Annotated in this window: 107 protein-coding genes and 6 pseudogenes (2 of these 113 cut by a window edge); 66 read left to right on the top strand and 47 right to left on the bottom strand. The window is 62.1% G+C overall.

All coding sequences use genetic code 11. The features are described 5' to 3' along the window. The 19 genes from AB7531_RS12620 to AB7531_RS12530 form a co-directional block, all read left to right on the top strand. Positions 1 to 112 carry the 3' end of a phage tail protein gene (locus AB7531_RS12620; protein ID WP_063981960.1) on the top strand. Its footprint begins 413 nt before the window's first position, so the window shows 112 of its 525 coding nt (coding positions 414-525); the start codon falls outside the window, past its left edge; its stop codon occupies positions 110 to 112. An 8-nt stretch (positions 113 to 120) separates the two neighbouring features. Further along, entirely contained in the window at positions 121 to 825 is a 705-nt protein-coding gene (locus AB7531_RS12615) for a hypothetical protein (protein WP_199877126.1), read from the top strand. 113 nt (positions 826 to 938) lie between these two features. Then, the gene (locus tag AB7531_RS12610; RefSeq protein WP_187387983.1) at positions 939 to 1469 is read left to right on the top strand and encodes a hypothetical protein; all 531 of its coding nucleotides are present in this window, start codon (positions 939 to 941) and stop codon (positions 1467 to 1469) included. Next, the gene (locus AB7531_RS12605; RefSeq protein ID WP_441279963.1) at positions 1466 to 2815 is read left to right on the top strand and encodes a DUF4255 domain-containing protein; all 1350 of its coding nucleotides are present in this window, start codon (positions 1466 to 1468) and stop codon (positions 2813 to 2815) included. Before AB7531_RS12610 ends, AB7531_RS12605 begins: the two co-directional genes overlap by 4 nt. Next, positions 2812 to 4785 (top strand): ATP-binding protein, encoded by a 1974-nt coding sequence (locus AB7531_RS12600; protein WP_231142752.1) that lies wholly within the window; start codon positions 2812 to 2814, stop codon positions 4783 to 4785. The genes AB7531_RS12605 and AB7531_RS12600 overlap by 4 nt, the downstream gene beginning before the upstream one ends. After that, positions 4782 to 5015: a hypothetical protein gene (locus AB7531_RS12595; protein ID WP_063981957.1), complete on the top strand. Its 234-nt coding sequence runs from the start codon at positions 4782 to 4784 to the stop codon at positions 5013 to 5015. The genes AB7531_RS12600 and AB7531_RS12595 overlap by 4 nt, the downstream gene beginning before the upstream one ends. Further along, positions 5012 to 7357, top strand: coding sequence for an eCIS core domain-containing protein (locus tag AB7531_RS12590; protein ID WP_063981956.1), 2346 nt, complete (start codon positions 5012 to 5014; stop codon positions 7355 to 7357). The genes AB7531_RS12595 and AB7531_RS12590 overlap by 4 nt, the downstream gene beginning before the upstream one ends. Positions 7358 to 7360: 3 nt before the next feature. Beyond that, on the top strand, positions 7361 to 7909 hold the full coding sequence (locus AB7531_RS12585) for a hypothetical protein (RefSeq protein WP_063981955.1): 549 nt from the start codon (positions 7361 to 7363) through the stop codon (positions 7907 to 7909). Continuing rightward, positions 7906 to 8571, top strand: a complete 666-nt coding sequence (locus tag AB7531_RS12580; RefSeq protein ID WP_063981954.1) for a hypothetical protein — start codon at positions 7906 to 7908, stop codon at positions 8569 to 8571. The genes AB7531_RS12585 and AB7531_RS12580 overlap by 4 nt, the downstream gene beginning before the upstream one ends. An 8-nt stretch (positions 8572 to 8579) precedes the next feature. Further along, the gene (locus AB7531_RS12575) at positions 8580 to 8933 is read left to right on the top strand and encodes a Base plate wedge protein 53 (protein ID WP_441279962.1); all 354 of its coding nucleotides are present in this window, start codon (positions 8580 to 8582) and stop codon (positions 8931 to 8933) included. 14 nt (positions 8934 to 8947) lie between these two features. Continuing rightward, complete coding sequence (locus AB7531_RS12570; RefSeq protein ID WP_063981953.1) at positions 8948 to 10078, top strand: hypothetical protein; 1131 nt, start codon at positions 8948 to 8950, stop codon at positions 10076 to 10078. Further along, positions 10075 to 10587 carry a phage baseplate assembly protein V gene (locus AB7531_RS12565; protein ID WP_063981952.1) on the top strand — a complete coding sequence of 171 codons (513 nt, stop codon included), beginning with the start codon at positions 10075 to 10077 and terminating at the stop codon, positions 10585 to 10587. Before AB7531_RS12570 ends, AB7531_RS12565 begins: the two co-directional genes overlap by 4 nt. A 9-nt stretch (positions 10588 to 10596) precedes the next feature. Next, on the top strand, positions 10597 to 10911 hold the full coding sequence (locus AB7531_RS12560) for a hypothetical protein (RefSeq protein WP_063981951.1): 315 nt from the start codon (positions 10597 to 10599) through the stop codon (positions 10909 to 10911). A gap of 12 nt (positions 10912 to 10923) precedes the next feature. Beyond that, positions 10924 to 11295, top strand: a complete 372-nt coding sequence (locus AB7531_RS12555) for a GPW/gp25 family protein (protein ID WP_063981950.1) — start codon at positions 10924 to 10926, stop codon at positions 11293 to 11295. Next, a complete protein-coding gene (locus tag AB7531_RS12550) occupies positions 11292 to 13838 on the top strand; it encodes a putative baseplate assembly protein (RefSeq protein ID WP_441279961.1) in 2547 nt (848 codons plus the stop codon). Before AB7531_RS12555 ends, AB7531_RS12550 begins: the two co-directional genes overlap by 4 nt. Then, on the top strand, positions 13835 to 16474 hold the full coding sequence (locus AB7531_RS12545; protein ID WP_063981948.1) for a putative baseplate assembly protein: 2640 nt from the start codon (positions 13835 to 13837) through the stop codon (positions 16472 to 16474). Before AB7531_RS12550 ends, AB7531_RS12545 begins: the two co-directional genes overlap by 4 nt. Further along, positions 16471 to 18600, top strand: coding sequence for a hypothetical protein (locus AB7531_RS12540; protein ID WP_063981947.1), 2130 nt, complete (start codon positions 16471 to 16473; stop codon positions 18598 to 18600). Before AB7531_RS12545 ends, AB7531_RS12540 begins: the two co-directional genes overlap by 4 nt. A 21-nt stretch (positions 18601 to 18621) precedes the next feature. Next, positions 18622 to 21804: a DUF6519 domain-containing protein gene (locus AB7531_RS12535; protein WP_063981946.1), complete on the top strand. Its 3183-nt coding sequence runs from the start codon at positions 18622 to 18624 to the stop codon at positions 21802 to 21804. Positions 21805 to 21819: 15 nt separating this feature from the next. After that, a complete protein-coding gene (locus tag AB7531_RS12530; protein ID WP_028152189.1) occupies positions 21820 to 22341 on the top strand; it encodes a hypothetical protein in 522 nt (173 codons plus the stop codon). Between the two features lie 27 nt (positions 22342 to 22368). Here AB7531_RS12530 and AB7531_RS12525 read toward each other — a convergent pair whose 3' ends face one another. From AB7531_RS12525 to AB7531_RS12490, 8 genes are read right to left on the bottom strand one after another with little or no spacing between them, the layout of a single operon-like run. Then, positions 22369 to 23088, bottom strand: coding sequence for an ABC transporter ATP-binding protein (locus AB7531_RS12525; RefSeq protein ID WP_063981945.1), 720 nt, complete (start codon positions 23086 to 23088; stop codon positions 22369 to 22371). Continuing rightward, on the bottom strand, positions 23081 to 23836 hold the full coding sequence (locus AB7531_RS12520) for an ABC transporter ATP-binding protein (protein WP_063981944.1): 756 nt from the start codon (positions 23834 to 23836) through the stop codon (positions 23081 to 23083). The genes AB7531_RS12525 and AB7531_RS12520 overlap by 8 nt, the downstream gene beginning before the upstream one ends. Next, complete coding sequence (locus AB7531_RS12515) at positions 23833 to 24831, bottom strand: branched-chain amino acid ABC transporter permease (RefSeq protein ID WP_063981943.1); 999 nt, start codon at positions 24829 to 24831, stop codon at positions 23833 to 23835. Before AB7531_RS12515 ends, AB7531_RS12520 begins: the two co-directional genes overlap by 4 nt. Continuing rightward, complete coding sequence (locus AB7531_RS12510) at positions 24828 to 25703, bottom strand: branched-chain amino acid ABC transporter permease (protein WP_063981942.1); 876 nt, start codon at positions 25701 to 25703, stop codon at positions 24828 to 24830. Before AB7531_RS12510 ends, AB7531_RS12515 begins: the two co-directional genes overlap by 4 nt. Positions 25704 to 25713: 10 nt before the next feature. Further along, on the bottom strand, positions 25714 to 26955 hold the full coding sequence (locus tag AB7531_RS12505; RefSeq protein WP_063986203.1) for an ABC transporter substrate-binding protein: 1242 nt from the start codon (positions 26953 to 26955) through the stop codon (positions 25714 to 25716). A 22-nt stretch (positions 26956 to 26977) separates the two neighbouring features. Next, positions 26978 to 29353 (bottom strand): xanthine dehydrogenase family protein molybdopterin-binding subunit, encoded by a 2376-nt coding sequence (locus AB7531_RS12500; protein WP_441279960.1) that lies wholly within the window; start codon positions 29351 to 29353, stop codon positions 26978 to 26980. Continuing rightward, positions 29350 to 29874 (bottom strand): (2Fe-2S)-binding protein, encoded by a 525-nt coding sequence (locus AB7531_RS12495; RefSeq protein WP_063981940.1) that lies wholly within the window; start codon positions 29872 to 29874, stop codon positions 29350 to 29352. Before AB7531_RS12495 ends, AB7531_RS12500 begins: the two co-directional genes overlap by 4 nt. Continuing rightward, positions 29871 to 30731, bottom strand: a complete 861-nt coding sequence (locus AB7531_RS12490; protein WP_063981939.1) for an FAD binding domain-containing protein — start codon at positions 30729 to 30731, stop codon at positions 29871 to 29873. The genes AB7531_RS12495 and AB7531_RS12490 overlap by 4 nt, the downstream gene beginning before the upstream one ends. 257 nt (positions 30732 to 30988) lie before the next feature. Between AB7531_RS12490 and AB7531_RS12485 the strand changes: the two genes are divergently transcribed. Further along, complete coding sequence (locus AB7531_RS12485) at positions 30989 to 31609, top strand: TetR/AcrR family transcriptional regulator (RefSeq protein ID WP_063986202.1); 621 nt, start codon at positions 30989 to 30991, stop codon at positions 31607 to 31609. Here AB7531_RS12485 and hutU read toward each other — a convergent pair whose 3' ends face one another. The 3 genes from hutU to hutI are packed head-to-tail and all read right to left on the bottom strand — an operon-like array spanning position 31610 to position 36064. Continuing rightward, positions 31610 to 33280 carry a urocanate hydratase gene (gene hutU / locus AB7531_RS12480; RefSeq protein ID WP_063981938.1) on the bottom strand — a complete coding sequence of 557 codons (1671 nt, stop codon included), beginning with the start codon at positions 33278 to 33280 and terminating at the stop codon, positions 31610 to 31612. It lies immediately after the preceding gene. 13 nt (positions 33281 to 33293) lie between these two features. Beyond that, positions 33294 to 34853, bottom strand: coding sequence for a histidine ammonia-lyase (gene hutH, locus AB7531_RS12475; protein WP_063981937.1), 1560 nt, complete (start codon positions 34851 to 34853; stop codon positions 33294 to 33296). After that, positions 34850 to 36064, bottom strand: a complete 1215-nt coding sequence (gene hutI, locus AB7531_RS12470; protein WP_063981936.1) for an imidazolonepropionase — start codon at positions 36062 to 36064, stop codon at positions 34850 to 34852. The genes hutH and hutI overlap by 4 nt, the downstream gene beginning before the upstream one ends. An 82-nt stretch (positions 36065 to 36146) precedes the next feature. On the opposite strand from hutI, the gene AB7531_RS12465 reads away from it, so the two are divergent. From AB7531_RS12465 to AB7531_RS12420, 10 genes are all read left to right on the top strand, one after another. After that, positions 36147 to 37505 carry a formimidoylglutamate deiminase gene (locus AB7531_RS12465; protein WP_063981935.1) on the top strand — a complete coding sequence of 453 codons (1359 nt, stop codon included), beginning with the start codon at positions 36147 to 36149 and terminating at the stop codon, positions 37503 to 37505. After that, entirely contained in the window at positions 37502 to 38230 is a 729-nt protein-coding gene (gene hutC, locus AB7531_RS12460) for a histidine utilization repressor (RefSeq protein WP_014493578.1), read from the top strand. Before AB7531_RS12465 ends, hutC begins: the two co-directional genes overlap by 4 nt. Positions 38231 to 38334: 104 nt before the next feature. Next, positions 38335 to 39279: an ABC transporter substrate-binding protein gene (locus tag AB7531_RS12455; protein ID WP_063981934.1), complete on the top strand. Its 945-nt coding sequence runs from the start codon at positions 38335 to 38337 to the stop codon at positions 39277 to 39279. 71 nt (positions 39280 to 39350) lie between these two features. After that, positions 39351 to 40124: an ABC transporter permease gene (locus tag AB7531_RS12450; protein ID WP_063981933.1), complete on the top strand. Its 774-nt coding sequence runs from the start codon at positions 39351 to 39353 to the stop codon at positions 40122 to 40124. Further along, positions 40121 to 40906, top strand: a complete 786-nt coding sequence (locus AB7531_RS12445) for an ABC transporter ATP-binding protein (RefSeq protein ID WP_063981932.1) — start codon at positions 40121 to 40123, stop codon at positions 40904 to 40906. Before AB7531_RS12450 ends, AB7531_RS12445 begins: the two co-directional genes overlap by 4 nt. Beyond that, positions 40899 to 42131 carry a Zn-dependent hydrolase gene (locus AB7531_RS12440; protein WP_063981931.1) on the top strand — a complete coding sequence of 411 codons (1233 nt, stop codon included), beginning with the start codon at positions 40899 to 40901 and terminating at the stop codon, positions 42129 to 42131. Before AB7531_RS12445 ends, AB7531_RS12440 begins: the two co-directional genes overlap by 8 nt. A gap of 719 nt (positions 42132 to 42850) precedes the next feature. After that, entirely contained in the window at positions 42851 to 43615 is a 765-nt protein-coding gene (locus AB7531_RS12435) for an outer membrane protein (RefSeq protein ID WP_063981930.1), read from the top strand. A gap of 715 nt (positions 43616 to 44330) precedes the next feature. Continuing rightward, entirely contained in the window at positions 44331 to 44729 is a 399-nt protein-coding gene (locus AB7531_RS12430) for a hypothetical protein (RefSeq protein WP_244623476.1), read from the top strand. Between the two features lie 1682 nt (positions 44730 to 46411). Continuing rightward, a complete protein-coding gene (locus tag AB7531_RS12425; protein ID WP_063981927.1) occupies positions 46412 to 47095 on the top strand; it encodes a helix-turn-helix domain-containing protein in 684 nt (227 codons plus the stop codon). 79 nt (positions 47096 to 47174) lie between these two features. After that, on the top strand, positions 47175 to 47636 hold the full coding sequence (locus AB7531_RS12420) for a hypothetical protein (RefSeq protein ID WP_063981926.1): 462 nt from the start codon (positions 47175 to 47177) through the stop codon (positions 47634 to 47636). A 641-nt stretch (positions 47637 to 48277) separates the two neighbouring features. On the opposite strand, the gene AB7531_RS12415 is transcribed toward AB7531_RS12420, so the two are convergent. Next, complete coding sequence (locus tag AB7531_RS12415; protein ID WP_084795037.1) at positions 48278 to 48541, bottom strand: hypothetical protein; 264 nt, start codon at positions 48539 to 48541, stop codon at positions 48278 to 48280. A gap of 1032 nt (positions 48542 to 49573) precedes the next feature. Between AB7531_RS12415 and AB7531_RS12410 the strand changes: the two genes are divergently transcribed. The 5 genes from AB7531_RS12410 (at position 49574) to AB7531_RS12390 (ending at position 53663) form a co-directional block, all read left to right on the top strand. Next, positions 49574 to 50338 carry an outer membrane protein gene (locus AB7531_RS12410; RefSeq protein ID WP_063981924.1) on the top strand — a complete coding sequence of 255 codons (765 nt, stop codon included), beginning with the start codon at positions 49574 to 49576 and terminating at the stop codon, positions 50336 to 50338. 366 nt (positions 50339 to 50704) lie between these two features. Then, positions 50705 to 50956, top strand: a complete 252-nt coding sequence (locus tag AB7531_RS12405) for a hypothetical protein (RefSeq protein WP_063981923.1) — start codon at positions 50705 to 50707, stop codon at positions 50954 to 50956. 642 nt (positions 50957 to 51598) lie between these two features. After that, entirely contained in the window at positions 51599 to 52234 is a 636-nt protein-coding gene (locus AB7531_RS12400; RefSeq protein WP_063981922.1) for a response regulator transcription factor, read from the top strand. 866 nt (positions 52235 to 53100) lie between these two features. Beyond that, the gene (locus AB7531_RS12395; protein WP_063981921.1) at positions 53101 to 53334 is read left to right on the top strand and encodes a hypothetical protein; all 234 of its coding nucleotides are present in this window, start codon (positions 53101 to 53103) and stop codon (positions 53332 to 53334) included. 131 nt (positions 53335 to 53465) lie between these two features. Beyond that, complete coding sequence (locus tag AB7531_RS12390) at positions 53466 to 53663, top strand: hypothetical protein (protein WP_063986200.1); 198 nt, start codon at positions 53466 to 53468, stop codon at positions 53661 to 53663. Positions 53664 to 54208: 545 nt separating this feature from the next. On the opposite strand, the gene AB7531_RS12385 is transcribed toward AB7531_RS12390, so the two are convergent. Then, positions 54209 to 55363, bottom strand: a complete 1155-nt coding sequence (locus AB7531_RS12385; protein ID WP_245328591.1) for a transglycosylase SLT domain-containing protein — start codon at positions 55361 to 55363, stop codon at positions 54209 to 54211. 251 nt (positions 55364 to 55614) lie between these two features. On the opposite strand from AB7531_RS12385, the gene AB7531_RS12380 reads away from it, so the two are divergent. Continuing rightward, entirely contained in the window at positions 55615 to 56892 is a 1278-nt protein-coding gene (locus AB7531_RS12380) for a L,D-transpeptidase (protein WP_244623479.1), read from the top strand. Between the two features lie 273 nt (positions 56893 to 57165). Here the strand turns inward: AB7531_RS12380 and AB7531_RS12375 are convergent, their stop codons facing one another. The 6 genes from AB7531_RS12375 to AB7531_RS12350 form a co-directional block, all read right to left on the bottom strand. Continuing rightward, complete coding sequence (locus AB7531_RS12375) at positions 57166 to 57429, bottom strand: hypothetical protein (RefSeq protein ID WP_084795033.1); 264 nt, start codon at positions 57427 to 57429, stop codon at positions 57166 to 57168. A 188-nt stretch (positions 57430 to 57617) separates the two neighbouring features. Continuing rightward, the gene (locus AB7531_RS12370; RefSeq protein WP_135217039.1) at positions 57618 to 58328 is read right to left on the bottom strand and encodes a potassium channel family protein; all 711 of its coding nucleotides are present in this window, start codon (positions 58326 to 58328) and stop codon (positions 57618 to 57620) included. A gap of 238 nt (positions 58329 to 58566) precedes the next feature. Next, positions 58567 to 58824: a response regulator gene (locus AB7531_RS12365; protein WP_354102877.1), complete on the bottom strand. Its 258-nt coding sequence runs from the start codon at positions 58822 to 58824 to the stop codon at positions 58567 to 58569. A 156-nt stretch (positions 58825 to 58980) separates the two neighbouring features. Beyond that, positions 58981 to 59619 carry a response regulator transcription factor gene (locus AB7531_RS12360; RefSeq protein ID WP_063981920.1) on the bottom strand — a complete coding sequence of 213 codons (639 nt, stop codon included), beginning with the start codon at positions 59617 to 59619 and terminating at the stop codon, positions 58981 to 58983. Between the two features lie 334 nt (positions 59620 to 59953). Further along, positions 59954 to 60238, bottom strand: a complete 285-nt coding sequence (locus AB7531_RS12355; RefSeq protein WP_135217041.1) for a hypothetical protein — start codon at positions 60236 to 60238, stop codon at positions 59954 to 59956. 694 nt (positions 60239 to 60932) lie between these two features. Further along, positions 60933 to 61316, bottom strand: coding sequence for a response regulator transcription factor (locus AB7531_RS12350; RefSeq protein WP_063981918.1), 384 nt, complete (start codon positions 61314 to 61316; stop codon positions 60933 to 60935). A gap of 474 nt (positions 61317 to 61790) precedes the next feature. Here AB7531_RS12350 and AB7531_RS12345 point away from each other — a divergent pair, with 474 nt between their 5' ends. Beyond that, positions 61791 to 63662: a sensor histidine kinase gene (locus AB7531_RS12345; protein WP_135217043.1), complete on the top strand. Its 1872-nt coding sequence runs from the start codon at positions 61791 to 61793 to the stop codon at positions 63660 to 63662. A 577-nt stretch (positions 63663 to 64239) separates the two neighbouring features. Here the strand turns inward: AB7531_RS12345 and AB7531_RS12340 are convergent. Next, positions 64240 to 64860, bottom strand: coding sequence for a hypothetical protein (locus AB7531_RS12340; protein WP_135217044.1), 621 nt, complete (start codon positions 64858 to 64860; stop codon positions 64240 to 64242). A gap of 255 nt (positions 64861 to 65115) precedes the next feature. On the opposite strand from AB7531_RS12340, the gene AB7531_RS12335 reads away from it, so the two are divergent. The 3 genes from AB7531_RS12335 (at position 65116) to AB7531_RS12325 (ending at position 66048) form a co-directional block, all read left to right on the top strand. Continuing rightward, positions 65116 to 65271: a hypothetical protein gene (locus tag AB7531_RS12335; RefSeq protein ID WP_167768323.1), complete on the top strand. Its 156-nt coding sequence runs from the start codon at positions 65116 to 65118 to the stop codon at positions 65269 to 65271. A gap of 67 nt (positions 65272 to 65338) precedes the next feature. Beyond that, positions 65339 to 65512: a hypothetical protein gene (locus AB7531_RS12330; protein WP_167768324.1), complete on the top strand. Its 174-nt coding sequence runs from the start codon at positions 65339 to 65341 to the stop codon at positions 65510 to 65512. 272 nt (positions 65513 to 65784) lie between these two features. Then, positions 65785 to 66048: a hypothetical protein gene (locus AB7531_RS12325; RefSeq protein WP_080586857.1), complete on the top strand. Its 264-nt coding sequence runs from the start codon at positions 65785 to 65787 to the stop codon at positions 66046 to 66048. 240 nt (positions 66049 to 66288) lie between these two features. On the opposite strand, the gene AB7531_RS12320 is transcribed toward AB7531_RS12325, so the two are convergent. Beyond that, positions 66289 to 66504 (bottom strand): cold-shock protein, encoded by a 216-nt coding sequence (locus AB7531_RS12320; RefSeq protein ID WP_063981915.1) that lies wholly within the window; start codon positions 66502 to 66504, stop codon positions 66289 to 66291. Positions 66505 to 66696: 192 nt separating this feature from the next. Here AB7531_RS12320 and AB7531_RS12315 point away from each other — a divergent pair, with 192 nt between their 5' ends. Further along, the gene (locus AB7531_RS12315; protein ID WP_167768364.1) at positions 66697 to 66864 is read left to right on the top strand and encodes a hypothetical protein; all 168 of its coding nucleotides are present in this window, start codon (positions 66697 to 66699) and stop codon (positions 66862 to 66864) included. A gap of 992 nt (positions 66865 to 67856) precedes the next feature. Here the strand turns inward: AB7531_RS12315 and AB7531_RS12310 are convergent. After that, entirely contained in the window at positions 67857 to 68891 is a 1035-nt protein-coding gene (locus AB7531_RS12310) for an IS110 family transposase (protein WP_063981913.1), read from the bottom strand. A gap of 77 nt (positions 68892 to 68968) precedes the next feature. Between AB7531_RS12310 and AB7531_RS12305 the strand changes: the two are divergent. Continuing rightward, positions 68969 to 69266, top strand: a pseudogene (locus AB7531_RS12305) (SOS response-associated peptidase); the annotation flags it as partial. 631 nt (positions 69267 to 69897) lie between these two features. Here the strand turns inward: AB7531_RS12305 and AB7531_RS12300 are convergent. The 3 genes from AB7531_RS12300 to AB7531_RS12290 all read right to left on the bottom strand — a co-directional run bounded on the left by AB7531_RS12300 (position 69898) and on the right by AB7531_RS12290 (position 72016). Continuing rightward, entirely contained in the window at positions 69898 to 70167 is a 270-nt protein-coding gene (locus tag AB7531_RS12300) for a DUF3551 domain-containing protein (RefSeq protein ID WP_283018916.1), read from the bottom strand. A gap of 313 nt (positions 70168 to 70480) precedes the next feature. Further along, on the bottom strand, positions 70481 to 70960 hold the full coding sequence (locus tag AB7531_RS12295; RefSeq protein ID WP_354076562.1) for a PH domain-containing protein: 480 nt from the start codon (positions 70958 to 70960) through the stop codon (positions 70481 to 70483). Positions 70961 to 71569: 609 nt separating this feature from the next. Then, positions 71570 to 72016: a hypothetical protein gene (locus AB7531_RS12290; protein WP_187387982.1), complete on the bottom strand. Its 447-nt coding sequence runs from the start codon at positions 72014 to 72016 to the stop codon at positions 71570 to 71572. A gap of 398 nt (positions 72017 to 72414) precedes the next feature. Here AB7531_RS12290 and AB7531_RS12285 point away from each other — a divergent pair, with 398 nt between their 5' ends. Both AB7531_RS12285 and AB7531_RS12280 read left to right on the top strand, forming a co-directional pair. Continuing rightward, entirely contained in the window at positions 72415 to 72798 is a 384-nt protein-coding gene (locus tag AB7531_RS12285) for a response regulator transcription factor (protein ID WP_346283375.1), read from the top strand. Positions 72799 to 73591: 793 nt separating this feature from the next. Continuing rightward, entirely contained in the window at positions 73592 to 73840 is a 249-nt protein-coding gene (locus AB7531_RS12280) for a hypothetical protein (RefSeq protein WP_063981910.1), read from the top strand. Between the two features lie 179 nt (positions 73841 to 74019). Here AB7531_RS12280 and AB7531_RS12275 read toward each other — a convergent pair whose 3' ends face one another. Further along, positions 74020 to 74358, bottom strand: coding sequence for a hypothetical protein (locus tag AB7531_RS12275; RefSeq protein ID WP_135217019.1), 339 nt, complete (start codon positions 74356 to 74358; stop codon positions 74020 to 74022). 246 nt (positions 74359 to 74604) lie between these two features. Here AB7531_RS12275 and AB7531_RS12270 point away from each other — a divergent pair, with 246 nt between their 5' ends. Continuing rightward, on the top strand, positions 74605 to 75243 hold the full coding sequence (locus AB7531_RS12270; protein WP_063981908.1) for a response regulator transcription factor: 639 nt from the start codon (positions 74605 to 74607) through the stop codon (positions 75241 to 75243). A gap of 239 nt (positions 75244 to 75482) precedes the next feature. Here AB7531_RS12270 and AB7531_RS12265 read toward each other — a convergent pair whose 3' ends face one another. Together AB7531_RS12265 and AB7531_RS12260 are read right to left on the bottom strand one after the other, a co-directional pair. Continuing rightward, positions 75483 to 75683 (bottom strand): hypothetical protein, encoded by a 201-nt coding sequence (locus AB7531_RS12265; RefSeq protein ID WP_283017265.1) that lies wholly within the window; start codon positions 75681 to 75683, stop codon positions 75483 to 75485. 2053 nt (positions 75684 to 77736) lie between these two features. Continuing rightward, positions 77737 to 77994, bottom strand: coding sequence for a hypothetical protein (locus tag AB7531_RS12260; RefSeq protein ID WP_135217021.1), 258 nt, complete (start codon positions 77992 to 77994; stop codon positions 77737 to 77739). Positions 77995 to 78413: 419 nt separating this feature from the next. Between AB7531_RS12260 and AB7531_RS12255 the strand changes: the two genes are divergently transcribed. Next, on the top strand, positions 78414 to 78620 hold the full coding sequence (locus tag AB7531_RS12255; RefSeq protein WP_187387981.1) for a hypothetical protein: 207 nt from the start codon (positions 78414 to 78416) through the stop codon (positions 78618 to 78620). A 257-nt stretch (positions 78621 to 78877) separates the two neighbouring features. Next, positions 78878 to 79627, top strand: coding sequence for a recombinase family protein (locus tag AB7531_RS12250; protein ID WP_245328587.1), 750 nt, complete (start codon positions 78878 to 78880; stop codon positions 79625 to 79627). A gap of 247 nt (positions 79628 to 79874) precedes the next feature. Here AB7531_RS12250 and AB7531_RS12245 read toward each other — a convergent pair whose 3' ends face one another. After that, the gene (locus AB7531_RS12245; RefSeq protein WP_441280290.1) at positions 79875 to 80111 is read right to left on the bottom strand and encodes an integrase core domain-containing protein; all 237 of its coding nucleotides are present in this window, start codon (positions 80109 to 80111) and stop codon (positions 79875 to 79877) included. Between the two features lie 103 nt (positions 80112 to 80214). Here AB7531_RS12245 and AB7531_RS12240 point away from each other — a divergent pair, with 103 nt between their 5' ends. After that, on the top strand, positions 80215 to 81588 hold the full coding sequence (locus AB7531_RS12240) for an IS30 family transposase (protein WP_210168703.1): 1374 nt from the start codon (positions 80215 to 80217) through the stop codon (positions 81586 to 81588). Here the strand turns inward: AB7531_RS12240 and AB7531_RS12235 are convergent. The 9 genes from AB7531_RS12235 to AB7531_RS12195 form a co-directional block, all read right to left on the bottom strand. Further along, entirely contained in the window at positions 81518 to 82186 is a 669-nt protein-coding gene (locus AB7531_RS12235; protein WP_162479148.1) for an IS3 family transposase, read from the bottom strand. The two genes, AB7531_RS12240 and AB7531_RS12235, sit on opposite strands and share 71 nt — an antisense overlap. Further along, complete coding sequence (locus tag AB7531_RS12230; RefSeq protein ID WP_063981905.1) at positions 82135 to 82485, bottom strand: transposase; 351 nt, start codon at positions 82483 to 82485, stop codon at positions 82135 to 82137. Before AB7531_RS12230 ends, AB7531_RS12235 begins: the two co-directional genes overlap by 52 nt. Positions 82486 to 82580: 95 nt before the next feature. Continuing rightward, positions 82581 to 82991 carry a hypothetical protein gene (locus AB7531_RS12225; RefSeq protein ID WP_187387980.1) on the bottom strand — a complete coding sequence of 137 codons (411 nt, stop codon included), beginning with the start codon at positions 82989 to 82991 and terminating at the stop codon, positions 82581 to 82583. A gap of 45 nt (positions 82992 to 83036) precedes the next feature. Then, the gene (locus AB7531_RS12220) at positions 83037 to 83819 is read right to left on the bottom strand and encodes a hypothetical protein (protein ID WP_245328585.1); all 783 of its coding nucleotides are present in this window, start codon (positions 83817 to 83819) and stop codon (positions 83037 to 83039) included. Next, positions 83819 to 84307 carry a hypothetical protein gene (locus AB7531_RS12215; protein ID WP_063981902.1) on the bottom strand — a complete coding sequence of 163 codons (489 nt, stop codon included), beginning with the start codon at positions 84305 to 84307 and terminating at the stop codon, positions 83819 to 83821. The genes AB7531_RS12220 and AB7531_RS12215 overlap by 1 nt, the downstream gene beginning before the upstream one ends. Continuing rightward, the gene (locus AB7531_RS12210) at positions 84304 to 87111 is read right to left on the bottom strand and encodes a DNA-primase RepB domain-containing protein (protein ID WP_187387979.1); all 2808 of its coding nucleotides are present in this window, start codon (positions 87109 to 87111) and stop codon (positions 84304 to 84306) included. The genes AB7531_RS12215 and AB7531_RS12210 overlap by 4 nt, the downstream gene beginning before the upstream one ends. Further along, entirely contained in the window at positions 87102 to 87350 is a 249-nt protein-coding gene (locus AB7531_RS12205) for a hypothetical protein (RefSeq protein ID WP_245328584.1), read from the bottom strand. The genes AB7531_RS12210 and AB7531_RS12205 overlap by 10 nt, the downstream gene beginning before the upstream one ends. A gap of 122 nt (positions 87351 to 87472) precedes the next feature. Then, the gene (locus AB7531_RS12200; protein WP_063981899.1) at positions 87473 to 87733 is read right to left on the bottom strand and encodes a hypothetical protein; all 261 of its coding nucleotides are present in this window, start codon (positions 87731 to 87733) and stop codon (positions 87473 to 87475) included. A gap of 264 nt (positions 87734 to 87997) precedes the next feature. Further along, positions 87998 to 89377: a site-specific integrase gene (locus tag AB7531_RS12195; RefSeq protein ID WP_441256364.1), complete on the bottom strand. Its 1380-nt coding sequence runs from the start codon at positions 89375 to 89377 to the stop codon at positions 87998 to 88000. A 526-nt stretch (positions 89378 to 89903) separates the two neighbouring features. Here AB7531_RS12195 and AB7531_RS12190 point away from each other — a divergent pair. After that, positions 89904 to 91154, top strand: a complete 1251-nt coding sequence (locus tag AB7531_RS12190) for a tyrosine-type recombinase/integrase (protein ID WP_354132227.1) — start codon at positions 89904 to 89906, stop codon at positions 91152 to 91154. 131 nt (positions 91155 to 91285) lie between these two features. Beyond that, positions 91286 to 91660, top strand: coding sequence for a nuclear transport factor 2 family protein (locus AB7531_RS12185; RefSeq protein ID WP_063981897.1), 375 nt, complete (start codon positions 91286 to 91288; stop codon positions 91658 to 91660). An 84-nt stretch (positions 91661 to 91744) separates the two neighbouring features. Here AB7531_RS12185 and AB7531_RS12180 read toward each other — a convergent pair whose 3' ends face one another. After that, positions 91745 to 91966, bottom strand: a complete 222-nt coding sequence (locus AB7531_RS12180) for a hypothetical protein (protein ID WP_063981896.1) — start codon at positions 91964 to 91966, stop codon at positions 91745 to 91747. A 629-nt stretch (positions 91967 to 92595) separates the two neighbouring features. On the opposite strand from AB7531_RS12180, the gene AB7531_RS12175 reads away from it, so the two are divergent. The 3 genes and pseudogenes from AB7531_RS12175 (at position 92596) to AB7531_RS12165 (ending at position 94967) form a co-directional block, all read left to right on the top strand. Next, entirely contained in the window at positions 92596 to 94284 is a 1689-nt protein-coding gene (locus AB7531_RS12175; protein WP_063981895.1) for an aspartate:alanine exchanger family transporter, read from the top strand. Positions 94285 to 94399: 115 nt separating this feature from the next. Continuing rightward, positions 94400 to 94718 (top strand): annotated as a pseudogene (locus AB7531_RS12170) (dienelactone hydrolase); the annotation flags it as partial. A 30-nt stretch (positions 94719 to 94748) separates the two neighbouring features. Then, the gene (locus AB7531_RS12165; protein ID WP_187387978.1) at positions 94749 to 94967 is read left to right on the top strand and encodes a hypothetical protein; all 219 of its coding nucleotides are present in this window, start codon (positions 94749 to 94751) and stop codon (positions 94965 to 94967) included. A gap of 82 nt (positions 94968 to 95049) precedes the next feature. On the opposite strand, the gene AB7531_RS12160 is transcribed toward AB7531_RS12165, so the two are convergent. After that, a complete protein-coding gene (locus AB7531_RS12160; protein WP_084795347.1) occupies positions 95050 to 96201 on the bottom strand; it encodes an AI-2E family transporter in 1152 nt (383 codons plus the stop codon). A gap of 161 nt (positions 96202 to 96362) precedes the next feature. Between AB7531_RS12160 and AB7531_RS12155 the strand changes: the two genes are divergently transcribed. Continuing rightward, a complete protein-coding gene (locus tag AB7531_RS12155) occupies positions 96363 to 96959 on the top strand; it encodes a GNAT family N-acetyltransferase (protein WP_084795028.1) in 597 nt (198 codons plus the stop codon). A 400-nt stretch (positions 96960 to 97359) separates the two neighbouring features. On the opposite strand, the gene AB7531_RS12150 is transcribed toward AB7531_RS12155, so the two are convergent. Continuing rightward, entirely contained in the window at positions 97360 to 97980 is a 621-nt protein-coding gene (locus AB7531_RS12150) for a hypothetical protein (RefSeq protein WP_371498122.1), read from the bottom strand. Positions 97981 to 98146: 166 nt separating this feature from the next. After that, positions 98147 to 98338: a hypothetical protein gene (locus AB7531_RS12145; RefSeq protein WP_080586686.1), complete on the bottom strand. Its 192-nt coding sequence runs from the start codon at positions 98336 to 98338 to the stop codon at positions 98147 to 98149. Positions 98339 to 98473: 135 nt separating this feature from the next. Here AB7531_RS12145 and AB7531_RS12140 point away from each other — a divergent pair. Next, positions 98474 to 98801, top strand: a pseudogene (locus tag AB7531_RS12140) (outer membrane protein); the annotation flags it as partial. A 125-nt stretch (positions 98802 to 98926) separates the two neighbouring features. On the opposite strand, the gene AB7531_RS12135 reads toward AB7531_RS12140, so the two are convergent. Next, complete coding sequence (locus tag AB7531_RS12135) at positions 98927 to 100087, bottom strand: IS30 family transposase (protein ID WP_063986193.1); 1161 nt, start codon at positions 100085 to 100087, stop codon at positions 98927 to 98929. A gap of 1296 nt (positions 100088 to 101383) precedes the next feature. Here AB7531_RS12135 and AB7531_RS12130 point away from each other — a divergent pair. From AB7531_RS12130 to AB7531_RS12120, 3 genes are all read left to right on the top strand, one after another. Continuing rightward, entirely contained in the window at positions 101384 to 101863 is a 480-nt protein-coding gene (locus tag AB7531_RS12130; RefSeq protein ID WP_231142771.1) for a PH domain-containing protein, read from the top strand. 308 nt (positions 101864 to 102171) lie between these two features. Next, a complete protein-coding gene (locus AB7531_RS12125; RefSeq protein WP_346283407.1) occupies positions 102172 to 102501 on the top strand; it encodes a DUF3551 domain-containing protein in 330 nt (109 codons plus the stop codon). 289 nt (positions 102502 to 102790) lie between these two features. Continuing rightward, positions 102791 to 103012 (top strand): hypothetical protein, encoded by a 222-nt coding sequence (locus AB7531_RS12120; protein ID WP_038946060.1) that lies wholly within the window; start codon positions 102791 to 102793, stop codon positions 103010 to 103012. Between the two features lie 116 nt (positions 103013 to 103128). Here AB7531_RS12120 and AB7531_RS12115 read toward each other — a convergent pair. Then, positions 103129 to 103341 (bottom strand): annotated as a pseudogene (locus AB7531_RS12115) (SOS response-associated peptidase); the annotation flags it as partial. 263 nt (positions 103342 to 103604) lie between these two features. Between AB7531_RS12115 and AB7531_RS12110 the strand changes: the two are divergent. Next, positions 103605 to 103791, top strand: a pseudogene (locus AB7531_RS12110) (hypothetical protein); the annotation flags it as partial. 740 nt (positions 103792 to 104531) lie between these two features. Here the strand turns inward: AB7531_RS12110 and AB7531_RS12105 are convergent. Next, positions 104532 to 104795 carry a hypothetical protein gene (locus AB7531_RS12105; protein ID WP_085398219.1) on the bottom strand — a complete coding sequence of 88 codons (264 nt, stop codon included), beginning with the start codon at positions 104793 to 104795 and terminating at the stop codon, positions 104532 to 104534. A 674-nt stretch (positions 104796 to 105469) separates the two neighbouring features. On the opposite strand from AB7531_RS12105, the pseudogene AB7531_RS12100 reads away from it, so the two are divergent. Continuing rightward, a pseudogene (locus AB7531_RS12100) lies at positions 105470 to 106224 on the top strand (outer membrane protein). An 89-nt stretch (positions 106225 to 106313) separates the two neighbouring features. Here AB7531_RS12100 and AB7531_RS12095 read toward each other — a convergent pair. Together AB7531_RS12095 and AB7531_RS12090 are read right to left on the bottom strand one after the other, a co-directional pair. Next, entirely contained in the window at positions 106314 to 106997 is a 684-nt protein-coding gene (locus tag AB7531_RS12095) for a helix-turn-helix domain-containing protein (protein ID WP_038945731.1), read from the bottom strand. A 469-nt stretch (positions 106998 to 107466) separates the two neighbouring features. Beyond that, positions 107467 to 107922, bottom strand: a complete 456-nt coding sequence (locus AB7531_RS12090; protein WP_231142776.1) for a hypothetical protein — start codon at positions 107920 to 107922, stop codon at positions 107467 to 107469. A 479-nt stretch (positions 107923 to 108401) separates the two neighbouring features. Between AB7531_RS12090 and AB7531_RS12085 the strand changes: the two genes are divergently transcribed. The 6 genes from AB7531_RS12085 to AB7531_RS12060 all read left to right on the top strand — a co-directional run. Further along, entirely contained in the window at positions 108402 to 108923 is a 522-nt protein-coding gene (locus AB7531_RS12085) for a Spy/CpxP family protein refolding chaperone (protein WP_038945733.1), read from the top strand. 800 nt (positions 108924 to 109723) lie between these two features. Next, positions 109724 to 110776, top strand: coding sequence for a SphA family protein (locus AB7531_RS12080; protein WP_063981889.1), 1053 nt, complete (start codon positions 109724 to 109726; stop codon positions 110774 to 110776). 1009 nt (positions 110777 to 111785) lie between these two features. Next, positions 111786 to 112550, top strand: a complete 765-nt coding sequence (locus AB7531_RS12075; protein WP_038953383.1) for an outer membrane protein — start codon at positions 111786 to 111788, stop codon at positions 112548 to 112550. 321 nt (positions 112551 to 112871) lie between these two features. After that, on the top strand, positions 112872 to 113072 hold the full coding sequence (locus AB7531_RS12070) for an STAS/SEC14 domain-containing protein (protein WP_084795026.1): 201 nt from the start codon (positions 112872 to 112874) through the stop codon (positions 113070 to 113072). A gap of 229 nt (positions 113073 to 113301) precedes the next feature. Continuing rightward, a complete protein-coding gene (locus AB7531_RS12065; RefSeq protein ID WP_038945657.1) occupies positions 113302 to 113565 on the top strand; it encodes a hypothetical protein in 264 nt (87 codons plus the stop codon). A 386-nt stretch (positions 113566 to 113951) separates the two neighbouring features. Continuing rightward, positions 113952 to 114065, top strand: the 5' portion of a protein-coding gene (locus AB7531_RS12060) for a hypothetical protein (RefSeq protein WP_084795345.1). 345 nt of this gene lie beyond the right edge of the window; only the first 114 of its 459 coding nucleotides appear in the window; its start codon is at positions 113952 to 113954; the stop codon falls past the right edge of the window.

The following is a 114065-nucleotide window of genomic DNA, read 5'->3' as shown; positions in this document are numbered from 1 at the left end:
CGCCAACGCCAATGCGGTGGCGATCCAGCACATCAAGCTGGAGAACGAGGGATGGGAGCGCGATCAAGCCGTCGCCGAGCCGTCCGAGCCCACTTTCACCGATCCGGCCTGAGACCGCTCATGCTCTCCGCCACCGCACAACGCGAGCAGGACATCCTGGCGATGTGGGACCGGGCCGCCGGCCGCGCGCAGCGCCAGCGCGACGATGCCTTGTTCGCGGCGGCGGGCGCAGCGCCGACGGACTCGATCGGCACAGGCAATGCCGCTCTGCTGGCCTTGCGCACGCGATTGTTCGGCGCGCCGTGGCGGCTGCGCGCCGCCTGCCCCACCTGTCACACCGACTGCGAGTTCACGGCGGACAGCGCAGTGCTCGCGGACGGACTTGCACCACCGGCTGACGCCGTGCCGCCGCGTATCACGAACGGGGGCCGCGAGCTGGCGCTGCGGCTGCCGACGCTTTCCGATCTTGCAAGCCTCGCCGCGACCTGCGATTCCGCCGCCGCGGCAAAACTGTTGCTCGCGCGCTGCCTCGGTGACGCGCCGCCGGCCGCGCAGGACATCCTGCATAGGGTCGAAGCCGAGCTCGAACGTTGCGATCCCGGAGCGGTGCTCAGTTTTGCGCTCGACTGCCCCGATTGCGGCCACGCCTGGCAGGCCGTGATCGACATCGCGCCGGCGCTCTGGGCCGAGGTGCAGGCGGCGGCCGAGCGTACCCTGCTCGAAGTCGACGCGCTCGCGCGCGAATATGGCTGGAGCGAAGCCGAGGTGCTGGCATTGCCGCACACCCGCCGCGCCGCCTACCTGCAACTTGCGGGCGCGTCATGACGGGCCTCCTGCAAAATCTTGCACGCATCGGCCGCTGCGAACCGATTCCCGGCGCGGCACGCGTTGCCCTGCCGCCGCGTTTTGCCGCCCCGCCCCGGAATGACGATGCTCCGATGCACGAGACGACACGGGATGAAAGGCAGACACCGGCATCCTCGCCGGCGGCATTGCCGAACATCACCGGCGCAGACGATCCTGCCACTGGCGTGCAGGCGCCGCAGCGCAGACAAATGGAGCCGGACAACGAAGGCGCACCGTTGCGTCTCGAGGCCAAGGTCGCAGCTGCCGCGCCGCCGCTTCAATCGACCGACGCGCCGTCGAGATCGCCTGTCGATGCCCCTCTGCCTGCCGACCCGCGCGATCCGCCGCGCGGCACACAGCCGCGTGACACGGTCTTGCGCGACACGCCCCGCCCCCGAAACGAAGCTGCAACACCGCCGGCGCTTCCGCTCGGCCAGACCGTGCTCGCCGGCCAGGCGCAGCGCCGGCGCGAGACACCGCCGGTGATCAAGGTGACGATCGACCGCATCGACATCCGCTCGCCGGAGCCCCCACGCACGGCACGCGCCGTTAAGCCCGCATCAAAGCCGTCGGTGTCGCTATCCGACTATCTGCGCCGCCCTGGACCCGGAGGCCGCGCATGAGTTCGCCGCTCGCGATCGGCGCGGTCAGCGCAGTGCTGCGCAACCTGCTCGACAACGGGCTGATCGAGGCCGGGCCCGCGGTCGGCGGCACCGTCAATGTCAGTGCGGTTGCGCCCGACACGATCGACCTCGCCAGCCCTGAAGAGCAGCCGCGGCTCAATCTGTTCCTGCATCAGGTGACGCCGAACCCGGGCTGGCGCAACCGCTCCCTGCCGTCGCGGTCCTCGACCAGCGGCGAGCGACTGACCAACGCACCGCTCGCACTCGACCTGCACTATCTGCTGACGGCCTACGCGCGGGTCGACTGCCAGGCCGAAATCCTGCTCGGCTATGGGATGCATCTGTTGCACGAGCGCCCGGTGCTCGATCGCGCCGCGGTGCAGCGCGCGCTCAATCCCAATCCGCTCGACGTCGCGATGCTGCCGCCAGCGTTCCAGGCGCTCGCTGCCGCCGACCTTGCCGATCAGGCCGAGTTGATCAAGATCACGCCGGCTGTGATGGGGCCGGAGGAGATGTCACGACTATGGGCGGCCATCCAGTCGCATTACCGGCCGACGGCCGCCTATGTGGTGTCGGTGGTGCTGATCGAAGCCACGAAGCCCGCAGTCTCGCCGCTGCCGGTGCTGTCGCGCGGGATCATCGATCCCGCGACCAAGCGCGACCGCGGCGTCGTCGTCAATCCCGACACGTTGCCTCCGCTGCCGACGCTGTTTGCGGCGACGCCGCAGAACAAGCAGGCCGGCGCACGGCTTGGCGAGCCCGTGGCGCTCTCCGGCATTCGCCTCAGCGGCAGCAATTTTCATGTGCGGCTGGCGCACCCGCTATTTCCGGCGCCTTTTGAACTGGTGCCGGGCGCACCCAACGACGACGGCACCGAGCTCACCGTGACGCTGCCGAACGATGCTGCCGCGCAGGCAGCGCTCGCGCCGGGGCAATGGAGCCTCACGCTGCGCCTGCTGCCGGCCGGCGAAGCCAATGAGCGCGAGACCAACGCGGTGGCCCTGGTCATCGCCCCAGCACTGGTCATTGTAGCCGATGCCGGACTTTCGCTGTCCGCAGCGACCGTGCTGCGCAAGACTGCGCCGCTGCGCGTCACGGCCACCCTATTCTCGCGGCCGCAGGTGCAGCCGCGGCAGCGCGCGAGCCTCGTCCTCGGCACGGCGGAAGCCACCGCCAAACCGCGCAGCGCGGCCACCGATCCGCTGGTGTTCGACTTCCCCGCGACGCTTCCCGCCGGGGCCTATCCGGCGCGGTTGCGCATCGACGGCGTCGACAGCCTCCTGCTCGTTCTCAGCGGCGATGCGCCCGCTTTCGATGCCTCGCAAACCCTGAGCGTGCCGCCATGAACATGCACGACAGACCGCAAGCGCAGCCCGTGCTCGATTGGGCCAGCCGCAACCAGCATTGGCTGGCGGCGCAGTTCGCTGCGCTGCGCGGGCGCCTCGCACGGCAGTTGCGCGATACATCGGCCAACGCCGAGCCGCCTCCGCCGGAATGCGCCGATGATTTCGAGCCCGCGCTCGAGGCGCTGACCAAGCTGTTCGGCCTGTCGGCGTTCGAGCGCGACGTCGTGCTGCTCGCGGCCGGCGTCGAGCTCGACAGTGCGCTGCGTCGCCTCGTCGGCGTGGCGATGGCGCAAGCGCCCGAAGCCATCGCGAGCACGCAGCCGACGTTCAATTTCGCCATGCAGATGCTGAGCGAACCACATTGGGATGCGCTCTCGCCGCTCCGGCCGTTGCGGCGCTGGCGCCTGATCGCATGCGAGGGCCGCGAGGCGCCGCCGCGCCGCCCGATCCAGATCGACGAGCGCGTGCTGCACTACCTGACCGGCCTCCCCGCGATGGATGCCCGCCTGATCGGGCTCGTTCGCTGCGAGCCGGTCGGATCCATCGAGCCCGATACACCACAGGCGAACACGATCGCGCACGCGCTCGGCACGGGCGCGGCCGCCCTGGCCACCCTGGGTCACGCTCGCGGCGAGATCGAGCCGCAGCGCGACCTCGCGCGCGCCGCGCTCGCCTGCCTCGGTGCGAACGGCCTGTGGTTGCACGCCCGCGACCTGCCGCACGATCCGCGCGAGCTCGCCGAGATCGCCCGTCTGCTCGACCGCGAGGCCGCGCTCTCGGATGCCATCATCGCGCTCGAGCTCGACCGCCCGATCGAGGCGGCGGATGCCGAGGCGCATGCGATGACGCTGCTCGCCCATCTGATGGGACCCGCGATCGTGCTCAACGCGCCGGAGCCGGCCCGCTTGTCGCGACTGCGGCAGCGCCGCATGCTGCGGCTCCAGGTCGCCGATGCCCCGGCCGCCGCGCGGCAGGTCGCAGCCTTGCGCGGGCTTACGCGCGAGCAGGCCGCCGCGCTCGCAGCCGCGCTGCGCCCGGCGCTGCGGCAGTTCGACGTCCCCGCCGCCGACCTGCGCCTCGTGGTCACCGAAGCCCTCGCCGAGACCCAGGCCGATCCCGCTCTGCTCGGGCCGGCGGTATGGCGGCTCTGCCGCGCCGCGGTGCGCGGCGGGCTTGACACGCTGGCGCAGCGGATCGACAGCCGCGTTGGCTTCGACGACCTGGTCGCGCCCCCGGTGGTAACCGCGCAGCTCCGCGCCATCGCGAATGAATTGCAGCACCGGCCGCGCGTCCATGGCGACTGGGGCTTTGCCGCGCATAACGGCCGCGGGCTCGGAACCGCCGCGCTGTTCGCCGGCGAATCCGGCACCGGCAAGACCTACGCGGCCGAAGCGATCGCGAGCGCGGCCGCACTTGATCTCTACCGCATCGATCTTGCCAGCGTGGTCAGCAAATATATCGGCGAGACCGAGAAGAATCTGAGCCGGCTGTTCGAGGCCGCGGAGACCAGCGGCGCCATCCTGCTGTTCGACGAGGCCGATGCGCTGTTCGGCAAGCGCAGCGAGGTGCGCGATAGCCATGACCGCTTCGCTAATATCGAGATCGCCTACCTCTTGCAGCGGATCGAGACCTATCGCGGGCTCGTGATCCTCACCACCAACATGAAGAGCGCGCTCGACCGCGCCTTCCTGCGCCGCATCCGCTACGTGGTCCAGTTCCCCTACCCTGACGCTGCCGCGCGCGAAACATTGTGGCGCATGCAGTTCCCCTCCGATGCACCGCTCGGCGAGGTGGATTTCGCAGGCCTCGCCAGACTGCAACTGACCGGCGGCAACATCCGCGCCATCGCGCTTAACGCCGCCTTCCTGGCCGCCGCCGGCGGCGGACGGATCGAGCAGGACGCGATCAATGCCGCGGTGCGTGCCGAGTTCTCCAAGCTCGAGCGGCCTTGGCCGGGAGTCGGGCCATGAAACACGCCGCTATCGATATCCGGATTGGACGTCTCGTCGTCGATGCGTCGCGACACTCCGAAGCTGCGGGACTTGCCGACGCAATCGGACAGGCCTTGCAACAGCGGCTCACGGGGTCCGCCAACGAGGCGAGCGCCGTCCATGCCGAGGCGCCGCGCGCCGTCGCCGATCGGATCGCGGCACGATTGACCACGACATCCGGCGCCGGCGCTCCGCGAGGCAAGCTATGACCGTGCATGCCGCACCAAAGGCAGTGCCGAAGCAATCCTCGCCGGCCCATGCGCCTTCGCTCGAGCTTCGTCCGGCCCGCGACCGCTTCGAGAGCGAAGCCGAGCACGCGGCCGAGAACGCCCTGCGGCCATCGCAGCCGGCTGGCCCGGCCCCGGTGCTGTCGCCGCTTCCACGCTCTGCTGGCACGACGGGACAGGCCGCGCCGGGCGCGGTATCCGCGGTGGTCGGATCGGCAGGCTCACCACTCGGCGCTCCGACACGCGAGACGATGGAACGCCAATTCCGGTCCGACTTCAGCTATGTGCGGATCCACACCGACGCGCAGGCCGCAGCCTCGGCCCGTGCGATCCGCGCAACCGCCTACACCGCGGGCGCCCACATCGTGTTCGGCGACGGCGCATACAATCCGCAAAGCCCACGTGGCCGGCACATTCTGGCGCACGAGCTCGCCCATGTCGTGCAGCAGCGCGGCGCGACCGTGTCGCCGGCGGCGGTGCAGCGGCTCGCCTGGTACGAATCGATCGCCGTGTTCTTCGGCGCCGAGGGCAATTTCGGCGACAAGGAGCTGCTCGCCTATCTCGAAAAGATCACCAAGTCCGCCGCGATCGAAGGCAGCTTCGACAGCGACAACAAGGCGCGTGCGATCGTCCGTCGGTGGAAAGCCGGCCAGGCCGAGTTCAAGCTCGATCCAGTCCAAAAGGCGCTGTTGATCCTGGAGATGCAGGACGGCCCCACACTTGATGACGACGAGAACGCGATCCTCGACCTGCTCGAGCTGAGCGATATCGCCGCACTGAGGATCATGTTCGGTTCAGGCAAACTCAGCGTCACCGAGCTCGAATCCGACATCGACGGCGCCGAGTACAAGAGGTTGAAGCGCTTCTTCGCAACCCGCTTTCGCGGCGGACGCGACGCGCTCGCCAAGGGCGACGTCGAGCCGCTGGGCGAACCGGGCAAGGGCGCGCCGACCTTCGCCTACGATGCCATGGCCATCAAGATCCGGATTGCGACGGCAGCGGGCCACGACGAGGTCGCCACCATCGCCGCGGAGGTGTTCGCGCTCGCGCCGGCCGAGCGGGCGAAGGCCACGGAGGAACTCGGCCGCGAGCGCGCCGACATCGCCCGCCGGTTCGACCTCCTCAGCGACCAGGCCGAGGACGAAAGCGATCCGGCGAAGAAAGCAACGCTCAAACAGCAGGCTGACGCGACGGAAAGGATCCTCGACAAATACGACGTCATGCTTCAGGGCGTGTTCCGCGACGTCACGCTGATCACCAGCGCCGGCGATCTGTCGACGACGGTCGAACCCGATGCCGCGAAGAAGGCAGACATCGCGGTGGCGCTGAGGCCCGACCCCAGCAGCCCGCTGCCATTCGACAACTCCCCGGCGGGCAAGAAGAAGTACGACGACGCCTTGCGCCTGCTGATGCCCGGCATGATCCAGGACTACTGGGATGAAATGGTCAAGGACAAGGGGACCGCGGAGCACGGCGATCCGAACAAGGTGCACCAGCTTGCGGAGTTCGAGCGGATCGGCAAGGCCAGCAAGGACGAAACCGACAAGGTGTTCGGCGAGTACTACGACCAGTCGAAGCATCCCGAGCTGAAAGCCGATACGCTCGGCGCGCGCGGCAACATCCACGACCTGTTCGCCGAGACCGAGGCCGAGCTCGCGGGCATGGACAGCACCGAGAAGCGCGACAAGGCGAAGGCGCTGATGCGGTATTTCTTTCAGGCCAACGACCGCGTGCGCGCCATCAATCGCAAGCTCAATGCCTCACCGCATTTCGATGCCAGCAACAATCCCGTGGGCGACGAGGCGATCATCCTCGACCAGATCGCCGACGACTTCACCAGCACGGCCGCGCAGGTCGACAAGCTGAACGAAATCGACCGCGGCTGGGATGCCTCCGCCAATCTCGGCGACATCAACATCCAGATCTTCAAGAAGGCCGACTCGGACAAAGATCGCGATTTCCTGTGGGACATGTTCCAGACGCTGATCCACGAATATATCCACACGCTGCGGACCACGGAATACGACAATTTCGCCAATACTTTCGGCGACGGCTCCAACGAAAACAATACGCTGATCGAAGGCGTCGATTCGCTCTTCGACGAGATCGCCTGGGAGAATGTCGCACCGCGGGTCAACGATCCCAAGCTGCGCGAGGCGGTTGAGGGCCCCGCATATGCAAAGCTCAAACCGATCACCGTGCAGCCGGCATCACGCCGACGCTATTCCTCGTATGCGGAGGCGGTGAAGCTCGTCAACGTCGTCGGCATCCGCAACCTCTACGCCGCCTATTTCCAGGGCGACGTCAAGAAGATCGGAGGCTGAGCGATGCAAGCCGCGCGCCCGTCGGATCTCGCTCTGTCACCGCTGCGGCTGCTCGCCGGCCGCGACCTGCGTTCGTTCGCAGGCCTCGCGCACCCGACCTCCCTCGACGACGTCGCAGCCGTGTTCGATCTCGACCGCTCCTGGCATGGACAGGGCGCGCTCGGCAGCGCCAGGCACCGGACCGACTGGTTCAACGCCGCGGCCGCAGGCTTCGCGCGAGGCGCGCGGGTATGGGCAAACGACGGCACGGTGGTGCTGATCGATGCGACCGACGTCGTCCTCGTCGAGCCGCTGCCGTCGTTGCTCGACGCACTCGGCGAGCCGGAGACAAGGCTCAATTCGTTCCAGGGGACGTTCGAGGTCGAAGCCAATGAATACGTGTACGCGCAGCGGGGCCTGACGCTCTACGTCAACCGCGCCGTCGATACGACGCTCCGGATTGCCGCGTTCGCACCGGGCAGTCTTGAACGCTATCAGCGCGACTTGCGGCTCGACCTTCAGATGAAACGGCTGCCACCGTCGCGCGGCCCATCGGGGGATCGCCTGCCATGACCGGCCTCACCTCGTCCCCAAAACTGATCAAGGGCGGCCTCGTGGTGCTGGCGCCGGGCGGCGGCACGGTGCGACGGCAGATCGCGCTCCAGTACAATCCGGACACGCTGAGCCGCAGCTACCAGGTGCAGGGCACCGGCGGCGACGGCTCGGCCGGCGGGCGGGCGCAACCGTTCCGGCTGAAAGGGCCCGCGATCGAGACCATCAAGCTCGACGCCGAGATCGACGCTACCGACCAGCTCGCCGATCCCGACGCGCACGCCAATGCGGTCGCCTTCGGCATCGCGCCGCAGCTCGCGGTGCTCGAGGCGCTCGTCAATCCGAGCGTCGACGATCTGCTCGGCATCGCAAGCCAGGCCGATGGCGGCACGCTCGAGATCCTGCCGCCGGAGGCGCCGCTCACTCTGTTCGTCTGGAGCAAGAACCGGGTCGCGCCGGTGCGCGTCGCCGAGTTCTCCATCGTCGAGGAAGCGTTCGATCCCGCGCTCAATCCGATCCGCGCAAAGGTCTCGCTCGGGCTGCATGTGATGAGCACCGACGATCTCGGCTTCTCGCATCGTGGCGGCACCATCTTCCTCAATTACCTGCGCAATCGCGAGACGCTTGCCGGCCTGACCGGGAGCGCCTCACTGGCCTCGCTTGGTCTTTCCAGCCTGCCCTGACGGAGCACATGATGTCCTCGGATCCCGTCCAGATGTTGATCGATGCCGGCGCGTTTCCGGACAATAGTTTTCCGCCGAACAGCCGCTATCACGGCACCGCGATCGGACGGCTCAAGCGCAGCGCCGACGATCCCGGTGTCGCCTATGTGCTGCGCCGCTTCATCCCCCAGGGGCGCGACATCGGCATCGCCGGCGAACACATCGTCAATGCCGGCGCCCGGCCCGACACGCTCGCCTCCGCAACGCTTGGCGACCCCGAACTGTATTGGCGGATCGCCGACGCCAATGTCGTGACCGATCCGCTCGAACTCACCGACACGCCCGGTGAGCGCGTGCAGATCCCGCGCCCGAACGGGCTTTAGGGAGACGATTCCCGATGATGCAGGGTGGCGTCCAGCTCTCGCTCCAGATCGGCCCGGCGCCGGTGCCGGCGCCGCGCGAGGTGCTGGAGACGCTGACCCATGCCAAGATCGAGATCGGATCGGGCGATGCGCAGAGCGGATTCGAGCTGACTTTCGACCTGCCGGTGCGCTCGCCGCTGCGCACCATCTTCCTGCTTGCCGGCGGCGGCGCGCTGCCGCCGCTGCTGCGCGTGGTGCTGATCGTCACCATCAACGGCATGGCCGAGTCCGTCATCGACGGCATGGTCACCAATGTCGAGACACAGCCGGGCAGCGGCGGCGTCGGCAAGCTGGTGATCAAGGGCAAGGACATGTCGGCGCTGATGGACATCATCGAGCTGCCGGGCCTGCCCTTCCCGGCGATGCCGCCCTCGGTGCGCGTGCTGGCCATCCTTGCCAAATACGCAGCACTCGGCGTGATCCCGATGGTGATCCCGAGCGTGCTCGATATCCCGCCGATCCCGGTCCAGCAGATCCCGCAGCAGAAGGGCAGCGACTACGCCTACGTCAAGAAGCTCGCGGGTGAAGCCGGCTACGTCTTCTATCTCGAAGCCGGTCCCGCGCCCGGTGCCTCCAAGGCCTATTGGGGACCGGAAATCCGCTTTGGCGCGCCGCAGCCGGCACTCACCACCAACATGGACGCGCTCACCAATGTCGAGGAAATCTCGTTCAACTTCGACAAGGAACGCAAGGTCATGCCGATCGTGTTCTTCCAGGAGGCCAACAGCAAGGCGCCGATCCCGGTGCCGATCCCCGACATCACGCCGATGAGCCCGCCGCTCGGCGTGGTGCCGCCGCTGCCGCCGAAGATCGAGAAGCTCTCCAACACCGCGCATTTGTCCGCGCCGCAGGCGCTGATGGCGGGGCTCGCTTACGCCAGCCAGCACAGCGACAGCGTGTTCGGGAGCGGCAAGCTCGACGTCGCCAGATATGGCCGCGTTCTGAAGTCGCGGCAACTGGTTGGCGTGCGCGGCGCAGGCCTCCCGTTCGACGGGCTCTATTACGTCAAGAACGTCACCCACGAGATCGAGCGCGGCTCCTACAAGCAATCATTCTCGCTCGCACGCAACGCGCTGATCTCGACCGTTCCGCAGGTGCCGACATGAGCGATGCGCCACTTTTCGGAAAGTATCGCGCGGTGGTGATCAACAATATCGATCCGCTTCAGATCGGCCGGATCCAGGTGATGGTGCCCGACGTCGGCGCCGTGATACCGACGAGCTGGGCGATGCCTTGCGTGCCGACCGCAGGCATCAATGCCGGTTTCTTCACGGTGCCGATCATCGGCGCCGGGGTCTGGATCGAGTTCGAGCGCGGCGACCCCGACTATCCGATCTGGGTCGGGTGCTACTGGGGCAGTGCCGCGGAGGTGCCGGTACTGGCGCACGCAGTGCCACCCGGCGTCCCCGGCATCACCCTGCAAACCCCCTTGAAGAACGGTCTCACCATCAGCGACGTGCCGGGCCCGACCGGCGGCATCCTGATGCAGACCACGACGGGCGCGATGATCTCGGTCAGCGACGTCGGTATCACCATTTCCAACGGCAAAGGCGCGGTCATCACCATGACCGGACCGACCGTCGACGTGAATCTCGGCGCGCTCACCGTGATCTAGGAGACGCACATGCCCGCTCCCGTCTTGCATCTCGGCGCCACGGTATTGTGCAGCCATGCCGGACAGGCGACGCCGATCGCGCCGTTCCCGCGCGTGATGCTGTCGGGCCAGCCCGCGGTCAATCTCACCAGCCCCTATGCGATCGCGGCCTGCTCGCTCACCGGCTCGGCGCCGCCTTGCGTCACGGCGCAGATGGTAGTGGGCGCCGCACGGGTGATGATCGGCGGCGCACCGGCCGCGACCATGATCGGGCAATCCGTCTGCACGCCGACGGGCACCCCGATGCTGCCCGTCGTGGCGCAGACGCGCGTGCTGGCAACCTGAGGGGAGGACGGCGTGAGCAGCGAACTCGATTTCCCCTATCATTTCGACGACCAGGGCCGCACGGCCACGACCGGCCGTCCCGATCACATCCGCGACCTGATCGAGCAGGTGCTGTTCACGATGCAGGGCGAGCGGGTGATGCGGCCGGATTTCGGCGCGGGACTCCTGGCGCTGGTGTTCGAGCCCAATTCGGTGACGCTCGCCGCGACCACGCAGATGCTGGCCCAGGCCGCGCTGCATCAGCACCTGTCGCATCTGATCGCCGTCACCTCGGTCGAGGTGATCAATGACGATGCGGTGCTGCGGGTCGAGATCCGCTACGTCGTGCTTGCCGACCGCACCAGCCACGTCGCGAGCTTTGCGGTTCCGGGGGGCGCGGCATGAAGCAACATTGCTGCGATCCGCGCCGGCTCGAAGTGCTCGAGGCCAAGGGCAGCGCCAACGCCATCGCATTCATCGAGGTGCTCGACCTCGCTTCTCCGCCCGGCGCGCCGCGGCAACAGACCCTGCTGGTGCGGCTGCTGCATTCCGGCTTCACGCTCTCGTCGGATAATCTGCGCATCACCGGCGGCGAACGGATCGCGACCGTCGGCGTGGTCTGGTGTGCGCCGGCCGACGCGCTGCCGGCCGAGGCCGAGCCGGGCCTCGTCGACACCGTCGACGATCTCGCCCGCACGCTGGTCGTCCGAACCGACAGCGGCGGGGATTATTCGATCTACAATTTCGGCATCTTCGCCAATTCCGGCTCGGACCAGCCGCCGGCCGGCTTCGATCCAAAGCTGTCGGCGATCGACTTCACCTTCAAGGTCGAATGTCCCTCGGACTATGACTGCGCGGACACCGCGCCGTGCCCGCCCGTGCCGCGCTTGAGGCCGGAGATCGACTATCTCGCGCGCGACTATCAGGGTTTTCGCCGGTTGATGCTTGATAGGCTCAGCCTGCTCGTGCCCGGCTGGCAGGAGCGTTCGGCGGCGGATCTCGGCGTGACCCTGGTCGAGCTGCTCGCTTATGCCGCCGACAACCTCGCCTATCGCCAGGATGCGGTCGCCAACGAAGCCTATCTCGCCACCGCGCGGCAGCGCATCTCGGTGCGACGCCATGCGAGGCTGGTCGACTATCATTTGCACGAGGGCTGCAACGCGCGCGCCTTCGTGCATTTCGGCGTGAATGGACAGAAAATCGCGCTACCGAAGGGCACGCAGCTTCTCACCCGCGTGCCCGGGTTGGACGTAGTGCTGACGCCGTGCTCGCGCGAATTGAACGACGCGATCGACGGTGGCGCCGAGATGTTCGAGACGGTCGCTCCCGCCGAGTTGGACCAGCAACAGAACAGTCTCACCTTTTATGCCTGGGGCAACAACGGATGCTGCCTGCCCCGCGGCACCACGCGTGCGACGTTGCGCGGCCACATTGATACGCTCGCTATCGGCGATATCCTGATCTTCGAGGAGGTGATCAGCCCAACGACGTTGTCTGCCGCCGATGCCGATCCTGGCCATCGCTGCGCGGTGCGGCTGACCGAGAGGACGCTTACGAGCGATCCGTCCGGCGGGCTGTTCGACGAGCCTCCGGTCGACGGCCCGGTCGACGTCACCGAGCTCGCCTGGAGCGAGGCCGACGCGCTGCCCTTCCCGCTCTGCCTGACGGTGGAGGACCGCCCCGAGCTCGCGATCAGTGTTGCGCGCGGCAATATCGTGCTCGTCGATCACGGCCGCACGCTGCCGCCCGAACAGCTCGGCGTGATGCCGCGCGCCAGCTTGAAGCAGGCATCGCGCGCGCCGGGCAATTGCTGCACCTCGTCCCCGGACGTCATGCTGCCGCCGCGCTTCCGCCCGGTGCTGGCAAACAGCCCGTTGACGCAATCCTTCGATCTCGGCGCGCTGCTCGCCGTTCCCGTCAGCAACGACAAGCCGTGGTGGGCGGCCAGCGCATTTTCGCTCTTGTCGCCGCGCGACGCCACGCCTGCCATCGTCGATCTCACGGGACAAGTCGCCGGCATCACCGAGCACTGGCTGCCGCGACGCGACCTCATCGACAGCGCCGGCAACGCGCCGCATGTCGTGGTCGAGATCGACAACCACGGCGAGGCCTTGCTGCGGTTCGGTGACGGCCTGCTCGGCAAGCGCCCGGCCGAAGACACCGCATTCACGGCGACCTACCGGATCGGCAACGGCACATCCGGAAATGTCGGCGCCGAAGCCATCGCCCACATCGTCAGCACCACGGACGGCGTGTTCGAGGCCGTACGCAATCCGCTTCCCGCATCCGGCGGCGTCGAGCCCGAGGACATCGAAGCCGCCCGACGCGATGCCCCACAGGCGTTCCGTACCCAGGAGCGCGCGGTGACGGCGGCCGATTACGCCGCCGCCAGTGAACGACGTGCCGACGTGCAGCGCGCGGCCGCAACGTTCCGCTGGACCGGAAGCTGGCACACCGTGTTCGTGACGCCCGACCGCTTCGGCGGCGGCGTAGTCGACGCGCCCTTCGCTACGCAACTGCGCAACCATCTCGAGCGGTTCAGGATGGCCGGCTACGACCTCGACGTACGGCCGCCACGCTATGTCCCGCTCGATGTCACACTGCATGTCTGCGTCAAGCCAGACTATTTCCGCGCCGATGTCGCGCAGGCCGTGCGGACGGTGCTGTCGAGCGCGGTGCTGCCCGATGGCACGCTCGGCCTGTTCCATCCCGACAATTTCACCTTCGGCGATCCCGTCTATCTCAGCCGCATCATCGCGGCCGCACAAGCGGTCGAGGGTGTCGAGGCGGTGCAGGCGGAAAAATTCCAGCGGCTGATCTCGCCGCTCGCGACCTCGCTGGATGACGAGGTGATCCCGATCGGAAGCCTCGAGATCGCGCAGCTTGCCAATAATCCGAGTTTCCGCGAGCGCGGCCGGCTCATCATCGAGGCGGGAGGCGGCAAATGACGCTACCGGTCCCAACCATCAAGCCTCATGCCCTGCCTGCCGGCAGCGAGAGCTGCGGCTGCTGCGCCGGCATTGAAGCCGAGACGCCGCAAGGCATCTCGAACCGCTACGGCCTCTCCGCCATCGCCTACCGCGTCGGCGACCACGCCCAGTTCCGCGACAGCCTGCACGCCGCGCTGTCCTCTGCCGCGTTCGCACCGCTGGGCAAGCTGCAAAGCCGCGCCGATGACGATTTCACCATCGGCCTGATCGATGCGTTCGCCTGCGCTGCCGACGTGCTCACCTTCTACCAGGAGCGCATCGCCAACGAATCCTATCTCCGCACTGCGCTGGAGCGCGTCTCGCTCCAGGAGATGGGCCGGCTGATCGGCTACCGCCTGCGGCCCGGCGTCGCCGCCGAGACCTGGCTCGCCTTCACGCTGGAAACGCCCCCTGCGCCGCCGCCAAAGCTGTCGCCCGAGCCGGGCAGCTTCGTCACCGGCGTGCCCGCTCAAGTGTCGATCGAGATCGGCACGAAAGTGCAGAGCGTACCGGGGCCGGACGAGAAGCCGCAGACCTTCGAAACGGTCGAGCGACTGGCCGCCGCACGGCCGGCCTGGAATGCGATCCGACCGTGGCTGGCGGAGACACGCCGACCGGACAAAGGCGACACGGTCATGTACCTCGCCGGCCAGCGCAACAATCTGAAGCCGGGCGATGCGCTGCTGATCGTCGGCGATGCCTTCAATCCCGGTACGAATGACAGCAACTGCGATTTCCGCTTCATCGACAGTGTCGAGCTGCAATTGGATTTCGATCGCACCAAGGTGACCTGGCAGCTCGGTCTTTCCGGGGTCACGGCCGCCCAGAACTCGAAGGTCTATGCGCTGCGCAAGCGGGCAGCACCCTTCGGCCACAACGCGCCGATGTGGAAGTCGATGTCGACGGACTTTCGCAACAACTATCCGAGCGGGAGTGACGCGCCGGAGTGGCCCGACTACACGATCTCGCCGATGGGCTCGGCCCAGGGCGGCGGTTTCATTGATCTCGATACGGTCTATTCCGAGGTCCGCGCCGGCGGTTACGTCGTGCTTTCGATGGCAGCCAGGGGCTCCATCCAGGTCATCATCAAGGCCTTCGGCAAGTCGGATGTCATCCTCGATCTCGGCCCGCATCTCGACGTCTACCAGATAGCCGATGCGGACGAGACGTCGCGCGCGGAGTTCGCGCTGGCCGGCAAGGTCACCCGGCTGCAATTGCGCGGCTCCCATTACGACCGCTATCAGGACCAAGTTCGTCGCATCACAGCCTTCGTGCAGTCCGAGCAGCTCGCGCTTGCGCCCTACGCCGTCGATGATGCCGCGACCGGCAGCAGCATCCCTGCAGCCGTCAGTGCCGATGGCCTCGTCGCAGGGCGACGGCTGATCGTGCGAGGCAATCGCGTCTCCGACGGCCAGGCCGTTGTCGTGCAGGCCAACCTCGTATCCGCCCAGGCTGTCGATGCCGGCCGCTGCATGCTTCAGATCGACCCGCCGCTCGCCGGCAGCCTCGACCGCGGCAGCATCGTGGTTCATGGCAATGTAGTGCCGGCTTCGCATGGCGAGACGGTGACCCAGATCCTCGGCTCGGGCGATTCGGCCCAGCCGTTCCAGCAATTCGAGCTGAAGCAGGTTCCGCTGACCTATCGCGCCGCCGCCAATGAGAGTGGTGCCGCGAGCGAATTGACGTTGCGGGTCGGCGAGATCGCATGGCACGAGCGCGCGACGCTGTTCGGCACAGCCGCGACCGATCGCGTCTTTGCGCTCGATATTGACGAGCAAGGGCGCAATCTCGTGAAATTCGGCGACGGCGCCAGCGGTGCGCGGCTGCCGAGCGGGCTCAACAACGTCCGCGCCACCTACCGCAAGGGCATCGGGGGCGCCGGCAATGTCCGCGCCGAGACGCTGAGCCAACTGCTGTCGCGCCCGCTCGGCCTCAAGGGCGTGAGCAACCCGTTCGCGGCCGAAGGCGGCAACGATCCGGAGCCGGCGGATGCGGCGCGACGCAGCATGCCGCTCGGCGCACGCACGCTCGGCCGCGTCGTGTCCGTCCTTGACTATGAGGATTTTGCCCGCGCCTTCACCGGCATTGCCAAGGCGCAGGCGCAGGTGCTGCAACTGCCGCGCGGAAAGACCATCGCCATCACGATCGCGGGGCCGCCCGGCGCTCCCGTCAATTCGACCAGCCCGGTGTGGACCAATTTGCTCGCTGCGCTGAAGGCCGGCGGCGATCCGCATGTCGCTGTCGTGCTGCTGCCCTACCAGCCCGGCACCTTCCGGATCGGATTGAAGGTCAAGCGCGATCCCGATTTCGACGCCAAGGCCGTGCTCACCGCGGTCGAGGCGGCGCTGCGTGCGCACTTCGCCTTCGACGCGCGTGAGCTCGGCCAGCCAGTGCAGCAATCCGACGTGATCGCGGCGGCACAGTCGGTGCCCGGCGTCGTTGCTGTCGACCTCGTCCAGCTCTATGGCGGCACGGCGCCCTTCGCGCAGACCATTCCCTCGCGCCAGGTCCGCCTGCTCGCCTCGCGGATGCATGTCGACCAGGGCGCGGCGAAGCCAAGCGAGCTGCTGACGCTGAACCCGGCGCCGTTCGACATCCTGGAGGAGATGGCATGAACAGCCTCACCCCCGAACGGCTCTACAGCCTGCTGCCGACGCTGCACCGGCTGCGCGACGCCGCGCTTGCGGGCGATCCGGCAAAGGCCGGTCCGCTCCAAGCTCTATTGGCGGCATTTGCGCGCGAGTTCGCCACGCTGGAAGAGTCCGTCGACCAGCTCTACGACGACCAGTTCATCGAAACCTGCGCCGAGTGGGTGACGCCCTATATCGGCGATCTCATCGGCTACCGGCCGCTGCGCGGGCTCGGCACCGAGCTGACCTCGCCGCGTGCCGAAGTCGCCGACACCATCGCCTTCCGCCGCCGCAAGGGCACCGCGCTGATGCTGGAAGAGCTCGCGCAGGACGTCACCGGCTGGCCGGCACATGCGGTCGAATTTTTCGAGCAGCTCGCCACCACGCAATACATGAAGCACATCCGACTGCATGCGCCCGCGACCTGCAATCTGCGCGACACGGCGGCACTGTTCCGGCGCGACGGCGCCTTCAACAGCATCGCGCACACCGCCGAGATGCGGCGGCCGGAAACGGGCGCCGGCCGCTACAACATCCCCAATATCGGCATCTTCCTGTGGCGGCTGTTATCGCTGTCACTCACGGCGGTGCCGCTGACGCCTGACGCCGGCGACGCGACCGGCCGGAAATTCCATCTCAACCCACTCGGCGCGGACATGCGGCTGTTTCGATTCGCGCAGGCCGAGTCCGACATCTCCCATCTCGCCGAGCCGATCAATGCGCCGGAGCCGCTGTCGGTGCGGCTGATGGCGATGGCGGTGCGCGCCGCGCAGGCAACCGCACAGCCGAACGCACGGCGCGAGGACGATTATGGCGACGGCGAGAGCCTGGTGTTTTTCACGCCGGGCACCCCGCCCATCCCGGTGCCGACGGCCAAGGTGCGGGTCTGCGATCTCCGCGACATTCTCGATGGCGGCGGCAATGTCATCGGCTGGGCCCATGAGGCGCAGGTGACGGCGGGCACGATCGGCTTCGATCCCGAGCGTGGCCGTGTGCTGCTCGGCAATCCCGCCGACGGACCGCTGCTTGCGACATTCCACTACGGCACTGCGCGGCAGATCGGCGGCGGCGAATATCCGCGCGTGCCCGCCGCGGGCGATATCGGCAACGAGCAGACCGTCGATGCCGGAGGCGCGTGGCAGGCCAAGCTCAATTTGATCAGGACCGGTGGCCGCCTCATCATCGGCGACAGCCTGACCTACAGGGAGACGCCGACCTTTGTCGTCGACGATGTGACCGGAGATGCCACGCCGCACCATGTCGTGGTCGCCGCGCATGACCAGACCCGCCCGCTGCTGGCGGCGGGCGGCGAGATCACGCTCGACATCGGCGCGCGCGGTCGCCTCACGCTCGACGGGCTCGTGATATCGGGCGGCGCGTTGCGGCTGGCGGCCTTTGCCGATGTCGAGCCGCGGGAGCTGCTGCTGCGCGATTGCACGCTGGTGCCTGGGCTTACCCTGAATGGGGACGGCAGTCCGACCTCGCCGGGCGAGCCGAGCCTGATCATCGAGCATCCCTTCGCCAAAGTGACATTGGAGCGCTGCATCGTCGGCCCGATCCGCGCCGTCACTGATGCCGAGGTAACGCTGACCGACTGCATCATCGATGCCGGCGCGCCGGCGAACGTCGCCTTTGCCGCCGATGCCGCGGGCAGCCCCTGCGCCGAACTGACGGTCGCCCAATGCACCGTCATCGGCAAGGTTCACACGAAACTGTTGAAGCTCGCCTCCAACACCATCTTCTTCGCAGAGCTTGGTCCAAAGCCCGCGGAAAAGTGGATCGCGCCGCTCTTGGTCCAGCGTCGCCAGGAAGGTTGCGTCCGCTTCTGTTACGTGCCCGCGGGTTCGATCACGCCGCGGCGCTTCCATTGCGTGCCGAATGACACGGCGCCCACGGCGCTGCCGCTGTTCACCTCGCTGCGTTATGGCGATCCCGGTTACGGGCAGCTGCGCCGCGCCACGAGCCTCACGATCCGCGCCGGCGGCGACAATGACAGCGAGATCGGCGTTCTCAACGCATTATTCCAGCCGCAGCGCGAGGCCAATCTCAGGCTGCGGCTCGATGAATATCTACGTTTCGGGCTGCACGCGGGCCTGTTCTTCGCGAGTTGACCGAGTGCATCGGAGGCTATCATGGGTGCCGACTTCTCACGCGTTCGTCTCGACCCGCTGCTCGACTTCGCCGGCGTGGAGCTGAAACAGGGCGCGGTGCTGCTGGACGGCGACGCCAACGAGCTGATGGCGATCCTCGATCGCAGGCTGCGTGCACTCGCCAGCGACATTCTCGACCGCGATACGGTGTCCTCGACGACCCCGGATGCATTCAAGCTCGGCGTTGCCGGCAATACGCTCGAGATCGGCAAGGGGCGGCTCTATGTCGACGGTCTGCTCGCGGAGAACCACGGCCTTGCCGATCCCGGCAAGCGCCTGTTCGACGATCTCATGGCCGAGACAGTCTTCACCGACAAGTTGACCTATGAGACCCAGCCCTATCTGCCGGCCAAGGTGCGGCCGCCACTGCCGACCGCCGGCCGTCATCTCGTCTATCTCGACGTCTGGAATCGCGAGCTGACCTGGCTCGAGCGGCCGGAACTGGTCGAGATCGCCGTCGGCGTCGAGACCAGCTCGCGGCTCCAGACGGTGTGGCAGGTGCGCGTGCTCGACACCGATGCCGGCGCCAACACCAGCTGCGCGACGCCCGACGAGGACATGCCGGGTTGGACCACAGTGATCGCGCCATCGACCGGCGTGCTTACGACAGGCACGTTCGACGCAGCTCCGGTGACCGACCCCTGCGAGCTGCCGCCGACCGGCGGCTTCCGCGGCCTCGAGAACCAGCTCTACCGGGTCGAGATCCACGACCCCGGCCAGCCCGGCGGCACTGCGACCTTCAAATGGTCGCGCGAAAATGCCAGCGTCGGCTCGCGCGTCGCCAGCATGATCTCGGCCACCGAACTCGAGCTCGACAGTCTCGGGCGCGACGACGTGCTGCGTTTCAACACCGGCGACTGGGTCGAGATCATCGACGACCCCAGAGAGTTCTCGCAGAAGGCCGGCGAGATGCGCCGCATCACCGTCACCGAGGCGACCCGCCGCATCAGCTTCACACCGGCACTGCCGGCCCTGATGCTGCCGCCGGGATTCCCCAACAGCGATTGGCCGAAGCAGACCAATTTGCGAGTGCGCCGCTGGGATCAGAAGGGAAAGGTGTTCCGGACCGATGCCAGCGGCACGCCGGTGCAGATCGGCGATCTCGATGCCGCCGGATCGACCGGCGTGATCAAGGTGCCCGCCGCGGGCACGACAGTCCTGCTCGAGGACGGCGTCACAGTGAGCTTCGATTCGACCGGGGCTGCGGGCTGTCGTGCCGGCGACTGGTGGGCCTTCGCCGCGCGCACGGCGGATGCCAGCGTCGAGTTGCTCGACCGCGCTCCGCCGCGCGGCATCCATCACCATTATGCACGGCTCGGCATCTGGGATGTCGGCGCCAAGAGTGTCACCGACTGCCGCCACCCGTGGCCGCCGAAAGGCGAAGGCCACGACTGTGCCTGCACGGCCTGTGTCACGGTCGAGCAGCACGAGAGCGGCAGCTTCACCATCCAGGACGCCGTCAACAAGGTGCGCGAGACCGGCGGCACCATCTGCCTCGGCCCCGGCCGTTACGTGCTCAAAGAGGCCGTGGCGATCAACCAGGCGAAATCGGTCCGCATCGCCGGCAAGGGCCCGGCAACGCTGCTGGTGGCGCCGACCGGCGCCTTCGCCATCCAGGACTCTTTTGCGATCGCAATCGAGGACCTCGCGATCCTTTCGCTCGCACGCGACCCCACCATCGACGTCTCGACCTGCATCGGCCTCGGCCTGACCCGTCTCGCCATCGCGGCACTCGGCACCGAGAATGCACAGCTCCCGGCGGTGGTGCTGCGCGGTGTGGTTGGCGGTGCGAAGCTCGCCGAGAACGCGATCTTCGCGCCGGTTGCGATTGCGGGCGGCGCCCTCAAGGGCGTGGAGAACGGTGCCGGCTTCCTGCTGACGGCCGCGGTGACGATCGAGGAGAACGTCCTTCTGTGCCAGCGCGGCGCGATCGCCTTCGCCGACGAGGTGCTGCATCTGCTCGCCACACGGATTGCGCACAACGAGATCATCGGCTGCACCGACACCGCCATCGCCGCGCAGGGCCTTGCGCTTCCCGGCGCCTCGCTGGCTATCGACGGCAACAGTTGCAACGTCACGGCCAACGGCATCGCCTGTGCCGCGGCGGGGCTGTGGATCGAGCGCAACCAGCTGCGCAACTGGTCGCCCGGCGATCACGTCGGCATCGGGCTGATCCCCGGGCTCGACCGCCGCAGCACCGCCACTGCGCATATCCTCGCCAACCAGATCCACGGCTTCGGCACGGCCGGAATCAAGGTGATTGCCGGAGCACAGGACCTGATCATCAAGCTCAACGCGATCGACGCCTGCGGCGCCGGGATCATGCTCGGCGGCGCGACCGACGCCGCAGCCGTCTCGATCGAGAATAACCACATCCGCAACATCGAACCGGTCACCGAGAGCGAGAACGGCACCGTGGTCGGCATCGAGGTGATCCGCGCTGACAGCGCGACGATTGCGGGCAATCTGGTTCGCGCGATCGGCCTGACGGCGGTCAAGTCCGCACTGCGCGCCGGCGTCGTCACCTTCGGCGTCAACCGCCCGCGCGTGGGCGGCAACGAGATCGTCGAGGTCGCGCCCGCCAAGGGGTTTGTCGGCACCAGCGCCGGCATCATGCTGCGCGCGCCGCAGACCCAGATCGAGGTCAATCACAACAGCGTGCAGCGCGACCTCACGGCAGGCGTGGACAATTCAGACGGCAACTGGTTCGCGCTCACCACGGCAGAGGTCAATCCGAAGGTGCCGTTCGGACAAGCCGGCGACAAGATCGCGATCCGGCTCGGCGACGGGCGGATCCTCGCGCTTGGCGCCGACTATGCGTTCGTCAGGGCAAGCCTTGCCGCCAACGACACCGAGGGCGCGCGCGCCGGCATCATCGGCAACATGCTGTCCGCGCGCGGGCCAGCCCCCGCCGTTCTGATCGTGGCCGGCCAGGAATGCCTGTTCAACGACAACCGGGTGGAATCCGGCAGCAGAAGCGTCGCCGTTTCGCTGGAGAGCGCGGTCGCCATCATCAGCACGAACCGGGTGCGCGGCGGCGAAAGCTCGATCCGCCTCACCGGCGCGCGGGCAGTGACCGTGATCGGCAACATCACAACCAGCAACATCATCATCCCCGGCGGCATTGCCAACACGCCGTGGGCGCCACTCAACGTGATCGGCTAATCCGCGGAGATTTCGATGCGCACCTTCATCGTTGGAGACGAGACAAAACTCAAGGCTGTCAGCGAGAAGCTGCTGCATGCCAATCTAAGTCAGGTTCGCAGCGAGGCTGCGCTGAAAGCCTTGCAGGAGGCCAATCCGCATGCCGATCTGAACAGGCTCGCGCGCGGCACTGTGCTGTTCGTGCCGGATACGCCGGGCTTCAAGGTCAGCACCACAAGCTCCGCCACCGAGGGTCCGCTCACAGCCTTGCACGAACTCCTGGATGAGGCGCTCGGCCTCGCGCTCGAGGAGACCGCAGCCGGCAGCAACGCGCGGCTCGCGGATCAGGAGCAGACCGTCAAGGCCTTCGACGACGGCGCGGTGAAGAAAGCGATCGGCGACCCCAATGTGGGCGGCCAGATCCGCGAAAGCGTCAATGCCGTCAGGAAAGGCTTCGAGGCCGATCGCGAGCTTGCCGCACGCGCGGAAAAGAACATCACTGAGGTCGGCAAGGCCGCGATCGCAAAGCTCAACGAACTCGGCAAGCTGCTTGGATGACCTGCTCGCGTGCGGCCCTCGGAGCCGTCACACCGCGCAGTAGCGCTCCTGGATGTCCTTGTCCGCCAGCAGCGCCGCGGCGCTGCTTTGATGCACGACCTCGCCCTGGTCGATGATCACCGCGCGGTCGGCCAGCCGGAGGGCCCATTCGACGTTCTGCTCGACCAGCAGCAGTGTCTTGCCCTCGTCGCGCAGGCGGCGGAACAGCACGCCCATCTCCTCGACCAGGACGGGCATGATGCCTTCCGAGGGCTCGTCGAGCAGGATCATCTTGGGCTTTGCGATCAGCGCGCGGGCGATCGCGAGCATCTGTTGCTCGCCGCCCGAAAGCGTGACGCCCTCCTGATCGAGGCGTTCCTTCAGGCGCGGAAAGGTTTCGGCGATCTCGTCGATCGCGGCGCGCTCCTCGATCTCGCTTCCGGCCGCGACCAGGCCGAGCCGCAAGTTCTCGCGCACGGAGAGACCGGGAACGATGCGGCGCTCCTCCGGCACATAGGCCAAACCGAGATGGAAGCGCTGATGAGCGCGGAGCGGCAGCAGCTCCCTGCCCGCAAAGCGCACGCGGCCGGTCGCCTTCGGCATCAGACCCATCATCGAGCGCAAGGTCGTGGTCTTGCCGGCGCCGTTGCGGCCGACGAGAGCGACCACCTCGCCCTCCTTCACGTGCAGGGAAATGCCGTGCAGGATATGGCTTGCGCCATACCAGGCGTGGAGATCATCGATTTCGAGCAGCGCGGTCTCAGCCATAGCCCTCACTCTGTCCGAGGTAAACCCGTCGGACTTCCGGGTTGCTCCTGATCTCGTCGGGCGCGCCGTCCGCCAGCAGACGGCCGTGATGCAGCACCACGACACGCTTGGACAGGCCGAGCACCATCTTCATCTTGTGCTCGACCAGCAGCACCGTGCGCTTCTCCGCGAGCCGTTCGAGCAGCGCGACCATGTCCTTGGTTTCTTCCGGCCCCATGCCGGCGGTGGGCTCGTCGAGCAGGAGCAGCTCGGGCTCGGAGACCAGCGCGATCGCGATCTCCAGCGCGCGCTGCTGGCCGTGCGAGAGGAATTTTGCCAATTCGGCGCGCTTGCCGAGCAGTCCGACCGCCTCAAGCGCCGCATCGGCGCGCGCATTCAGCTCCGTCAGCCGGGCGCGGTTGCGCCAGATGTCGTAGCTCACGGTCAGCGCCTGCGCCGCCACGCGCACATTCTCGTGCACGGACAAATCCGGAAAGATGTTGGTGATCTGGTAGGAGCGCGAGATGCCCTGATGCACGAAGCGGTGCTGCGGAAGGCCGTTCAGCTCGCGTCCCCTGAAGTGCAGCGTGCCCGACGTCGGGGGCAGCGCGCCGGAGAGGATGTTGAAGAAGGTGCTCTTGCCAGCGCCGTTCGGCCCGATGATCGAGGTGAGCTGTCCCGCCGCAAAGGACACGGTAATGTCTTCGAGCGCGACGAAGCCGCCAAAACGCTTGCCGACCCCCTCGACGCGAAGCAGTTCGCCGCTCATGGCCGCGCCTTTCCGATGCCGAGCGTGTCGAGCAGCGTTCCCCAGATCCCCTTGGGCAGGAACAGCACGAACAGCACGAAGATCGCGCCGACAAAAATCTGCCAATGCGGCGTCCAAAGCGAGATGACATCCTCCAGGATCAGGAAGCTCGCAGCCCCGACGAAGGGCCCGAAGAAGCTGCGCGCGCCGCCAAGCAGCACCATCATCACGATCATGCCCGATGTCTGGTAGTGCAAAAGGTCGAGCGGTACGATCGACAGGTGCAGCGCCAGCATGCAGCCGCCAAGCGAGGAGATCGCACCCGACAGCATGAACACGATCAGCTTGCTGCGCTCGACGTCATAGCCGCACGCCCGCGCCCGCTGCTCGTTTTCGCGGATGGCCTCGATGACGGCACCGAACGGCGAGTTCAGGATTCGCAACTGGAACCACATCGCGAGCGCCGCGAAGGCCATCAGCACGTAATATTTGTTGACGGGGTCAAGGAAATTGACGGGGAAGCCGAACAGGCTGATGCGGTCGACGGTGAAGCCGCGCAGGCCGTTCTCGCCGCCCGTGAAGGACGAGGCCTGCAGCGCGACGTAGTAGACCAGCTGGGCCAGCGCCAGCGTCACCATGGAGAAATAGATGCCGCGGGTGCGCGTCGAGACGATGCCGATTGCGGCGGCAAGGCCGGTGCTCAGGAGGACGGCGATCGGCACCGCGGCGAACCAGGGCACGCCGTAGCGGCCGATCGCAATGCCGGTGAAATAGGCGCCCGCGCCGAAGAACGCCGCCTGCCCGAACGACAGCAGCCCAGTGTAGCCGAACAGCAGATTGTAGCCCATCACCACGACGCCGTAGATCAGGACGTTGACGGCCAGCGCCTGGGACGGCAGCAGCCATGGCAGCACGGCCAGCACCGCGATGGAGAGCAGGACGCGCTGCTCGAGAAGCCAGCCGAGCCCGCGGGACGAGGGCTTGGCGACCGCTTCGCCGCTCGATGGTGATGTCACGCGGTCCTCCCTCTCACGCCGAACAGGCCTTGCGGCCGGATCAGCAGCACAATCGCCATCAGCGCGAACATCACGATGGTCGCCATTTCGGGTGCGAACAGCGCCACAAGGCTGATGGAGATGCCGACCATGAGGCCGGCGACGACCGCGCCGACGATCGAGCCGAGCCCGCCGATCACGGTCACGACGAAGGCCTCCGCCAGTACCAGCGAGCCCATCTCCGGATTGACGCTGCGCATGGGACCCGCGAGCACACCACCGAGCGCGGCAAGTCCGACGCCAAGGCCAAAAATCGCAAGCCAGACCCGGCCGATATCAACGCCGAGCACCTGCATGATGGTGGGATCGCGGGCGCCCGCGCGCACAATGAGGCCGATGCGGGTCTTCTCCAGCGCCAGCCAGAGCACCAGCAGCACCACCGCCACCAGCGCGATGACGAAAAGGCGATAGCGCGGGAAGAAGCCGATGCCGAGATCGAGCACGCCGATCAGCTGCGGCGGGGTCGGAAACGGAATGCCGTCGCTGCCGAACACGATGCGCACACCCTCGACCAGGATGTAGCTGAGGCCGAAGGTGAGCAGCAGCGGATCGTCGATCGAGCGTCCATAGAGCCTGCGGATCAGGACGAGCTCGATCAGCATGCCGAAGGCGCCGATCAGGATAGGAGCGAGCAGCAATCCCCACCAGAAGCTGCCGGTGAGCGATGCCAGATACAGCCCCGCATAGGCCCCGATCATGAACAGCGCGCCATGGGCGAAATTCACCACCCCGAGCATGCCGAACACGATCGTCAGTCCAAGCGCAGTGATCACCAGGACCGCCCCAAGGGCGATCCCGGAAAGAAGCTGCATGATGATCAGCGACAGGTCCATCGGCCAGGCTTCAGGTCGCGTGACCGAGCTCGCTGCAGCTGCGCAGCATATCGTCGGAACCCGAATCGTTGGCGAGAATCGCAAACAAATCGTTGTCGTTCGCCATCGCGGACTTCTTCTTGGACTCCAGCACCAGCACCGACTGCACCGACTGGTGGTCGCATTTGCGGTAATGCTGCGGGCCCTTGGTCAAGTCATATTGCAGCTTCTCGAGAGCATCGATGACCTTGTCGGTGTCGGTGCCTCCGGCGGCCTGCATGGCCGCCAGCAGCGAACCGACGCCGGAATAGCCGTAGGCGCCGTAGTCGGTCGGGATCGCACCACCATTGGCAGCCTTGAACGCCGCGTTGAAAGCGGCCGCCGATTTGCTCTGCGGCTCCAGGCCCCAATAGTAATTGGCGCCGCCGACCACGCCCTCGAACACGTCGGGGCCGACCGCGAGGCGCTGGTTGTGCAGGATGACGGGTACGACGATCTTCATCTGCTGCTTGACGCCGAAATCCACCGCCTGCTTGATCGCGTTGGCCTGGTCGCGGCCGAAATTGGAGATGCAGAGCACGTCCGGCCGCATCGACATCAGGCGCGGCATGAACGTGGAGTAGTCGGCCGCGCCGAACGGATGCAGGATCTCGCCAACGTTATCAGCGCCGGTCGCCGCCTGCGCGCGCTTGAAGCCACGCAGCATCTCGTGGCCGTACGCATAGTCGGCCGCGAGATGGGCGACCTTCATGCCCTTCTTCAGGGTCTGCCGCGCCACGGCAGCGGTCGTCATGTGCGGGTTCAGCGCCTCATGGAAGGTGTATTTGCTGAAATCCTTGGCCTCGTTGATCGTGTCGGACTGGCTGATCGAGACGTAGATCACGCCGCGGGCGCGGGTCACCTCGTTGACGGCGAGCTGCACCGCGCTGGAAAGCGCGCCCACCACGGCGTGGACCTTGTCCTTCTCGATCAGCTCCAGCGTCCGGGTCGCGGCCTCGCCGGCATTGAGCTTGTCGTCACGCACCAGGAGCTCGACCTTACGGCCGCCGATGCCGCCCTTGTCGTTGACGAGCTTGACGGCGAGTTCGGCGCATTTGACCTGATCGCGCGCCTCAGCGGCGAACGGTCCGGTCAGCGGCGTCGGGAAGCCAATGCGAATCGTCTCGTCCGCGGCGCGGCCGAGCCGCGGCATGGCGAGCAGGGCTGCGCCGGCGGAGAGGCCTGCGAGCGCAGTGCGGCGGGATATTGTCGAGGTCGAACCGGATTTGGGCATGATTTCCTCCAACTGTCTTTTTTTAGAAACGTTTCAGGGCTTTCAGGACTTTTATGGGCGTGATCGGAATCGAATTGATCGAGGCGTCGAACGGCGCGAGCGCGTCGTTGACGGCGTTGAGCACACAGGCGGAGGCCGCCGCCGTGCCGGCCTCGCCGACCCCCTTGGCTCCGAGCACGGTGTCGGCGGTCGGCGTCTCGACGTGGCCGATGACGATGTCGGGCATCTCCATCGGCATCGGAACGAGGTAGTCGGCGAGCGAGCCGTTCATGAGCTGCCCGGTCTCGCCGTAGCGGCATTCCTCGAACAGCGCCGCACCCAGCCCCTGCACGATGCCGCCGCGAAGCTGCTCGTCCACCAGCATCGGATTGATGACGCGGCCGCAATCCTCGACGATGAAGTGCTTCAGCACTTTGACGAAGCCGGTCTCGACATCGACCTCCAGCGAACAGCCCTGGATGCCGTTGGTGAAGGCAAAGGGATAGCCTTGTGGCGCGAAATGATGGCTGACGGTGAGCTGCGCCTGCGTACCGGGCGGCAAGGTGTCGGAGCGGAAATAGGCGATCCGCGCGATCTCGGAGATCGGCAACCGCTGGTTCCGGGTCACGGCGTCGACGACCTCGCCATCGATGATGTCGAGTGCCGACGGCTGCTCCTGAAGAATGAGCGCGGCAATCTCCAGAATATTGCGCTTGAGCACGCGCGTGGCCTGCAGCGCGGTCTCGCCGCCGATGCCGGCGCCACGGCAGGCCCAGGTGGCGCCGCCATGCGGCGTCACCTCGGTATCTCCCGTGATGACCTTGACGTGTTCCTGCGCAAGGCCGAGCTGATCGGCCACAATCTGGCTGATGATCGCCTCGGTGCCCTGCCCCTGCTCGGTGACCGAGATCAGGCAGCGGACCTCGCCCGACGGCGTCAGGCTGAGGATCGCGCCGTCCTGCGACGAGATGCGCGCACCGCCGACGCCGTAGAAGGCCGGGCTGGGATTGGTGATCTCGACGAAGGCCGCAATGCCGATGCCGCGATAGATGCCGCACTTGCGTAAATCGGCCTGCTCGGCGCGCAACGCCTCATAACCCATCATCTCGTGTAGGCGCTTCAGGCAGGCCTGATGCGACAGCGCCTCGAAGCGATAGCCGGTCGGCGAAGTCTGCGGATAGGCATCGTCAGCGATAACGTTCTGCGCGCGGATGGCGAAGGGATCGAGGCCAACCTTGACCGCCGCCATGTCAACCAACCGCTCGGTGACGGCGCAGGCGATGGGATGGCCGACGGCGCGATACTGGCTGGTCTGCACCTTGTTCTGGAAGATCACCTCCAGCGTGGCGCGATAGTTCTTGAAACGATAGGGCGCGCCGATCAGGCGGATCACCTGGTTGCCCTCGACCACGCTGGTGCGCGGATAGGTCGAGAACGCGCCGATCGCGGTTAGGTCCAGCACGTCTATCGCCAGAATCTCGCCCTTGGCATCGAGCGCCATGCGGGCGCGGACGCGATGATCGCGGGCGTGGATGTCGGAGACAAAGGACTCGATGCGGTCGGCGACGTATTTGACAGGACGGCCGAGCAAGATCGAGAGACCGACCACCGCCATGTCCTCGTGATAGACATGCAGCTTCATCCCGAAGGAGCCGCCGATATCTGTCGCGATCACGCGAACACGGGCCTCGGGGATGCCATAGTGGCGCGAATAGAGATCCTGGAACTGGTAGGGCGTCTGCGTCGCGTGATGCACGGTGAGTGCGCCGGCGGCCGGGTCGTAGTCGGCGACGATGGCGCGCGGCTCCAGCGTCACCGCGGTATGGCGGCCGAAGGAGAACTCTTCTTCCACCACGTGGGCGGCCTGCGCAAATGCCTCGTCGACTGTGCCGTTGTCGAGCTGGCTGCGGAAGCAGGTGTTATTTGCGGTCCCCGGATTGATCAGCGGGCCACCAACCTCGCGCGCACTGTCGATATCGACGACGACGGGGAGGTCCTCGTAATCGATCTCGATCAGCTCCAGCGCATCTTCCGCAATCGCCCGGCTCTCGGCGACGACGGCCACCACAGCCTGCCCGGCCCACACCACGCGGTCGAGCGGCAGCGGCAATTGCGGAGTCGACGTCATGCCCTTGAAGTGGTCGAGCGTGCCGGTCCAGGGAGTGCAGATCCTTGCGAGGTCCTCGCCGGTGGCAACGAGATGCACCCCTTCGAGCGCGCGCGCTTGCTCGGTATTGATGGCGACGATCTTCGCGTGCGCATGCGGACTGCGCAGGAACGCGGCATAGAGCATGCGCGGCAGCTTGAGATCGCTGATATAGCGTCCGCGCCCGGCAAGCAGCCGCTTGGCGTTCGGCCGCGGCACGGACCGGCCGATATAGGAGTTGGGACGGTCGAGCGAGGTCAGCGGCGCGGTCATGCCGGACCCCCGTCTTCGCTGCGTGCTTTCGCCACGGCGTCGATCGCATCGACGATCGCTTCATAGCCGGTGCAGCGGCAGTAATTGCCCGACAGCGCGTCGCGGATTTCGTCGCGGCTGGGCCGCGCCACCTGCGAGAGCAGTTCATGGGCATTGACCAGCATGCCCGGCGTGCAGAAGCCGCATTGCAGCGCGTTGCGGCGATGGAATTCGGCCTGGAGATCGGCAATCACGCCGCTCTCGGCAAGACCTTCGATGGTATTGATCTTGGCGCCATCGGCCTGCACTGCAAAGATCAGGCAGGAGTGCACAGCGCGGCCGTCGAGCTGCACCAGGCAGGCGCCGCAGGCCCCCATCTCGCAGCCCGCATGCGTGCCGGTCAGTTCGAGCGCGTTGCGCAGGCAATCGACCAGCGTCTCGCGCGGCGCCACCTCGCAGGCGACCTTGCGGCCATTGACGACGAAGCGGACCCGCACGGTCTCGCCCGCGTCATCCAGCAGGGTTTCGTCAAAACCGCTCATGCGCCCTCACCCAGACGTCCGAGCAGGCGGCCGAGCAGCACGCGGGCGAGATGCAGCCGCATCGCCGGCGGCACCTCGTCGCTGTCGGGTGGGGCGAGATCGCCTTCGAGCGCCGCTTGCGCGGCGGCGATACGTTCAGGATCCAGGTTCGAGCCGATCAGAGTTGCCTCAGCGCCCTTCACCCGCGTCGGTGTATTGCCGACCGAGAAGAAGGAAATGCGGATGTCGTCGATGCGTTCGGCTGTGAAAGTCGCAAGCATGCCGCATCCGACCAGAGCATAGTCCCCGCGCCGGCGCGCCAGCTCGTCGAACGCAAAACGCTGATCGGCTTTGAACAGCGGAACGTAGATCGCGGTGATCAGCTCACCGGGTTGCAATGCGGTCTCGAACAGCTCGACGAAGAAGTCGTCGGCTTTCACACGCCGGCTGCCGGAAGGGCCGGCGATCTCGATCTCGGCATCGAGCGCCAGGGTCATCGCCGGGAATTCGGAGGCAGGATCGGCGAGCGCGACGCTGCCGCCAATGGTGCCGCGGTTGCGGATCGCGGGATGGGCGACAAAAGGCGCAGCAGCATGCAGCAGCGGCGCGAATTCGGCGATTAGCGGCTCGCTCAGCATCTCGCAGTGCCGCGTCAGCGCGCCGATACGCAAATAGGCGCCTTCGCGCCGGACGCCGCGCAACTCGCCAATATGGGTGATGTCGATCAGCAACCGCGGCGCTTGTAGCCGCAGCGATAACGCCGGCACGAGGCTCTGGCCCCCGGCAATGAAGCGCGCGTCATCGCCGGCGCGGGCATGAGCATCCAGCGCCTGGTCGATCGTCGCAGCACGAAAATAGCTGAAAGCCCTCGCCTTCACCGCCGTTTCCTCGATATCCGTCGGCTCATCAGCCGGGATGCCAGATTTGTAACCATCTGGTCTCAAAATCCTGACACGCCGCCGGGAGGCGGTCAACAGGAAATGACCATTTGGTCACAAATGCACCTTTGGGCTAAGAAGGCAGCCGGAGATTGCTAAACAGCGACGAAATGGCCCGAAAAGCGCAGAAACCAGCGAAGCGACCGGTCCGGAAGCGGACGGACACAGGCAGCAAGTCCGCGCCAAAGCGCCGCAACATGCGTGCGGCCGATCGCGAGCGCGCGATCGTGGACGGGGCGATCCGCTTCTTCGCCGAGCATGGCTTCGAGGGCCAGACCCGCGAGCTCGCCAAACGCATGGGCATCACGCATTCGGCGATCTATCGCCACTTCCCGAGCAAGGAGGCGCTGATCGAGCGGGTCTACCAGGAGGTCTATCTCAGCCGCTGGTCGCCGGATTGGGGGCCGATGATCCGCGACCGAACCTTGCCGCTCGAGGCGCGGCTGACGCGCTTCTATCTCGACTATGTCGAACGCGTGTTCGAGTACAATTGGGTGCGGATCTTCGTCTTCTCCGGCATGAAGTCGTTCGGCATCACCGGCCGTTATCTCGACATTGTCCGCCGCGAGATCATCGAGCCCGCGGCGGCCGAGCTGCGCCACGATCTGAAGCTGCCCGACGCGAAATCCCATCCGCTCAGCGAACGCGAGACCGAGCTGTTCTGGGGCCTGCACGGCCGCATCTTCTATCTCGCCATCCGCAAGTTCATCTACGAGACGCCGATCCCGCCCGATCTCGACGCGATCGTCCGCGACGCCGTCCAGACCTTCATGGACGGCGCGAAGATGACGATGCCGAAGCTGCTGGTGAGCGGCTAGTTACCTCGCGAGGCTCGGCAGATCGAGCCCCTTGTCGCGGGCACAATCGATCGCGGTCTCATAGCCCGCATCAGCGTGGCGCATGACGCCGCTGGCGGGATCATTCCACAGCACGCGCTCAATGCGCTTCGCGGCTTCCGGCGTGCCGTCGGCGACGATCACCATGCCGGCATGCTGCGAGTAGCCGATGCCGACGCCGCCGCCATGGTGCAGCGAGACCCAGGTCGCGCCGCTGGCGCAATTGAGCAGTGCGTTGAGCAGCGGCCAGTCGGACACAGCGTCCGATCCGTCCTTCATCGCCTCGGTCTCGCGGTTGGGGCTCGCCACCGAGCCGCTGTCGAGATGATCGCGGCCGATCACGATCGGCGCCTTCAATTCGCCACGTGCCACCATCTCGTTGAAGGCAAGGCCCAGGCGATCTCGGTCGCCGAGGCCGACCCAACAGATCCGCGCCGGGAGGCCCTGGAACTTGATGCGTTCCCTGGCCATGTCGAGCCAGTTGTGCAGATGCTTGTCGTCAGGCATCAGCTCCTTGACCTTCGCATCGGTCTTGAAGATGTCCTCGGGATCGCCCGACAGCGCAGCCCAGCGGAACGGCCCCACACCGCGGCAGAACAAGGGACGGATATAGGCGGGAACGAAGCCCGGGAAATCGAAGGCGTTCTTCAGGCCCATGTCCTGCGCCATCTGGCGAATGTTGTTGCCGTAGTCGAGCGTCGGAATGCCTTGCGCATGGAAATCCAGCATGGCCTGGACGTGCTCGACCATCGACGATTTTGAGGCGCGCTCGACCGCCTTCGGATCGGAGGCGCGCTTGGCTTCCCAATCGGCGAGCGTCCAGCCCTTTGGCAAGTAGCCGTTGATCGGATCGTGCGCGCTGGTCTGGTCGGTCACGATGTCGGGCTTGACGCCGCGGCGCACGAGTTCGGGGAAAATCTCGGCGGCATTCCCGAGCAGGCCCACCGATACCGCCTTCTTCGTCTTTGCGGCCTCTTCCATGATCGCCAGCGCCTCGTCGAGCGTCGCGGCCTGCCGATCGAGGTAGCCGGTACGCAGTCGCATCTCGATGCGGCTCGGCTGGCATTCGACCGCGAGCATCGAGGCGCCCGCCATCGTCGCGGCCAGCGGCTGCGCGCCGCCCATGCCGCCGAGGCCGGCGGTGAGAATCCATCTTCCTGCGAGGCTGCCGCCATAGTGGCGCCGGCCGACCTCGACGAAGGTCTCGTAGGTGCCCTGCACGATGCCCTGGCTGCCGATATAGATCCAGGAACCTGCGGTCATCTGGCCGTACATCATCAGGCCCTTGCGATCGAGCTCGTTGAAATGATCGAGCGTCGCCCAATGCGGCACGATGTTGGAGTTCGCAATCAGGACGCGCGGGGCATCGGCATGGGTACGGAACACGCCGACCGGCTTGCCGGACTGGACCAGCAGTGTCTCGTCATTCTCGAGCTTGCGCAAGGCCGCCGTGATGCGGTCAAAGCTCTCCCAGTCGCGCGCGGCGCGGCCAATGCCGCCATAGACGACGAGCTCGCTCGGACGCTCCGCGACATCAGGATCGAGATTGTTCATCAGCATGCGCAGGGGCGCTTCCGTCAGCCAGCTCTTGGCGCTGATGTCGCTGCCGCGGGGGGCGCGGATGGTGCGGTCATTGTCCAGTCGGCGGTTCATGCGGAGCACCTCTTTAGTCAAGTCTCGGGAACGGATCGGTTGGAAGCGCCGCGATCGCCAGGGCCGGTAGCGCATCGGCTTCGATCAACGCAGCCGCCCTGGCGAGATCGCCGGCCATGTAGCGGTCGGCGGCGAGCGCGCGCACATGCTCGCGAAGCGCAGCGATGACGGCAACGAGTGGGGCGCTGGTCGCATGCGGCGCGCGCAGCGTGATTCCCTGCGCGGCAACCAGAAGCTCGATGCCGAGGATGGCGGCGAGATTGTCGGCCATATCCGAGAGGCGACGCGCGGCGTGCGCGGCCATCGAAACATGGTCTTCCTGGTTGGCGCTGGTCGGAGTCGAGTCGATCGAGCAGGCAGCCGCACGCTGCTTGTTCTCGGCGTACAGTGCGGCAGCCGTGACCTCGGCGATCATGAAGCCGGAATTGATGCCGGGGTCGGGCGTCAGAAACGGCGGCAGACCGAAATTGAGCGCGGGATCGACCAGCGTCGCGATGCGCCGCTCGCTGATCGCACCGATTTCCGACAGCGCCAGCGCGATCGTATCGGCGGCAAAGGCGACCGGCTCGGCGTGGAAGTTGCCGCCGGAGACGATCTCGCCGGTCTCGACCAGAACGAGCGGATTGTCGGTGACGGCATTGGCCTCGACGATCAGCGTGCGCGCGGCCTGCGTGAGCAGGTCGAGCGCAGCCCCCGCGACCTGCGGCTGGCACCGCAGGCAATAGGGATCCTGCACGCGCTCGTCACCTTCGAGATGCGACAACCTGATATCGCTGCCGTCGAGCAACGCGGTCAACGTCGCGGCGGCAGCCATCTGTCCGGCGTGACCGCGCAACGCCTGAATCTCGGGGCGGAACGGCGCCGTCGAGGCCATTGCCGCATCGACCGACAGCGCGCCGGTGACGAGCGCGGCGCGAGCCAGGCGAAACGCGCGCAGCACGCCGGAGATAGCGTAGGCGGTCGAGAACTGCGTGCCGTTGATCAGCGCGAGCCCCTCCTTGGGGCCCAGCGTCAGCGGCGCAAGGCCGGCGACGGCGAGTGCCTCACGGCCGGAGACAGTCTTGCCATCGACGATCGCCTGCCCCTCGCCGATCATCACCGCCGTCATGTGCGCGAGCGGCGCAAGATCGCCGGAGGCGCCGACCGAGCCCTGCTGCGGCACCAGCGGATAGACGTCCTGCGCCAGCATGGCCTGCAACTGCTCGATCACCTCGCGGCGGACGCCGGAGGCACCACGCCCAAGCGAAACGATCTTCAGCGCCATCATCAACCGGACGATCGGCTCCGGCGTGGCCGGGCCGACGCCGCAGCAATGCGAGACGATGAGATTGCGCTGGAGCAGCGCGGTCTGGTCGGGCGGAATGCGCTTCGAGGCCAGTTTTCCAAAACCGGTATTGATGCCGTAGACCGGCGCGGCGGCGTGTGCTGCCTTTGCGACGATCTCAGCGGCCGCCTCGACGCGCGGCCAGAATGACGGATCGAGTACGACGGATTGTCCCTTGAGCACGCGCGCGAGATCGTCGAGGCTGACCGTTCCCGGCTTGACGACGATCGCTGGGCCCTGCTCCGTCACTGTCCCCTCCACACCCGGCGGCGCAGCGGATTGAAGCCGATGCGGTAGACGAGCTCGGCGGGCCGCTCGATGTCCCAGATCGCGAGATCGCACCACTTCCCGGCTTCCAGCGTGCCGGTTTCACTGAGCACGCCGAGCGCACGCGCGCCTTCGCGGGTAACACCAGCGAGGCATTCAGCCACCGTCATCCGGAACAGCGTCGCGCCCATGTTCATCGTGAGCAGGAGCGATGTCAGCGGCGAGCTGCCGGGATTGCAGTCGGTCGCGAGCGCCATGTGGACGCCGTGCCTGCGGAACGCCTCGACCGGCGGCTTCTGCGTCTCGCGGATGAAATAGAAGGCGCCGGGCAGCAGCACGGCGACAGTTCCGGCCTTCGCCATTGCGGCGGCGCCGGCCTCGTCGGTGTGCTCGAGATGATCGGCGGAGAGCGCCGAGAATTTTGCGGCTAGCGCAGCGCCGCCGAGGTTCGACAGCTGGTCGGCATGGAGCTTGACCGGCAGCCCAAGCCCCCTCGCCGTCTCGAACACCCGCGCGGTCTGCCCGGCCGAGAACGCGATACCTTCCATGAAGGCATCGACGGCATCGGCAAGACCGGCCTTTGCGACGGCCGGCAGCATCTCATGACACACGAGATCGATGTAGCGATCCTTGTCACCGCCGGCCTCCACAGGCAGCGCATGCGCCCCGAGAGCGGATGTGCGGATCGCAACCGGTCGTTGACGACCGAGAATGCGCGCCGCTGAGAGCTGCCGCATCTCGGTCTCGGTATCGAGGCCGTAACCGGACTTGATCTCGATGGTGGTGACGCCCTCACCGATCAGCGCATCGAGCCGCGGCAGCGCGCTTGCAACGAGCTCGGCCTCGCTCGCCTTGCGGGTCGCGGCGACTGTCGAGACAATGCCGCCACCGGCGCGCGCGATTTCCTCGTAGCTTGCGCCCTTCAAGCGCAGCTCGAATTCATGCGCGCGGTTGCCGCCGTAGACGAGATGGGTATGGCAATCGACGAGGCCGGGCGTGATCCAGCGCCCCTCGCAATCGATCCGCTTGATCGCATCCGCATCACCAGGGAAATCCGCCGCAGCGCCCGCATAAGCGATATGGCCGCCGCGCGTGGCGATCACGCCATGCTCAATCTCGCCGAGATCGGGACGGTCGGCCCGCATCGTGGCGAGCCGGGCGTTGTGCCAGATCCGGTCGAAGCGCTCTGCCATGCAATGGTCCCTTCGTGGGATGCTTGACTTATATGTCTAGACATATAATCGTGGGGCGGTTCTGTCCAGCCGGCGTGTAATCATGACCCGACTGCATTTCGCCTCCGCGCTCCTGCCTTCGGGCTGGGCCAATGACGTGCAGATGGTGATCACCGCCGGCGCGATCGCCGAGGTGACGCCGGGCGTGGCGCCGGCCGCCGGCGACGAGCGTCATGGAATTGCGCTTCCGGGGTTGGCGACCCTGCACAGCCACGCATTCCAGCGCGGCATGGCGGGGCTGGCCGAACTGCGCGGCGATAGCACCGATACGTTCTGGACCTGGCGCGACACGATGTATCGCTTCGCGCTGACGATGACGCCGGACGATGTCGCCGCCGTTGCGACGCTGCTGTATGTCGAGATGCTCGAACAGGGCTTTACCCGCGTCGGCGAATTCCACTACCTCCACCACGATCGCGACGGCTCCCCTTATGCCGACCTCGCGGAAATGGCTGCCCGCATTGCACAGGCCGCCGAAGCTTCCGGCATTGCGCTGACGCTGCTGCCGAGTTTTTATGCGCATGGCTCCTTCGGCGGCGCCGCACCGCATGCTGGACAACGCCGCTTCATCTGTTCGGTCGATCAGTTCGCCGCGCTGATGGCAGCATCGCGCAAGGCGATCAGCAGATTGCCGGGCGCCAATATCGGCATCGCGCCGCACAGCCTGCGTGCGGTGACGCCGGACGAGCTCGCGGCGATCATTCCGCTCGCCGATGGCGGGCCGGTGCATATCCATGCCGCCGAGCAGGTGAAGGAAGTCGAGGATTGCCTGGCCTGGTCGGGACGACGGCCGGTGCAATGGCTGCTGGAGCACGCGCCGCTCGATCAACGCTGGTGCCTCATCCACGCGACCCATACGACGGATGAGGAAGTCACCGCGTTCGCAAAGACCGGTGCGGTGGCGGGTCTCTGCCCCATCACCGAGGCCAGTCTCGGCGACGGCATCTTTCCCGCGCGCGAATTCGTCGGTGCTGGCGGCGCGTTCGGTGTGGGCACCGACTCCAACGTGCTGGTCGGCGCAGCCGACGAGCTGCGCCAGCTCGAATATGGCCAGCGTCTCAAGCATCGCGAGCGCAACGTGCTCTCCGGCGGCGCAGGCCGCTCGACGGGACGTACGCTGTTCGATCATGCGCTCGCCGGCGGTGCACGCGCGCTGGCACAGGCGGCGGCTGGCCTCGGGCCCGGCGCACGCGCCGACATCGTCACGCTCGACACCGCACATCCGTCGCTCGCGGGACGTTTGCGCGACGCCGCCATCGACGGTTGGATTTTTTCCGGAGGGACCGGCGCGATCGATTGCGTCTGGGCCGGCGGCCACAAGGTCGTCGAAGGCGGACGACACAGACTGCGACAGACCGCGCGCGAACGCTTCAACGCGGCGATGCGGAGGCTTGTCGTATGAGCCTGGCCACCGATGCCGCCGACCAGCCGACGCTCTACAAGCGCATCCGCGCCGATATCGAGAAGCGCATCCTGACCGGCGAATGGCCGCCCGGGCATCGCATCCCGTTCGAGCACGAATTGGTCGCACGTTACGGCTGCTCGCGCATGACGGTGAACAAGGCGCTGTCGGAGCTCGCGCAGGCAGACCTGATCGAACGGCGGCGGCGCGCCGGCTCCTTCGTACGCCGGCCGCAGCATCTGTCGGCGGTGCTGAAGATCGCAGACATTCGCGCCGAGATCACCGCGCTTGGCCGCGGCTACGGCTACGAGCTGATCGGGCGCAAGCTGCGTGCGGCGACCGCCGCCGACCGCGAGCGTCTTGGTGTCAAGAAGGCCGGCAAGGTCGTTGCGATCACCTGCCGGCACAGCGCCGACAAGGTGCCGTTTGCCGTCGAGGACCGACTGATCGATCTATCCTCCGTGCCGGATGCAGCGACCGCGGATTTCTCGCGCGAGCCGCCCGGCTCGTGGCTGCTTCATCATGTCCCATGGACGGAAGCCGAGCATACGATCAGCGCCATCGTTGCGGACGATCGCACGGCGGAGGCGCTCGACATCGCCGTCGGCGCGCCTTGCCTCGTGATCGACCGTTATACCTGGCGCAGCGCGCGCACCATCACCGCAGTGCGCCTGCTCTATCCCGGTGACTCTCACCGCCTTGTCGCCCGATTCAAGGGAGGCTGAGAGAACGATGTCGGCACAAATCGTGCAACGCTTCGGGCAACGGTCCATCAGGACCGAATGATCAACAGGACGTCAAACCATCGATCGGCAAGAGGACGACAATCATGCGTAGTTCAAAGGTATTTGCGACAATCATTGCCCTTACGGCCTCCACTCCCGCGCTCGCCGACGACGTCAAGGTCGGCATCGGCATCTCCGGATGGACCGGCTTCGCGCCGCTCACGCTGGCGAAGGAGGCCGGCATCTTCAAGAAGAACGGTCTTGACGTGACGATCAAGAAGATCCCGCAGAAGGACCGCCACCTCGCGATCGCCTCCGGCGACGTCCAGTGCGCTGCCACGACCGTCGAGACCTGGATCTCGTGGAACGCCAATGGCGTTGCGACCAAACAGATCTTCCAGCTCGACAAGAGCTACGGTGCCGACGGCATGGCCGTGCGCAACGATCTCGCATCGATCAAGGACCTCAAGGGCAAGACCGTCGCGGCTTCCGCGCCCGGCACCTCGCCCTATTTCGCGCTGGCTTGGATGCTGAAGAAGAACGGGCTCTCGGTGAAGGACGTCACCGTCGTGAACCTCGAGCCCGCGGCGGCCGCGCAGGCCTTCGTCTCCGGCCAGAACGACGCCGCCATGACCTATGAGCCGTATCTGTCGACGGTTCGGGCCGCGCCCGACAAGGGCAAGATCATCGCGACCACGCTCGACTATCCGATGGTCATGGACACCTTTGGCTGCACGCCGAAGTTCCTCACCGAGAACCCGAAGGCTGCCAAGGCGCTCGCCGACAGCTATTTCGAGGCGCTCGACATGATCGCCAAGGACCAGGCCAAGGCCTATGAGATCATGGGTGCCGACGTGAAGCAGACCGGCGAGGCGTTCGGCAACTCGGCAAAGTATCTGCGCTGGCAGGACAAGGCCGCGAACCAGAAGTTCTTTGCCGGCGATTTCCTGACCTTCAACAAGGACGCCGCCGACCTCCTGCTCGAGATCGGCATCATCAAGGCCGCGCCGAAGGTCGAGGACCTCTTCGACGCGAGCTACATCAAGTAAACCCTTGAGGAGCTGCCGGCCCCGTCTCGCGGCGGGGCCGGAAACTCGTTCACCGCCCGGATAGATCGTTGATGCGTCCCCTGGATCCCGTGACATCGAAGCAGCGCGTGGCTTACGGCCTCGCGTTCTTCGTGCTGTTCGTCGCCCTCTGGTCGTGGGCAACGCTCGGCGGCCATGTGTCGAAGACCTTTCTCGCCAACCCGCTGACCATGATGCAGGAAGGCTATGACCTGCTCGCCAAGCAAGGCTTCCTGTTCGACATCGGCATGACGATCTGGCGCGTCGTCGGCGGATTCGCGCTCGCTGCGATCATCGCGGTTCCGCTCGGCGTGCTGATGGGCGCCTACAAGCCGGTTGAAGCGTTCCTCGAACCGTTCGTCTCCTTTGCTCGCTATTTGCCTGCCTCGGCCTTTATCCCGCTGTTGATCCTGTGGGCCGGCATCGGCGAATTGCAGAAGCTGCTCGTCATCTTCATCGGCGCGGTGTTCCAGATCACCCTGATGATCGCCGTAACCGTGGGCACCACGCGGCGCGATCTGGTCGAGGCGGCCTATACGCTCGGGGCCAGCGACCGCGGCATCATCCGCCGGGTGCTGCTGCCCTCCTCCGCACCCGAGATCGCGGAGATTCTGCGGCTGGTGCTGGGCTGGGCCTGGACCTATGTCATCGTCGCCGAGCTGATTGGCTCGTCATCGGGCATCGGCCACATGATCACCGACAGCCAGGCGCTGCTCAACACCGGCCAGATCATCTTCGGCATCATCGTGATCGGACTGATCGGTCTCCTCTCGGACTTCATGTTCAAGGCGTTCAACGCCTGGCTGTTTCCGTGGAGGCTCGCATGACCACGCTGAAGATCGAACAGGTCTCGCGAACCTTCCCCGCGCGCCACGGCAACGCACCGACCAGGGCGCTGGAGCCGACCGACCTCACCATCGGCAACAACGATTTCGTCACCATCCTCGGCCCCTCCGGCTGCGGCAAGTCCACGCTGCTTCGCATCGTCGCCGGTCTCGACCGGCCGACCAGCGGGCGCGTCACGCTCGACGGGCGCGAGGTGACCGGCCCCGGAGCCGATCGCGGCATGGTGTTCCAGTCCTACACACTGTTTCCCTGGTTGAGCGTGCGCGAGAACATCGCCTTCGGCCTGCGCGAGCGCGGCGTGCCCGAGGCGGAGCGCAACAAGATCGCCGATGCCTTCATCCGCCAGGTCGGGTTGTCCGGCTTCGAGAACCACTGGCCGAAGCAGCTCTCCGGCGGCATGCAGCAGCGCACCGCGATCGCCCGCGCGCTCGCCAACGATCCAAAGATTCTGCTGCTCGACGAGCCCTTCGGCGCGCTCGACAACCAGACCCGCGCCTTGATGCAGGAAATGCTGCTCGGAATCTGGGAGCGCGACCAGAAGACCGTGCTGTTCGTCACCCACGACATCGAGGAAGCCATCTTCCTCGGCAGCCGCGTCATCGTGATGAGCGCGCGCCCCGGCCGCATCAAGGCCGAGATCAATGTGGACCTGCCGCATCCGCGCTCCTACAAGATCAAGACCACGCCCGAATTCGTCCAGCTGAAGGAACGGCTGGTCGAGGAGATCCGCACCGAGGCGCTGAAGGTTGCCGAACATGCCTGACACCAAGCCGCGTGCCGATGGGCAACGCGTTCTCGCCGATCTCAATGCGCTCCGTGCCATCGGCGTCTACAAGACCGGCGTGCACAAGCCGACCTTCTCCGAGCCGCACAAGAAGTCGCTCGACTGGCTGGTGCAGAAGCTGCCCGACGCCGGCCTTACCGCCGCGATCGACGGCATCGGCAATGTGTTCGGCAGCAGCGCGAAGCAGGGGCCGAAGCTGCTGGCGGGCTCGCACCTGGAGAGCCAGAACTACGCCGGCTGGCTCGATGGCCCTCTCGGCGTCGTCTATGCGCTCGAAGCGGCCCGCGTGCTCAATGCCGACCCGTCCGTGAAGGGTGCGGTCGAAGTTGCCGCCTGGTGCGACGAGGAAGGACACTTTGGGCATTTCCTCGGCTCCCGCTCCTATGTCGGACAGGTGACCGAGGCCGACATCGATGCCGCCCGCGACCGCACCAGCGGCCGCACCATGCGCGACGCACTCGCCGACATGGGGCTCTCGGGCCGCGCACGCGTCGCTGCCGAGCCGGGACGCCACGTCGGATATCTGGAGGCGCATATCGAGCAGGGCGACACGCTCGAAAGCGGCAAGCTTTCGATCGGCGTGGTGACCTCCATCGTCGGCATCTGGCAGTACCAGATCAATTTCGTCGGCGAGCAGAACCATGCCGGCACCACCCGCATGGCGGCGCGGAAAGACGCCGGCCTCGCGCTGGCCAAGTTCTGCGTCGCGATCGACGAGCGGTTCCCGGGCGCCTGTGGCCCGCGCACGGTCTGGACCACCGGCCGCATGACGCTCGATCCCGGCGCGCCGAGCATCATTCCGGGCAAGGCCGAATTGCTGTTCCAGATCCGCGACGACGATCCGGCTGTGATCTCGCGGCTGGAGCAATTGCTGCGGACCATGGCTGACGAGGCCAGCGCGAAGGGCCCTTGCGCCGTCACCGTGGAGAAGCTGCGCACCGGTGCTCCCGCCATGATGAATCCCGGCATTCAGGACGCAATCGAGGCCGCGAGCAAGGCCCTGGCCGGTGGACGGTCCGTCCGCATGCCCAGCGGCGCCGGCCACGACGCGCAGTTGCTTGCGACCGTCATGCCCGCAGGCATGCTGTTCGTGCCGTCGATCGGCGGCATCAGCCACCACTGGACCGAGAACACCGCCGACGCCGACATCGTCACGGGCGCGCAGGTCTTCGTCGACGCCTGCCGGCGGCTCCTCGGTGGTTAGAACGACGTGCCGCCGCATCTGAACTCCTGGACGATGTCGTACTTGCCCTTCGTGATCGGCACGGCATAGCCGAAGCGCAGCGTTCAACCACACCCGCCTCTGGAATGCTGGGGTCGTCCGCCTTCGCGGGCGATGACAGCGCGTGTTGCAGACACACCTTCGCGCTCTCGCGGCGCATCTCGCCCGAGCTTTGCTTCGTCGTTCCACCCTCGAAGCCAAGAGGGCGCAGGGAAGGCCGGGTGCTGACCTCGCACCCGCGGCCCGCTGCGCGAAAGGTAGCGCAAGGAAACCGCACAGCAGCATACAGGTGGTGCCAATCACTCGGCCTTCCCTGCGCAGGGAAGAATTAATGAGCAAAAAATGTAGCTAAATCAATTCCATGTGGTTGTTGTGTTTACATTTGTGTCGCGATCCGGTGACGGTTCGGCCGCGAAAATATATATGAATGCCTATGAACCCCTGTGGATGGCGGTGAAGGCTGGCGGCGGTCGCTCCCACCAGTGCACTGAGTGATTTTGCGCGTCTCGGGCAATCAGGGTTATGCACGCCAGAGGGCTTTTGGTTCCGCTAAGTCATTAATGGATATAAACAATTTGAAGATGTGATCCGAAGCGAGTGTTGCAGCTCGGCTACAGCAACCACGGGGCGAACGAACTACTGTTGATTCGTCGGGCGGGGCTTATCGCCCTATCGAACTGCTTTCTGAGGAGATTACTTGTATGAAAAAATTTCTGGTTGCTGCGGTCGGGATGATGGCCGTTGGATTGTCCGCTCCGGCGTCGGCGGCTGACTTGGCGGCGCGTCCGTACACCAAGGCACCGCCTCCGATCGTGGCACCGATCTACGACTGGACCGGCTTCTACATCGGCGGCAATGGTGGCTGGGCGCAGAACCACAACTGCGTGGATTTCCTTGACGCGGCCGGCGTAGCCGTAGCTTCCGGCTGCCGCGATCGGTCCGGTGGCGTCATCGGCGGCCAGCTCGGTTATCGCTGGCAGGCCAGCCAGTGGGTGTTTGGCCTGGAAGCCCAGGGCGATTGGGCGGATCTCAGCAACCAGCGCGTCAGCCTGATCGATGCTTCGCTCTCCACTCGCACCAAAACCAGTGCCATCGGCCTCTTCACCGGCCAGATCGGCTACGCCTGGAATGCGTCACTGTTCTACGTGAAGGGCGGCGCGGCGGTGACAGACAACCGCTTAAGCGTCATCGATAATGCCTTCGGCACCGAGCTCGCCGCGCAAAGCGCTACCCGCTGGGGTGGTGTCATTGGTGTTGGATACGAGTATGGCTTCACCCCGAATTGGTCGGTGGGCGTCGAATACGACCATTTGTTCATGGGGCACCGGAATAATTCGTTCACGGTCGCTGATCCGCGACTTGCCGCCTTTGTGAACGACCGGATCACGCAGGACGTGGACATGATCACGCTGCGCTTCAATTACCGCTTCGGCGGTTATGGCGCCCCGATCGCAGCGCGTTACTGATTTCCTCCAGCGAACTTAAGCCCCGGCGTCGTCCGGGGCTTTTCTTTATCTCTCGACAACGCGGCGGTCCCGCTTAGGAAAAAGCCGGTAGGACCACTCAGGCGGTGCAGACGCCGATAACGCCGAGCATCTGCCTCATTGAGGATCAAGATCGCGATTTGCATGGCGCGGGAAAGCCTGTCCATAAGGGCAATTGAAAGGCGCCGCAAGGTCATCGATGGTCGATGCGCGTTCGAGCCTCAGCCCGAGGCCTGGCCTTAACAACCTCCAAGCCCCGGCCTGCCCCAAACCCAAGGCCGGGGTTTTTTCTCGGCTGCGCCAGGCCCTCGCCAGTGTCCTCTGAGCCAGGCGATCGCCTCATCGAGGCTGTCGGCGCACAGCGCCGGGCCAGGCGCGCCGGCATCACCGGCGGCTCACACCAGGCCGACGCCGAGGACCGGCGGGTGCTCGACAGATTGTTGGCGGACGCCCTCACTGCGGAGCGAAATACCCTCAACGAAGGGACCAATGTCAGCTACAAAGAGAAGGAAAACCGAGGCAAGTCCTCTGCGGAAAATCTAAGAATGGCTAGCAATCAGGCCCCGCTTTTACTTTACCCCGCCGAGTTTCGGTCGCTCCGTTCATAAAGAAGATGGCGCTAGACACGACCGATGCACACGCTACGTTAGTCCGATAGTTTGGTAGTCGCGTACTGGTGGCGGACGTGAGCTTTCAGATGTCGATACTCAAAATCCTCGCCGGCCAGCCCGATGGCCGGGCCAGTCTTGACGTCGTCAAGCAACACCTGGCTCTTTTCTACACCAGCGGACCCGAGTGGACCGGTCGCATGAAGCTTCTGGCTGCGCGGGCACCAGACCTCGATATCTTCGGCCAAAAGCTGATCGCGCGCGAGCCAGGCGAGTGGCGTATCACGGACGCGGGCCGGGACTTGCTCTCGGCGGTTGAGCAGCCACCTACGACCGTATCTAAAGATCTTACGCTCGGCGAGCTGATCGAGAATCTGCCGGCCAGCGAGTTTGCCTCGCCGCCCCCGCCCCCGCAACGTCGTCTAGAAGAGCACAAGCGTCGCCGCGGCATCCAACGCCGGGTCGCACGAACGCGCAGATCGGCATAAGAGCTCCCGACTACCTTATCGCTCCTCGACCAATGGCGCTCATGACGTCGAAGAAAAGCGCGAGCGGGAACCGTGACGAACCTGCCTTCAAAAGATCACCTTCGGTGAGATGCGCGCCTCCGGCGCCCGCGACGTCCTGAACTACACCGCGACTATGGCTGCTGCCAGCATGTCGACGCCAGCGCTGACGGCTGGGTCCTCCAGTTCAACGCCGCCGACTATCTTGGCGCTGCATTGACCGGCGATGGACGTGACATCGAGGCCTGGCAACCCGCAAAGTTACCGTTCTGAAGGACAAAGATTGCCCTCTGCGAGGCCGGCCTCTGGGACGCCGTTACAGACCCAGCACCAGCGTATACGCGAAAGATGCTGAAAGAACGCTCAGCCCAATAATGGCGACTTTGAAAACGAGGTCTGGCGCTGCCACGATGCCCTCCACGAGTTCGCAAATCACTTGAATCTTACGCTTTATTCCGGAGGTTGCAATTCGGCTTCACAACGTCAACGATGCGATCAACGCGAGACCAAACGCGGCTGATGCCCAGACCAGTGATTGGTAAATCCAGTACCGACGGCGATTTCATGACGCGCCTTCCTCGCATGAGGAGGCCGCTCGATAGGCAGCTGCGCCATTGAGCCAGATCAATGAACGTCGTTAATCACATTCTAAAAAGCGCGAAAGAGAGCAGCGCCACCGGCAGCATGCCGACAGCAATGACTGCGATCCGAAGGAGCACTTCCCGCCACATGGGTAATCGTAACGGGCCGCGCCCCAAGGGGGCTGCAGTTCGTGCCAGCTTGACCGAAACAGTAAGAGGAATTCGGCAAAAAGCTGCGCGACTAGAAGGGTCTACGCCCTCGGGAGACCAATGACCGCAGAACGGTCAACAAATATAAGCTCGCGATCACGCCAGCGTCCGACCAAACGCCAGCTGGCATTAATCGCATGGACGGTGGCCCACCCGGCTCGGGACGCAAGCTTCAGCGAGAGGGCCATGATCGCCGACAAGCTGACCCGGTGGCTGACCCAGGCTGAGCAGCATCAGGTCTCGAAATTCATCGCGGACGAAACGGCGATGCGCAAAGCACTCAACAAGCGGGTCACGAAGCGATAGCCGCCAAGTGCGGATGAGGACGCACGGGCCAGCCCACTTTGACGGGAGGCGATCTCACTTGCCTTCCGACTTCGCGATCTCTGCAAGGTTCTCAAGCTGGCTCCCAAGCGCTGCCCAGCTCCGTGAGATGTTCGTCAGCACGGTCGCTCGGCGGGGTGAATTCCTCGGATCAGCGGCACGTAGTTTGTACTCGGCGGCATAAGCGCGGCATTGTTCAGCTGTAGGCACGTTGTCCCCTTGTGCGCATCAGTGTCACTGTCGTGTGACCGATGGCGATGAGACGATCATCACCATTGCAAGGAAGCCGACACAATCAGGAGAAGCCGCGATGCAGCTATGGGGCTTTGCCGTGCCCCACGATGCGGCGGCCCGTCACCAGACCGATACACGACGCCAGCGAGCACAACCGCGCTGACGGCAACAGTGACAATGCTCCACTGTCCCTTGGTACAGTACCATCGCGTCAGTCGCCAAATACTATGCTTCACTCCACCTTGGGGTGGAGCTTATCGTTCCGCGCACCGAGACGTATTCGATTGGCTAAAAATCAATAAAAGAGTAGCCCGCATGTTTGTGCGTAATACTACGGGGCGGTCCCTCTGCCCTAATTCGCTCACTGACCTTGGCATCACGAGCGAATCAAATCCGGGCGTCAGTTCGAGTGTATTGATCTACAAAAAGGGGAAAGCAATTTTCAGTGAGAAGGAACCTGCCGAATACGTCTATCAAGTAATCAGGGGAGCGGCGCGCAGTTACAAACTGCTCTCTGACGGTCGACGCCAGATTGGCGCATTCCATTTGGCCGGAGATATTTTCGGGCTGGAGAACAGTGGGACGCATCGATTTACGACCCAGGCGGTGGTCGAGACGACGCTTCGCCTGATCAGACGGCAAACTCTAGAAATGGTCGCCGAAACCGATCCAGCTGTCTCGCGCAACCTACTCCGTATGACTACCAGCAACCTCGAGCACGCGGAAAATCATATGCTGCTGCTTGGCCGTAAATCGTCATCGGAGAGAGTTGCCGCGTTCTTGCTGGAGATGGACAAGCGCCTGACCGCCACTAACTCAATGGCACTCCCCATGTACCGTCGCGATATAGCTGACTACCTCGGCTTAGCACTCGAAACGGTGTGTCGTGTTCTATCCAGGCTGCATGGAGCGGGCGTACTTGATTTCACCGCTGGTAGTCACCGGGAAATCGTACTTCTCGACCGAGAGCGGCTGGCAAACCTCGATCCACCAGATTAGGTCCAGTTCAGGACGAAGCTGAGTGCCCTCGAAGCAGGCTAAGTGCGGCCGGCCGTAGCGGAGTTGACGGGTGTTCGAGATGACGAACCTAAAATCCAGAGCCGTTTATTTGGTTCTTCTCGTGGTTCAACTGACAGGAGCACTCTTCATAATCTTGGACGGCCTGCCCGAATTTAGGCACTTGATAATCCATCCCGGTGAGCAGTTGCCGTTCGAACGGTCCGATAACCTTGCTAGGCCCGTCATTATCATTGCGATGCAGGTCGCCTATTGGTATCGCCTGCGACGCGTTCCGCTCCCACCTCCGCGCTCGAATCCGATCCTGAGTCACCTGTTTCTGTTTCTGGGGCGTCTCGCCTTTATTTTCGGCGGCTCGCTATTCGGTGTCGTGTTCTTCAGACATTTGCCGGAGATCAATCAGGGCGCCGATCTTTGGCTCATGTTCCGCCGGGGACTGCAACTCGTCGTATCGTTGTTCGCGCTATTCTGCGTCACGCTTGAACTGGAACGACTGGGGCGTGCGCTTGGAGGCAGCCAATAGAACTGACGGATGCCGGCCCTCCGCATCGTGACTGACATTTTTCCATTTAGCTTCTTGCCCCCAACTACCTCAATACCTGCGGTCGCATTGGCACAAAGGGCACTAGCCAAACACCCAGGTTCTGCTTGTCTGGGGCACGCCTTGCCCATCTTTCCAGCCCCCAAGCTTTCTTAGATTGGCGAGAACGTAGAAGGCCCCGGCGCGGTCAGCAACTTCGCCGGGGCCGGTTAACACGTGGGGTAGCTAAGACGATGGACGCAGAGGCTGAGCGGCAACGCGGATTGCAATTGGGACGCCGCTGGGCGGAGCATGCTTCGGCGCATGAGCTTACGACTATGGTGAGCGGCTCGTTCGATGATCTCAGCCAAATTCTGCCAGCGGATACGTCTGATCATTTCGTCGGCGGCTTTCGCGAGGGCGTGTTGCGCGTCTGGCGCGGGGCTTAGGCCTCAGCACAAGGGCGCCCGGATGGGGGACCAAGCACCCTTGCACCCCCATCGTTGGCCGATCCAGGTGTGAGTTCTAAGGGACTGCTGGACAAGCCGACGAACGCTGGATTACCGAGCGAATCAATAGCTGAGTCCCTTGCCGCAATTGAGGCGGTTGCATTTTTCGACAATGCGGCACTGACCAACAGTGCCTTACCGCCGCACTCCCACGCGATTGACGCCGCCATTTGCGTTGCCGCCGACGTTATGACGGACCGCAGCGCGCGCCACGGGACGAGGCCTGAGCACGACGCCAGCCCTCGCAACGCACCCGACCGGATATTCAACGTACTGGCAATACACGACCGCCTTGGCTGGCGTTGGATTGAGCGTGAGACCCGCCAACCCCAACAGGAAGCTGGCGGCAATCCCGGCAACTGTCGCCGACTTGATCGAGAGACTCTTTGTCCGATGCATGGTGATCCTCCCTTTCGCCGCGAACCGATGGAGATGCACCGGGCGGCCAAGCGTTTGTGAGCGGTAAGGAGACTAGGTGATGTTGACGTAGGTCAACGCTGGAGGCGACGTCGCTCTCAATAGCACGGGGGGTATGGATAGTAACCGCATTGCCGGCGGTGATAGTACGCTCCCGTGGCCGCTGCTCCGACGGCAGCCGCACCTACAGCAGCTCCATAGTACCCGCGCCGATACGCGCGTCTATGCACTCGCCTATTAACCCCCGCAACGCTGCCAGGTGTGAGCGGACGACCGACACGAGCGTCAGCTTTCTCGACGGAGATAACGACAGTCCCTTCTGGTGACCAGTGAAACGACACGGGCGCCAAGCACAACATCGCTGCACCGAGGGCCGCGCCGAGCACCGTTGAATTTTTCATGTTCTTGCTCCTAATTGGTTTCTTGGGACGTGCTGGTGGACGCGCGGCTACTTTTTCTCTTCGGCAGCACCGTCATGCCGCTCTTCGCGCCGCTCCGTGCGCCCCGTCCGTCGCGCCTGACGCCGTTCTGTTCGCCCTGTCCGTCGATCCTGACGCCGTTCGGTGCGCCCCGTGCGTCGTTCCTGACGCCGCTCCGTACCCGACTGCGGTGTCTCAGTGGAAGGCGCTGCGGGCGTGGTCGGTGCGGTTGAGGTCTGAGCGCCAGCATCTGACACCACCAGAATTGCAGGCGAGGCCACGAGCCCGAACACGGCTGCGTATCCACAAAGAGCAAGAGCGCCTCGACGGCTGACCATCGATTCCGAACGTTCACCCATATCTCAAACTCCCGGTCTCCCGCCCTTTTGCAACTGGTCCATATTCCGGAGTGTGATTATTGATCTAAATCAACCTTGAGGCATGCGCTCGCCGACGATGGACGCTGGCAACGGCACGAGCCTTTACCCACGCCAGCGCGAGGGGGCGTCTCCGAAACGGACCCGCGCTGTGCGCAAATCCAAGACGGAACCCCGCAGCCGGCTCGTTCGGGTGAAACGTGGATGGAGCGAAAAGAATGAAGAAGATCTTGTTGAGTGGTGTGGGCTTGCTGGCAGTGAGCATGGCGGCACCCGCGTCAGCGGCTGATCTGGCTGCTAAACCTTACGTCAAGGCCCCGCCCCCGGTGGTCGCGCCGATCTATGATTGGACCGGTTTCTACATCGGTGCTAACGGCGGTTGGGGGCAAAGCCACGGTTGTGTGGATTTCGTGACGCCCGCAGGAACAGTCGCAGGTGGTTGCGCCGATCGCTCCGGGGGCCTCGCGGGCGGACAGATCGGGTACCGCTGGCAAACCAACCAGTTTGTGCTCGGCCTCGAAGCGCAGGGAGATTGGGCCAACATCAAGAACACGCGCGTCAGTCTAATCGATCCATTGATCTCGACCACAGGCAAGATCGACGGCATCGGGTTGTTGACGGCGCAACTCGGTTGGGCGTGGAACGCCTCCCTATTCTACGTGAAGGGCGGCGCCGCCGTGACGCGCAATCGCTTCGATATCTTCAACAACATCACCGGTGTCGGCTTGGCCTCGGCAGGCCACACGCGCTGGGGCGGCGCCCTGGGCGTCGGCTGGGAATACGGCTTCACGCCCAACTGGTCGCTCGGTATCGAATACGACCACCTCTGGATGGGGCGTGATAATTCCGGCTTCGCAGGCGTGGTTACTCCCGGAGGGTTCACCCTGACCGGGAGCGGCGTCAGCCAAGATGTGGATATGGTCACGCTTCGGCTGAACTATCGCTTCGGTGGATACGGTGCCCCGATCGCGGCGAGATACTGATCACACCAGTCGCGCAGGCCAAAGCCCCGGTTCGTCGGGGCTTTTTTGCGGGTTAACCATCCCAAGCGCTTGCTGCATCTTAAAATATCTAGGGTCAGAAGCAGCGGTCAAGACAAGTGCGGCTCGACACCGGTTGACCGACGACAGCCGACATTGAACCGGCACCAGATGCGATTGTGAAATGGTTCACAGATCGCAAAAAAATTCGGGGAACGTTCCTTCGAACGTTTCTTGTTTCTGTCATCTAAGTGCGCAAGAATTGGAGGGCCAGGATTTAAAGCCCCGGCCAAGGGGAATTTCGGCGTTGGGAGGAAAAATATTCTGCTCCAGCGACGACTAGGAATGTTGCCTCGGGGCACCTCACCCATGAAGCAAAAAGGAAATGAGACAGTAGCGTCAAGGAAGGCGATGATGATTGACGACCAGTTGGCGCGTGCACACCGCAACAATATTCAACGCTATCGCCACTTATTGCAGACTAGCGTGACAGAGGTCGAGCGCCAGTTTGTCGAAAGGCGCTTGAGTGAAGAGCAATCGAAGCTCGAACTATTGATCGTCTCGTTCTCAAATGAAGTGCACCACGATCCTTTCAGAGGACCGGACAGCCGCTTGACTTAAGTCGTTCAAGCGGTGGTGGACCGGCGGTCGCTGCCCGTCGGCAAACTTCTCCGCATCGGACCGGCAACCCGCGCGAAGATGAGCTCGCTTAGTGTCTACACTGGCCCGACATGCGAACTCAGACGTTGGAGTTCATGCAAGCCAACTTTGGCAAAGAGGCGCGCGCTTTCCGCCATCGGACGTATCCGATCATTTCGTTGGCGGCTTTCGCGAAGGCGAGCTGCGCGTCTGTCACGAGCCTAGGCTCAGCACGTACGCTCGATGCGGAACCGAGCGCCTTGTACCCCCATCGTTGGCGGTCACGAGGTTACTCTCTAGATCGTGGCACAAGTCTAGCTGCACTCGTTTCCAAATTCGCCCATCGAAAGCAGCGTTCTAAAACATAGCGCATTCGAGAATTTTTCCTCTCCCTTCATGCGGGCAAAGCGTGCCTTCATGCGCCGCCCGACATGACCCGTACAATCACGGTGCTAGAATCGCAGCTCTCCTGTTAGAAACCGTCAGACCTACCTCCCCATGTAGTGGGATATCCTGCTCGGAATGAGATCGGTCGCTGGTTCATCGCGGCGGAGCTTGGGCGAGAGCTGCTGCTCGTCACTGCGCTCTTCTAGGTCACGGCTGACGTAAGTCTTGGGGAGTCACGTGTTGGGGTTTGTGCATGTTGTGGATGACGACAGTGCCTTCCGAATAGCAGTCGAACGTCGCCTCAAACTCGCCGGGTACGAAGTGGCGACCTATGCGTCGGCTGAGCAGTCGTTGGATCGACTACCGGACGACTGTAGACCCGGCTGCATTCTCCTCGATGTGCGACTACCGGGAGTGAGCGGTCCTGAGCTCCAGGCGCAATTATACGAACTCGGTTCGACGTTGCCGATTATATTCTTTACGGGCTTTCCCGACATCCAGACCACCGTACAGGCCATCAAGGCGGGCGCAGAAGATTTTCTGATCAAGCCCGCATCTTCCGACGACCTACTTCGCGCAATTGAGTGCGCGTTCGCTCGTTACGAAGTCACGCGCGCCAAAAAGGAGGAGCTGGATGCGGCTCGCGCTCGTGTCACGGCACTAACGCCGCGTGAGCGGCAAGTGTTCGAGCTTGTGGTTCAGGGCAAGATCAACAAGCAAATCGCGTACGCTATAGGCTGTACCGAGCGTACGATTAAGGCACATCGCCATCAGGTGATGGAAAAAATGCAGGTCCAGTCATTGGCGGAACTTGTCGCCATTGCCGAGCGTATGGGCTATCGCCCGAACGGGCCGTCTCCTCACCTGCCTTAGACGAACCAATAAGCGGTTCCAGCGGTTTGACAGGAGTAACGCGCTCATTGGACCCAGCAAAACTCGGCTGCGTCTTCGTCCGTGAAATCAGGCATTAACTCTTCCTATTGACACAAAGTGCAATAGCCAAACACTCCGCCTGTGATTGTCTAACAACGCGCTTTTTAGATCTCTCACAGAGCCCTAGGCCCCCAAGATCGGCGGCAGCGCGCTCGGCCCCGGGGCGGGCGCAAGTCCTCGCCGGGGCCGCTTAAACGTTGGATGATCGAGGACGGGGACGCGGAGCAGGAGCGACAACGTGGTTTGCAACTAGGCCGCCGATGGGCGGCGAATGGTCCGGCGCATGTGCGTGCGACAAGGCTCGAAGCTTGAACTCGGGATCTAGCCGGGGGTAAAATGACGCCGACTTGGTACGTTACCTTTGAAGCTCAGAAGCGTGGCATCCTGCCAAAAAGCCGCAGCCCTCGCGGGACAAAGACGTTTGCAACAGAACATGAAGCAAAGGCGTTCGCTATAACGAGGCTAGGTGGTTTGGCGCTATTTGCCGGCACGATCAATCCGCATTCTCCCAAACAACTTATTCCATCGTCGCGCGTCCATACTTGGCTCTATGGGGAACAGGTGGAAGGCGGCGGGTCGTAGAAATTACGGTGTCGGAGTCGAATGGGTGCCGGCTTGACGTGCATCCAGACAAGCCTTAATTGGCGGCGACGGCGGCAGGCGGACTAGACCCCAGCGTCTCAGTAAACGGCCCGATAACCGCAAATCTCCATCATCGGCCCGACTAGCGCATAATCATCATCACGAACTCACACAGAGCCGTCGCTGACCTCAACCCGGCGACGGCCGTTTTGTTGGTTGCACTGATGGACTATCGAGCTTTCACGAACGACAGTCTCACGATGATGTACGAGAGCATTCGGGGGGCTCTCGCGTCGGACGACGCTCAGAAGGCTGCCGGTGAACAGCCTCGCTTCAAGGTTCGTGAAACATCAGATTGGAAGGCGCACGCGGCAAATCTAGAAACCGAAATGCTGCGACGAGGCATGTTCTTCGAGATCATCGATTGGTCCGAAGATCAGGCACAACTGCCCCTCTAAAGGCGCGTCCTGGATTTTTGCAGTGCATCCTGTTCGATAGCGCCCCAAGTACCAATAGCCTTCTCACGAAATTGGCTACAATGTTCCTCGCGCCACTGCAACTGGTAGGCCGGCTATTCGAGGACCGGTCCATGAAGGACATGACAACGCAATTAGAGAAGCTGCGAGTGGATGCGGCGGAATGCGCTTTGATCCGGGACCTTGCTACGGACCCCAAGAAGCGCGAGCTTTTCGCTCGCTTGGCTGACCATCTTCAAGTGCTCGCGGCCGAAGTGGAGAGCGCCGTTGGCGCAGGTCGAAACCCGAACGCACCCGACGGCGCGAAATAGATCCCATTAGCATCATCTCACCCCAGCCTTATCAGAGCGAGGACGGCGCAAGCGAGCCTGCACCAGCGTGTTACTTAGGAGCATTCTTCGTAGGGGCTTTGGCGAAAACAAGCATGCTTTCCGGCATATTTCCTCCCCTTTGGGTTGCCCGCTCCCTTGGCCGGACCATTTAGACGAAGCAGCTTCGATCATTTCTCGAACGCCCGCGATTTCGCACCGGGCAAGCCTCGGATCTGTGCGGCGTTCGGGATGCCGACTGCCGACGCGTTGCGGGTCGGATACATCAACAAAGTTCTTCCGCCCATCCCCGCTAACAGCAGACATCCTCAGAAGCAGTCGGCAGGTCTGAAAAGGAGCCACAAGCAGACATCGGCACCGGATCGATCACCTCGTTCGCGCTCAGTAGGAACGATCCGAGCGTCGTTGACGACGTAAAGTGCGTCAGCGCGACCATTGAGCGATGAGCGGCACCACATGCCGCCGCGGCGGTGAGGCCCCGCTCGGCCCGCGGGTGCGGCAACTCCTGCCAACCACTCAACGGAAATTTACTGGTGCGCTCGTTCGGCGGCGGCGGTCGCGGTGCCCATGTATTTCGATTGGAAATGAGCAACCCGCTCGCGCCACATTCCGACGAACGCCTCCGACGTCAGCTTCTCTACCGATTTCCACGCCTCTTTGACGGCTGGAAGCGTATTGCCCCAGATCGCGCGCCTGCACCATTTTTCGCCCTTCTCCCTACCTTCGCTGGTGGCGCACATCGATTTCCAGGCGATGCGATTGGGTTGACTGAGGTGCTCCGCGGCGCCTTCCCAGCCCTGCTGATGGATCAAGTAAAGATCGTTCAAGTCCGACTTCCTGTGCGTCACCCACTCGAACAGAATGCCTTCGGTGATGACCTTGTAGGCTGCCGCAACGGCATTATCGCGGGGATTAAGAATGTCTCCGGAGCCGAACTTTCTGAACTCGTATTTGCTCAGCTGGAACAGCCCGATATACGACCCGGTGCGTTGCTTGGGGTCGAAACCGGACTCGACCTTGGCCACCGCCTTCATGAAAGTGAAATCCAGACCGAAAGCGTCGGACGCGCGCTTGATCTCTTCCACCGGCGTTCCGACCGGGATGTCCTTGAACGAACGCAAGACGATCGCCGCCGGCTTCTCGGCAGGCGGCAGTTCGGACCAGACATAACAAATGAGATACCGGAAATCCTGCGGCCCCTTGCTGGAGGCACCGCCGGGTGCATCGCACATTGTCGGCGCCGGTTGGGCGACATAACGGTGACCCAAGTCCACCGATTCCTGCACAGGCGGTAAATCGGCCGACGGCATCTGCGACGGATCGGGCAACGCGGCCACGACGATCGAGTCCGGCTTATCTGATGCCGCCGTCGTGTCGGTGGTCATCCCTGCCGCGGATTCATCGGCCGTCGCCACTTCGGCGTTCGCGACAGCGGCGTTCGCGACAACGGTGTTAGCGACAACGGTGTTAGCGACAACGGCGTTGTCCATTGCGATTGCCTGCGGTTCATCCGCGAGCCTGGCGTTGGCGGCGAAAGATGCTGCGCGGTCCTCGATTGGCACTGCGCGGGTGTTCTCGGTGCCGGCCGAACCGAAGCCAGCCAGCCAGCCAGTGATCCACCCCGCGAGAACGACCGTTCCGCAAAAGGTCGGCGCCACTATCGTAAATCGCCGCGGGTTCATGATGCTGTCGCCTCCATAGGCTCCGCCGGAGCCGTGTAGAAAAGCCAAGCATGCGAAGAGCCTCATTCTTGGGATCAATGTGCGTTGCGCAATGGCGGAAACGGCCGCTCGTCGATATTTCCAAAGCATGTTGCCCGATTGCAACGCGTCGACCGCAAGCCATTGTGCCCGCCTCAACGGCAACTCGCACTGTAATCGTGAGTACGGTCCCATTTTCGACCCACTGCGACCAGATTTGGAGGAGAGGCTTGATGCGCTGTCAGGATGACGCATCAGGCGTCGGCTTCGCGCATCGTCTCGAAAAGAGGAATTGCGCCTATTGGGACCGGGCGATGCTCGTTAAGAAATTACCAGCAATGCGGCGCACGATAGCAACTGCTGTATTCGCCATTTCCATGCTCCCTCCGGGGATCGCACACGCTCAATTTCTGTTTGGACCCCAACACACGTTCTGGCGAAGCCAATACGCTCCGTACAAGCACAAGCACCACCACCGGCAGAGAAACTCTGAAACGCCAAAGAGCGCTCGGCCGGAGCCCCTTCCGAAGGGCCCGCTCCAGATCATCATCTCGATAGCAGACCAACGGGTCTCGCTTTTTGACAACGGGGTGCTGATTGCACGCTCTTCGGTGTCCACGGGAATGGAGGGGCATCCGACGCCCCTCGGTGTGTTCAGCGTCATCAGCAAACAACGATGGCACCGTTCAAATATTTATAGCGCCGCCCCCATGCCCTACATGCAACGCATCACCTGGTCAGGGATAGCGTTGCACGCCGGTGTCGTGCCTGGGCATCCAGCGTCACACGGCTGCATCCGTTTGAACAACGATTTCGCCGTTCGACTCTGGCACCTCACGAAGCGCGGCACGCGCGTGATCATTGCGCATGGTGATGTCCAGCCGGTCGAGATAACCAATCCGCATCTATTTCAACCGAAAGCCGCGTCCGGTTCGTCCGAACTCCAGAGTGCCACCGTCGCAACCAAGAGCATCGGTGCAGCCGCGGCAACGCAGGGAACACTGGTGTCAAACGCCGAGACTCCAGAAGCCGCCAATCTCCAGGTGCCGGGCTCGGCTCCCGCCGCAAGCGCGCCTAAAAAGATTGTCCCGATCTCCATCTTCGTCAGTCGTAAGTTGAGCAAGCTGTTCGTGCGTCAGGGCTTCACGCCCTTGTTTGATGTCCCGGTCAAGATCGAAAATCCGGAGGAGCCGCTGGGAACGCACGTGTTTACCGCAATGGAATTCCAGAAGGAGGGAACGGCTATGCGCTGGAGCGTCGTGTCGATTCCAGAGGAATTGCCCCGTAGATCCGAGGCTGCCACAAAAGGGCGAGAAGCGCCCGCGAAGCAACCCGTGTCGGGACCGTTACCCGACAAAGCCAACGCTGCGCTCAACCGCATCGAAATGCCACAGGATACGGTTGAGAAGATCTCTGAACTCCTGACGCCGGCCTCTTCGTTGATTGTTTCCGACTACGGAATTAGCCACGAGACGGGAAAAGATACGGATTTTATCGTGGTAACGCATTGATGCAGCGACGCGACCCGCCAACAAGGCGACGCTGCTGCGCAACCGCTGAATTGTTCGACCGCAATTCTGCTGCAACTTGATGTCCGCACCTAAGCCAAAGGGGCGCGAGGTGCGTTCTGAGTCACGCGATTTCCGCAAATGGGCCGGCAACCAGCTTGGCGGATAGCCTCAAACACTGATCTGGCTGCCGATACGCGTGTCGTTTGGTGCAGAGTCGGGACTATGGGAACAAGAGCGCCGGCCTGGGTGACCAAGCGTCCACAGGCAAGACCTTTACCGCCTCGCCCCCACGCGATTGACTCCACCATTCATATTGCCACCAGCGTTGTGACGGACCGCAGCGCGCGCCACCGGGCGAGGCCTGAGTACGACGCCCGCCCGGGCAACACAACCAGCTGGGTACTCAGTGTATTGACAGTAGACCACTGCACTGGCGGGCGCTGGATTGAGCGTGAGACCGGCAAGGCCCAGGAGGGCGCTAGCAGCAATCCCGCTAACAGTCGCTGACTTGATCGAAAGACGCTTCTTGGAATGCATGGTGCGGGTCTTCCTTTTTCGTGCCTGCGCAACAGATGCACGGACGCCATCTCCGGTGCGGCTGCACGCAGCGTGTCCGCCAAAGGAGCGCCGGCGTTGACATAGATCAACCGAGTGTTTGCCTAGCGACGCGGGGAACCTCACAGGACGCGAGTGCAGCGCACACGTGTCGGTGCAGCTCCTGCGGCTCAGGCGGTAGGGGTGGGCTTACGCGCCGAGCCGGTGCTGCTGAGCTCGAGGGTAACGAGCCTCGCCAGAAGGGTCGCCGGATAAAGCTGACCGATCACGCTCTCGATGTTGCAGAGACTTCGTGCCAAGGGATGTACCGGAACGATGTCTCCATACCCGGTTGATGTAAGTGTGACAAAGCTCATGTAAAAAAGCGATGCGGCGACCGAATGATCGTCCTCGAAAGCTATTCCCTTGATTGCGTCGGGAGCCGCCAGCCCTACAAACAGGAACAGCGTTGCAAAGGCCACCGCAATTAAAAGGTACAGAAGGATCGCTCCGATAATTCGGTGATATGTAACGAGACCTCGCCTGAATACGGCCTGAAGCACGACAACACCTAACGTGCAGGCGATGACCAGCCATGCGCCGGCCAAAATGTGAAGGTGGTACGGTACTGGGTAGTAAATGCGCAGGAAGAATACGGCGACGTTGAAAACGAGCGCGAGCGACATCAGAACGAGAGCAGTCGGATTGTTGGAGATGATCACCATGCTGACGATGATCGCTAGCAACAGGCCATCCGCAAACAGGTGAAAGGCGGTAATGCCCATTGCTTGTAGCGGGGCGAAGACAAAAATCAGTAATGCCAGCACTCCCGTGAGCACCGAGAGCAGCCAGTCAATGCGTTCTCCGCGCAAACGGCGCAGCTCGCTTACGGGCGTCTTCATCGATGTTCCTAAGGCCTGGCGCTGACCGCAGCGCTGCACCTTTGTACAATTCAGGACGAAAGTTCAGTCTCGTTGACCTAGATCAAGGGAACGGGAGCAAGCCCAGGCGCGCTCAGTGAATGGGTTAGTGGCCTGCCGCAGCCTGTTTGAGCGGCTCGATCAGCTCGTGCGCTGAGAACGGCTTAGTTAGAAATGCGACGCATCCGGACCGCAGTGCGGCCTCGCGAACGGAAGGAATCTAATTGCCGGTGATGAAAATGACGGGGACCGCAACGCCGTTGGCTTTGAGTTGATGCCGGAGGTCGATCCCCGACCCCCCGTTGAGGTTGATGTCCAAGATGATGCAGAGTGCGTTGGCGATGTCGGCGTGCTGCTCCAGCTCTTCGGCAGACGAGAAGAGGATTGGTTTGAAGCCATGCTGGCATAGCAGCCGATTGAGGGCTCGCAGCATTCCGGGATCGTCATCGACCACCAAAACAGGGTCGCTTCTACCCATTGGATTGCGCTCCGATGACAAGCGGGAGCGCACCGGCTCTCTCAGTCACCGATGGTAGCCGCTGGCGACCCAGTGATGACGAGAACCAATAGGCATTCGGGAGTCTGACACAAGTGTCCCATAGGCCAATAACTTGAAAAATGGTTGAGAATTGGCCTAGGCCATAGGTCCGCTATTAGGCTTATCGCCAATGACACCGACTCGTTCAGCAACCGCCACAAGTTCAGCCAAGGTCCGAACCTGCATTTTCTCCATGACCTGCTGGCGGTGGGCCTTGATGGTGCGTTCGGTCGTACCCAAGATGCTGCCGATCTGCTTATTGGTCTTACCGGCAACGATGAGTTCAAATACTTGCCGCTCCCTCGGCGTTAGTTTGGCGATGAGGGCGCGAACAACATCCAGCCTGGACTGTTGCTCGCGGAAGCCTCGGTGGCGTGCGAACGCCCGTTCAATTGCAGTAAGAAGGCCGTCGGACGTTACCGGCTTTGTCAGGAAATCCTCCGCGCCCTCCTTTAGGGCGCGCACCGTGAGCGGAATATCGACATGACCGCTGACGAATATGATCGGCAGCGTCGAACCGAGTTCGTTTAATCGCTTTTGCAGTGCTGGACCGTCGATGCCAGGTATCCGTACGTCGAGGAGGATGCAGCTCGGAACACTGTCGCTCGGCAGTCGGTCCAGCAACGCCTGTGCTGACGCATAGACCGCGACCTCATAACCGGCGTGCTTCAAATGACGCTCCATCGCCGTCAGAAAGGACGGATCGTCGTCAACAATATGCACAAGCCCCTGCACCGGTCCCCTTTCGTTGCAAAGAGGGTACCGGGCAATTCAAAGTGTGTAAGTATCGTTTAACGCTCATTTGGGGCATGGCTGATCTGTCAGTCCGAACGCGACTATGCAGTTTGTGCCAACCCGATGCCTCGCTGACTGCCGTCCCGTCGCCTGACGTGATGACAATGACCCGGCGATGCTGCCGGCAACCTTGCCCAGACCGGAGTTACAGGCTGTGTACCCCAGCGGCTGGCCTCCGTTGCGTTTGGGTCCCGCATTCGCGCAATTCAGCACTGGGGTCCTCTGAGGGGCGTGTGTATGTGGGGGGACCGCGCGACGGCAGCATTTGAAGACATTAGCATTTTTGGTTTTCCGAGTTGCGTTTCGGAGACGATTTGCCCGGTGTTTCGCGCGCTGACCTCATGAGAACCGCAATGTCGTACTTCGAAATTGCGAAGCTGTTCGGATCGACCGGCGCGGCGAGCGGGGCTCGATCAGCCGCCGCATGAGCCATTTCGCGGAATTGCTGCCGCTCAAGGCGCAGCGCCGCCCGCAAGCCCGCTTGGAAAAACCGTTCGCGCTGGGATGGGTTGAGCCGCGCCCAGCCCCGCATCGTTGCCTCGAACAGATCACGCGGCATCTCGCGGCCTTTCAAAAACGAGAATTCAGCAAATGAAACTCAAAAATCGAGAATTGCAAAGATGCTGATCGTTGACGACCGGCGGCACTGGTGGAGGAAATCCGGCCGGGGGCGCGACAGTCCGCGCCAGCGTGTCATCACCGAGACAGTCATGCCATTACGTCGCTCACCGGGGCAAAGCAGACATCCGCCGCAAGGCCGGGTCGTCCGATCTTGACCCCAAGCGGTCGTTTGATTTGAATCAACACAAACTAACTGGCATCTCCTTTCTTGCTTGCCTGATGGGGCAGTCAGAGCACAAGAGATTCAAGCTCACGCCTGCGGTTCGTCGCGCGATGATCGCGACCAATGACCAGAAAGTGTTCGCACTTATGGGCCGAACGGCAGCGCTTGGAAGAGCGAGCGCAATGGCGTCTCGCCGCGCGTGCTCTGGAAACTCCTCGCGAACGAACTGATCGAGGACGAGCCACAGACGGCCGTCACGACGGCTGCATCCACAACCATCCGCACGCGCCTGAGTAAGGTTGGGCTGATCATTTTGAAAGCGAGCTTAGACGGGAAAGCATGAGGCGGCCAAAGATCATAGGCCAACGTCCTCAATCTAGTAAGTAACGCACGGAGGGACCCCCCGGACGATCAACGGCCATCCGGCGTATGTTGGCACTCACCATCGCACCGGCCACGGCTCACGCGATCATGTGTCCTCTGCCGGACGCTGGCGAACGCGCTGTAGGTACTGCGCCAGTGCCGTAGCGGAGAATGGCTTGGTGAGAAACGCGAGGCAGCCGGATCGATGCGCTGCCTCGCGAAGGACGGGTTGGTCGTTTCCCGTCATGAAGATGATAGGCACCGAGACGTTTGCCGCCTTGAGACGGTGAGCGACCTCGATGCCGGAAACCTCGCCGATATTGATGTCCAGCAGGATGCAGGCGGCTTTGTCAAAATCGTCGTGCTTGGTGAAAGTTTCCGCCGAGGGAAACAATAAACTGGTATAGCCGAGGGACCGCAGCAGTCGCCCCAAGCTTTGCAATAGCGTGACGTCGTCATCAACGACGTAAACACAGTTTCCCTGCGACATGCGTTTGCTCCATTTTCATGGTTCCCGCCACAGACGTACTTTTTCCTCGGTGTGCCAACGTCCAAATGGACCATCAGTTTCGATTCCGACGGCTTGGAACTCTTTGCACGCCGCGCGGTCGCTTTTGGCCATTACGCTGTGCCTGACAGCCGCCTCAGTTGGCGGCCTCTTTCATGTTCGGGGGTAAAACTGGGATGTCGCTCATTTGCCCAAGGGGGACCTGCTGAAGGCCAGCCCGAATGTCCGCTTCTTGCCGTGAGACCTTGGCCGCGTCGCCGCCTCCGTTGTGCCCGTCTCGTCATCCACGCAATCTGTAGCGGCTTGCCTGGCCCGCGCGGCCCGCACGCGGTCCAAAGGACAGGAGCCTTGTGATCCCTAGCAGCCGCAGCACGGCTCACAGCGCCGGTTTTGCCTATTAATCGTTTGGTCGAGCCGCTACGGTATTCGGACTGCGGACTTCGGAGTAGGACGGGAATGCTTTTCTGGACTGCTGCTCTATCTTGGCGATCTTTTTGCGCGCGGACCCTCATCGCTGTGCTGGCCGTCGCATTATTGCTGGCGATGCAGGGCCAAAGTCAGGCGGCTGATCCAGAACCCAAGCGGGTAATGATGCTGCATTCATTCGGTCTTCGCTTTAGGCCGTGGACTGATTATTCCGAAGCCCTTCGCGCCGAGTTAAGCCGACGGGCATCCATTGAGTTTCAAGATCACTCGCTATTGAATGCCCGGCGAAGCAGCGACAAATCAGACGCTCCATTCGTCGAGTATCTTCGCACTCTTAATATTGACCAGTCGCCCGATCTGATCATCGCCATCGGCGCGCCTGCGGCCAATTTCGTGCAGGCCCACCGCAAAGACCTCTTTCCAACGACGCCCATGCTGTACACTCTGGTAGAGCGACGCCGCGTGGACTTCGATAAATTGACCAAGTACGATACTGTCGTGGCGATCACGAACGACGATCCTGTTTTCTTTGAAAATATCCTGCACGTCCTGCCTCAAACAACGACCATCGCCATCGTTGTCGGTGCTTCGCCGAGCGAAACCTGGTGGCGCAACGAGGTCGCCAAGTCCACTGCGCGGTTCGCGGATCGTGTGCGATTTCGATGGTACAATGAACTTTCCTTTGAAGAGATGCTCAAGGATGCGGCCAACCTTCCGCCACACAGTGCGATTTTCTGGATTGGGTTGAATGTCGATGCGGCGGGAGTGGCGCATGAGGGTAACAGTGCGTTCGCCCGGTTTTACCGGACAGCCAACGCACCCATCTTTTTTCACGACGAAGCCTTTTTTGGAGAGGGCATCGTTGGTGGGCCAATGCAGATCGTCGCCAGACAAAGCAAGCAGGCGGCGGAAGTCGCGCTCCGCATCCTTGACGGCGAAAATGTTGCCGACATCAAGCCGACGTTTGTTCAACTGGCCGCGCCTATGTTCGACTGGCGGCAAATGCAGCGGTGGGGAATTGCCGAGAGCAATCTGCCGCCCGGCAGCACCGTCTATTTCCGAGAACCAACCGTCTGGGAACGGTATTGGTGGCAAGTCGCACTCACAGCCACGATTATTCTATCGCAAACCGCGCTGATCGCCGGTCTGCTGCGCGAACATCGTCGGCGTCAACTTGCCGAAGTGCAGTCGCGGCAGCGCATGACGGAACTGGCGCATGTCAACCGCTTCTCAACGGCTGGCGAATTGACCGCGTCAATTGCCCACGAAATCAACCAGCCGCTCGGCTCTATTCTCACCAATACCGAGACGGCGCAGGCGATCTTGAAGTCTCCAAATCCGGACATCGACGAAGTAAACGAAATCCTTGATGACATTCTAAGGGACGACAACCGCGCCACCGAAGTCATCCGGAGAATGCGCAGCATTCTGAAAAAGGCACCGTTTGAGCAGAAGCAATTTGACCTCAACGAAGTCGTGCGTGAGACGATCAGTTTTTTTTCAGCGCTGGCGGTTGGCCGGAAATTCCAATTAGTCAGCGCGATCACGCCGGATGCGCTTCCGGTTCTCGGCGACCGCATTCAAATTCAACAGGTGATCTTGAACCTTGTCGTGAACGGGATCGACGCGATGAAGGATACGCCAATCGAAGACCGCATCATCAACATCCGGACTTCGCGCGTCGAAAAGTTTGCCGATCTATCCGTGTCTGATCGCGGCCATGGCATTCCCGAAGACAAACTGAAAGAGATCTTCGAGCCGTTCTACACCAGCAAGGCGGAAGGCATGGGTATGGGGTTGTCCATCGCGCGCACCATCGTGGAAGCGCACAATGGCCAGTTATCGGCGAAAAATCGGGATCACGGCGGCGCGTCGTTTAGGATCAGGCTTCCTCTTGTCTGATGCTCACCAAAGGGTGAATAGGACCACGACCACCACAGCCACGCTGAGAACGATGGTGGCGTATCCGATATAGCATGCTTGCGCCGCTAGTTTGTCAAAAAGCACTACGGCCCCAGTCGGAGGAGAATGACTGGGGCCGTCGGGGCTAGAGTTTAGTACCGCGCTGGTACCTCCGATCATGGCTCAATGACCGAGCCACGACAATTGTCTCGGGGGACATTGTCCTGAGGTACAAGCGACATCGAGACCGTGGTCATCATCGCCATAATGCGGCAAGCGCGGCGCCGGAAGTCAGGCCGAAGTTGCATGGGAACCGGATTATCCGCGCCTGTGGCCGGTGACCCATGGTCGAGCCTGACCACACTGCGAGGCTGGGATAGACGGACGCCAGCACATGACGGCTCGCGTGATGAAGATCAGCAAACGTCGTGAGTATCGCCGCAAGGTGTAGGCCAAGGCCATCGCGATGAAGGGTGGCCGGTGCGAGCAGTGCGGCTTCGAAGATGAACGGGCATTGTGCTTCCGTCACATCAGACCTGTGCGACGTGGCCGCAACGGACTGCGCAAGCAGGCTCAGTCATCGACCAAGTCGCATCTCGCTGTTGTTCGCGGTGAGGGCAAGGGCGTTCTCCTGCTGTGCGCGAACTGCTCCTGCATCGACACGGCGCGAGACTGGACGTTGAGCGTCAACATCAAGCGGACCGCGAAGCGCGCGTGACAGTCGGTGCGAGTGGATGGGTGCGCGCTCAAGTCCAAATTTGGACCGGTTCGCCGTTGGGGTCCTCTGAGGCGGGTGAGTTTGTGGGGGGACCGCAGAACCCCACGTCTCGATCGTATCTAACCCGGGTGTTATCCAGATTGCGTTGCGGAAGGGTTTTTTGGGGCGCGCCGACTTCATGAGCAGCGCAATGTCGGTCTTCGAAATTGCGAAGCTGGCCGGATCGACCGGCGCGGCGAGCGGGGGTTCGATCAGCCGCCGCATGAGCCAAGCGCGGAATTCCTGCCGCTCAAGCCGCAGCGCCGCCTTCAGGCCCGCTTGGAAAAACCGCTGGCGCTGCTGCGGGTTGAGGCGCGCCCATCCCTGCATCGTGGCTTCGAACAGATCAGTGCGCCGCATCTCGCGAGCCTTTGAAAAGCAGATGCGGCAAACAAACATCGAAAAACGAAAAACGCAAATATGCTGAAGGGGCGCGGTCACGCGGTCCCGGCACCAATACCCCTTATCGGAAGGACCCTAACGACCTGGGGAGGGTCCGCCTTCTCTCGATGCTCCCCGCCAACGTCATCTCGACGCGGCGGCGCATGGGTGCCGAGAACACGGCGTTGGCGCGCGCGTCACGTCGCGTGGGCCACGCCACAATCAGCCCAAGCGTTGATCTAACGCAAGCACCTCCAAACTGGGTTCCGATCCCATGGATCCTATCTGCTCGCCTACATCGAGAGGAGAACGCAAATGAAGTGGATCATCCTGTTGTGGACGTCCTTCGTTTCTGTCTTGATCGCGATTTATGCCTATGCCTGGCGCGACATGCTCAAGACCAAGCGGGTTGTGCGACCGTACATCGACGACATTCCGTTTCGGCCTAATCGCTATCGTCAGAGCGACTGACTTAAAGCGAACCAACCGGGCGCGGACAGGCGATCGATCGCGGAGGGCAACCAACGGAGCATGGCTGATGATGGATAAAATCCAACGCGCCATTCTAGAAAATCAAGTCATCCTTGCCGAAGCGCTGTGGATGCTCCTGCATTCGCAAGGTATCAGTTCGGACGCAACGCTTCAGAACGTCTCCGCCCGCATCAAGGCTACGCGGAAGCTGCTCGAAGAACACAGCGAGGAGAACCCTTAGCGCGGCGTCGCCTCATCACCCGTCGAGCGCGGCAGCACGTCACCGCAACGGCGACAGGCGGCCCACGGCACCGCCAAGGCCCGGCAGAAGGCCGTACAGTGCGCCGCCAGCGCCGGGCCATAGGACGGACACCGGGAGGGGCAACAGTGCACAGACCCCTCGTTGATCTACGTCAACGTTAGCGATCCTTTAGCGCTCACGCTATGTTCAGCCGCACCTGAGGCGGCTCCCGTCACCTTTCAGTGACGCAAGCGCGAAGAGGGAGGTCCAACATGCATCCGGAGAAGCGTCTTTCGATCAAGTCAGCGACTGTTGCCGGGATTGCTGCTAGCGCCCTGTTGGGGCTTGCAGGTGTCACTCTCAATCCAGCGCCAGCCCAGGCGGTCGTGTACTGCCAGTACGTTGAATATCCGGTGGGTTGCGTTGCCCGGGCAGGCGTCGTGCTGAGGCCTCGTCCGGTGGCGCGCGCTGCGGTCCGTCATAACGCCGGTGGCAATGCAAATGGCGGCGTCAATCGCGTTGGGGCGGGGCGGTAAAGGCTTGTTCGCGGTCACGAGCGAGAAAGAAGCCGTCACCGCTTCGTCCCGGTGGCGGCTTTTTTATCGTCCCGACGCGGACAGGCGACCGAATAGCGAACGGGCGGGACATCACAGCCACGTGGCGGCGACTTTTTGGAACCAAGTCAATACATGCGCAGGAGCTGCGGCGCACGTGCGCCGCAAGGGCTATGCCGATGGCCGCAGGCAACAGATCCAATGTCCGGCGCGGGCAGCATTTCAGGATGAGATCACGAGGTTGACCGCCTTGGGGCCTTTGCCCTTCTTGTCCGGTTCGACCTCGAATGTAATGCGCTGTCCTTCAGTCAAGTCCTTCAGTCCGGCCCGCTCGACTGCGGTGATATGAACGAACACATCACGGCCGCCGTCATCGGGATTGATGAAGCCATAGCCACGCTCTCCATCGAAGAACTTGACCGTACCAACCATGGACATCGCGAAACCCCTCCCCCCGTATTGTAGGCTCGCCATGAAAGCGGACGACCTATTCTTCGCCGAGCCAAACCGAAACGCTTTCTAGGACAGCGCGCCTGACCGGCAAATTGCCCTTAGGGACAATTGCAAGCTTCGGTTCGGTCGCCTTTTATGGGCGCGCGAATGGCGTCGCGCAGGGACAGGGAGGCGCTCATGGGGTCGATGGAAGAGTTCATCCACTATGCGAATTTGATCATCGCCAAGCGGCAGCTTGCCAATCCGAGCATCACGGACAAACACCGGCGGATGCTCGCAAGGCTGGTCGCGCAGGAGGAAGCGAAACGCTTTCACGAAGAGGACGGCGGTCACGCTGAATGCTAGTCCGTTGCCTTTCCCAAATTTGCTGGCTATCGCGTCAATTTTCGCTCATCAGGAGTTTTAGCATCGCATCGCAGGCAGCTTCGGCCTCGTCGAAAATTTTAAAGGGCGAGCCGGTGATCCTGATCGCGCTGCGGCCTTCATAAACAGGACGCCACGACGCCAGATAACCGGCGCGTCCGTGAAAGCCGGGACGGCAGGGCTTTCATAGCTGATCACGAAAGAATAGCCGTCGCTGTTCGCGCTCCATATTTCCATCTTCTCGACGGCACGCTCGAACTGCAGGGGCATGGCTGTTCACGAGTATTCAAGCAATTCCCGAAGGATCCAAGTCTTTAAAAATTCCCTCCCGGCGTGGTCTGAAGAAGTCGTGCCGCACCGATGGCAATTCAGCTTGCCTATTCACTACAGGGCTTGATCTGGATCAAGCTGCGAGCACCTGCAGACGCTCGTGCCTGTTGGGCCGTCACGCTATCCACCGCAATCTGTGGCGGCTTGCCTGCCCATCGTGTCCGGGCGGAGTTGCTTGCTATCTCTGCGCCCCGCGATATTCTCGATGTGTATCTGAACACTAAGCGTGATCTGTTGGTTGTGCGCAATGGTCTGCCAATTCCTGACGCGTCAGGTAGATGGCGTAAGAAGAAAAAAGTAGCGAGCGTTAGCGAGGACATTAAGCTCGCCGTTGAGAGGCAGGGCTACTACATGCGGAAGCTAACGGACTTCAACAAGTGTTAGTCCGCAAAGCGCATGTGCAACCTCTTGTCTGATTGCGGTTGCTGGCACAAGGGTTCAGCTCGTTACCGACAGCCTGCGAGGCTCGCTCTTGTCTACGAGGTCGACGTTCATAGCCGCCTCACGATGGTAGTCCGAAGATCGGGAGCTGCTATCTATTAGGCGCGTGCTGCAGGCCCAGAGGTTGCAGCGCAGTCACCCCGACCTCGTCCTCGCAGGACGTCGTCCCGCCTTTTCGGCGGATCCGCTGAATTGCTAATTGATCATGCGGTCGCCTCCTCGCGGGTCCATCGGAACTCGCTTCCATCTGCCCAGATCCGATGCATCACGATCGCTAATTTTCGTGCGACTGCTACGACCGCTCGGCGAAGGCCGCGTCGCTTGGCCACCCTTACACCCCAAGCTTTCAATGCGGACCAACGCTTGGTGCGGGTTAGAAGTGCAAGCGCTGCCTGATAAAGTATGGTGCTGAGCATCACATCGCCACACCTCGAAATAGCGCCATTCCGATCGGTTTCCCCAGATGCGTATTTGCGTGGCGTAAGGCCAAGATGCGCGCCAACATCGCGGGAGCGTTGAAAGCGATCCGGGTCATCAATGGTTGTTAGAAACGTGATTGCCGTCAGTGCACCTACGCCCGGTATCGTCATGAGCCGCTGACATGTCGGTTCGCGGCGTACTATTTCAAGTACCATCTTGTGCAGGACGCCGTACTGTTCACGCAGCGCGGCTCGAGCCACAAGCATTGGGCGCAGCATCGCCGCGAGTCGTGGATGGCCATCTGTGAGTTCATTAGTCTGCTGCTCAAACGTCGCTTGAGGTATACGACCAGATAGCTTTAAGCCGAAGACGCGTAAGACGCCGCGAATTTCGTTCTCGATATCGATCTGCTTGATCAAAAGCGTCTTGCGATTGTTGAGAAGCATTCGTAGCTCCTGGCTCACGTCACCCTTGATATGAACAACGGTGTACCAGCCGACCCGCATTACCTGTGCAATGGCGCGAGCGTCGTTTCGATCGGTCTTAATCGGCATCGTCTTAGTCACGCCACGCAGTCTTCGGGGATCGATGCAGACTGCGTGTAAGCCGGCAGCACGCAGTTCGCTGTACAGCCAACGAGCGAGACCACCAATCTCAATCCCGATCTTGACAATGGGCAATCCGCTTTCGTTGAGCCAGGCACCAATGGCCTCCGGTTCCGAAAGTGCCTTGCCCTCGCGAATGACGACGCCATTCTCGTCCACAACACAGATAGCCGTCTCCTTTAGCGAAACATCCAGACCGACATAGTGCTTCATGTTCCCGCTCCTGCTGCCACCGGCTCGCCGGCTTCCCTTCCAGGCTGAGCCTTTCGAGCAGCAACCGCAATCACCCCATCTACAGCATCACCACAAACCAAGCCGCGATCATCGCCCTATTCCGCGTCGTCAACCGCTATGTCGGCAACCTCGCGCCGATGCCGGTCGTGTTTCCGGATCACCCGGTGGTGCGCAACACCGACACGGGCCGCGAGCTGGCCATGATGCGCTGGGGCATGCCGCCGCCACCAAAGTTCGGCGGGCCACCGGTCACCAACATCCGCAATGCCGTCACCGCACTGGCGAGCCTGGCTGAAGCCGGAGAACCGCGGCCTTGTCCCGGCTAACAGCTTCTCCGAGCAACGTCCGCTGCCGGGTGATGCGCTGAGGATCGTGGCGCGTGGCGCCGAAGGAGGACTAAGGCCGTCAAATGAAAGTCGCCGTCGATCGACCTTACCGATCCCCAAAAATCTGCCCGCAAGAGTCTTGAGATCGCTATGCAGTCTAGCTCGGCAAGCGCGCGGCATCGCCGATTAATTTCTTGAAGCCGAGCATTTCAGGCGCTCTAGGTACCGTTTTCTGTCCGCGGCACCCGCCAGGAGATGTTCGGCAATTTCAAGTGCCGAAGGCGACTTCCGCTGATGGAAACGGACGTCAAGCAGCACCTCGTCCAACGCGCGGCGCAATGTGGCTATCGTGGATGTATCGTAGCTCATGTCGGTCGTGTAGCCCGCGCTGACAACAGTGAGATGGCTGCCAAAGGACGCCAGGTCCGTTTGGCCTCTTTACGGCCGCGGTCACACTGAAGATCAAGAATTGTCCGGATTTTATACCCGTTCAGTCGTTTGGTTGTCGCAGATCGATGCACCTACAGCGCCGAAGGCCTCCAGCCGGCGGATTTTGGCTTCGGCGCCAGCGTATGCGGCTCGTGCGAGATCGGATCGAGGGGCGGGCCTCTCCGGGGGCGTCGGCCGCCTCAACCCGAGTCGTCGCGCCCCTGTCCGATCTAGTAGGCGCGACGAGGCCGTCGATAGGCTGGTTCCCGTGGCACTTGTGCGTTCGCAAAATATGGATTGGTAACGCACATGGCGGAGAGGCCCGATGCATTGGCGTGGCACTGCGCCATCGAGCTATAGCCGCAGTAGAAAGTTTCGCCTCCGCCCCAGTACCAACGTTGTAGGCAGATCGGTGCATTCCCGCCATATGTTTGGGCCTGAGTTGGTGCGGCGGTCAAAACCGCGATCGTTGCCCAGATCGCCAAAGCTGGAATGCGCATCAGAATTTCCTTACGGATCGACGCCATCGCATCAGCACCTCGAACCAGACAAAGCCTATTGCTTCAGATCAATTCACATTCGCGCCGACAACATTGCTGGGCCGGAGAAACTCGCAATGCAGGATGATGCTTACTGTCAGTCAATCGGTGCTGCCAAAGGCACCCCACAATATACGAATTGTCGACTGACGGTAACTCAGCAGCGCGAAGACAAACATAATACAGCGTGGGCAGCAGCAATCATATCGGAAGGGAACAATTCCGACGGGAAGCATGCTTTTTGTTGGGGGCGGGTGTCAAACCATGCCGCGATTTACGTGCCAACCGGTCTTGTCGTGATGGCGCTGCGAAATGCGAGAGGCGAATTAACGGTGGAAATGGTTTGCGTACCCTCGCCGACGCCCTGAATGGTGAGGTCGCCATAGTTCAAAAGGCGGCCAAGAACGCTTTGATTGACATCGACGCTCTCAACTTTGTCGAGGCTCATCTCAAAGGTCCGCCTCTTGATGAAACCGGTCTTGTGGACGACCCGCATGTTGGTAACGTCGGTCTCGGTGGTCCAGCGGTGGAACCAAGCCGTCGCCGTCCAGTACAATGCCGCAAGCCCAGCGACCGCCGCCAATACCAACCAAACCAACGTCAGCGCGTCGGCGGCGGCCAGGCGCCACAGCACCAGAAATGCGACCGCCGCGATCCACGCCCCGATTGCAGGCAGAAAGTACACCCAGTGTTCGTTGGTCGAATACAGCACCCTTTCGCCAGGCTGTAGGATTTCGTCAATATAGCGCCCCATACGCCTACCCTGAGTTTACCTATCACCGCAGTAATATGCGCCATTTTAAACCGAGACAGACCTTGATCTATCTCAAGCCTTCCAACGGCCAGCGCCGGAAACTCGCGTTGCTTTCACACGAGAGCCGGACCCATCTCCTGCCGTGAGAAGTCGGGAGGTTAGGGACGGTTAAGGGAGGTGCAGAATGATTAGGTTGATTGCTATTGCTGGCTTCGCCTTATCGGTCGCAGTATCGGCGCAAGCCATGACACCTGCGCCGATTACTCCTCCGCCCAACGGCATGATCACGGAAGTCGCTGCTGCCTGCGGCGCGGGTAGGACACGAGTTAACGGTGTGTGCGTCGCAAGAACGACCGTCCGCCATACCCGTCGAGCCGTCCGTAGATGTGCGACCGGAATGACTTGCTAGCGCGCTGATGGCTTAAGCGGTGCAACCATGAGGGCTGAGACGACCCGAAACTGTCCCTAGCGGCATTCTGCGCTCAATGTTGCCCGAAGCCGCTGAAGGAGCGGCTGCTGGGTGTGATGGTCGCCGCACATGATCCAGATTAACGCTGTCGCTCGACTGCCACCAAAAATGGCGCATGGCATTTAACCCAAGACGGGTATTCACCGTCGAAGCGGCGGGGATCGCCACCCTCGTTCCCAGCGTGGCTGCGCTCTCCGTCGTCCTGTTTTGGTAGGTTCAGCCAAGAGGAAGTCTGATCCGGAACATCGCGCCGCCGTGATCCCGTTTTTCTGCTCATACTGCCCGCTGTGCGCTTCAAAACAATAGTGCGCGGCGATCGACAACCCCATGCCCATGCCCTCCGTCTTGCTGATGAAAAACGGCTCAAACACCGCTTTCATTTGTCTTGGGAATGCCCGAGCTGCGATCCGAGACAGATAGCTCGGCAATGTTATCGACGGCGCGAAGTCCGGATGCTGATGATGTGGTTTTCGGTAGGCGTCCTTCATCGCGTCCATCCCGTTCACAACAAGGTTCAGAATGACTTGTTGAAGTTGAATATGGTCGCCAAGGATCGGAAGCGCATCCCGCGTGATCATGTTCGCCATTTTGAAGTTCCGGCTAACAGCCAACGCGGAAAAAAATCTGATCGTCTCTTCCACAACTAAAAGCATTCCCGTCCCGCCCCAAGGGTCCCCAGTCAGTCCGAGTACCGTAGCGGCTCGACCAAACGATGAACAGGCAAAAACGGGTTGTTATCAGCCCGTGCTGCGGCTGCTAACGAGCAGGAGGCTTGTGGACGGCGTGCGCTCGGACGGGACTGGCCGCGCGGAACAGGCAAGCCGCTACAGATTGCGGTGGATGACGTGCCCGCCTACGCCATGGGCAGCGCGAGATGTTCCAAAACGAACGATTGCCGCCTAGTTGACGTGGATCAAAGCCATCGTTTTCCGACTGTTGCTAACGATGGCGTATCGCATTTGACCCGCGAAGGGATTTCTCATAGATGGCCTGCATGCCAGAGCGGGGTCTTGTTCTTGTCGTCGATGACGACGCCGGAATGCTGCGGAGTGTAACGCGACTGCTGCGGCAGTCTGGCTACGAAACCTTGCTATTTCCTTCGGCGGAAGCCTTCTCAAATCACAACGATTTCGACGGGGTGACCTGTGTCATTCTCGACATCGACGTGGGCGGCGTTTCGGGTATCGAAGTGAGGCACCGTCTCAAAGCAGCGAACATTTCTGTGCCAGTCATCTACATCACCGGGAACGACAGCCCAGCCGTTCGCGCGGCTGCGTATCAATCCGGGTGCCTCGCCTATCTGACAAAGCCATTCTCGGCGAATTCGTTGATGGAGCCGCTGCATAGGGCGGCGACGGGGTTGGCGTAGCGCGCCCACTATCCGACGGCTGGCACGGTTCGATGAAAGCCGGGAGGACGCCGCCGCGCGGCGAGACCATGATGGCTGTTTGGGCGGGGCTCAACCACTACTCCTCGTCGTCTGGCCACACCAGCACGACCTTGCGACCGAAGTGATCCGCCAGCGCGTGAGCAAGATCGTCTATCCTGTCAGCTTCGTCCCGCTGATCGGCTGACACTTCTGCTTCTGATTTCGGCACTTCCACGATCCCCCTACTGCGTCCCCGGAACCGAAAATCGTAGGTCTCCGTGATCGCTCTAATTATGACGGTCGAGGGAACAACCGCGCATTTCCAGCCGGTGTGACAAATCTGCACGGTCGCCGGGGCCTCCAGACCTTCCAATGGAGCGGCGCGCCGCTCCGCTGCCGGTCAACGATTGGGCCAGCAAGCATCACCGCGACCGCGACCACAACGGCGATCACGACGATGAAGATCAGTGGCTCGGTTGCGCAGCCTGATCGCCTGCCACCGGATTTGCAGTACCGCCGGTCGTCAACGCCACGTCAGCATCACCGCGCCCGCGATGGTGATCATCACCGCCAGCAGCATCAGCACCTCAAGGTTGGACATGGTCCCCATCGGGATCACTCAAGGTTTAGAAGCGACTTCTAAACTCGTCAGCCCTGCTCATCCATGCTTTTTGGGTGTCCCTTAGGGCACAGGACCCTTCCGCCGGGGTGCGCGAACCGCGCCCCTTCAGCCTTTGCAATTTTCGATTTTTGAGTTTCACTCGCCGAATTCTCGTTATTAAAAGGTCGCGAGATGGCGCGTGATCTGTTCGAGGCCACGATGCAGAGATGGGCGCGGCTCAACCCAGCGCAGCGCGAGCGGTTCTTCCAGGCGGGCCTGAAGGCGGCGCTGCGCCTTGAGCGCCAGGAATTCCGCGAATGGCTAATGCGGCGGCTGATCGAGCCCCCGCTCGCAGCGCCGGTCGATCCGGCCCGCTTCGCCATCTCGAAGGCCGACATTGCGCTGCTCATGAAGTCGGCGGGCGAAGCACCGCTCGAATAAGCGTCCGCTATCAGACAGTTTCGCGGCGTGCCGTCTCCGCAACGCAATCTGGATTTCGTCCGGGTTGAATACGATCGTAGGGCTCCGTTCTGCGGTTCCCCCACGAATTCACGCCCTGAGAGGACCCCAGCCCCGATGGCGTCCCGCAAGAGGGTCCCTCACCGTCACCGCATCGACTGTCACGCGCGCTTCGTGCTTCGCTTGATGCTGACGCTCAACGACCAGTCCCGTGCCGTGTCGATGCAGGAGCAGTTCGCGCACAGCAGGCGGGCGTCCTTGCCCACACCGCGAACATCAGCGAGATGCGACTTGGTCGATGACTGAGCCTGCCTGCGCAACCCGTTGCGACCACGCCGCACAGGTCTGGTGTGGTGGAAGCGCAGCGCCTGTTCGTCGGCAAAGCCGCATTGCTCGCACCGGCCACCCTTCAGCGCGATGGCTCTGGCCTTCACGTTGCGGCGGTACTCTCGGTGCTTGCTCTGCTTCATCACGCGGGCCGTCATGGTTGCTGGCGGCATTCTATCCGATCCTCACCACGTTGATCAGGTAGTAACACCACCTCTAGCCCTCGCGACGAGAGGAAGTGGCATCGCGCCCGTCGTTAACGCTCCCTTCACCATGTCCGAGCATCATCGGTCCCGTCCTTTCTGGGACACGGTGTTGCGTGCGTGAGCGAGAAGGAGCCGTCACCGGGGCATCGGTGACGGTCTTTCGTCGTCTAATGCCCGAAACCTAGACCCATTCGTCCGGGGAGAACTCGATCTGTGCCGGGGCTCATCCATCTCGTTGACGACGACCAGTCATTCCGGACGGCGATAGAGCGTCGCTTGAAGCAGGTCGGGTACAGCGTGGCGACCTACGCTTCCGCCCAGCAGTTGCTCGACCGGCTACCGAGCGATAACGAGCCAGGCTGCATCATTCTCGACGTGCAGATGTCCGGCTTGGACGGTCCGGCTCTGCAAAAGCGGCTGAGCGAACTCGGGTCATCGCTGCCGATCATTTTTCTCACCGGCTATGCTGACACCCCGACCATCGTACGGACGCTGAAGGCGGGTGCGCACGACTTCCTCACCAAGCCGGTACAAGGCGATGAACTGCTTCGCGCCATTGAGAAGGCGCTCGCACATCAGCAAACATGGCGCGATCAGCAGAGCGCCTTGGACAGCATTCGCGCTCGCCTCGCGACGCTGACGCCGCGCGAGCGGCAGGTTTTCGAACTGGTCATTCGCGGCAAACTCAACAAGCAGATCGGCCACACGCTGGGAGCGACCGAGCGCACCATCAAGGCCCATCGCCACATGGTGATGGAGAAGATGCAGGCTCAAAGCTTGCCCGAGTTGGTTTCGATGGCCGAGCGGATCGGCATTTTGAACGACCACAACCGAGACCGACCAGCGAGCTAATTGGTCAAGATCGCGCGCCCAGCGTCATCGCCAGATCAGAGATACGATTGACGCCACACCAAGAGCGGCGATTGCCCAGATCAAAGCATTGATCCGCAAGAACTGACCGCGTGTCATGATGCACCTCATGGAGGCCTAATGGCGAAGCAGTTCAGCCGAAGAGCGGCAAGGCGACGATAACGGGCGTCCCGCCACCCACCATGGGACCACGGGAGGTTCGCGCCGTCGTCATCACTGTCTCAATCTTCCTTTGGCTGCACGTCGTCGGGGTACACGTCTGGCGGTTGGACGGTCACTGGCGGGGATAGCTCGCCAGCTTCGTCTTTAAGTTTGGAGGCGGCTTCAATAAGCCCGACAGCAACAGCCGGATCGGAGGTGGCCTTTGCCATTTTGAGCAGCGCCGCTGCCGCTTCGCGCGCGTGGTAGTGGTTCTTGGACAAGGTACGCCAGCCCCAAAGTTTGGCGCACTAACGCTGCAGCCTGAGTTTCCGTTCCGCAGCGAAAGTATAAAAGTGAACCGAAGAAAGCGGATTCGTCAGACACCAAGGTCACAGGACGGCCCGAACAACCCCGCCAGCGCCCAAGAGGGCAATCCGGTCGATCGCATGCGCGGACTCGCAGGGGACGCCCTGGTGGGCGTCTGTCCCGTCGCACATGTGAAGACGCGCACGGCCCGCAGACGTACCAGAGCGCGTCCCAAACGCGTTAGATCGCGTCCCTGAGAGGGATCAGTGCCTGAAGATCGGGAGGTTGCAACCACAGCCAGAAGCCCTGCGATCTTTCCTGTGTAAAGCCCGTGCGCGCTGTTTGTCTGGAACGTATATCGCTGGCGGCCTCGCCGTCGAGAAACGTCGCTTGAGAAATACGATAACCAATTGAAACAACACGGTCTTTCTGATTGATCCGAATTATCGATCGACATTGTTGCAAAAGTCGAAAATCGAACAACCGTAAAAATCGCGAAAGCTAATCTCAAGGCCTCTCCGCTGCTGCAGCGGTTGTCAGTGCCATTATGGAGATCGGGGATCGATTTTGGATCAGTTGATATGGTCCCTCACGTCGGCGCCCGCAAAACGAATTAGTGGTTCTAAGAATTTTTGTTCGACGCACCAAAAAGAGTTTTGCAACAATATCCTCCGGAAGCGGACTCCAATCTGCGCATTGAGTACATGCCCTGCCTACTTGACCCATCCCGGTCGGGGGTCTTCGGCTTCAGGCTTTGCTTCACCGGTTGTTCACTGGCACCTTTGCTACCCGTCGCGAATGTTACAGTGTCTTCGTCGCAACACCTCTTTTGTTTCATTCGGAGGAGCATACTTTGGACTCGCGCTCCGATTTGCTCGGTGCAAGCTTTGCGATGGACCGGGCGGGCCGATTGAGCAAGCAATCAATACTGAGGAGCCCGGCAATCCCGCAGGGCGCGAATGCTCTGCGGGAATTCCGGTAGTCGGAGAGGCAAACAATGACGTTCAGGTCGTTGCTCATTCTCGTCGCCATCTGCTTTTCGACAACAGCGCTCGCTCAGAGCGCGTCCCCAAAGGTAGGCAACAGGCCGGCGGTTCAGGCAAAGCCGAAAGAGCAGACCGGCTGCAAACTCGTTGGAACGGTCCGAGGCACAAAGCTATGGGCCGGTGATTGTGTAGGAGTTGAGCTGCTCAAGGGCACGACGGAAACGACCCCGCCCGATCAGAAGGAATGAAAGCGGCCCCGGCGGGGGCTGGCTTCGCGCGGGGCCGCTCACTCCCCTGCACGCAAATCTATCGTAACTGTAAAAGTTCGCACCAGGCACGCCATCCTGGCATGGGCGCAAGTGCATGAAATTATGGAAGCAGCGCTAACGCGATGAAGACAACGATGCTTTCACGAACGGCCCTCTTGCGCGAAGTCCGCTTTTCCAGCGTGCAGCTCGTTACTTTAAGTTTCCGGCAGTCGATACCAGCGCGTGTCACGAAACGGTCGCATGGAACTCTTAAGCGAAATTAAGACTTTGCCCGAGTTTTGGTTAGCGAGTGTGGTTTCCACGCTACGGCCGCTCCGCCTTGTCTCATCTACCAATACAGTTGGAGTCGCAGGCATTCCTGCCTAGCCCCTTCGGGGACAACGGAAGCGGATTTGAGGAAAGCAATGAAGAAGATTTTGGTAAGGGCTATTGGCGCAATGGCGCTGGCGGCTAGAAAAACCCTGGCATGCCGCCGACAAAGAACACTTTCTTGAATTTGACGTTGATGTCGAACGCCGCGCCGCCACCATCTGCGTAGATGCGGCACTATACGGACCGCCGTTGTACACCACGTTCTCAACGCGCTTATCGCCTCAATATCTAGCCGCCTTACCGGAGCGAGCCAAGGCAGTCGGCGATTACTGACCCGGCCGGAGCTACAGGCGGTTGGCGGGAGAGACCTTTGTCGGGGTTCGTGCGATTGTCGACGACGACGCGCGTCGGCCGCAAGCCACCACGCCCAACCGTTGATGTCCAGTTGTGCAATCGTCGATTTACGGAACTTCGCGGCGCGAGATGCGCATTTCCAAATTGGCGCGCGGGATCATCTGATCTGCAATCGTGAGGGCCGGACCATGCGCAGCAAGAGTTTCAAAGGTCTCGGGCTGATATTGACGACCAGCCGCGTCAGTTATGTACACGTCCCAACCCGCGTCGTGAAGCGCGAGCGCGCGCTCGACTGCTGAACGAGAATTAATTCTCAACGTCTGTTGGACGTTTCCGTCTTTTGACGAGTGGATCGTGAAGGTCAAGGCTACCTCCTCGCTTCCCTGCGGATGGAGCCCAACACATCGAGCAAACGACAACAAGAAAATTGCATCTCGCAACGCGGCAGCTGACTGAGCAAGCGCAAAGCACACTATTCTTGCTCGGCATACAGTCGTTCGGATGAAGAGCGATCCGCCGGGCGCTCCGTAAGTCTCCAGCGCTGTCTCGAGCGCGGGACCTTCCACGCCCACCCTCGCCGCCCGTGCACTTAGCAACCCAGCGCGGTAATAGCGTATCTTACGTCGGGCGGGCGCTTTTTGTGCTAGGGTATGCGCGTGACGCGCAGCGCCGGACGCCGCCAACAGGAGGGGGAGGTTCACCCCGCACACCATTGCCGCGAAAGAAAATCCCAACTGATCTGCGGTCGCTCGCACGGGGCCACACCGCGCTATGTGTCAAGGTGTTGGCTGGGATCGTCAGCCAAGAGACCGTGCCACCGGCGGCGCGCGTGGCGGCGGCAGGCATCCTGCTGGATCGCGGCTGGGGTCGACCGATCCAGCCGCACACTGACGAGGATGGCGGGCCGATCCGGGTCATCATCCGCCAGATCATCGATTCCGGCAGCGAAGCCGAGCCGCTGCTGATCGAACATGAAGCTCTGAAAAAATAGGCCCTTCGATCAGCCTGCACCTTGTTGCAATCGAGGTGATTAGCACAGGGCATTCCGCCCTGAGCACGGGCGGAATAGTCGGCTTGTGCTACCCCTGACCATTGGACATCGTTTGCTCCGTTGCTTCCAGAAGGCTATTTGGCGACCACTCATGCGTTATTTCAGCAGGCCAGTGGGTAGCCCCTAACCACGCTGCCCCTCTGTGAATCTCCGGCCGCCCATGGCGCGGCAGGTGCGCCTCCTCGTGTGTCGGCTATTTGCAAAACACCAATACGTTCGATATGGTGTTTTGCAAATGCAGGCAGGACATGGTCAGACACGACGGCAAGTATGTCAGTTACCTCAGAGTTTCGACCGGTAAGCAGGCTCGATCTGGCCTAGGCCTCGAAGCGCAGCGCACGGCGGTCACCACATGGCTCAACGGCGGCCGCTGGAAGCTGGTCGATGAAGTCGTCGAGATCGAATCCGGCAAGAGCGACAAGAACCGGCCGGCATTGCAGCGGGCACTGGATGCTTGCCGTCGCTACAAGGCTAAACTGATCATTTCGCGGCTTGATCGTCTGTCGCGTGATCCGGTGTTCCTGCTGAGCCTACGCGATGCCGGGATCGATTTCGTCGCGCTCGACATGCCGGAAGCCAACCGCATGATGGTCGGTATCATGGCAATGGTCGCCGAACAGGAGCGCGAGGCCCTCAGCCAACGCACAAAAGACGCGCTGGCCGCCAAGAAGGCGCAAGGCGTCAAACTCGGCAATCCGCGCCCGGAAACGCTGACCTTCAACGATCCCGCCGCCGCCGCCGCCGCCGCCGCCAAGTCCGGTGCTGCGGTCCGTGAACAAGCGGACCAGTTCGCCAAACTGATTCGTCCGATGTTGCAAGGCGAACTCGCCGGGCTAAGCGCCAACGCCAGCGCACATGAACTTAATCGTCGCGGCGTTCGCACCGCTCGTGGCGGCAAGTGGACGGCGCGCGCGGTCATCAACGTGCGCAGTCGCCTCGCAGATTGAGGCCCACCTCCCGTGAACGGATCGGAATCGTTCAGCGGGGGGTGGGGAGATACCGGGGTATAGGTCCGGATTTGATCAGGCTGGGACTCCGGTACCGGTCATTGAAGCTTGTTTTCGCCCACAGTTGATTGCCCGACGGTGGCCGCCGGTCGGTAGGAAATGAATGCGAAAATCGATGCTCCGCTCGGGTTGTTACCGGGGGCAATATGCCCCCCGATCTGGAGTGGGCCCCTCGGAGCAGACGGGGTCAGGCTGCTGGTTTGACCGTTCGCCGGGTGTGTTGATCCTCGAATTGCACAGGACTGAGATAACCGAGTGCCGAGTGAAGCCGTCGACGGTTGTAAACCTCCTCAAGGAAGCGCGGAAGGTTTTCGGCAACGTCGATGAAGGTTTCGAATGCCATCGGATAAACGGCTTCGACCTTGAGTGTCTTCATGAAGCTCTCCGCCGTGGCGTTGACGTATGGGTTGCCGCGCCGGCCCATGGAGCCGATCAAGCCGTGGGCGGCAAGATGATCGCGATAGGCAGCCGCAGCGTATTGGGCGGATTCAAACGGTCGTCGCAACACTCGGAGGTTGGAGGTTGCGATGAACGTTGTAAGGCGCCGATCGGCGCGGTCAGGACGAGCCCCATTGCCATCGCCAGGACGGCCGTCTGTTGCAGGACGCGATGAACAGAATAGATTTTGGCTGGCGATTGCCGCGGGGCTAAGCAGCGAGGATGCTGCGCTGGAAGCCGGATTGTCACAACCTGTCGGAAGCAGATTATTCCGAAAGGCGGGCGGCATGCCACCAGCGATGTTCAGATCTTCGGCAAAGGTACTCTCCGGGCGGTACCTCTCATTGGTAGAGCGCGAGGAGATCGCACTCCTCAAGGTGCAGGGCCATTCCAGGCAAGAGATTGGACGTCGCCTGGGGCGGGCTGCTTCGACAATATCCCGTGAACTGCGACGCAACGCGGCTACCCGCGGCGGCGGGTTGGAGTATCGGGCAACAACTGCCCAATGGCATGCGAATCGATCCGCCCGCCGACCCAAGCCGACCAAGCTTGCGCTCAATGCAACCTTGCGCACTTATGTGGAGGAGAGACTTGCTGGCGGCGTCGTAGCCCCGAGCGGCGCGCTCGTTCCTGGTCCCGCCGTTCTGTGGAAGGGCCGCCGGCATGGCCCACGCAAGGATCGGCGATGGGCCAAAGCCTGGAGTCCCGAGCAGATTGCCCGACGCTTGCCGATCGACTTCCCGGACGACAAGACGATGCGCATCAGCCACGAAGCTATCTATCAAGCTCTCTTCGTTCAGGGCCGTGGGGCGCTGCGCCGCGAGCTGACGGCCTGCTTGCGAACCGGGCGTGTATTACGGATGCCCAGGGCGCGCGTACGCAGGCGAGGCAAGGGGTTTGTCTCGCCGGAGATCATGATCAGTGAGCGCCCTGCTGAAGCTGCCGATCGAGCAGTGCCGGGACATTGGGAGGGAGACCTCATCCTCGGTCTTGGCAGCTCGGCAATCGGCACGCTGGTCGAGCGCACGACGCGCTTCACGATGCTATTGCACCTTCCCCGGTTGGCGGGGCACGGCGAAGCTCCGCGCGCGAAGAACGGACCTGCGCTCGCGGGACACGGGGCCGAGGCCGTGCGCGACGCGATCACGCGCACCGTCATCACCTTGCCCGAAGAACTGCGTCGCTCGCTGACCTGGGATCAGGGAGCCGAAATGGCTCAGCACGATCGTCTCAAGATCGATGCGGGTATCCAGGTCTACTTCTGCGACCCGCAAAGCCCTTGGCAGCGCGGTACTAACGAGAACACCAACGGGTTGCTGCGACAGTACTTCCCGAAAGGCACAGACCTCAGCATCCATAGCGCCGACGAGATATCCGCTGTGGCAGCGGCCCTCAATGCCCGTCCGAGAAAGACACTAGGCTGGAAAACGCCGGCGGAGGCGCTTGACGAATTGCTGTTATGAGTGAAAACAACTGGTGTTGCGACGACCGTTTGAATCCGCCTTGTGATCCACGATCGGAATGATGCACGCAGCCGGGAGGTGGTTTGCGGCCTTCGATCGCGGCGGCCAGGGCCGCGAGCGTCAGCCGGGCGTCGATCGAGCGGCTGATGGCGTATCCGACCACTCGCCGTGACCAGGCATCCAAGATGACGGCGACATAGACAAAGCCGCCGGCGATGGCGACATATGTGATATCGGCCACCCAGAGTTGGTCGGTACCGGTGGGAGTGATGTCGGTGGCGAGATTCGGGAAGGTCGGCTGACCGTGATCGCTGTCTGTTGTCACCATGAAGCGGCGACGTAATCTCGGCTGAAGGTCATGCTCACGCATCAGGCGGCGGATCTTCTTGTGATTAACGATCAGGCCCTGCTGGCGAAGCGCAGCCTGGACGCGACGCCAGCCATAGTGCTCGAACTCGTCGCAGATAGTGGCGATCGCCTCAACGATCGCAGTATCATCGGCCGCCTTCTCAGAGCGGTCATAGTAAGTCGAGCGCGCAATCCCCATCAGCCGACATCCTTCCGTGACGGAGAGGCCGCGGGGCCGGTGATCGCGGATGTAGGCTCGCTTCTCCTCCGCGGTCGTGCATGCAGAGCCCCCTTTAGAAACTCGAGCTCCAGGGCCTGTTTCCCGACCAGCCTCTCGAGGGCGGCAATTCGCGCCTCATAATCCTGGAGAAGATCGGCCGCCGCCAAATCTTCATCGAGAGCGCCTGCCTGAAACTTCTCGACCCAGATCCGGATCAGATTGCGGGAGATGTCATGCCGCTTCGCGAGCCCGTGCAGCGTCTCGCCGCTCAGATACTCTTGCGACACCTGCCGTTTGAACTCGACGCTGTGGGTTCGGTGCTTTGCCATGGGCCTTCATCCTCTGAAAGCCCGGCCGTCCGGTCAATTACTGAAAGCCAACCTGTCCCCCCTGGAGGGCCCACTCCAATCAATGAACCAAAGGTTCAGAACGGCGGATCGTCCTCAAACTCCATCTGACGCTCGAGGCCGCGCTTCGCGAGGCAGATGCCACGCTGAACAATATCGAACGGGACATCCCCAAACTGCGATTCAACGATGTCGGAGATGACATTGTCCAGCGTCGCCCCCGTTCGAGCGCGCTCTTTCAGCAGTGCATCACGGATGTCCCGTGCCGTCATTGGCCGACGCGATCGGGCCAGTTGGTCATGTTCCAATTGCAAATCGGTCGCCGCGCTGCACAGGCGCCGGATAGTCAGCACCAACACCGCTTCGCATTGCGAGGGCTCCATGTGATGCTCAAGCTTGAACTTCAACCAATCATCCGCCGCAAACCAAGGGGGGCTCGCGGTGACGCACATGTTATACAGTCGCCGAGCGAGATCGGTAGTGTCCATGGTTTTGTCTCCTAGGTGTTGCCCGGCAGCCGGCCGGGTGCGGTTTCAATCCCGATCGCGCCGTCGCATCAGCGCCGACCGGGTGTGATCGAGCGGAGGCAGGCGCTCCCAGCCATCCGCCTCAAACCTCGCAACGTCGGCATGCCGGACGTAGCGGCACACTGCGGAGGAACCCGGTCGAGCGGCTGTCACGCTAGATGTCACGCGAAGCCTGTTGCGATGGGCGCGCTGCCTACACCTCTCGGAACAGAACCGCGAACTGGATCGCTGTGGCTCGTAAGCATTCCGGCAGTGTTCACACAGCCGGAATCGTAATTCCGGCGTTGACCCCTTCGGGTGAAAGATCGGTCCCCCGGCATGATCGACTGAGAATCGATACCAAGCGCAATTCTCCTTGCCGGTGTGCTTGGAGCCCTCAATCCATTTGACCCGGCCGATTGCCACTATGTCCGTGGCATAGGGCAAAAAGGGTGCTGCCTGTTTGGTGTGCGCCCAATCCGCATCCAGAAGCAGCCAAGTCGGCCGGATGCTCTGGAAGTGCGCGATCAGCCTGTGCATCAGGTTGCGAGACCAAGGCGGGTTCGTGATGATCACGTCGGCTGCGCCGTAATGGTCGAGCGCAAGCGCATCCTGACCGCTGCGGATGTCGCCGCTGTAGACGCAAGCCAGCCCGAAAGATTCCAGATGCCGGACAAGGTCGCCATTGCCCGCACAGGGCTCGGCAAAGCTCTTGACGCTACTAAGGTACGGGATCAGCGGCACCACCGCATCGAGTGGCGTCGGGTAGAAATCAGCCTCGCGGCGCTCGAAGTTGGATCGCTTGCCCATTAGCCAGCCCCTAGGGTCAGCGATAAGGCGGCGGCTACCGTCGCCTTCCGATCCGCATGCCATGCTGCCCAGCAGCGCGAATGCAGCCAGGCGTGACCGGTCGGTTCGGTGCCATACGGCAGCAGCTCGTCGTAGGTGTCCTCGCTGGCACCGCATTCGAGACAGCGGCCACGCGGAGAGCAGACCGGATGGCGGTTCAGCCATTCGACAACGCAGCATTCAAAGGCGCGAGCCTCGGCGGGCGCCCGCGGCAGTCCGCCATCGAACTCGGCAATGCCCGCCCGTTCATTAAAGTAAACTTGCCAGTCCTCAGCCGACCATCCGTCACCGGGCCGGAGCAGTGCCACGACCTCGGCCTTATGCCGGGAAAGTGCATCGAGAACGGCGGTCGGCGGTGCCGAGGTTCCCCTCAACGCGAGATCGTCGCCATCGAGTGCGAGTTCTATACCGGCGGCCCGGGCCGCCTTGAGAGCCTCGACCGCGCTCATAGCCGCGTACTCCACCCCGCGACAGTTTCTTCAGCCGATGGAGCGGAAGGCGGAAAAGGCGGTAAAGGCGGTGATCTAGCGGGCACCACACGCCAGGCGGCGCGCCCGTCCGCTTCGGTCCGTTGAAACTTAAATCCCCCAACGATCCGGTCGGCATTCTTCTTCAACAGCCAGCCCAGCTTCGAACGGTTGATCTCGCCGCGCTCCTCCACCGGGAATTCGCGCATTGCATCGAGCAGATTGGGGTAACTCTTCGCCGCCTCAACCGCCTTGCGCACGGTCGTGGCACTTTCACCGAATACGGCATGCCATTCTTGCATCAGGCCGCTGAGGGCATCACCATCCGGATCGTGACGGATCTGTTCGAACAGCGCCGTCGCCGGATCGGGGTATCCGAGCCACATCAACGGATACCTACAATAGTCCGACCACGCGCCGCTGTAAGTGACAATGCTATCAGCCGGAGCACGAGGCGAACCTGCCCTGCGCCACGCCTGAATGATCGTCAGCACGGCGGCTACGTAAGCGCCGCGCCGCTGGCGCACCTTATCGACTGGAGCGCCTTTGTAGGTCATCGTCGCTGGTGTCGGGCAGCGAGGGTCGAGATGGATCGTCAGTACGCGTCGCAGCAGATCGCGGACCGGACCGACGTTATTTCCGGATCCGAGAAACAGGGCGCGCGTGCTGACCGTCGCCGTCTTGCTCACCCCGAGGATTCGATCCGTAATCGTCTCCGCCGTGAGCATCCTCTTGATGATGCCGTGCGGAATCCAGTCGGTGTCCATGTCGTCGAACTCGACGCAGGCCGGGCTCGTTAACAACAAGGACAGAATGACCTTGGTCGCTTCCTCCGAGGTCTTGGGATAGCTCACCTTGGCGTTGCCGCCCGGCCCGGAGAAGGCACCGATCAGTTCGCAAAGGTAGGTCTTACCGCTTCCAAATATCGGCGCTCGGACGTGAAATGCAGGCGCATGTGGCAACGTCGGGCGCACCACGGCGGTGAAGATGGCTGCCAGAGCAGCAGCCTTATCGTGGGCAGCCAGGAAGTGGAATTCGGTGAGCAACTCTTCCAGCAGGGTCAGTGCCGCGCGAGCCGCATCAGGTGTCGCGTCAGGGATTACGAAATGCCGCGCATCGAACACGCCGAACCGCTGTGCGGTTTTGTCATAACCAGGCTGCTTGACGAGTTCGCCGTCCGATTCACGGAAATACGGTTGCCGCGCCACGCCCGCCAGGGGCGGCAAGTAGCGATAGTTCTGTGCATCGAACAGGATGCCCATGTGTCGTGCCGGCGGATCGCAGCGCACCCAGTCCTTCGCTCTGCCGTCATATTTCTCCCATGTCGCCGCGACTGACAACTCGCGCGTCAGCGCCGGTGCGCTGGTCGGCACAATCGACGGATCACCGCTGGTAGGATTAGTCGCGACCGAGACAATCAAGCTTCCTGCCTGGTAGTGCCGCTCGCGGTTCGCCAGTTCCTGTTCGGCGGCGTCCACGACGCGGTGCAGGTCACCGGCCACGACACGAATGACCGGCTTATGCCGGGCTTCGGCGACGGGCACACCGATGAAGTCGAGCAGCGCCAGAATATGGAAATTGTCACGGTGCGAATGCTGGCAGCAAAAACCGCCAATGGGAAAGGACTCGTCTGGCTCAAAATAGCCCGCCGCCGTGTCCAATTCATCGGTGTGCTCATGGACCCACGGACACGTCATGTCGTGCTTGCCGGACCCCAAGGGGGTCTTGTAAAGCCCCCGCGCCTTGAGCGCCGTAATGACCGGGTTCTCCTCCGCCTTCGGAGTCAAGACGTCGTCCGCGTCGTGGCCAGAGCGGAGCGGAACCCTGGTGAATGGCGCAGAAGCCTTTGCAGGCTTCTTCTTCGGCCGTCCGGTGGGGACGAGTTCCAATTCTAGCCGATCCACAATCTCCTGTGGCGAGTAGCGCTTGCCAGGCCGCCATTCGATCAGGCGGCACCGGAACGGAACGCCGGCCTCGTCCGCGTATTTCGGTTTGCCGTTGATGGCCACCGGCAACCGTGCCCAGCGGCTCAACGGCCCCCTAGCCCCTGCGTCGCACAGACCCGCGTCGATCACCGAATTGAGCAAACGCACGGCAACCGCGCCATCGGTGATCGCGGAGTTGAGGATAATACCGCCCTGATAATTTTCAGGGCTGGTCTCGATCAGCCAGGACAATTCAAAATCACCCAGCCGATCCAGCGGCACCTTGGTGCCCAGGTCATCGAGCAGCAGGAAATGGCAGGCGGCAAACTGCGCTTTGCGGGCCTTGAACGACCCGTCTTCACCAGCATAGAAACTTGAGCAGCCGAGGTAGTTGTTGTGCTCTGGCACAACGATCGAGGGCACCCCATCGACCCTGCGCGCCACCCATCCGCCCAGATTCGGGTTGCCAGGCTTCGAGCATACGGCTGCAAAGGCACCGTGGGGTAGTTCCGCGATAACCGCCGCAATGAACTCAGCGTTGGTAATCCGAAAAGCACCGCCTTCGCCGCCTTTACCGGCTTCCCCTTGCCCGAAAGGCAAAACTGTCGGCGCGTTCTTCGCAGCAGTGATAGTCTCGGTTGCCCTCTTCCCCAATCCTTCCGATGCGTCACGCGCCTTCTCCGCCGCAACATTCGCATTGGAGGCCTTGAGCTCGGCGACACCGATCGATTCGTCGTTGGCTGTATTCACTTGGATGACGAGCTGCGAAGGAACGCCCGGGGCGAGAGGATCGTTTCCATTGCAGCGTCGGCAGGCCGAATGCGGAAGCCCGTGCAGGCACTCGTCCACGGTTACCGCCATGGCAGGTCACCCTGCGTGGCACTTTCGCGCTCACGACGCCATTCGGCCGCGGATTCCAGCGTGATCAGCGTGCGCGCGCCGACTTTCATCTCGCGCGGGCCTTCACCCTTCTTTTTCAGCTTGTAGAAGAATCCCGCACTGATGCCGTGGGCGGCGCAAAACTCGGCGATGCTGAGCGCCAAGCGCGGCATTGGAGGTCGCGGCCGGTCGGCAGCGAACTGGGTGCGGGATTTCGGCATGCTCAGCACCTCGATTAGGGCTGGCACCGCTTGGCGAATGCGAAGATCGGAACTATAGTAGGGCTCTCGATGCCCCTATTCATGTGTTCCCGGCCGGCGCCTCGCCAAAGGTGCCGGCCTCTCTATTTTGCGGAAGACTTATCGGACAGCGCCGCGCGGCGCTTAACCCAAGCATGCACGCGGGTTTTCAGGAACGGCGCTTGGCGTTCCCCGGTTTTGATCGGCCACGGAAAACCGTACCGCAGTTGCTTGCGGCGCAAATCCGATCGATCACGAACGATGCCGCGCGCTTCCAGATCAGCGTAGCTGTAGAGCCCGGCCGCGATCTCCTCGTCGGTCGGCGCATCGTCTTTCACTTCGTTTTGGGGCTTAGTCAGGAACATCGCGTCACCTCAGGCAATTTGGTGACCCAGAAACCTAAACAGAAAATCTCGCCTGTAAATACCAGAAAACTGCGAAAATAGGGCCTCGGCGAAGCTAAGTGGCTCATTTGCATCGCCGGGTCTAGCTCAGCTCCGAGCTCGGCTTGGACCGATATAGCCCTCGTTTGCCGCGCCCCTGCAAATCCGCTTGTCGGCGGACTTCAAGGACCCGTGGCATTGGTTACGAACGTTTCGAAGTTTATGTCGACCTCAACTCCGAGTGCATCATGCAACCATGTTGTCAGCGGCTGGCGCAGGTTCCGACAACAACCCGACGCGCGCGATGTCGTCGATGGAATGCTCGGTGATGTACCTCGAGTAATGCTTTTCGATCATCGCTACGCTGGTGTTGTGCAGCGACGCCACCAGCCTGATCGGCACATTTCGCAGCAGCATGCGGACGATGCTCGAGTGGCGCAGGCAGTACATCGTCACCTCGGCGGGATCGAGCCCAATGGCGGTAACGGCCTTGTCCACTTGGCGATGATAGTTCTCGCGCGGATTGTTGTTCCAGGGACTGCCGTTGCTTTGCAACAGCAGCTGAGCATCGGCTGCACGACCTCTAGCCGCCAGCTTGAGCCGTACAGCCAACTGGACCGTAATCGGCACGCTGTAGCGCTCGGCCTTTTTCGCACTGCGATTTCTGCCGCCGCCCTTGGCAGACTTCGGCATCATCAATTTCGGCCGCACCGGATGATCCTGCAGATCCTCGACGCGAAGCCGGACCGCCTGACTGGGGCGCGCGCCAGTGTTCGCCAGTGTGTCGGTCAGCAGTCCGAATTGATGATCGAGTCCGTAAGCGGCGGCGACGAATTCGTGCACCTTGTTGTCCGGCAGGATCACGTTTCTCGCCTCCTGCGCGTTAGGCAGATTGGCAAGACCAATTTCCCATGCCTCACGGTTCTTGACGCGCTGGTCATGCTGCGCCGCCAGTTCCAGCGCAGCGCAAACGCAGCGGCAGAGCCGATTGATCGTGGCCGGCGCCATCGTGCCAAGCAGGCCGTCGCGCCACTTCTTCAGTTCGATCGCCGCGAGCAGCGCCACCGGCTTCGACAACAGCGCCGGCGTGAGATGCAGGCGCGGATGCTCTGCGTTGTAAGGATTGGCTGCGCGGGCCTCAAGATCGCGCTTGTAGTCCTTGAGCGCACCGTCAACAGTGATCGGTGCGTTGCTGGCGCTACCGTCATCGCTGCGCGCCAGCTTCTTCGCCGCATCCTGCGCCTCGTGGAACGTCAACACGTTCCTGGCGTCGGCATCCTCGAAATCGTCGGCCAACGCAAAGCTCTTGGTCCAGTAAGCGCCATGGCCGTCGCTGACCTTAAGCACCCATGTGCCGTTGGTCTTGTTGCGCCTGTACATCAGCGCGATTCCGCGCGCGAGCGACGGGCCACTGTAAGGCCTGCGGCGAATCTTTAATCGCAGCCGCGCGCTGCGGCTTTCCAGCGCACTGAAGCTGACTTTGCGTGCCATGTAATTCGTGTCCCCGTTCTCGCGAAGTGTCGCGATCGTGTCTGTAGAGGCCCATGAAGGCGTATGACACGTTATGGGGATATTGCGCGCGGGATCAATGGGATGCGAACTGCACGTCGCTCTACAGAACTCCATGCGCCTATTTATTTTCCCTGCGCAGTGGTTGGACGGCTTATGCCGTGCTCTCCCGGGAGCCGAATTCCTTCTGGCCTCCCTCACGCCTGCGAAAGTCACCGACACCGCGCCGGTTGACGCGACTGCCGCATCCGCAAAGGCTTGACCGTAGCGACGACGGCCAGGACCACACGTCTATACTTTGGCATTCGGTGAAACACGCCGAAACTAACAAAACCCTTTTAGGCTTTTTCAACTAGCCTGATGCGGGCTGTTTCAGCGGGCTTCACCAAAATAAGGGCCCGGCCCTAAGCCTTTCAGCGTCCGCACGACAAACTGAAAGCCCCAATGCCGAGCCCTTTGGTCTCAAGCCTTAGGAGCCGAAACCACATGGATAGTAGCATTGCCCCCTCCCCCGCCGGCAAGCGGGGCCGCAACAGCAGCGTCATTCTGACCGACCGCATGTGCGAGAAACGCGTTGCCAAACGGACCAAGCTCTACGACCGTAAGTGCCCTGGTCTGTACGTAAGCATCACCACGACCCGGGGTGGCAACCTTCTCGTTCAAGTTCACCGACCGGGAGACCGGCAAGCAACGCACCGGCTGGCTTGGCGTCTACAATGCTGAGACCTTCACGGTCGAGGACACCCGTAGCAAGGTCTACGGCCTCAGGGCCAGGGGTGGCGAGGCGCTTGCCGAGACCTTCCGCGACCAGAAAGCTGCGAAGGCGAAGCGCGGCAAGACCGTCGCCGAGATCATCGACGAGCGCATCGCGTGGATGAAGACGTTGGTCAAGAAGCCCGATGGCGAGATGCGCCCCCGGCTCGAAAGCTGGCAAAACACCGCGAGCCACCTCGACCGCCTCATCCGCCCACGCCTCGGCAAGAAGCTGGCCATGGAGGTCACCAAGCACGACATCGCCACACTCTCGAACGACATCGTCGCAGGCAAGTTCGGCAAGCCCTCGGTCAGCAACGCGCGCCATATGCGCAAGGCGGCCTCGGGCCTGTTCACCTGGGCGGCGGAGGCAGGCCGCGACTATGTGACCGCCAGCCCCTGCGTCAACCTGCCAAAACTCGATCCCGAACATCCCCGCACCCGGGTCCTCTCCGAAGACGAGATCAAGACGTTCTGGCAAGGACTGGACCGCAACGACCTTCCCTACGACCGCCGGACCCGGCTCGCACTCAAGTTCGAACTGGTCACCATGCTGCGCTCGCGGGAACTGCTCGGCGCGCATCGGGATGAGCTGTTTGACCTCGACGGCGAGCATCCGCGCTTCGACGTGCCGCTCAAGCGGGTCAAGAAGCGGCGGGTGATCCAGCAGCCGTTATCCGATCTGGCGGTCGAGATCATCAAGGAGGCGCTCGCCTCGGATGGTCAGCAGTTTGCCTTCGAGAGTCCCATGTACAAGGGCCAGCCGATCCACCGGAAAGCGATGGCCGACGCCCTGCGCGGCACCAAGCACGAGACGAACAAGGACAAAACCAAAACCGCTGGCCTCTGCGAGCTGCTCGGTCTCAAGCCGTTCACGCCCCATGACCTGCGCCGGACGGCAGCGACCCTGGCCGGCGACCTCGGCTTCGACGACGCATGGATTGCGAAGTGCCTCGACCACGCCGCGAGCAAGAAGGCCGAGCAGATCGTGCCGACGGTCACCGGCAAAGTGTACAATCACTCCAAGCGGATGAAGGAAAAGCGCGCGGTGCTGGACGGCGTCGCGGCCGAGCTGCGGCGGATCGTCGGCGGGCGGACATCGAGAAAGGACGCCAATATCGGGCTTCACGTTGCGGCCTGATCTATCGCCCCGCCTGAGCTTCGATCAGGCGGGCTTCAATCAGTAGTTCTGCGGGAGTGCGTTCAAGCAGCATTCATCACAGTCCATCTAAGTCCCGCGCCGGGAGCGGCGCGGCTGATGATGGAACCTCCATGCCTATTTCGAGGGATGACTTTGACCCCGTTGCCACAGTTGTAGACTGGCTCGACGCCTGCCGGCGTGGAGACGTCAACGCGCTGCTCGATCTGTATGATGAGCGAGCGGTGCTTGAATGCGCCTGCGAAGGCGTCAGCCTGACTGGGCGAGAAGCAATCGCTGCCTACCGGTCACCTAAGCTCGAAACGAAGCGAGTACTCTCATTTTCGCTGGACGACGTGAGCCTGACGGGCCACGGCGTTCAAATCGACTATCAAAATTACGAAGGCAAGCCGGCTCGCGTTTATTTTCGGTTCGGTGTCTCAAACAAGATCATCTACACAAGCTGCGCACCCATGGCTCGGGCGGCCGCCCGAAGCTCCGTCAACTGAGATAACGGTCCGCGCGGCCGCAGAGTTGCGGCGATTGTAGCTCTATCGAGCAGTCATCAGCCCTTCGGCAGACACTCCGCTGCTTCACTTCACCTTCGCTGCTTCATCGAGACACTTGTAACCTGAGCCGCCGCGCGCCATGCACTGGTCGAAGTGTTTTGTCTGCCGCGCTGCCGTTGGTCCAGCAGGCTGCAGCTTTCCGTTCTTATCGACGCATTCGTACAGCAAGCCGGGTGTGCGCAGCGAGCAGGGCATGCACGACTGCTGGGCTTGCACCGCGCTTACTCCGACCAGCAGCAGCATCATCACAAAACAGCTTTGCTATCACATCAAAGGGGGCCGAATCGATTCGCACGGAGTCAAGACGCTGTGAATAGGTCGAATAACTGCGGGGTGTTTCCCCCGGACTCCGCGTGGCGCGCGAATCTCTTGTAGGGTGAGTAGGTCAGGCGAACTTGATTCGTCTGATGTCCGAGGCAGCTGGCGGCCGACCGGCGTGCGATGAAACGGTTCACGTCATGGCCGCCCGGCTGACGATGCGGTCGGATGCCCTTCCTTTGGATCAGACGGTTGCCCCGCGTTGCCCTCTCCGAGCACGCTGTCGAGCGATCGGACGGCGCGTTCATAAACGGGCCTCGTTGAGGTCGGCTTCGCGGCCAGGCAGCAGGGTTAAGGGAGCGATCACAGCGATACCAAGCTCCGTCCATGCAGACCAAGCCGGTAGACCCAAAGCAGAACACGACTGGTACCCGATCGTCGCGGTGCGCCGACGAAGCAGTGACGATGTCCATCGTGCTCATGTCCGAGACGTCGACTGTCCCGAATCCTGCACGGCTCAAAAGGCGAAGGCGTGCCGTCGGCGAGGATTGATCTAGATCAAGCGTCGCCGGGTTTCACGATTCAGATTCGGCGCAAATGGCTGGAGGGCATGCGCCATGGATACCGTCAGGTGGATGATCTCCACCGCTCCGGAAATCTTCCTGCTGCTTTCCATCGCCATCGGCACGGTGCTGGGCCGAGCCAAGATTCGTGGTTTCTCAATCGGAACGACAGCCTGTATCCTGGTGGTGGCCGTGCTCATCGGTCAGCTCGGAACCTTTACATTCCCGTCGCTGCTGCGCGTGCTTCTGTTCAGCCTGTTCGTGTTCACGATCGGCTACCGGTCCGGCCCCGAATTCTTCGCCTCCTTGAGCATCCGCACCCTGGCGCAGGTCGCCATGGCGCTCGTGCTCGGCGGCACGGGTCTCATCCTCGTTTTGATATTTGCCTTCACGTTCAAGCTCGATCCGGGCACGGCCTCGGGACTTGCCGCCGGTGGGCTGACGCAATCTTCCATCATCGGCACGGCGTCCGGAGCGCTCGCGCAAGTCGGCTTGTCCGGTGATGCTTTGAAGCAGCAAGAAGCAAACATCGCAGCTGGATACGCCGTCACCTATGTCCTCGGCTATATTCTCACGCTCCTTTACGTGCCGTTTGTCGCACCGAAACTGATGCGGATCGATTTGAAGGCGGAGGCGGCGAAGCTGGAGGCGGAGCTTGCCGGCGGCAACCCGCCACAGAGTGAAAATCTGCACTATCGCAAATTCCAGGCGCGCGCCTACCGGGTCTCGGCCGCCGCGGGACGCACGGTCAAGGACGTCGAAGAGGAAATCGGCAGCCGCACTGTCGTCGAGCGAATCGTGCGGCAGGGAGCCGATATCGAGCCGCGCCTCGACAGCATCCTCGAACCCGGCGACGACATCGTCGTCGCCGGGCGAACCGCTGCCCTCGTCGCGGCAAAGCCGGTCATCGGCAAGGAAATCGATGCCGACGAAATCCTGAAGGCAATTCCGGGCAATGTGATCGACGTCCTCGTCGACAGCCGCCATCTCCATGGCCGATCGATCAAGGAGATCGCCGAACGCGTCGGCAACGACGCACGCGGCGTCTATCTCCGCACGCTGACCCGGATGGGCCGCGAGGTCCCGTTGGGCCCGGACACCCGCGTCTATGTCGGGGACGTCATGACGCTCGTCGGCAGCACTCGCAACATCGAGCGTGCCGCCACGAAGGTCGGGCAGATCCTGCGCTCCGGCGACCGCGCCGACATCGCCTTTCTCGCAACCGGCATCGCCGCGGGCCTCCTCGCGGGTCTCGTCAGCCTCAGGGTCGGCGGCATCCCGCTGACCTTGGGCGGCGGCGGCGGCGCGCTGATCGCTGGCCTCGTCTGCGGCTGGATGCGGTCGCGCCGGCCGACCATCGGAGCGTTACCACGCGCGGCACAGCAGACACTGAGCGATCTCGGGCTCGGTGGCTTCATCGCAGCCATCGGGCTCGGCAACGGAGCCGCGGCCTGGGCTGCGATACAGGCGCACGGGGCGTTGCTGGTGGGCATGGGCCTGGTCGTCACGCTGGTGCCGCTGATCGTCGCGACACTGTTTGCGCGCTATGTGTTGCACATGAATCCGGTCATCACCTGCGGGGCGCTGGCCGGCGCCATGACCGTCGATGCTGCGGTGACCGGAGCCTGCGAAGTCGCCGAGAGTCAGACCCCAGTACTCGGCGTCGCAGTGCCCTACGCCATCGGCAACGTCGTCCTGACTGTGCTCGGCCCGATCATCGTGGCGCTCACTTATAACGGCTGACGGAGGCGACGATGCGTACGCAGTTGGCCGCAATCTTCCGACCGCTCTTGACGGCTTTGGTTCTCCTTGCCGCCTTCGGCTTGCCGGCCCTCGCCGAAGACAATGTCCGTCTCCAGCGATCATCACCTTTGCAGCAGGTCGCGGCGGTCGCGTCGACGGCAAGCCCAACAACAACTGCGCGCCGGACAGACTGGTCGAAGCGACCGCGGATTTCGGCCCTACCTCGCGGGTGCCATGCTGTGGTTCTATATCGAGACGTTCTTTGGCCCGGCGTTGTTGAAGCGCATGCATGAGGCTTTCACTGCGGCCGGCGGCAGGGCCGATATCATCTGATGCCGCCCTTCGGCAATGAGGGGCATTTCTTCGTCGGCTCGACCGACACAATTCCGATGTGGTCACCGCTCGTCGAAAAATCCCTCAACGCGCATAAATAGTTACGGAGGGTGGCGCCTGGAGACGCAACCATGATCAACGCCCCTTCAACGCCATGGCCCGGGCACGCTCGCACCTTCCTGTTGATTTTGTTCGCAGCGGCCATTGCCGGACCAGCTTCGGTCCAGAACGCCGCGGCGCAAAAGCAGGCCTCTGAGGCGAAGCCCGCCGAGATCGCCCCTCGCGGGCAGCGCGGAGCCAAAGACATCACCTTCGGAGACTGGCAGAAGCTCTATGTTGATCACTGTTGATCACGCTGATGACGGTGCCGAGGAACTGGACTGCCATCGCGTGCTCCCATGGCGGACTCGGCCATGCTCCTGGTTTCGTCGGTCAGCGATTGTTATCCGGCGAAGGGGATGATGAGACGCCTTGATGCAGATCAAGAGAGCGCGGCGGCCCATAGCCAACATCTCCCCGCTGCGGAGCGCGTTCGGTACGGATCCAGGCAACCGTCAGCTCCCAAGCCACCGACAGAATGATCGGTCCGATGAAGAGGCCGATGATGCCGTGGACGAGGGTTCCCCCGATCACCCCGATCAGGATGACGAGCGCGGGTGTGGTCAGGCCTCGCCCCATGACGAGCGGCTTTAGGATGTTGTCGAGCACAGATACGATCGCGAGAAACACCGTCAGCAGAAGCGCGATCGGGAATTCCTTGTCAGTCCAGATCCAGATAATGACCGGCAGGATGACGATCGTTCCGCCGATCTGCACGATCGACAGCAATAGCACCACGAACGCCAGTAGTCCCGCGCTGGCGATACCGGCCAGCTTGAACCCAATGCCGGCGAGCAAGGATTGGACGATCGCGACGCCGATCACACCCTGCGCGACCGCACGGATGGTGGTACCCGCGAGGTCCAGAAAGTGCTCGCTCTGGTCGGGCACGATCTGTGACAGAAAGTCACGACCCGCGGCCACGAGTTGCGGGCCATATGGAAACACGACGCCAGCCACGACCACGGACAGCAGGAACTTCACGGTCCCCACACCGGCATTGCCGGCAAATCCGAGCAAGGTCGTCGCGAAGGGCTTGAGATACGGCACCACTTCGCGCAGAAGCGAACGCAGATTGGTCGAGGCCTGATCCCAGAGATCGAAGAGCCGAGGCCCGACGAGTGGCCAATCCTTGATCGATTGAGGTGGCGACGGAACCAACACCTCGCCGGCGGTCATTTGGCCGGCAAGATCCCTGATCCCGTCGACTGCGCCCATGCCGAGCCACGTCGCGGGCCCAATGACAACGGCGAGACTGATAAGGGTTAGGATCGCTGCCGCAAGTTTCGGCCGGTCGCCGAGGATTTTGGCAAGGCGCTGAAACACCGGATTAAGCGCGACGGCGAGCACGACACTCCAGGCCAGGATTGGCACGAACGGACGGATCAGGAGCAGTGTCCAGACGATCAGGACCGCGAGCAACCCCAGCCGGATCACAAGCTGGATGACCTCGTCTCCGAAGATGATCTGGCGGAGTGTTCTCACGGACGCGCCTTCAGCCTTGGCCACGCATGTTGCGGGTGAGTGAGCTAGTTCCCCCTCTCGCGCGGAGGTCTTGATCCAGATCAAGCGACCACGACCGGCCGGGAGGCCCTTGGGCGGGATCGGGCAAGTGCGTCGCCCGGCCTCTCGACACCGGAGTCCGCATGTCGGTCACCAGTGCACGAGAGCACTTGCGCGACGGCAGTCCGGTCGAAGTTCGCGCGCTTCGGCCGGAGGACGAGGCCGACATGCTCGCCGCACTAGACCAAGCGAGCCCGCAGTCGTTGCAGCGCCGATTTTTTGCGATGAAGCGCCATTTCTCCGACAAGGAGCGCGCCTTCTTCATGGACGTCGATTTTAAGAATCAAATCGCCTTGGTTGCGCGCGCGGAGGAAGCAGGCCGGAAGGCTGTGGTTGGCGGCCGCCGATATATTGTCTCCGAGCCCGGCCGGGCCGAGATGGCTTTCATGGTGGTCGATGCATGGCAGGGGCGCGGCGTTGGCTCGATGCTAATGCGGCACCTCGTCGACATCACGAGGGAAACGGGACTGAAGGAATTGACGGCGGAAGTCCTGCCCGAGAACACATCAATGTTGAAGGTCTTCGGCAGGTTCGGGTTCAGGTCGGCTGCGGGGCGAGATCCACAGACAGTCCTGGTAGCATGCTTTCCATGGGATTTTGCCCTCCCCCGAGGCCGCACCAAGTTTCCGTTGCAGGGACGCGCGCGCAACCGATCACTCCGCAAGCGCGCGATAAACTGACGCGTGGCCTATCTTGAGGGCCTTTGCAATGGCAGACGGGCCAGCGCCGCTGGCCTTCATTTGCCACTGTGTTCGCCGTATTGGTTGGCGGCTGGATGTTCCGCTACGAGCCAATCGGGCAAGGCTTCGAACACAGAAACCGCTTCACGGGCGCGACCAGTAGAGTTTCCTTGGAATGCTGGACAGATAAAGATTAGGCCGCCACTTGGACATTGCTCCTCCGCGGCCGCCTCAGTTGGCGGCCTTTTCGGTTAGGCGAGACTGGCCGAGCAGTGCGGCCCCGTGTGTATGCCGCCATCGCGATACACGTTACGCGACGCGCTCATCCCGTCCGGCTCGTTGATACGCCATCACGCAAGCTCGGATGGCACCTCGAGTTTGGCCCGCCATTTCCCGGGGTCTACCGGTCGGCAACCAATTGCACCGTTTGACGTCCACCGTTTAGCGCTCTGAGTTTGTTTATGTATTCTTCAGGCTTCAACAAATGGAATGGAGCCTTCAAACCCATAAAACTCGCTATGCGACCGATGAAATTGGTGCAGTTGGTTGTTCCCGCGTTCCACACCGGCGAGGTCGCCTGAAGACGTTTGATGTAAGCAAATACCTTTTTGGCGTCAGCCTCATTCAAGTAGACTCGATAGCTGGCTGTCAAATATTGCTCATCGAGGTCGCCGTAGCTCGCGCCCGTTTCAGAAGGCACAAACATGAGATGTCCCAATACGTACGGCAGTGTGTCGCCTGCTGGATGCAGGCCGGCAACTTCGACCGCCCTTTGGCTCGTCTTGCCGTACCAGACAAATGCGTGTCCGTAGGATGCAGCAGTGCGGGCACGAAAATCAACGTAGTAGGGTCCTTTAACTGAAGATACCCGGGCCGGCTTTGCATCCGACGTGGCTGGCGGGCTGCCTGGCGCAGCTGCGGCCGTTTTCGTAGCGGAGTTGATTGAGGTCTTGGGGGAAGTGTCCGGTCGCTGCTGAACATCAGCACGCGCCGCGAGTTGCTGTGCACTAGCGCTTCCCACGGAAGCCGCAAAGATTGCGACTCCGACAATAAATCGCAGATCGCGGTATTCCCAGATCACCCTTGCCACGTTCAACCCTTCTTGGGCCCAACACAGCCCAAGCTAAACATTACTGGAGGTGAACGCCTCCGGCCCCGACGGGCCGAAGGCGCTTCAATCTTCGGGATTAGCCCTTGGTGACTAACGGAGCTGGCGCCGGAGCCTTGCCGATCGGGTATTTGCCGACTGGAGTTTTGCCGACGGGATATTTACCAACCGGCGCGGTCTGGACGACGGGCTGCGGACGAGGCAGATCCGCGGCAACTGCCGCTCCCACCAAAGCCAAAGACGCAGCACCCGCAATTACGAATTTCAGCATCAATCTCCCCTGAAGTTGCCCACTACCCCTTACCGAATCTGACCCTAGCCGGACGCTCTACCCACACAACAAATAGATGCCGGTGCGGACAGTCGCGCGATCCCTTTTTTGGCGAATGTTGCAGAAGGGGCACTCTACGTGAAGGGCGGCGCCGCCGTGACGCGCAAATCGATTCGATATATTCAACAACATCACCGGGGTCGGCCTGGCATCGGCAGGCCACACACGCTGGGGCGGCGCCCTCGGTGTCGGCTGGGAGTACGGCTTCACGCCCAACTGGTCGCTCGGTATCGAATACGACCATCTCTGGATGGGGCGTCATAATGCCAGCTTCGCAGGCGTGGTTACTCCCGGAGGGTTCATCCTCACCGGCAGCGGGGTCAGCCAAGATGTTGACATGGTCACGCTTCGGTTGAATTATCGCTTCGGTGGATACGGCGCACCGGTCGCGGCCAGATACTGATCTCACCCACCTTCGCAAACCAAAGCCCAGGCTCGCCGGGGCTTTTTTGTAGTTATGAATTTTCTGGCCTTTGCTACCTTGCGGTGGCCGCGTGCCGTTCTCTTCCAGTCTACCCCCCGGCCGGCTCAACCGGTCGACGCAACACAGGCATTAAATCTCTCTGCTGGCGTTTCAAATTGCAAGGTCTCACGTGGTCGTTCGTTTAGCTGACGAGCCACTTTGTTCAGATGGGCTTGCGAATGCACCGACAAGTCGGTGCCCTTTGGAAAGTACTGTCTGAGCAGGCCATTGGTATTCTCGTTCGACCCGCGCTGCCACGGGCTTTGCGGGTCGCAAAAATAGACATCGATGTTGGTCGCCATCGTAAAGCGCCGATGATCCGTCAGTTCCTTGCCCCGGTCCCAGGTCAGGGACTTATACAGCTCTTTAGGTAGCTTCTTCGCCTGCTTGATGAGCGCGTTGACTACAGTCCGGGTGTCCTTGCCTGCCACCCTGGCCAACATCACGTAACGCGTTTGACGCTCGACCAAGGTCGCGATGTAGGTGTTGTTCGGCCCGGACAACAGATCGCCCTCCCAATGGCCAGGCACAGCCCTATCTTCAACCGCAGCCGGTCGCTGACGGATTGAGACGGCATCCTTCATGTGTCCCCGTCTATCGCCATTCGGATCAACCGGCCTAGAGCGGCGCATCGAACGCCTCGATCGAAGATGACTAAGCAGCTCTTTCTTGAGCACGCCACGCGCTTGGACAAACAGGCTGCGGTAGATGGTCTCGTGTGACACCTGATTACACTCGTCTTCAGGATACGTTCTCTTCAGCCAACCGGCTATCTGCTCGGGTGACCAATCTAATCTGAGCTTCCTTGCCGCTGCCTGCCGAAGCCGCGGATTGGTCGCCAGCTTACAACATTTTGGACGACGGGATCGTGCCCAGGCATTCTCGTCCGCAAGTGTCGCCCGGTAGCGGTCATAGCCGCCATTGCGGCTCATTTCCCGGCTCACCGTCGATGGGGAGCGGCCAAGTAATTTGGCGATCGACCGGGCCGATTGATGTGCCGTAACGCCTCTGGAAATCACCTCGCGTTCCGCAAGCGTCAATGCCAGCCTGGAGCGACGCCGCTCCGCAGGACGAAACCCTCCATGCGGAGCAACTAGAAAATAGATCGACGATGACTGCTTACCAAAAGCTCGCCCGATCGCCTTCAGTGACTCCCCGCGCTTCCACCGGTCCCATAACTCCGTCTTTTCTGCCGCAGTGAAACCTCTATGAAATCTCCGTTCCATCCAACACTCCATCTTTTCCTCTAAGATAAAGTGTTGCGTCGATCAGTTGAGATCGCCCCGGCGAACGGACATAGTCAGACCGCCCCGGCATGTCTCACACGGGTTTCTTGGAGTGTTCTTGCCACGCAACTCCGCGGATGAGAGAAAGCAGGCCGAAGCCGCTATGGTCTGGAGTTGGCCCCGACCGTTCACGACTAAGCCAGTGGCTGGAAAACTGGTGCGGCTTGCCGGTGTCCGGTAGCCCGGCGCTGGCGGCGCGCTGTAGGGCCTTCTAATGGCCTCACCCTTGACGCCTGTTCTGTGTCGTCGTGGCGACGGATGCCTAGCACAGCGAAATGACGCGACGTGCCAACTCTACGAACCCACAGACCAAGAAAAAGGACGTGGTGTGGCTCGCGCTCAACAGTCGCGCGCCATCCGCTTCAACGAACACCTGACCGGCGGCGGCCCGACGATCTTCAAGCACTTCTGCCAGATGGGGCTGGAAGGGATCGTGTCGAAGCGGACGGCGGACTATCGAAGACGTGGCTCAAGTCGAAGAACTCGGCGAGCGAGGCGGTGCGCCGGGAGCGCGTGGAGGATGGCGTTAGTCTCGGCGCACCCCGGCCTTCATAATTCTGCCCAAATGGAAAACCCGACGAAGGCGAGTACAGCCACGCTGAGAACGATAATCGCAATCGCCCCCACTTCGATAATGGAAAGCCGTCTTGCCATGCGCCAATTTTTTCGGCAGTCGAGCGACAGCGTTGATCTGGATCACGTGCGGCGACCATCACACCCAGCAGCCGCTCCATCAGCGGCTTCGGGCAACCTTGATTGCAGAATGCCGCTAGTGACAGTTTCGGGTCGTCTCAGCCTTCGTGGTTGCACCGCTTAAGCCATCGGCGCGCTAGCAAGTCATTCCGGTCGCACATCTGCGGACGGCTCGACGGGTATGGCGGACGGTGGTTCTTGCGACGCACACACCGTTAACTCGTGTCCTACCCGCGCCGCAGGCAGCAGCGACTTCAGTGATCATGCCGTTGGGCGGAGGAGTAATCGGCGCAGGTGTCATGGCTTGCGCCGATACTGCGACCGATAAGGCGAAGCCGGCAATAGCAATCAACCTGATCATTCTGCACCTCCCTTAACCGTCCAAACATCCCGACCTCTCACGGCAGGGGATGGGTCCGGCTCTCGTGTGAAAGCATGCGAGCTTCCGGCGCTGGCCGTTGGAAGGCTTGAGATAGATCAAGGTCTTTCTCCGTTTAAAATGGCGCATATTACCGCGGTGATAGGTAAACTCCGGGTAGGCGTATGGGGCGCTATATCGACGAAATCCTACAGCCTGGCGAAAGGGTGCTGTATTCGACCAACGAACACTGGGTGTACTTTCTGCCTGCAATCGGGGCGTGGATCGCGGCGGTCGCATTTCTGGTGCTGTGGCGCTTGGTCGCCGTCGACGCGCTGACGTTGGTTTACTTGGTATTGGCGGCGGTCGCTGGGCTTGCGGCCTTGTACTGGACGGCGACGGCTTGGTTCCACCGCTGGACCACCGAGACCGACGTTACCAACATGCGGGTCGTCCACAAGGCCGGTTTCATTAAGAGGCGGACCTTTGAGATGCGCCTCGACAAGGTTGAGAGCGTCGATGTCAATCAAAGCGTTCTTGGCCGCCTTTTGAACTATGGCGACCTCACCATTCAGGGCGTCGGCGAGGGTACGCAAACCATTTCCACCGTTAGTTCGCCTCTCGCGTTTCGCAGCGCCATCACGACAAGACCGGTTGGCACGTAAATCGCGGCATGGTTTGACAGCCGCCGCCCCAACAACGCCCCCGGAGCCCCCCCCCGCGCTGGCGATTTTGCGGCGGCGCTCGCGGGGGATCCGGTGGCGCTGCGGCTCTGGCTTGACCGGATTACCCTGCCCCAAAGATCAACTCGTGGCGTTCGCGCTGCCGCCCATCAATCATCGTCAGCTTTCCGCGCGGAAACCCATCTTCGCCCCTCATTTGGCGAGCAAGCCCGAGGTGGCGCCCGCTGCAGCGTTGAACCACCACAGCCGTAGCCCCAGCCACTCGCGCGAATGTGAATTGATCTGAAGCAATGGGCTTTGTCTGGCTTCGATACGCTGATGCGATGGAGTCGATCCGTAAGGAAATTCTGATGCGCATTCCAACTTTGGCGATTTGGGCAACGATCTCGGTTTTGGCGGCCGCGCCAACTCAGGCCCAAACATATGGCGGGAATGCTCCGATCTGCCTACAACGTTGGTACTGGGGCGGAGGCGAAACTTTCTACTGCGGCTATAGCTCGATGGCGCAGTGCCACGCCAATGCATCGGGCCTCTCCGCCATGTGCGTTACCAATCCATATTTTGCAAACGCACAAGTGCCACGGGAACCAGCCTATCGGCAGCCTCGTCGCGCCTACTAGATCGGACAGGGGCGCGACGACTCGGGTTGAGATGGCTGACGCCTCTGGAGAGCCCGCCCCTCGATCCGATCTCGCACGAGCCGCATACGCTGGCGCTGAAGCGAAAATCCGCTGATTGGAGGCCTGCGGCGCTGTAGGTGCATCGATCTGCGACAACCAAACGACTGCACGGGTATGAAATCCGGACAATTCTTGATCTTCAGTGTGACCGCGGCCGTAAAGAGGCCAAACGGACCCAGCGTCCTTTGGCAGTCATCTCACTGTTGTCAGCGTCGGCTACACGACCGACATGAGCTACGATCCATCCACGATAGCCACATTGCGCCGCGCGTTGGACGAGGTGCTGCTTGACGCCCGTTTCCATCAGCGGAAGTCGGCTTCGGCGCTTGAAATTGCTGAACATCTTCTGGCGCGTGCGGCGGACGGAGAACGGGACCTAGAGCGCCTGAAATGCTCGGCTTTCAAGAAATTAATCGGCGATGCCGCGCGCTTGCCGAGCTGGACTGCGTAGCGATCTCAAGACTCTTGCGGGCAGCTCTTGGGGATCGGTAAGGTCGATCGACGGCAACTTTCACTTGACGGCCTTAGTTCTCCTTCGGCGCCACGCGCCACGATCCTCAGCGCGTCATCCGGCAGCGGACGTTGCTCGGAGAAGCTGTTAGCCGGGACAAGGCGGCGGTTCTCCGGCTTCAGGCAGCCTGGCCAGTGCGGTGACGGCATTGCGGATGTTGGTGACCGGTGGCCCGCCGAACTTTGGTGGCGGCGGCATGCCCCAGCGCATCATGGCCAGCTCGCGGCCGGTGTCAGTGTTGCCGGGTAACCCGGAAACACGACCGGCATCGGTGCGAGGTTGCCGGCATAGCGGTTGACGACGCGAAACAGCGCGATGATCGCGGCTTGGTTGGTTGTGATGCTGTAGCGGTTTCACGTGCGCTTTGCGGACTACCGCTTCTTAAAGTCCGTTAGCTTGCGCATGTAGTAACCCTGTCTCTGAACGGCGAGCTTAATGTCCTCGCTGACGCTCGCTACTTCTAGCGCAATGCCCACCCGGCGGTGAGGCAGAATTCTTTCAGCATGGGGCAAGCCAGTAATGGAGCAAGTTCATGAAAAAGATGCATCTAACAAAACTTGCAATTGCGGGCTCAACTGTCGCATGCGCGGCACTGTTCTCGTTTAGCTGGTCTGAACAACGCGGTGTCTCTATGTCAGTCGAGAGTGCCCAAGCACGGGTCGGTCGACCACTGACCCCAATGAGCGTTGCAGGTGTTGCTCGCCTGCAAGACCGACGGGCTGCGTACCGGTATGGAGCCGAGGTAGTCGGCGCTGGCGTCGCCGGCGCGGCCGCCGTCGGCGGCGCTGCTGCTGTGGCGGCTACATCTCCCAACTGGGGATGGGGAGGCGGCCCTTACTACACAGGCGGAGCTCGGGCAGCCAACGCCTACTATGCGGCGTCCACGGCCAGCTCCAGCAATGGCTGGTACATAACTCCTACCGGCATGGCCTGCACATCGGGGACTTTGGTCGCAGGCACCAACGGTTTGCCGTTCCGCTGCCCGTAAAACACACGCGAAAGCCGGTGAAGCGGGCATCGACTTCGGCGCGTCAGCATACCAGCGACGTTATGGCACCCTGATCTGCTGCAGACTAGCGGAATTGATCGCACGCCCGGCACACCGAGTCAGCAAGGAGACGACTAGGAGGCGGTCCAAACGGCTGCCTCCTGATCAAACTCTTTCTGATTCTGCACGCGGATTGATCTTTCCTTTCAAAGGGCACCAACGGAGGGTGACGGTGATCAGGTTATTGGCTGTCCATCGCGATATCGATGCAGGTGATGCCACGTGCGGCGATTCAACCAGACGGCTTCATCACGCATTGGAAAATAGATGACAGCAATTTGGTGGCCTGCTCCTGAAGCCGAGAAGTCCCTCGAAACGAAGACGCTCCATGGCCGAAAAGTTGTGTTGAATGCCACCGCGGGCCACGATGTTGGTTTATGCACCAAGGCTAGGGGCCCGCCGGCAAATCCTCTATCGACGCACTCCGACGCGATTAACGCCGCCATTGGCATTACCGCCGACGTTATGACGGACTGCAGCGCGCGCAACGGGCCGTGGCCGGAGGGCAACGCCAGCCCGGGCAACGCAACCCACCGGATAGTCGACGTACTGGCAATACACGATCGCGCGGGCCGGTGATGGAGCAAGCGTGGCCCCTGCAAGTCCCAGAAGTGCGCTGGCAGCGATTCCTGTAACCGTCACTGACTTGATCGAAAGTCGCATCTTAGCCTTCATGATGTCCTCCTAAGGGTAGCAGAAGCCGCATTCCTACGGCTTACGATAGCGTGTGCCCGGACACATGAGCGACATTGACGTACATCAAGGGTGAACTGGGCTGTGCGTTAACTCCGTCGAACATCCTCCTTGTTCCCTACCGCCCGTCGCCTGGTTTACTGACAGCACCAACCGCTATCTTGATTCAGATCAACCAGCTTCATGATACCCGCACCAAAACAAGAAAACGACTGGGCTAGGGCAGTTAGTTGGTGCGTGCGATGACGCCGACTTGGTATGTCACCTTCGAGGTTCGTAAACGCGGCACGCTGCCGAAGCAGCGGAGCCCTCGGGAAACAAGGACCTTCGCTACGGACGCAGAGGCCAAGGCATTCGTTCGTGCAAAGCTCGACGAAGGTCTCGTTGTATTTGCGGGCACGATCAATCCGCACGTCCCCAGGCAACTCATTCCGTCGCCCCGCATCCAAGCTTGGCTTGTCGATGAACAATAGAACGCTGAGCGAGATCCAGGTCCCGACGCGGAATAAGCACGTTCCCGTGCACATACACCGCTCTCAAGTGTTGCCATTTTATTACGGGCTTAGGTCTCATCGCTTTAGACTTGTGGACGTCGGGCACTTCATAAGAGCTCGCGTTCTCTGAACGAAAGAGCTCTGAGCATGGGGATATGGACGATGAAAAGGCTTTCGATGACTCCGCTCAGTCTCGCAGCGCTGAGCATGACGGCGCCTGCCATGGCCGCCGATATGGCCGTCAAGGCGGCGCCGCCGGCACCGGTGGTGGCGATCTACAACTGGAGCGGATTCTACATTGGCGCCAACGGAGGCTGGGGGCAGAGCCATGGTTGCGTGGATTTCCTGACGCCCGCCGGGACAGTCGCAGGTGGTTGCGCTGATCGTTCGGGCGGCCTTGTTGGCGGGCAGATCGGGTACCGCTGGCAAACGAACCAGTCTGTGCTCGGCTTGGAGGCGCAGGGCGACTGGGCCGAGATCAAGAACACACGCGTCAGCTTGATCGATCCATTGATCTCAACCACAGGCAAGATTGATGGCATTGGGCTGTTCACGGCTCAATTCGGATGGGCATGGAAAGCGTCGCTGTTCTATGTGAAGGGTGGCGCTGCGGTGACGCGCAATCGCTTTGATGTCTTCAACAACCTCACCGGAGTCGGCCTGACTCCGCAGGTCACACGCGCTGGGGCGGTGCCCTCGGTGTCGGCTGGGAATACGGTTTCTCGCCGAATTGGTCGTTCGGCATCGAATACGACCATCTCTGGATGGGGCGTGACAACACGTCCTTCGCGGGCGTGGTCACGCCAGGGGGCATCACCCTTCTCGGCAACGGGGTCAGTCAGGATGTGGACATGGTCACACTTCGGTTGAACTATCGTTTCGGCGGTTATTCGGCACCGGTCACCGCTCGCTATTGAACCGTACTTCCGCGCAGATTAGAGGTCCCGGCATGGCACCGGGGCCGCTCAATTAGGAACGGCAAAGGGTCTTCGCTTCGACCCGGCTGTCAATTCTGACGATCGAAGCCGGCGAGTTGCTGCCGGTCCAACAGTACGATCTGGCGGTGGGTGGCACCGATGAAGCCGAGGATGCCAAGCTTGCGCAGATGCGATAACGCCCGCGAAACGGTTTCCAGCTTGAGTCCAAGGTAGTCCGCGATATCACGCCGTGACATTGGCAGTGCCAAAATGCCGGCGTCGGTGAGCCGCTCGTCCATCTCAAGGATGAAGGCCGCGACGCGCTCGATCGAAGTTTTGCGTCCAAGGAGCAGCATATGGTCTTCCGCATGCTTCAGATTGCTGGTGGTCATGCGGAGCAGATGCTTGGCCAGCGCGCCATCACTGCCGGAAATTACATCGAGATTCTGTCGCCGAATGAGGCGAACCGTCGTGTCCACGACGGCTTCTGCCGTAGAACGGTGCAGGCTTCCATTCTCCAGTCCGAAGATATCGCCGGAAACGTAAAAGGCGCCGATTTGCCGGCGGCCATCACGAAGCAGCTTGTAGCTTCGTACCGCGCCTGACTTGACCTGATAGACATAATCGGCGGGTTCCTTTTCGCCGTAGATCTTGTTGCACTTCCGATAGGTAAGTTGGCTCAGGCTGACGATCGGATTGGTTTCGGTCGGTATCCCCAGTTCGCAAAGGGAGTGCGGATGAGGCACCGACACTGAGGTGATATGCATCAGCATTGGACCCATTCCTTAATCTTGTGATGATGGGCCTGGTAACCGTGCAATTCCGGTGCCGGGTTAGGGGCGTGCATGGTGACAAGATTTTCAGGGATAGTGCATTCTCGGTATTGTCCTAAAGTTCATTGCACCAAAGAACAACAATGCCCGAATTTGGATCTGTTTGGTTGCGGCGCTGCGGCGCAGAAATCTGCCATCGGTCTGCAGCTTAAGACCGGCGCTACGGTGATTGTTGGTGGACGTGTTCAATTTGCTCCCCGACGCTTCCCCAATCCGAGAGCCTGAACACGCCGGTCGCGGCCGCCTGCGGAGTGGGCAGAACGCGGATCAACGGCGTCTGCGTTGCAAGGACGACGATCCGCCAAACCCGGCGTGCAGTGCGCAGGTGTCTCCGTTGGCAGGGAAATGTCTGTGCGATGTACGAATAGGAGCCGCGAGACTCGGCGTTTGGATCTTATCCGGACGCCGATCACCAGGTTCTGAAGCCGAACCAGCCGAACTGTCCTTGTCGTGCCGCCAGAAGCATCTGCGGCTGGACGTTTCGCCTCGGTCGAGCCGCAACATGCAACATCTTGCGTTGTCGCTTGCGATCGACGGTTTCAGGCGGGCGTGTATCCTGTTTCGGCAGCATCGCGAAAGAATTCGCCACCGCCGGGCTCAGTGGGACGGTAACGGGCGGTTCGGCCACATCCGATGAAGTTGCGACCTCGGTCGCCTCGGCCACGGGCGCAGCGGCGACGATCACCGGCGACTGGGTATCGAAGACAATACGCTCGGGCCATTTGCGATCTGAGTGGATAAGTATGGCCGGCCGGTCCGTAGCCGCCTGATCGACGGTCGGGGCCCTCGGCAGCCAATAATTTGCAACAAAGAGCAGTGCGAGCAACACTGCTCCGACCTTCCAGAAATATGCCGCCAGTGGCATGCCGGTCGCTCCGGTGCGCCCCGAAACATTGACCTGGGCTCTACGTCGTCTGTTACCTGCAGCAAGATGGCCACGAGCTGCTTGATATAGATCAAGCGCGTTCGATCGCTCGCGAACGCGCTCTAACTGCAGCCGGTAATGCGCGCAACTGCCTTCATGTACTTGAGATCAAGTGCGGCGTCACCTCCGTCTGACCGATAGTTGCGAGCGGTCAGGCGATCCGAATTCAAGCAGGTCTCAAGATCGAACCTGATATGCGAGCACCATCCCAGGGCGCTCTTCTCTGCCTCTTCCTTGGAGGGGCCAAACCCCACAAAGGTCTGAACGTGCCCGGCCTCGCCGTCGGCCCTCGATACGAGATTGATTTCTGAGATGTAAAAGGACGAACACTGGGCGGCGCTGGTTCCCTGATTTAGATCAACGTAACCGCGCAGTGCGTCACCATTGTGGAGTGGGGCAACTCGCCTAGGAGATGGCCGATGTTGAAAATAGTAGTTGCCGGAACAACCGCACTCTTCCTTGCTGCATCCCCGATTGCCAACGCGCAAACCTCGCAAACCTCTTCTGCGACTCCGGAACGGTTAAATGCAGCCGACCGGAATACGCTGACGGACATGAGGATTGATCTGGTAAAGGCCGCGTTGCAGCTGACACCTGACCAGGAGAAATACTGGCCCGCTGTAGAGAGCGCCATTCGTGCCAGGGCGGAGGACCGGAAAGCCCGCCTTGCAAAAATCGGAGAAACAGTGGGTAGACGGGCCGACGAAAACCGTGTCGAAGCCCTGCGCAATCGTGACCCTATCACCTTCTTGCAGCGGCGCTCGGAAGCATTGGCTCAACGATCAGCCGATTTGGATAAACTCGCCGAGGCGTGGCAGCCACTCTACAAAACGCTTAATCCCGAACAGAGGCAGCGCATGGCGGCCATCGCGATTCTGGTACTCCACGATATGAGTGATGCCGTAGACCGGCGCCGTGCGCTGTCCGAGGACGAGGACTGAGCCAAAGCAGTTCAATTCGAACCTAATGCATAATGGTCGGAGCATACGCAGCTAACTGACTGTATGCCTAGACGATGTTTGCTAAGGGTCTTGGCTGTAGAAGCACACTTTTGTAGATGAGCCGATAGCAAGCCAAGACCGGCTCGGCCTCAGGCCGCGATCACATAGATCAGCGGCTTGATCCCGACGATGTTGATGACCCGTGTCAGGCCAGAACCGAGAGTGCCATCTCGGCGGCTACTTTTGGGAGCGTTCTAGTGAGGAAGTGGGTCCCTCCCATGCGTGCATTCATCGTGCCGAACGGATGCTCGACTGTCTCGCGACGTTGGCGCATAGCGAGCGGGTTCAGGCATTCAGGCAATAGTGTCCATTGCCCACGATCCGCCTGCTCAACGAAGCGCCTCTCTGCTTCCCCCGCAGAATCACGAGAGAATCATGGCAAAGCAGCAGCGTTTCCACACAGCCAGGGTCACGAGCCGCAATACTTGCGGTGAGCAAAATCAAGTCGGCTCTGCCGCCAACAGCAGACCTCAGCAAGACCTCCCACACTTGTCGCGATGACCCAGGAAAAGACCTCGCTCCGGCAAAGAAAACCGAATATCTCCAGCGCAAGCAACTCTTGGTCGAGCCGAGACTGCGTCATCGCCGTAATACAAATATCCCCCGCTGTTACCATTCTGTCACGGATTTCGACGCTGCTTGTGCCCTAGTATTGAATGCCGTCTAACTTGGGGCCCCGCGGTTCGCGGAGCGCTTTGCAGTAGCCGCCACTGGTTGCAAATGCCGCCCAGAGGTTTGCAATGAGATCAAACAAACCGGGAAGCCGCGTCATCAACTATGCGGCAGCGGTTGCTGCTCTCGTGCTTTGCGCTGATGTTTCGCATGCCGACCAGGGCGGTAGCTCGTTCTGGTTTCCGGGTCAGTTTGCGAGCCTCGTGGCCATGCAGCAGACACCGGGCTGGGCGCTCAGTGTCATCGATTACCATTCCGGCGTCGCCGCAACCGGGGGCGCTGCTGCGGCCAAAGAGATCCTGGCCGGCAAAATCCCCGCGAACGTCAACGTTAATCTAAATCTGAGTCTGAGCGGGCGGGCCGACCTGATCGCCCTTGCGCCATCGTATACTTTCACGACGGCGGTGCTTGGCGGGCAGTTGGTCGTAGGCATGTCCGGCCAGTACGGCAGAGCCGCCACCAGTATCGCCGGAACACTGACAGCGATAGCCGGACCGATTGTGATGACGCGCACCGGAATGCTCGAAGGCTCACTTACCTCCTACGGCGACCTCGCGCCATTCGCGCAACTGCTATGGAGCCATGGCGTCGACAATTACATGGCTTACGTCACGGGCAATATTCCCGTCGGCGACTATGATCCGACGCGGATTCCCAACATCGGGCTCGGGCACGGCGCGATCGACATTGGAGGCGCCTATACCTATTTCGACCCGGCGGCAGGAAACGAAATCTCGGGCGTCGCCGGCCTTACCTACAATTTCAGGAATCCTGATACCCTGTACCGGAGCGGCATCGATTTCCACTTCGACTGGGGCGCATCGCACTACCTCACCAAGCAGCTTTTCCTCGGCATTGTCGGATATGCCTACCAGCAAATCACCGACGATTCCGGCCAGAACCCGATCCTCGGTGGCTTCAGGTCACGCGTTTTCGGTGTCGGTCCGCAAATCGGGTACGGCTTCCCGGTCGCAGACATGCACGGCTCCCTTAGCCTGAGGGGATACGGCGAATTCGGTGCAGCCAACCGTCCGTCAGGATGGAATACCTGGCTGACGTTCACCATTTCCCCGTCCGCGCCTGCCGCCATAGCGCGCACGAAGCATCTGGTTGTGAAATAAACCTCGTGCCAACCGGACGTCGGCTGCGATCGGCCGATGTCTCAAATGGGTCAAAATGCGAAGGACTCAACGTAAGCACGTCGGCCTCGTTGAACGGACCTCAATGAGGCGTGTCACCACTTCGCTGATGGGCCAGACCTGGACTCATCGCCGCAGCAAACGACATGCACGAACCGCAGTGATTTACTCAATCAATCGTCGGCGCGGGCGAGTGATCGAGCACTTTGATCACCGTCTCGTACCTTGTCGGCGCGCATCGCGCTCCGTTAGTAGACACCACGCCGCACGGCACGACGCGTATGGCGGTAATCGCGACGGTCGACACGACGCGCAGTCACGCGGGCGCGCCGATACGTGTAGGCCTGCGCTTGATCAACGCTTAACTCCACGACGCCACGCGATGTAACCTGCGGCGAGACTGGAATCGTCGCCAACACCACTGCCGCAAACAGCAGCCCGACAATTGAGTAAGCCCTCATTGCACCTACTCCTATTATCTACCATGGCCGTCAATGTCGGCCACTGTCACCAGATGTCAATGAATATGTGCAGCGCATCGAGCGACATAGTTTTCGCCAAAGCTTTGCACATGACTGCTCCAGATACTCAGGCCAGCAGGAAAAGGCGTCGAGGGGAATGGTGCACTGCGTTCATGCGCGCTGCACAAATCATGGAATGCTCATGTCTCAATTGGGTCAAAAGCAGCGGTGGACGCCAAGTTGGATCGGCGTCCGGTTTGCCCCTGACAGCCGACATGACACGCGCTCAATCGACCTTCGGCTAAGGGGCCAACAAACCGCCGCTGCCGCAAATTCTAAGACGCAAATTCCTTCGTTGATTGGTCAATAGCGCTTACTCAACTAGAGCGCGCGCACATTTCCAAATTTTCCCGACTGTTGCCGCTTAGGCACATCGAATGCTAGTCGGCTCAGCTAGGTTCGAGCTGGAACGCCGGACATCCAAAAAAGAACCGGCATCGTTCGGGTGAAACGTGGATGGAGCGAGAATAATGAGGAAGATTTTGTTAAGTGGCGTGGCCTTGCTGGCAGTGAGCATGGCGGCCCCCGCGTCGGCGGCTGATATGGCGGCACGCCCCTACACCAAGGCGCCGCCGCCGGTGGTCGCTCCGATCTATGACTGGACCGGTTTCTACATCGGCGCCAACGGCGGATGGGGCCAAAGCCACAATTGCGTGGATTTCGTCACGCTCGCAGGCACAGTTGCAAGCGGTTGCCGGGATCGGTCGGGTGGCGTTGTCGGCGGGCAGGTCGGGTATCGCTGGCAATCCAATCAATTTGTGTTCGGATTGGAAGCGCAGGGCGATTGGGCCGACCTCAGCAACACACGCGTCAGCCTGTTCAACCCGACACTTTCAACCACAGTTAAGACCGACGCCATCGGTCTCTTCACGGGCCAACTCGGTTGGGCGTGGAACGCGTCACTGCTCTACGTGAAGGGCGGCGCGGCCGTAACCAGCAATCGCCTGACAATATTCGACAACACCACCGGGATCGGTCTGGTCTCGGCAGATAACACGCGCTGGGGCGGCGCGCTGGGTGTCGGCTGGGAGTATGGCTTCGCACAAAATTGGTCGGTCGGTGTTGAATACGATCATCTGTGGATGGGACATGCGAACAACTCCTTCTCCGTGGCCGATCCGCGGCTTGCGGCCGTACTCAACGACCGGATCAGCCAAGACGTGGATATGGTCACTGTGCGCTTCAACTATCGCTTCGGCGGGTATGGAAAAGCTCCTGTCGCGGCGAGATACTGATCGCTCCAGTCTGCGCAAACCAAAGCCCCGGCTCGCCGGGGCTTTTTTGCGGGCTATGTATGGCTAGCGGTTGCTGCATCTTTGCAATGTCTGAGGTGGGTGAGAGCGCCGGTTTACAGATGTTGCGGCTGCTTTCGGTCAGCCCAATAAGCCGACGATAGTTGAGCGGCCTCGAACTTCTCAGGCCGGAGTTGCTGCGAGACCGACGCATCCTCACTCTCTCGCCGGTAGGGGCGCTCGCGAGAAAGCTAACTTTGAGCGGCTCGCCCAGGAAATCGATCCCTTTGTCGCGGCGAATGGAGAGCTGGCCGGCCTAATGATATTCGCAAAGGCCTTTCCGAGCTGGGACAGCTCAAGCTCGTCGGAGGCTATCATCGACAGGTGAAGCGCGTGGTCGTCGTGACTGACAGCGAGCTCTTCAAGGCCATACCGCGGATGGCGAAGCACTTTGTCTCGGCGCAAGTTCGTCGATTTTCGTCCGATCAAAAAGCGGAGACGCTGGCGTGGCTGGAAGCGCAATGATCCATATCGGCGTGATCCGCCCATAGTGCGCCCGCCAGGACAAGCCCCGGCTCATAGGATGGAAGTATCGGGCTTCTGTTTGATCCAGATCAACCTCCCTTTGTTAAGCAGCGCTGCACTAACACGGCCTGTGGCAAGCACCGACGCAGGCGAGACGTGCCCCTCTTATCGACGATGGCCTTGAGGGCGCAGGCTTTCACTGCCGTCGCGTCACAGATGGAGCCTTCCGATGTGGATCCTGATGTACGTCTTCTCGTATTCAGTTAGTCCGGCCGCCACAAATGACAGAGCGGAATGGAGGGTCCTTCCGACCGTGGTATTCCAGGAATTTTCCAGTGAAGAGCGCTGCCTGGCAGCGAAGTCCAAACTGGAGGAGCGCTTGAAGGAGGCGGGAGCCAGGATGAGAAGCGGTTTGGAAGACTTGAAGAGCCTGGGTCAGGCTGACCCAGCGCAGATCATCATTGCCTTCAACGTCGAATGCGTACCGAAGTAGAGGCAGTGAACCACGACCGCGCCGCGCGCCAGACGGGAAGTCCTTGTCGAAAGCAACAATCGTTCGCAGGCTAGTTCTTCGACAAGTTTGGACGGGGGAAGGGAATCGAACCCTCGTATTCAGCTTGGAAGTCAGACGCGGCCGCCGGGTACGGCAAACTGTCAGAAACCATTCGGCGGTCGCAAGAAATGTAAGCGCATAGCCGTCCGATAACTGCGGGTGTCCCACGATCGCCTCAGATTGCCGCTCCAAACCTACGAAGGGTTCATTCCGGAGGCAGGCTGCCGAGTCCTGCTACCCGCTACCCGAACGCCCAGTGACGTCGTTCCTGCCGCAACACATTCGAACGTAGTACCGGGGTAAATGCAATGTTGAGAGGCACAAACATGAAATTCCTGACGGCATTGCTCGCTACAGCATTTTCACTGGGATACGCGGGCCCAAGCGATGCCGTGGTGAGGATTATCAACGATCGGGGTGGGTTGATCCAACGTTACTTC

This window comes from Bradyrhizobium sp. 63_E2_N1_3, from assembly GCF_052076005.1.
GTDB lineage: Bacteria > Pseudomonadota > Alphaproteobacteria > Rhizobiales > Xanthobacteraceae > Bradyrhizobium > Bradyrhizobium barranii.
The sequence above is the reverse complement of the archived record's forward strand: the minus strand, read 5'-3'. Positions and strand labels throughout refer to the sequence as shown.

Coding starts and splice junctions, on each gene's coding strand:
- AB7531_RS12285 (WP_346283375.1), top strand. CDS start 72,415: ATGGCCTGCATGCCAGAGCGGGGTCTTGTTCTTGTCGTCGATGACGAC.
- AB7531_RS12355 (WP_135217041.1), bottom strand. CDS start 60,238: ATGCCGCGTGATCTGTTCGAGGCAACGATGCGGGGCTGGGCGCGGCTC.
- AB7531_RS12370 (WP_135217039.1), bottom strand. CDS start 58,328: ATGAAGACGCCCGTAAGCGAGCTGCGCCGTTTGCGCGGAGAACGCATT.
- AB7531_RS12610 (WP_187387983.1), top strand. CDS start 939: ATGCACGAGACGACACGGGATGAAAGGCAGACACCGGCATCCTCGCCG.
- AB7531_RS12095 (WP_038945731.1), bottom strand. CDS start 106,997: ATGCTGATGCATATCACCTCAGTGTCGGTGCCTCATCCGCACTCCCTT.
- AB7531_RS12300 (WP_283018916.1), bottom strand. CDS start 70,167: ATGCGCATTCCAGCTTTGGCGATCTGGGCAACGATCGCGGTTTTGACC.
- AB7531_RS12530 (WP_028152189.1), top strand. CDS start 21,820: ATGCGCACCTTCATCGTTGGAGACGAGACAAAACTCAAGGCTGTCAGC.
- AB7531_RS12510 (WP_063981942.1), bottom strand. CDS start 25,703: ATGGACCTGTCGCTGATCATCATGCAGCTTCTTTCCGGGATCGCCCTT.
- AB7531_RS12505 (WP_063986203.1), bottom strand. CDS start 26,955: ATGCCCAAATCCGGTTCGACCTCGACAATATCCCGCCGCACTGCGCTC.
- AB7531_RS12205 (WP_245328584.1), bottom strand. CDS start 87,350: ATGCCGAAATCCCGCACCCAGTTCGCTGCCGACCGGCCGCGACCTCCA.
- AB7531_RS12405 (WP_063981923.1), top strand. CDS start 50,705: ATGAAGCAAAAAGGAAATGAGACAGTAGCGTCAAGGAAGGCGATGATG.
- AB7531_RS12240 (WP_210168703.1), top strand. CDS start 80,215: ATGAACGTTGTAAGGCGCCGATCGGCGCGGTCAGGACGAGCCCCATTG.
- AB7531_RS12295 (WP_354076562.1), bottom strand. CDS start 70,960: ATGGGGCGCTATATTGACGAAATCCTACAGCCTGGCGAAAGGGTGCTG.
- AB7531_RS12465 (WP_063981935.1), top strand. CDS start 36,147: ATGACCCGACTGCATTTCGCCTCCGCGCTCCTGCCTTCGGGCTGGGCC.
- AB7531_RS12215 (WP_063981902.1), bottom strand. CDS start 84,307: ATGAGCGCGGTCGAGGCTCTCAAGGCGGCCCGGGCCGCCGGTATAGAA.
- AB7531_RS12615 (WP_199877126.1), top strand. CDS start 121: ATGCTCTCCGCCACCGCACAACGCGAGCAGGACATCCTGGCGATGTGG.
- AB7531_RS12310 (WP_063981913.1), bottom strand. CDS start 68,891: ATGAAGCACTATGTCGGTCTGGATGTTTCGCTAAAGGAGACGGCTATC.
- AB7531_RS12375 (WP_084795033.1), bottom strand. CDS start 57,429: ATGCATTCCAAGAAGCGTCTTTCGATCAAGTCAGCGACTGTTAGCGGG.
- AB7531_RS12595 (WP_063981957.1), top strand. CDS start 4,782: ATGAAACACGCCGCTATCGATATCCGGATTGGACGTCTCGTCGTCGAT.
- AB7531_RS12180 (WP_063981896.1), bottom strand. CDS start 91,966: ATGATGCTGCTGCTGGTCGGAGTAAGCGCGGTGCAAGCCCAGCAGTCG.
- AB7531_RS12230 (WP_063981905.1), bottom strand. CDS start 82,485: ATGGCAAAGCACCGAACCCACAGCGTCGAGTTCAAACGGCAGGTGTCG.
- AB7531_RS12105 (WP_085398219.1), bottom strand. CDS start 104,795: ATGAAGGCTAAGATGCGACTTTCGATCAAGTCAGTGACGGTTACAGGA.
- AB7531_RS12325 (WP_080586857.1), top strand. CDS start 65,785: ATGCATCCGGAGAAGCGTCTTTCGATCAAGTCAGCGACTGTTGCCGGG.
- hutI (WP_063981936.1), bottom strand. CDS start 36,064: ATGGCAGAGCGCTTCGACCGGATCTGGCACAACGCCCGGCTCGCCACG.
- AB7531_RS12065 (WP_038945657.1), top strand. CDS start 113,302: ATGTGGATCCTGATGTACGTCTTCTCGTATTCAGTTAGTCCGGCCGCC.
- AB7531_RS12565 (WP_063981952.1), top strand. CDS start 10,075: ATGAGCGATGCGCCACTTTTCGGAAAGTATCGCGCGGTGGTGATCAAC.
- AB7531_RS12130 (WP_231142771.1), top strand. CDS start 101,384: ATGGGGCGCTATATCGACGAAATCCTACAGCCTGGCGAAAGGGTGCTG.
- AB7531_RS12155 (WP_084795028.1), top strand. CDS start 96,363: ATGTCGGTCACCAGTGCACGAGAGCACTTGCGCGACGGCAGTCCGGTC.
- AB7531_RS12495 (WP_063981940.1), bottom strand. CDS start 29,874: ATGAGCGGTTTTGACGAAACCCTGCTGGATGACGCGGGCGAGACCGTG.
- AB7531_RS12445 (WP_063981932.1), top strand. CDS start 40,121: ATGACCACGCTGAAGATCGAACAGGTCTCGCGAACCTTCCCCGCGCGC.
- AB7531_RS12420 (WP_063981926.1), top strand. CDS start 47,175: ATGACGAACCTAAAATCCAGAGCCGTTTATTTGGTTCTTCTCGTGGTT.
- AB7531_RS12580 (WP_063981954.1), top strand. CDS start 7,906: ATGACCGGCCTCACCTCGTCCCCAAAACTGATCAAGGGCGGCCTCGTG.
- AB7531_RS12545 (WP_063981948.1), top strand. CDS start 13,835: ATGACGCTACCGGTCCCAACCATCAAGCCTCATGCCCTGCCTGCCGGC.
- AB7531_RS12350 (WP_063981918.1), bottom strand. CDS start 61,316: ATGTCGCAGGGAAACTGTGTTTACGTCGTTGATGACGACGTCACGCTA.
- AB7531_RS12315 (WP_167768364.1), top strand. CDS start 66,697: ATGGGGTCGATGGAAGAGTTCATCCACTATGCGAATTTGATCATCGCC.
- AB7531_RS12560 (WP_063981951.1), top strand. CDS start 10,597: ATGCCCGCTCCCGTCTTGCATCTCGGCGCCACGGTATTGTGCAGCCAT.
- AB7531_RS12365 (WP_354102877.1), bottom strand. CDS start 58,824: ATGGGTAGAAGCGACCCTGTTTTGGTGGTCGATGACGATCCCGGAATG.
- AB7531_RS12185 (WP_063981897.1), top strand. CDS start 91,286: ATGCCTATTTCGAGGGATGACTTTGACCCCGTTGCCACAGTTGTAGAC.
- AB7531_RS12570 (WP_063981953.1), top strand. CDS start 8,948: ATGATGCAGGGTGGCGTCCAGCTCTCGCTCCAGATCGGCCCGGCGCCG.
- AB7531_RS12410 (WP_063981924.1), top strand. CDS start 49,574: ATGAAGAAGATCTTGTTGAGTGGTGTGGGCTTGCTGGCAGTGAGCATG.
- AB7531_RS12245 (WP_441280290.1), bottom strand. CDS start 80,111: ATGGGCCGGCGCGGCAACCCATACGTCAACGCCACGGCGGAGAGCTTC.
- AB7531_RS12540 (WP_063981947.1), top strand. CDS start 16,471: ATGAACAGCCTCACCCCCGAACGGCTCTACAGCCTGCTGCCGACGCTG.
- AB7531_RS12430 (WP_244623476.1), top strand. CDS start 44,331: ATGTCGATACTCAAAATCCTCGCCGGCCAGCCCGATGGCCGGGCCAGT.
- AB7531_RS12345 (WP_135217043.1), top strand. CDS start 61,791: ATGCTTTTCTGGACTGCTGCTCTATCTTGGCGATCTTTTTGCGCGCGG.
- AB7531_RS12165 (WP_187387978.1), top strand. CDS start 94,749: ATGATCAACGCCCCTTCAACGCCATGGCCCGGGCACGCTCGCACCTTC.
- AB7531_RS12120 (WP_038946060.1), top strand. CDS start 102,791: ATGAGCTACGATCCATCCACGATAGCCACATTGCGCCGCGCGTTGGAC.
- AB7531_RS12425 (WP_063981927.1), top strand. CDS start 46,412: ATGTTTGTGCGTAATACTACGGGGCGGTCCCTCTGCCCTAATTCGCTC.
- AB7531_RS12145 (WP_080586686.1), bottom strand. CDS start 98,338: ATGCTGAAATTCGTAATTGCGGGTGCTGCGTCTTTGGCTTTGGTGGGA.
- AB7531_RS12335 (WP_167768323.1), top strand. CDS start 65,116: ATGAAGTGGATCATCCTGTTGTGGACGTCCTTCGTTTCTGTCTTGATC.
- AB7531_RS12075 (WP_038953383.1), top strand. CDS start 111,786: ATGAGGAAGATTTTGTTAAGTGGCGTGGCCTTGCTGGCAGTGAGCATG.
- AB7531_RS12225 (WP_187387980.1), bottom strand. CDS start 82,991: ATGGACACTACCGATCTCGCTCGGCGACTGTATAACATGTGCGTCACC.
- AB7531_RS12575 (WP_441279962.1), top strand. CDS start 8,580: ATGATGTCCTCGGATCCCGTCCAGATGTTGATCGATGCCGGCGCGTTT.
- AB7531_RS12485 (WP_063986202.1), top strand. CDS start 30,989: ATGCGTGCGGCCGATCGCGAGCGCGCGATCGTGGACGGGGCGATCCGC.
- AB7531_RS12535 (WP_063981946.1), top strand. CDS start 18,622: ATGGGTGCCGACTTCTCACGCGTTCGTCTCGACCCGCTGCTCGACTTC.
- AB7531_RS12435 (WP_063981930.1), top strand. CDS start 42,851: ATGAAAAAATTTCTGGTTGCTGCGGTCGGGATGATGGCCGTTGGATTG.
- AB7531_RS12195 (WP_441256364.1), bottom strand. CDS start 89,377: ATGGAGTTCTGTAGAGCGACGTGCAGTTCGCATCCCATTGATCCCGCG.
- AB7531_RS12380 (WP_244623479.1), top strand. CDS start 55,615: ATGCGCTGTCAGGATGACGCATCAGGCGTCGGCTTCGCGCATCGTCTC.
- AB7531_RS12275 (WP_135217019.1), bottom strand. CDS start 74,358: ATGCCGCCAGCAACCATGACGGCCCGCGTGATGAAGCAGAGCAAGCAC.
- AB7531_RS12440 (WP_063981931.1), top strand. CDS start 40,899: ATGCCTGACACCAAGCCGCGTGCCGATGGGCAACGCGTTCTCGCCGAT.
- AB7531_RS12175 (WP_063981895.1), top strand. CDS start 92,596: ATGGATACCGTCAGGTGGATGATCTCCACCGCTCCGGAAATCTTCCTG.
- AB7531_RS12520 (WP_063981944.1), bottom strand. CDS start 23,836: ATGAGCGGCGAACTGCTTCGCGTCGAGGGGGTCGGCAAGCGTTTTGGC.
- AB7531_RS12550 (WP_441279961.1), top strand. CDS start 11,292: ATGAAGCAACATTGCTGCGATCCGCGCCGGCTCGAAGTGCTCGAGGCC.
- AB7531_RS12600 (WP_231142752.1), top strand. CDS start 2,812: ATGAACATGCACGACAGACCGCAAGCGCAGCCCGTGCTCGATTGGGCC.
- AB7531_RS12220 (WP_245328585.1), bottom strand. CDS start 83,819: ATGGGCAAGCGATCCAACTTCGAGCGCCGCGAGGCTGATTTCTACCCG.
- AB7531_RS12415 (WP_084795037.1), bottom strand. CDS start 48,541: ATGCATCGGACAAAGAGTCTCTCGATCAAGTCGGCGACAGTTGCCGGG.
- AB7531_RS12605 (WP_441279963.1), top strand. CDS start 1,466: ATGAGTTCGCCGCTCGCGATCGGCGCGGTCAGCGCAGTGCTGCGCAAC.
- AB7531_RS12390 (WP_063986200.1), top strand. CDS start 53,466: ATGAAGGACATGACAACGCAATTAGAGAAGCTGCGAGTGGATGCGGCG.
- AB7531_RS12080 (WP_063981889.1), top strand. CDS start 109,724: ATGAGATCAAACAAACCGGGAAGCCGCGTCATCAACTATGCGGCAGCG.
- AB7531_RS12090 (WP_231142776.1), bottom strand. CDS start 107,922: ATGCCACTGGCGGCATATTTCTGGAAGGTCGGAGCAGTGTTGCTCGCA.
- AB7531_RS12125 (WP_346283407.1), top strand. CDS start 102,172: ATGGGCTTTGTCTGGCTTCGATACGCTGATGCGATGGAGTCGATCCGT.
- AB7531_RS12210 (WP_187387979.1), bottom strand. CDS start 87,111: ATGGCGGTAACCGTGGACGAGTGCCTGCACGGGCTTCCGCATTCGGCC.
- hutU (WP_063981938.1), bottom strand. CDS start 33,280: ATGAACCGCCGACTGGACAATGACCGCACCATCCGCGCCCCCCGCGGC.
- AB7531_RS12500 (WP_441279960.1), bottom strand. CDS start 29,353: ATGACCGCGCCGCTGACCTCGCTCGACCGTCCCAACTCCTATATCGGC.
- AB7531_RS12590 (WP_063981956.1), top strand. CDS start 5,012: ATGACCGTGCATGCCGCACCAAAGGCAGTGCCGAAGCAATCCTCGCCG.
- AB7531_RS12330 (WP_167768324.1), top strand. CDS start 65,339: ATGATGGATAAAATCCAACGCGCCATTCTAGAAAATCAAGTCATCCTT.
- AB7531_RS12455 (WP_063981934.1), top strand. CDS start 38,335: ATGCGTAGTTCAAAGGTATTTGCGACAATCATTGCCCTTACGGCCTCC.
- AB7531_RS12585 (WP_063981955.1), top strand. CDS start 7,361: ATGCAAGCCGCGCGCCCGTCGGATCTCGCTCTGTCACCGCTGCGGCTG.
- AB7531_RS12320 (WP_063981915.1), bottom strand. CDS start 66,504: ATGTCCATGGTTGGTACGGTCAAGTTCTTCGATGGAGAGCGTGGCTAT.
- AB7531_RS12525 (WP_063981945.1), bottom strand. CDS start 23,088: ATGGCTGAGACCGCGCTGCTCGAAATCGATGATCTCCACGCCTGGTAT.
- hutC (WP_014493578.1), top strand. CDS start 37,502: ATGAGCCTGGCCACCGATGCCGCCGACCAGCCGACGCTCTACAAGCGC.
- AB7531_RS12280 (WP_063981910.1), top strand. CDS start 73,592: ATGGCGCGTGATCTGTTCGAGGCCACGATGCAGAGATGGGCGCGGCTC.
- AB7531_RS12290 (WP_187387982.1), bottom strand. CDS start 72,016: ATGGCGAACATGATCACGCGGGATGCGCTTCCGATCCTTGGCGACCAT.
- AB7531_RS12450 (WP_063981933.1), top strand. CDS start 39,351: ATGCGTCCCCTGGATCCCGTGACATCGAAGCAGCGCGTGGCTTACGGC.
- AB7531_RS12135 (WP_063986193.1), bottom strand. CDS start 100,087: ATGGAACGGAGATTTCATAGAGGTTTCACTGCGGCAGAAAAGACGGAG.
- AB7531_RS12385 (WP_245328591.1), bottom strand. CDS start 55,363: ATGAACCCGCGGCGATTTACGATAGTGGCGCCGACCTTTTGCGGAACG.
- AB7531_RS12395 (WP_063981921.1), top strand. CDS start 53,101: ATGGACTATCGAGCTTTCACGAACGACAGTCTCACGATGATGTACGAG.
- AB7531_RS12085 (WP_038945733.1), top strand. CDS start 108,402: ATGTTGAAAATAGTAGTTGCCGGAACAACCGCACTCTTCCTTGCTGCA.
- AB7531_RS12200 (WP_063981899.1), bottom strand. CDS start 87,733: ATGTTCCTGACTAAGCCCCAAAACGAAGTGAAAGACGATGCGCCGACC.